52 protein-coding genes and 1 pseudogene are annotated in these 85,072 nt (G+C 40.2%); 27 read left to right on the top strand and 26 right to left on the bottom strand.

The window, feature by feature from the left end; translation table 11 throughout:
* Positions 1–62: 62 nt before the first annotated feature.
* Genes OQ5_RS0117150 through OQ5_RS0117165 form a run of 5 tightly spaced genes read left to right on the top strand, consistent with a single transcriptional unit; the run spans position 63 to position 3,758 of the window.
* Positions 63–1,412 carry a Gfo/Idh/MocA family protein gene (locus OQ5_RS0117150; protein ID WP_016778659.1) on the top strand — a complete coding sequence of 450 codons (1,350 nt, stop codon included), beginning with the start codon at positions 63–65 and terminating at the stop codon, positions 1,410–1,412.
* A 28-nt stretch (positions 1,413–1,440) separates the two neighbouring features.
* A complete protein-coding gene (locus tag OQ5_RS0117155) occupies positions 1,441–2,271 on the top strand; it encodes an FAD:protein FMN transferase (RefSeq protein ID WP_255297611.1) in 831 nt (276 codons plus the stop codon).
* Positions 2,232–2,387 (top strand): twin-arginine translocation signal domain-containing protein, encoded by a 156-nt coding sequence (locus OQ5_RS25000; RefSeq protein ID WP_255297612.1) that lies wholly within the window; start codon positions 2,232–2,234, stop codon positions 2,385–2,387. Before OQ5_RS0117155 ends, OQ5_RS25000 begins: the two co-directional genes overlap by 40 nt.
* A 29-nt stretch (positions 2,388–2,416) precedes the next feature.
* The gene (locus OQ5_RS0117160) at positions 2,417–3,520 is read left to right on the top strand and encodes a Gfo/Idh/MocA family protein (RefSeq protein WP_016778661.1); all 1,104 of its coding nucleotides are present in this window, start codon (positions 2,417–2,419) and stop codon (positions 3,518–3,520) included.
* 1 nt (position 3,521) lies between these two features.
* Positions 3,522–3,758, top strand: a complete 237-nt coding sequence (locus OQ5_RS0117165; protein ID WP_016778662.1) for a hypothetical protein — start codon at positions 3,522–3,524, stop codon at positions 3,756–3,758.
* A 32-nt stretch (positions 3,759–3,790) separates the two neighbouring features.
* On the opposite strand, the gene OQ5_RS0117170 is transcribed toward OQ5_RS0117165, so the two are convergent.
* A complete protein-coding gene (locus tag OQ5_RS0117170) occupies positions 3,791–6,295 on the bottom strand; it encodes a helix-turn-helix domain-containing protein (RefSeq protein WP_016778663.1) in 2,505 nt (834 codons plus the stop codon).
* 970 nt (positions 6,296–7,265) lie between these two features.
* Between OQ5_RS0117170 and OQ5_RS0117175 the strand changes: the two genes are divergently transcribed.
* The gene (locus tag OQ5_RS0117175; RefSeq protein WP_016778664.1) at positions 7,266–9,428 is read left to right on the top strand and encodes a S9 family peptidase; all 2,163 of its coding nucleotides are present in this window, start codon (positions 7,266–7,268) and stop codon (positions 9,426–9,428) included.
* A 107-nt stretch (positions 9,429–9,535) separates the two neighbouring features.
* Here OQ5_RS0117175 and OQ5_RS0117180 read toward each other — a convergent pair whose 3' ends face one another.
* Positions 9,536–9,901, bottom strand: coding sequence for a hypothetical protein (locus OQ5_RS0117180; RefSeq protein WP_016778665.1), 366 nt, complete (start codon positions 9,899–9,901; stop codon positions 9,536–9,538).
* An 884-nt stretch (positions 9,902–10,785) separates the two neighbouring features.
* Here OQ5_RS0117180 and OQ5_RS0117185 point away from each other — a divergent pair.
* Together OQ5_RS0117185 and OQ5_RS0117190 are read left to right on the top strand one after the other, a co-directional pair.
* Entirely contained in the window at positions 10,786–11,604 is an 819-nt protein-coding gene (locus tag OQ5_RS0117185; protein WP_016778666.1) for an SDR family oxidoreductase, read from the top strand.
* Between the two features lie 175 nt (positions 11,605–11,779).
* Positions 11,780–12,925: a metallophosphoesterase gene (locus OQ5_RS0117190; RefSeq protein WP_100221954.1), complete on the top strand. Its 1,146-nt coding sequence runs from the start codon at positions 11,780–11,782 to the stop codon at positions 12,923–12,925.
* A gap of 139 nt (positions 12,926–13,064) precedes the next feature.
* Here OQ5_RS0117190 and OQ5_RS0117195 read toward each other — a convergent pair whose 3' ends face one another.
* Positions 13,065–15,395 carry a TonB-dependent receptor gene (locus OQ5_RS0117195; RefSeq protein WP_255297613.1) on the bottom strand — a complete coding sequence of 777 codons (2,331 nt, stop codon included), beginning with the start codon at positions 15,393–15,395 and terminating at the stop codon, positions 13,065–13,067.
* Positions 15,396–15,940: 545 nt separating this feature from the next.
* Between OQ5_RS0117195 and OQ5_RS0117200 the strand changes: the two genes are divergently transcribed.
* Complete coding sequence (locus tag OQ5_RS0117200; protein WP_255297618.1) at positions 15,941–17,647, top strand: chloride channel protein; 1,707 nt, start codon at positions 15,941–15,943, stop codon at positions 17,645–17,647.
* Between the two features lie 147 nt (positions 17,648–17,794).
* Here the strand turns inward: OQ5_RS0117200 and OQ5_RS0117205 are convergent, their stop codons facing one another.
* The gene (locus OQ5_RS0117205) at positions 17,795–18,178 is read right to left on the bottom strand and encodes a co-chaperone GroES (protein ID WP_016778670.1); all 384 of its coding nucleotides are present in this window, start codon (positions 18,176–18,178) and stop codon (positions 17,795–17,797) included.
* 76 nt (positions 18,179–18,254) lie between these two features.
* Between OQ5_RS0117205 and OQ5_RS0117210 the strand changes: the two genes are divergently transcribed.
* The 5 genes from OQ5_RS0117210 to OQ5_RS0117235 all read left to right on the top strand — a co-directional run bounded on the left by OQ5_RS0117210 (position 18,255) and on the right by OQ5_RS0117235 (position 22,547).
* Positions 18,255–19,844, top strand: coding sequence for a YfcC family protein (locus tag OQ5_RS0117210; RefSeq protein ID WP_016778671.1), 1,590 nt, complete (start codon positions 18,255–18,257; stop codon positions 19,842–19,844).
* A gap of 241 nt (positions 19,845–20,085) precedes the next feature.
* Positions 20,086–20,610, top strand: a complete 525-nt coding sequence (locus tag OQ5_RS0117220) for an NUDIX hydrolase (RefSeq protein WP_016778673.1) — start codon at positions 20,086–20,088, stop codon at positions 20,608–20,610.
* Positions 20,610–21,254 (top strand): sulfite exporter TauE/SafE family protein, encoded by a 645-nt coding sequence (locus OQ5_RS0117225; protein ID WP_016778674.1) that lies wholly within the window; start codon positions 20,610–20,612, stop codon positions 21,252–21,254. Before OQ5_RS0117220 ends, OQ5_RS0117225 begins: the two co-directional genes overlap by 1 nt.
* A 12-nt stretch (positions 21,255–21,266) precedes the next feature.
* Complete coding sequence (locus OQ5_RS0117230; RefSeq protein ID WP_016778675.1) at positions 21,267–21,623, top strand: hypothetical protein; 357 nt, start codon at positions 21,267–21,269, stop codon at positions 21,621–21,623.
* Positions 21,624–21,719: 96 nt separating this feature from the next.
* The gene (locus tag OQ5_RS0117235; RefSeq protein WP_016778676.1) at positions 21,720–22,547 is read left to right on the top strand and encodes a universal stress protein; all 828 of its coding nucleotides are present in this window, start codon (positions 21,720–21,722) and stop codon (positions 22,545–22,547) included.
* 127 nt (positions 22,548–22,674) lie between these two features.
* On the opposite strand, the gene OQ5_RS0117240 is transcribed toward OQ5_RS0117235, so the two are convergent.
* The 3 genes from OQ5_RS0117240 to OQ5_RS0117250 all read right to left on the bottom strand — a co-directional run bounded on the left by OQ5_RS0117240 (position 22,675) and on the right by OQ5_RS0117250 (position 27,731).
* The gene (locus OQ5_RS0117240) at positions 22,675–23,520 is read right to left on the bottom strand and encodes a UDP-2,3-diacylglucosamine diphosphatase (protein WP_016778677.1); all 846 of its coding nucleotides are present in this window, start codon (positions 23,518–23,520) and stop codon (positions 22,675–22,677) included.
* Positions 23,521–23,534: 14 nt separating this feature from the next.
* Positions 23,535–24,527, bottom strand: coding sequence for an NAD-dependent epimerase/dehydratase family protein (locus OQ5_RS0117245; protein ID WP_016778678.1), 993 nt, complete (start codon positions 24,525–24,527; stop codon positions 23,535–23,537).
* 612 nt (positions 24,528–25,139) lie between these two features.
* Positions 25,140–27,731 carry a beta-mannosidase gene (locus OQ5_RS0117250; RefSeq protein ID WP_016778679.1) on the bottom strand — a complete coding sequence of 864 codons (2,592 nt, stop codon included), beginning with the start codon at positions 27,729–27,731 and terminating at the stop codon, positions 25,140–25,142.
* 729 nt (positions 27,732–28,460) lie between these two features.
* Between OQ5_RS0117250 and OQ5_RS21495 the strand changes: the two genes are divergently transcribed.
* Positions 28,461–31,238, top strand: coding sequence for a triple tyrosine motif-containing protein (locus OQ5_RS21495; RefSeq protein WP_255297614.1), 2,778 nt, complete (start codon positions 28,461–28,463; stop codon positions 31,236–31,238).
* Positions 31,239–31,240: 2 nt separating this feature from the next.
* Entirely contained in the window at positions 31,241–31,363 is a 123-nt protein-coding gene (locus tag OQ5_RS25005) for a hypothetical protein (RefSeq protein ID WP_255297615.1), read from the top strand.
* Between the two features lie 258 nt (positions 31,364–31,621).
* Here OQ5_RS25005 and OQ5_RS0117260 read toward each other — a convergent pair whose 3' ends face one another.
* From OQ5_RS0117260 to OQ5_RS0117275, 5 genes are all read right to left on the bottom strand, one after another.
* Positions 31,622–32,947: a DUF5125 domain-containing protein gene (locus OQ5_RS0117260; RefSeq protein WP_016778681.1), complete on the bottom strand. Its 1,326-nt coding sequence runs from the start codon at positions 32,945–32,947 to the stop codon at positions 31,622–31,624.
* 268 nt (positions 32,948–33,215) lie between these two features.
* Positions 33,216–34,706, bottom strand: coding sequence for a glycoside hydrolase family 30 protein (locus OQ5_RS0117265; protein ID WP_016778682.1), 1,491 nt, complete (start codon positions 34,704–34,706; stop codon positions 33,216–33,218).
* Between the two features lie 109 nt (positions 34,707–34,815).
* Entirely contained in the window at positions 34,816–35,412 is a 597-nt protein-coding gene (locus OQ5_RS25010) for a RagB/SusD family nutrient uptake outer membrane protein (protein ID WP_016778683.1), read from the bottom strand.
* A complete protein-coding gene (locus OQ5_RS25015) occupies positions 35,413–36,330 on the bottom strand; it encodes a RagB/SusD family nutrient uptake outer membrane protein (RefSeq protein WP_255297616.1) in 918 nt (305 codons plus the stop codon). It abuts the gene before it with no gap.
* Positions 36,331–36,342: 12 nt separating this feature from the next.
* Complete coding sequence (locus OQ5_RS0117275; protein ID WP_016778685.1) at positions 36,343–39,330, bottom strand: SusC/RagA family TonB-linked outer membrane protein; 2,988 nt, start codon at positions 39,328–39,330, stop codon at positions 36,343–36,345.
* A 707-nt stretch (positions 39,331–40,037) separates the two neighbouring features.
* Here OQ5_RS0117275 and OQ5_RS0117280 point away from each other — a divergent pair.
* Together OQ5_RS0117280 and OQ5_RS21505 are read left to right on the top strand one after the other, a co-directional pair.
* On the top strand, positions 40,038–40,379 hold the full coding sequence (locus OQ5_RS0117280; RefSeq protein WP_016778686.1) for a hypothetical protein: 342 nt from the start codon (positions 40,038–40,040) through the stop codon (positions 40,377–40,379).
* A 47-nt stretch (positions 40,380–40,426) separates the two neighbouring features.
* Positions 40,427–41,599: a methyl-accepting chemotaxis protein gene (locus OQ5_RS21505; RefSeq protein ID WP_016778687.1), complete on the top strand. Its 1,173-nt coding sequence runs from the start codon at positions 40,427–40,429 to the stop codon at positions 41,597–41,599.
* A gap of 333 nt (positions 41,600–41,932) precedes the next feature.
* On the opposite strand, the gene OQ5_RS0117295 is transcribed toward OQ5_RS21505, so the two are convergent.
* The 13 genes and pseudogenes from OQ5_RS0117295 to OQ5_RS0117350 all read right to left on the bottom strand — a co-directional run bounded on the left by OQ5_RS0117295 (position 41,933) and on the right by OQ5_RS0117350 (position 69,762).
* The gene (locus OQ5_RS0117295; protein ID WP_026055370.1) at positions 41,933–43,276 is read right to left on the bottom strand and encodes a family 43 glycosylhydrolase; all 1,344 of its coding nucleotides are present in this window, start codon (positions 43,274–43,276) and stop codon (positions 41,933–41,935) included.
* Between the two features lie 766 nt (positions 43,277–44,042).
* The gene (locus OQ5_RS0117300; protein ID WP_016778690.1) at positions 44,043–47,627 is read right to left on the bottom strand and encodes a family 43 glycosylhydrolase; all 3,585 of its coding nucleotides are present in this window, start codon (positions 47,625–47,627) and stop codon (positions 44,043–44,045) included.
* 285 nt (positions 47,628–47,912) lie between these two features.
* Complete coding sequence (locus OQ5_RS0117305; RefSeq protein ID WP_016778691.1) at positions 47,913–48,122, bottom strand: hypothetical protein; 210 nt, start codon at positions 48,120–48,122, stop codon at positions 47,913–47,915.
* Between the two features lie 3 nt (positions 48,123–48,125).
* The gene (locus tag OQ5_RS0117310) at positions 48,126–50,327 is read right to left on the bottom strand and encodes an endo-1,4-beta-xylanase (RefSeq protein ID WP_016778692.1); all 2,202 of its coding nucleotides are present in this window, start codon (positions 50,325–50,327) and stop codon (positions 48,126–48,128) included.
* 20 nt (positions 50,328–50,347) lie between these two features.
* Positions 50,348–51,379: a DUF5627 domain-containing protein gene (locus OQ5_RS0117315; RefSeq protein ID WP_016778693.1), complete on the bottom strand. Its 1,032-nt coding sequence runs from the start codon at positions 51,377–51,379 to the stop codon at positions 50,348–50,350.
* A gap of 30 nt (positions 51,380–51,409) precedes the next feature.
* Entirely contained in the window at positions 51,410–53,197 is a 1,788-nt protein-coding gene (locus tag OQ5_RS0117320; RefSeq protein WP_016778694.1) for a RagB/SusD family nutrient uptake outer membrane protein, read from the bottom strand.
* Positions 53,198–53,229: 32 nt separating this feature from the next.
* On the bottom strand, positions 53,230–56,103 hold the full coding sequence (locus OQ5_RS0117325; RefSeq protein ID WP_016778695.1) for a SusC/RagA family TonB-linked outer membrane protein: 2,874 nt from the start codon (positions 56,101–56,103) through the stop codon (positions 53,230–53,232).
* Positions 56,104–56,145: 42 nt separating this feature from the next.
* Positions 56,146–58,086, bottom strand: coding sequence for a RagB/SusD family nutrient uptake outer membrane protein (locus OQ5_RS0117330; protein WP_016778696.1), 1,941 nt, complete (start codon positions 58,084–58,086; stop codon positions 56,146–56,148).
* Positions 58,087–58,099: 13 nt separating this feature from the next.
* Positions 58,100–61,270, bottom strand: coding sequence for a SusC/RagA family TonB-linked outer membrane protein (locus OQ5_RS0117335; protein ID WP_016778697.1), 3,171 nt, complete (start codon positions 61,268–61,270; stop codon positions 58,100–58,102).
* A 184-nt stretch (positions 61,271–61,454) separates the two neighbouring features.
* On the bottom strand, positions 61,455–62,132 hold the full coding sequence (locus OQ5_RS25340; RefSeq protein WP_369688202.1) for a hypothetical protein: 678 nt from the start codon (positions 62,130–62,132) through the stop codon (positions 61,455–61,457).
* Positions 62,133–62,156: 24 nt separating this feature from the next.
* A pseudogene (locus OQ5_RS25345) lies at positions 62,157–63,187 on the bottom strand (glycoside hydrolase family 43 protein); the annotation flags it as partial.
* Positions 63,188–63,831: 644 nt separating this feature from the next.
* Positions 63,832–67,755 carry a hybrid sensor histidine kinase/response regulator transcription factor gene (locus tag OQ5_RS0117345; RefSeq protein WP_016778698.1) on the bottom strand — a complete coding sequence of 1,308 codons (3,924 nt, stop codon included), beginning with the start codon at positions 67,753–67,755 and terminating at the stop codon, positions 63,832–63,834.
* A gap of 1,317 nt (positions 67,756–69,072) precedes the next feature.
* Positions 69,073–69,762 (bottom strand): hypothetical protein, encoded by a 690-nt coding sequence (locus OQ5_RS0117350; RefSeq protein WP_016778699.1) that lies wholly within the window; start codon positions 69,760–69,762, stop codon positions 69,073–69,075.
* A gap of 1,054 nt (positions 69,763–70,816) precedes the next feature.
* Between OQ5_RS0117350 and OQ5_RS22075 the strand changes: the two genes are divergently transcribed.
* The 5 genes from OQ5_RS22075 to OQ5_RS22090 are packed head-to-tail and all read left to right on the top strand — an operon-like array spanning position 70,817 to position 75,493.
* Positions 70,817–71,530 carry a TonB-dependent receptor plug domain-containing protein gene (locus tag OQ5_RS22075; protein WP_016778700.1) on the top strand — a complete coding sequence of 238 codons (714 nt, stop codon included), beginning with the start codon at positions 70,817–70,819 and terminating at the stop codon, positions 71,528–71,530.
* Complete coding sequence (locus tag OQ5_RS22080; RefSeq protein WP_141638894.1) at positions 71,451–73,016, top strand: TonB-dependent receptor; 1,566 nt, start codon at positions 71,451–71,453, stop codon at positions 73,014–73,016. Before OQ5_RS22075 ends, OQ5_RS22080 begins: the two co-directional genes overlap by 80 nt.
* A 22-nt stretch (positions 73,017–73,038) precedes the next feature.
* Complete coding sequence (locus OQ5_RS22085) at positions 73,039–73,959, top strand: hypothetical protein (protein WP_052308316.1); 921 nt, start codon at positions 73,039–73,041, stop codon at positions 73,957–73,959.
* Between the two features lie 30 nt (positions 73,960–73,989).
* Complete coding sequence (locus OQ5_RS21520; protein ID WP_052308317.1) at positions 73,990–74,973, top strand: RagB/SusD family nutrient uptake outer membrane protein; 984 nt, start codon at positions 73,990–73,992, stop codon at positions 74,971–74,973.
* Positions 74,954–75,493: a RagB/SusD family nutrient uptake outer membrane protein gene (locus OQ5_RS22090; RefSeq protein ID WP_052308318.1), complete on the top strand. Its 540-nt coding sequence runs from the start codon at positions 74,954–74,956 to the stop codon at positions 75,491–75,493. Before OQ5_RS21520 ends, OQ5_RS22090 begins: the two co-directional genes overlap by 20 nt.
* Before the next feature lie 459 nt (positions 75,494–75,952).
* Here the strand turns inward: OQ5_RS22090 and OQ5_RS0117375 are convergent, their stop codons facing one another.
* Complete coding sequence (locus tag OQ5_RS0117375; RefSeq protein ID WP_016778702.1) at positions 75,953–79,858, bottom strand: hybrid sensor histidine kinase/response regulator transcription factor; 3,906 nt, start codon at positions 79,856–79,858, stop codon at positions 75,953–75,955.
* Between the two features lie 1,211 nt (positions 79,859–81,069).
* On the opposite strand from OQ5_RS0117375, the gene OQ5_RS0117385 reads away from it, so the two are divergent.
* The 4 genes from OQ5_RS0117385 (at position 81,070) to OQ5_RS0117405 (ending at position 84,933) form a co-directional block, all read left to right on the top strand.
* Positions 81,070–82,212 (top strand): endo-1,4-beta-xylanase, encoded by a 1,143-nt coding sequence (locus OQ5_RS0117385; RefSeq protein WP_016778704.1) that lies wholly within the window; start codon positions 81,070–81,072, stop codon positions 82,210–82,212.
* Between the two features lie 516 nt (positions 82,213–82,728).
* Entirely contained in the window at positions 82,729–82,875 is a 147-nt protein-coding gene (locus OQ5_RS23675; protein ID WP_016778706.1) for a hypothetical protein, read from the top strand.
* Between the two features lie 29 nt (positions 82,876–82,904).
* Positions 82,905–83,621 carry an alpha/beta hydrolase gene (locus tag OQ5_RS21525; protein WP_016778707.1) on the top strand — a complete coding sequence of 239 codons (717 nt, stop codon included), beginning with the start codon at positions 82,905–82,907 and terminating at the stop codon, positions 83,619–83,621.
* A 43-nt stretch (positions 83,622–83,664) separates the two neighbouring features.
* A complete protein-coding gene (locus OQ5_RS0117405) occupies positions 83,665–84,933 on the top strand; it encodes a glycosyl hydrolase family 8 (RefSeq protein WP_255297617.1) in 1,269 nt (422 codons plus the stop codon).
* The last annotated feature ends 139 nt before the right edge of the window (positions 84,934–85,072 follow it).

Below are 85,072 nucleotides of genomic sequence, written 5' to 3' on the forward strand. Positions count from 1 at the left end.
CAGGTTAAATCTAAAAGTCTAACGATCTGTTGGAATTAAAGACCTCTCAAAAAAGTATCATTATGAGTAACAAGAAAAATACACGAAGGGAATTCCTGAAAAAATCAGCAATAGGAGCAGCAGGACTAACTTTTGCAGGCATGGGCATGACAGCCAGGAGCTATGCCTCGATAATGGGTGCCAATGACCGGCTGAATATTGCAATAATTGGACTGGGGCGAAGGCTGGGCGCATACATTCCGCCAATCGCAGCTGCCGAAAGTAATGTAAGACTGCTCTATTTATGTGACGTTATGCAAAGCCAGATGGTAAACGCAGGCAAACGATTTGCAAAAGTTCTTGATTACACCCCGAAACAGGAAGAAGATTTCTTTAAAGTCATTGATGATCCTAATGTAGATGCGGTGTTAATTGCCACTCCCGATCACTGGCATGCTCCGGGTACCTGGCTTGCCAATGCCGCCGGAAAACACGTCTATGTTGAAAAACCATGTACGCATAATCCGTATGAAGGTGAACTGCTGGTGAAATCGCGCGACCGGTATGGTAAAATAATCCAGATGGGAAATCAGCAACGCTCATCAGCAGAAACCATCGAAATTATCAATGAAATCCATAACGGGGTGATCGGGACACCATACCTGGCTAAAGCTTTCTATTCCAACGCCCGGGGACGAGTCGTGAATCCCACCGAAGCTCCGGTACCGGACGGACTGAACTGGGAGTTATGGCAGGGACCTGCACCGCGCAAAACCTACAAACACAACACATGGGATTACAACTGGCACTGGTATGGATGGGATTACGGAACAGCCGAAACCGGTAATAATGCCGTCCACGAGCTGGATGTTGCCCGATGGGCATTACAGGTTTCTTTTCCGGAAGAAGTAATTGTTGATTCGGGGAAATACCATTGGCCCGATGATGGCTGGACCATGTACGATACTATGGATGCAACTTTTCGCTTTCCCGGGAAAAAGGTTATAAAATGGGACGGCAAAAGCCGAAACGGACACAAAACGTATGATGGCGGCCGCGGAACCATTATCTATGGAACAGAGGGGAGCGTATGGGTTGACCGTGGCGGGTACAAACTTTTCGATCGTAGCGGTAACCTCCTCCGCGAAAGGCAATCGGGAAGCAGTGAAGGAGGCACACAACTTGGAGGCGGAGGCGACATGTCAACGGTGCATGTCCGGAATTTCTTCGAGGCCATACGCGGTAAAGAAAAGCAACGTTCTCCCATTGATGAAGGCGCCATAAGCACATTGTTAGGACATCTGGCAAACATATCTTCCCGAACCGGGGAAATACTTAAATGCAATCCGGAAAACGGACATATTACAAACAGCTATAAAGCAATGGCATTGTGGGAGCGCGAATATGAGAAAGGATGGGAACCAAAACTTTAAGCATCCATATCATAAATCTGCCTTCCTGATGAACACTGTCCTGGACATTGTTATCTGGGGCTGTGAAATGGAATATGCAGAAAATGCATCATCCGCCATTATCAACAAGATAAAGAGGCTTCAGGAAGTGCTTGACAGATATGATAGCAAAGCTGAAACTTACCAAATAAACCAGAAAGCATCACGAGGGACTGTTCCGGTCAGTCCCTTGCTGATGCATTTTATCCGGCTGGGCATCGACTATCTCAATCAGACTGATGGTTATTTCAACATTTTTGGTGGTAAAATTTACTCGTGCCTAAAAGAAAACAGTAGCGTAAACACACTTCAGCCCCCATTAGCCGCCCATACCGAAGAAATGATACAGATAAACGGAAGACACAACACAGTGCATTTTCTGACAGATAATGTATCACTTGATTTTGGAGGAATGGGAAAAGGAATTGCATTGGATGCAGCAGCCGGCATTCTTGAAAAGCAGGGAATAATCAATGCCTTTTTAAGCTTTGGAGGAAGCTCTGTTCTAACCAGGGGGCATCATCCGCACGGAGATTTCTGGCCTTTTGCTTTAAAATCGGGCAACAAGCAGGACGAAGTCTGGAAACTCACAGATACCGCCGTTTCGGTGAGCGAGGCGAAAACCGGCCAAAATAAACGCCCACACATTTGGAATGTAAAAGAAGAGATACCGGTATCATCAGACCGGATTTCATGTGTTCAGGCACAAACCGCTGCCGTTGCCGAAGTTTTATCAACGGCACTCATTGCAGCACCTGCCGAAAAACAAAAAAGTATCATTCAAAATTTTAAAGTAATACAATGGAGAGTATTCGATACCACTCACGAAGAGAGTTCTTGAAAAAACTGGCCATCTCAGGATCGGCAGCAACATTGGCTTCCATGCCCTGGCTTAATGCATTTGCCGACAATAATCCAACGCGTAAAATCCATCGGACAGGGTACGGCTTGCAGTAATTGGCACCGGCAGCAGAGGTCAACAATTGATGCGCTTCTTGTTGGATTTGACAGAAACAAAAGACATGGAAATTGTGGCTCTCTGCGATATTTACAGACCACATCTTAGTGAGGCGATAAAAATGTGCGACGCAAAAGGTATTAAGGTAAAACAATATTTACATTATGAGGATTTACTTTCAAGTGAAAAACCCGATGGGGTAATCATTGCGACCCCCCTCCATCAGCATGCACATATAACCATAGATTGTTTAAAAGCTGGCATCCATGTTTTTTGTGAGAAAGCCATGGCCAGGACTTTGGATGATACCAGGGCGATGTACGACGCTCATATCGAAACCGGAAGAATCCTTCAAATTGGTCATCAGCGTCTTTTCAACCCCGTTTATCTCGAAGGAATAAAACGCATTCACGACGGAAAACTCGGCCAATTAGGTCAGATTCGTGCGTACTGGCACCGAAATAACGATTGGCGACGTCCGGTTCCTGACAAAACCGAAAAAATGGAACGCTTCATCAACTGGCGATTGTATAAAGAATACTCGGCAGGACTACTCACAGAGCTGATGTCCCATCAGATACAGGTGGCCAACTGGGCCCTGGACAAAACGCCTGTTTCGGTCACAGGAACAGGAAGTATCGTATTCTGGAAAGACGGGCGTGAAGTTGATGACAACGTGGCGTTGATCTATTCTTACGATAACGGGGTTCAGTTCATTTATGGCTCAATGACGAGCAATAAAAAATATGGTCTTGAAGAACAGATCATGGGCCATAAGGGCACCATAGAATTTGAGACCAACCGGTATTATACCGAAACACCCCCTCCTGCCCCTGGCATCCTTCAATTACTGAACGATATTGAATCGGGGCTGTTTGAAAAGGTAAACATAGGAGGTGCAAGCTGGGTTCCTGAAACAGCTGTAAAATATAACGGAGAGCCCATCATTGAAAATACAGATTTTTACGATACAGGGTTACAACTTGAAGGATTTATCAGCCACGTAAGAGAAGGAAAAGCGCCCGAAAAACTCATCAGGGAAGGCTATAATGCAAGCATCTGGACCTTACTGGGAGAAAAAGCCATAGAGACAGGCGAAAAAATAACATTACCGGAAAAATATCAGATATAAGATGAAGAACATAATCATTACACCTGCACAGATCAAAAAAGAACTGTTCATCTGGCTTCTTTGCCTGATCGCCGGAACCGGACTTAACATTTATGCAATCATTTATTACGAAACCATGTGGAGCGAACTTTATACCCAGGCCGGATACGTCATCGCTTTGAGTTTTGTTATCTACCTTATTCTATGGGTATTCAGAGGATTATTCAGACTGATTCGATATCTGACTAAAAAATTTTAAAGTAGCCAGGCCTGGCCCTGGCCGGAGAGTCTTTACCGGTTAACCGGTTTCAAAACATCTTCATTCCTTGTAAACGCAACATGATTGATAATAAGTCTGAGCTCGTCCCATGAAACTTCATCACCGAAATGTTGTTTTATCCGGGTCAGGGTGTCTGCATGGTTCTCTTTAAGCCAGGCCTCAACTGCCTTTACTTTTTCGGAAGAAACAAACTGAAATACATTTACCTCCCCCTTGCGCACAAAATGGCTGATATGATTATATATGGTACCCCTGGTCAATTGTCGCTCTTTGGCAATCTCATCAATATTCTTTCCTTTTTTGAAAAGGTTAAACGTCACCTGTTTGGTATCAACCTTTTCTTTCTTCGGGGGAGGCGGAGGAATCTCATATATTTCTTTTTCGTCACCGGGCAAAGCAAGATTTTTCTCCTTACAATAATCAAGAACAATATCAAGTACTTCCCGCCCGTATTGTTCCAATTTGCTTTTCCCAAAACCGTGAATCTTTTTTAACGCCTTGAGTGAAGCGGGAAGTGTATCGGCTATATGACGCATCGATTTTACCTGAAGAATCATATAAACCGGGCGATTCGACTCATCCGCCTGTTCATCCCGCCAGCTTTTCAATCGTGCATATAATTCGGGGTGAGCAACTGAAGCACTTACAGATTTTTGCTTTGCGGCCGAACTTTTCGGTATTTTCCCATTCTCCAATAAACCTTTGGCTTTTGCTTCGAGATATTTCTTTACCGCAAATCCGTCCCTGCACCCGTCGAACGTGTACCGGCGAACCATTATTTCATCGCGCAGACGCTCGAAGGCCTGATTTAAAGTTTTTCGGACAGCTTTATTATCCGTTTCAATAGTGAATTTTTCAAAAGGATTAGCAAGGCCTTTTCCGGTCTGTTGATAAAACCACGCGCAGGCCTTCTTCAACCTGTCCTGTAAAAGACTTTCATTTCCCTTATTTCCTTTTTCATTAATGATTCGCTCCACCTGAGCAATAAACTTCTCTGCCACCGGTTTTAATTCCGATGTTACAAGTGTTTTCATTTTCCCGAGTTCAACGTGAAGTTCCTTTTCCACAGAACTTTTGTTTTCGTAAACTGCTCTCAGAGTATAGGATAACTGCCTTTCCAGAGACGTGAAGTCGAACATTTCCTTCAGAAGGGAGAAGCGGTAATTTCTTTTTGACTGCTCCAGTGCATCATCATCAGCAGGGTTTTCTTCCACGTTGCGGATAAAATTTTTCACTTCAGGATCTGTTTTCAGTGCTCTTACATCAAGAGGATTAGTCAAAACAAGCCCTTCGAGTGTTTTGCATCTACTCAGTGCAACATAAACCTGTCCGTGAGCAAAAGCAGCATTTGCATCTATTATAGCTTTTTCGAAGGTAAGCCCCTGGCTTTTATGAATAGTAATCGCCCAGGCAGTCTTCAGCGGATATTGCGTAAAAGTCCCTTCAACCTCTTCCCGAATTTCCCTGGTTTCTTCATCAATCTTATATTTGGTGTTATCCCAGCTGTCGGGCTTTACGGCAATTGCTTCCGGATCATCCGGACATTTTACGAAGATGGTTTCTTTTGAAAACCCTGTTACCTTCCCTATTTTACCATTGTAATACAGCTTATCCGGTGACGAATCATTCTTTACAAACATAACCTGAGCGCCTGTTTTTAGCACAAGTTCATAATCTGTCGGAAAATTGCTTTCGGGGAAATTCCCCTCAACAATCGCCGGAAATTTCCTTGGATTGCCGGCAAGCGCTTCGAGCCGGGCATTATTTATTCTACGGGATTGGTAATTGTGAGTAGTCAAAGTGATGTACCCTTCCAAATTGCCTTTCAGCACTTCCGGCCGGTGACATTTATTGAGTAAGTTCAAACCTCGTGTATCGAGCCGGTTGTCTCTTATTTTATTCAGCAGTTCAATAAATTGTTCGTCCTGTTGACGAAAAATGTGCTTCAGCTCAATGCTCACATAATCTGTCTTCTGTAAAGCATGACTTCCAAAGAAAAAAGCCGATTGATAATGCGGCCTCAGCAATTGCCATTCGTCCTCTTTCACAACCGGCGCGAGCTGCTGAAGATCACCAATCATCAGAAGCTGTACACCGCCAAATGGTTTGTTACTTTTTCGGAAGCGGCGTAAAACCTCATCGATACCGTCGAGAAGGTCTGCCCTGACCATACTCACTTCATCAATAATCAGTAAATCAAGTGTTCTGAGGATATCAATTTTTTGCCGGCTGTAGCGGTGAGGATGGCGTGCCTCCTGACCACTCCCTCCGGTTGATCCGGGCAATATTGGTCCAAAAGGAAGCTGAAAAAAAGAATGAATGGTCACCCCCCCTGCATTAATGGCAGCCACTCCGGTCGGAGCAACAACAACCATGCGTTTGGGAAGTTCTTTCTGCAAATTGTGAAGAAAAGTGGTTTTACCGGTCCCGGCTTTGCCTGTCAGAAAAACATTACGGTTGGTAAATTCCACAAATTCGCGGGCAAGTCGGAGTTCAGGGTTAGTTTGGAAAGTCATAACTGAGGTATTTATATTCTTAAAAGACGAACAACTCTTCGATATTTTTTTGAGCAGTTTTATTCATATCACGCCGTTAATGTTTTACAGATATCTGGTAATTAACTATTTAGTGTCTGTCCATAAGGTACCATTTGCTGTGTTACGCTCGCCGCCAAAATCCTCATTTACGATTAGTAAACTCCGGTTTTGGCGGCTTCGCAAGCCTTGCAAATGGCACTTTCTGAACAGACACACATATTGTGAAAATTTTTTCGAGTTTATGGACAAACACTATTTATATGACTCACAACACAAACCACAACTCTCTCACCCAAAATCCGCAAGCGATTGTTTAAAATTGCGATGTATTCGTTGCGGATTCTATTGATTCACTCAATCATCAAAAATAAAGGATTAGAGTTAATTTTTCAAAAATCATACGACAATACTACAATTTCCTTGCGGATTTTGTGTGATAATTTATCAGGCAAAAGAAAAAAACTCCCTATTTTTGTATATCTCATATACCCAACTTATCCCTCTCAAATACATTTTTCAATAATTCAACCAACAGCAAGTCCCGGGTTTGATCGGATTTTTAAAAAAAGTATAACCCCTTGCAGGAGGAGTTCGATCAGACCAATAATTTAGACTAATTTTACACTGATGAAACAAGCATGGCAGGGAATGACATAATAGATTGTCAGATTGTTAAGTGTTAGATTGTTAGATGAAGTTATAACTTAACATTCTAACAACTTAACAATTCTAACAGCCGGAACAACTTATACAGATGTAAAATGAAACGAGCATGACAAGGTTTGTCACAAGAAAACATGTATAAACCCAATCATGCGAGTTCCATCAAACCAATAAAGACTAATTTTATACTGATGAAACGAGCATGGCAAAGTTTGCCACAATAAGCAATATGTTTAAACGCTTACATACGAGTTCCATTAGGCCTTAAAAATCAAATTATATACTAATGAAAAAACACTTAGCCATTATAGTATCCGGCCTGGCAATAATAGCAGGCTGTACAGACAAAAATAAAACAGATATGCGTCCTGCTTTCAATCCTGAAAAAGTTCAAGTAGAAAATGGTATACTTACACCGGAAATATTGTGGTCATTTGGCAGAATTGGTAATGTTAAAATATCACCTGATCACAAAAAAATTCTCTACACCGTAACCTGGCCTGATATCGAAAAAAATTCTTTCAACACCGATCTTTTCGTGTCGAATATAGACGGCACGGACAAAAAGCGGATAGTTCCATCCTTCAAAAGAACATGGACACTCAGTATTTCGTTTGGAATAAAAAGGAAAGTATCGGTAGACAGAGAAAAAGAAAACTTCAGCATTTCAGATGTCAACTGGCGACCCGATGGAAAGAAGATCACTTTCATAAGTAATAAACCGGGAAGCAAACAATTGTTTGAAATGCTGCCCGACGGGAAAGAAGTCGTTCAAATAACAGACATCCCAGACGGTATTAAAGGGTACAAATACGCTCCAAATATGGAGCATCTGCTTTTCGTCAGGGATGTAAAACTGGATGAAACACCTGCCGAAAAGTATTCAGACTTACCAAAAATAAATGCACGTATAGAGGAAGACCTGATGTACAGGCATTGGGATCACTGGCACGATTACAAATACAGTCACATTTTTGTTACCTCTTATAAACCCGACAAATTAATTACGGATGCAACCGACATAATGGAAGGTGAACGCTATGACACTCCTCTTCAGCCATTTGGAGGTATGGAGCAAATAACCTGGACTCCCGACAGCCGGAAAATAGCTTATACCTGCAAGAAAATGAGCGGAAAAGAGTATGCGCTTTCTACCAACTCCGACATTTACCTTTACGATATAGATACAAAAACCACAAAAAACCTAACGGAAGGAATGCCAGGATACGACAAAAACCCGGTATTCTCTCCCGACGGATTGCGAATGGCATGGGAAAGTATGCCACGTGACGGGTATGAAGCCGACAAAAACCGGCTGATGATAAAAGACCTGGAAACAGGAAGAGTAATTGATTATACGGCAAATCTGGATCAGGACATACATAACCCCGTCTGGAACCTGATGGGAGATGCCCTCTTCTTTATCAGTAACCGCCATGCCACAGAGGACATCTACCGCATTAATCTGCCAGGCGGTGATATTCACAAAATCACTGAAGGTGTGCATAACTACACGTCAGTCATTCCGGCCGGTGGTCAACTTATCGCTACCAGAACGAGCATGAGCATGCCGACTGAAATTTTTGCTGTCAATCCCATAGATGGAACAGCTGCAAATATTTCGAAAGTCAACCAGCCCATTCTCAATAAACTTACTATGGGTGAAGTAGAGAAACGCTGGATTACAACCACCGACAATAAAAAAATGCTCACATGGATCATCTATCCTCCCAATTTTGATCCCGGCAAAAAATATCCGGCACTCTTGTATTGCCAGGGAGGGCCACAAAGCAGTGTCAGCCAGTTTTGGAGTTATCGGTGGAACTTCCAGATGATGGCTGCCAACGACTACATAGTTGTTGCCCCAAACCGGCGCGGCTTGCCTGGATTTGGTCGTGAATGGACAGAGCAGATCAGCGGGGATTATGGCGGGCAAAACCTGCAGGATTACCTCAGTGCTATAGACACACTTGCAAAAGAGCCTTTTGTTGATGAAGAAAACCTTGGAGCCGTTGGCGCAAGTTACGGCGGCTATTCTGTTTATTGGCTTGCAGGAAATCATGACAATCGCTTCAATGCCTTTATATCTCATTGTGGTGTGTTCAATCAGGATATGATGTATACAACCACGGAAGAAATGTTTTTCGTTAACTGGGATTTGGGTGGCCCTTACTGGGAAAAACCCGATAAAAGATATAATTTCTCTCCACACCTTTTTGTTGATAAATGGGACACTCCGATGCTGGTCATTCACGGCGGGAAAGATTTCAGAATCCCTTACACGCAGGGGATGGCTGCCTTCAATGCGGCACAATTGCGAGGCATACCCTCGAAATTCCTGTTTTTCCCCGAAGAAAACCACTGGGTACTTTCTCCTCAAAACGGAATTCTTTGGCAACGCGAATTCTTCGGATGGCTCGACAAATGGCTGAAGGAAGGGAAAAGCTAACTGAGATGATGAATTGGGTGAGTTGGTGAGCGATTGAACTGTTGAGATGAAGATGATGAACTGTTGACACTTTGCCATGCTCGTTTTATTAGCAAACAGCACAAAAACTACCGCTTTGTCGACAGTTCTTGTGCTGCCCGTATGCGACGCCGACCTACAACAACCATAAATACAATGGAAACAGCTTTCAGCAGAAATCCGCTCATCATAATCCAGTGCCCCAGATCGGTTCCGGGAATGGCACTCTTCAGATACCCACCGCCCCCTACCATTGCTATTCCGACGAACAACATAACAACGTAACGTCCGGCAGCCAGGGTGCCATTCAACAACCCGATAACCAGATAAGCTATTTTTAAACCAATTCCGGGAATAAGAATATAATGATACCATTCAAAACCGGTCAACCGGAGTCCTATCCCCAAAAAGACCAAAGCCAGACCTGTAAATAAAAGATATTTGTAATTCAACACAAGACCATTAAATTTAGATTCCGGGATTTTTATTTCCGGCAGTTCTTATCCAACAGAAAGATAAGATTATTGTTCGAATCTTGATTATTGAGTGTCTGTCCATAAAGTACCATTTGCTGTGTTACGCTCGCCTCCAAAATACTCATTTACGAGTAGTAAACTCCGTTTTTGGCGGCTTCGCAAGCCTTGCAACTGGCACTTTCTGAACAGACACACATATTGTAAAAATCTTTGCGAGTTTATACAATAGTCCGTTAAAAAAGCCTTAACGCAATGACGCAAAGTTTTTAATATGAAAGAGTCGCGACCTGTGTCATTAATTATGTAAACAATTAATTATCAGACATCTGTAAAAGTTTAACGGAGTATTGTTATAGACACGCACTATTTAAAGCATTCGATTCGTAATTCAATGGATTGGAAAAAAACTTACATTCTATTATAATAGTTTTCTTATCTTTATCATAACCTGAGAGTCACTCTCAAACAAAAATCACCCACATCCATAGCGAGTTTATTTTTTTTTTTGGAGCAGATGATTACTGACAGGCAACGTATCACACTGAAACTATATGAAACGAACATGAATCTTGGAGTGCCAAATTGTAAAAAAGACATGAACAAGATTGGATATTGCCGATCTTCGATTCATCGTGAGTTCCATGCCATAATAGGTCATTAGATATTTAGATTGTCAGGATTGTTAGATGATTTAATAACATATAACATTCTAACAACTTAACAATTTTAACAGCCGCGTAATAACTATTAAATGTAAGATGTAAGATGAAATGAACATAGACAGGGTTACCACAACAAGAACATGTATAACCTTCAATCATGCGAGTTCCATCAGACCAATAACTTAGACTAATTTTATACTGATGAAAAGCAGCACAATGCTAATAACCGGTGCTTCTTCGGGTATCGGAATGGAAACGGTTCGTTATTTTGCAAGACGCGGATGGAAAGTAGCCGCCACAATGAGAAATACATCTAACGCGGGAAACCTGATTAATATCCCAGGCGTTGCTGTATACAGGCTGGATGTTACACAACCCCACAATGTTGAAGAAACGATAAACAAAGCCTGGAATGACATGAACGGGATTGACGTCATTGTCAATAATGCCGGATACGGTGCCATAGGTATTCTCGAAGGGGCCAACGACGAACAAATCGTCAGGCAGATGGATACCAACTTTTTTGGAACATTAAGAATCATCAGAAACATACTACCCTTAATGCGAAAACGCGGGCGGGGCACAATCATAAACCTGTCATCCATTGCAGGCCGTATGGGGCTTCCTCTTTATTCGTTGTATCACTCCAGCAAATATGCTGTAGAAGGTTTTACCGAAAGCCTTTATTACGAAGCCCGCCCATTCAATATAAAAGTTCGCCTGATTGAACCTGGCCCCATTCGTACCGAATTTAACGGCCGCTCGAAAGATGAAATTATCCCTCCCGACGATGAAAGATACATCGCTATTTCACAAAAAGTCTCCCATTTCTATAATGCAACCTTTAAATATGCTGCTGAGCCCAAAGTTGTGGCAAGTACAATTTTCAGGGCAGCCAGATCAAAAGGAAACAGACTTCGCTATCCGGCAGGTTTCCAGGCCCACATGTTTCTTTTTTTCTACCGGATTATGCCACTGCCTGTTTTTCGACTTGTCACAAGATTGTTGATCAATATTTGACATTGGATGAGGGAATGAGGGGATGAGAGAATGAGGGCGTGAAGAAGTGAGAGATTATAGAATGTTCCCATCTCCTCGTCTAAATATCTAATAATCTAACACCGAATCGTCTGTTTTTTGAACAACTTTACCCTGCATCAGTTAAACTTTTTTCATGAAAACCCGTCAATTTATTATGTTTTTTGCTATAGTTCTCACAGTTCAGATACTGGTCAATTTATACCTGACCGTAAGAGGATATCAGGCTCTGGAAGCATATCCCAAAATCAGACCATGGTTCATTGTTTTCATGGTGGTAGCCACGTTTTCGTATTTGCTCGGCCGAACTTTGGAAAAAAGCATGTACAACCCGCTTACCGTTTCGCTTCACTGGCTGGGCGCATTTTGGTTTGCGGTGATGCTTTATGCCACACTCCAGGTTTTTGTCATCGATCTGGCCCGATTGGTGAACCTTGGCATTCCTTTTATTAAAAAAATTTCGGGGACAGATTACACAAAATTCAAATTCTTTACCGGGGTTGTGGTAGCAGGAATTACGTTTCTTATTGTTACAGCCGGACATATTAATGCCTGGTATCCGCGCATTGTCAACATCCCGCTAACCATTAATAAAAGCGGCGGAAACCTCGACAGTCTGAAAATTGTGGCTGTCAGCGATGTACATCTGGGGACAATCATAGGACCTCGAAAAACAGCCAAACTGGTGAATACCATCAACAGCCTTGAACCGGATATTATCCTGATGGCCGGGGATGTGCTCGATGAAGATGTAGGCCCGGTAATTCGTCAAAACCTGGGTGATTCATTGTGTAAACTGGAAGCGCCTATGGGTGTCTACGCCTGCACCGGCAACCACGAATACATCGGAGGGGGCGAACCCTCCATCCGTTATCTCGAACAACATGGAATAAAGGTATTGCGCGATACAAGTATCCTCATTGAAAATTCTTTCTATTTGATTGGAAGAGAAGACCGTCATACCAATTTCAGGTCAGACAAAAAACGAAAATCGGTGGATGAATTACTGGCAAAGGTTAACACTCAAAAACCTGTAATTCTTTTAGACCACCAGCCCTATAACCTTGAAGAGGTCGCCAATACCGGTGTCGATCTTCAAATATCAGGACATACTCATCACGGACAGATGTGGCCCTTTGGCTACATCACAAAACGAATCTACGAAGTAAGCCGGGGCTACAAACAAAAAGGGAACGCCCATTTTTATGTAAGTACGGGATTTGGCACCTGGGGCCCGCCGGTTCGTACGGGAAACAGACCCGAAGTAATGGTTTTTACCCTGAATTTTAACCCGGCTGAATAAAGCTCAATAGATCGTCAGATTTTTAGATATAAGTAATTTAGTCAGTAGTTTTTAGTCAGTAGTCAGTAGCCAGTAGTGTGAATTATAAACGCTAACATACCTCTCTGCGTTTAGGCTTTTTTTTACTGACTATTGGAGACTAAAACTCCATAATTATTCCAATTGTTGGTAATACGGTTCCCGAAGTGGTGCGCAACTCTTTCAGGGCATATCTCTGCTCCTCTTGGGGAGCTTCGGGGTTTTCAATAACCGGATCGCCGTTTTCATCGAGTTCTCGTATGAGTTTTGGCGCATCATCGTTCTTCTTGTTATAGACATTCTGAACATCAAAATAGACACCAAGAGAAAACTTCGGAAAAATCCAGGATTTGTCTATTCTCAGGTCCAGTTGATGAAACGGCTCCAGTCTTTTTTCATTAAAACGGCTGTAATCAAGATATTCCCGGCCGTTCAAATCCCAGGCAGCCACATTTTCAGACCGCTCCAAGTCGTAAGGTGTATAAGGTAACCCTCCGGCAAATCTCCATTTTAAACCAAAGTCCCAGTTTTTCTTAAATGATTTATTGAATGTTAGCGTAAACAAGTGACCTGCATCCCATGATGACGGCACATACTCTCCATTAACATCTGTAAATAAGCTGTTTACCCAGGTATATGCAAGTATATAACTATAGCCTTTGGCCGATTTTTGGCGCACCAGGAGCTCTGCACCATAGGTTTGACCATCAGAAGAGCTGGTAACTTCCTCATCGCCTAAAACACCATAGTCGGCCCCTTTGCTGGCCAATGCCACCGAATCGGTTATCGAAAAAGGATAATTACCGTAGTTTTTCAGAAAACCTTCCAGACTAACCCGGGTATAATTATTAGGACGCCACTCAACACCTCCCACAAAATGGTCGGCATAGATATAACTCAATCCGTTTTCTTTATTCACGAGCGTTCCCTGGTTGTTTCGAAACCCTATTGTTGTATAAGGAGGCAACTGGAAATATCTGCCCGTATTAAAATTCAGGCTGAAGGTTGGAGCTAATCTGTACGATAAAGTAAGGCGGGGACTGAACTGCTCCGGCAAATTATTCATATCGTCACTGAAACTATTGGCATCCATCCTAAGGCCAAATCGCACATCAAGTTTATCGTCGGCCAGGGTTCGCGAAACCGATCCAAAAATTCCATAACTATAAAAATCAACATCCGAATTGTAATTGATCTCGGTTGGAACACCTTCACGAAACACCCTGGTATAAGTGCGATTGTAATAGGATATCCTTTTAAGATTCAGACCTGCACGAATAGTGTATGCCCCCGGATTACTGTAAAGTTCGAACCTGAGCCTGTCCTGTATCTCATCGCTGACATAATCATTTAGCAATTTTGCAGGGTCATCTTCATCATTATCCTGATATTTGGAAATTACGTTATTCAAATGACTACGGCTTAGGGCAACTACAAAATAGTTTTGCTCCATGAAATGCTTAAAGCTTGCACCTATCGTATAATTCCACTGCTCGAACGAGGGCAGATATTCAAGAATATACCTGTTTTCCCCGGTAGGATCAGGAGACGGGTTGTATTTAAACTCATCAATGGCGCCAACGCCCAACAATAAAAGTTCATTTTTGGAGTCAAACCGGGTACGCGTACGAAACTGAAAATCGGTAAAAGTAGGTAAGAACGGCAATCCCAACTGGTCAAATAAAAACTGAAGGTATGATCTTCGTACTGAAAACAATCCTCCGGTCTTCTCACCGAGCGGTGTATTGGATGAAAGCGATAATTCAGAAGCACCAAGTGTAGCCTTAAAAGCCGGTTTTTCTTTATTGGCATCAATCTGTTTAAACTCGAATACAGAGCTCAAAGCATTCCCTCTGTCGGCAGGAAAGGCACTCGAATAAAAGTCTACTTCCCGGATAAAATCAACATTGAGTATCCCCACCGACCCCCCGGAGGCACCTTGTGTGGAAAAATGATTTAACACGGGAATTTCTATTCCATCCAGAAAAAAACGATTCTCAGAGGGTCCTCCTCCCCTCACAATCAAATCGTTTCGAAAAGAGACATTTGCGCCAACACCGGGAAAGCTCTGAAGCACTTTCGCAAGGTCGCGTGCTGCACCGGCACTTTTTTCAATCTGTTCAATTCCAATCCGCCGCAAAGAAACGGGTGTTTCTCCCCTGCGTACAAAAGCACCGGCACTAACTTTTACTTCGCCAAGCTCAGTGGTCTTTTGCTGCATAGTAATTTCAACATAGTTGGAACGAACAGCCGAAAGATTAATCTCTTCAGTAAGTTTTCTTTCGTAACCTACTGATGACAGTTGCAGCCGAATAAATCCGGGTTCAATATCTTCAAAAACAAATTCTCCCTTCTCATTGGTAGTTGTACCCCTGCCTGTACCTTCAATCACAATATTGACAAACGGAACGGGTTCGTTGGTATATGCATCTTTTACCAACCCACGCAACACTGCAGTTTGCCCGTATAAGGAAAAAATATTGGCAGTGATGAAAAATACTGTAAGATATATAGAAATATTCCTTGCACTTATTTGTTAAACTTTTAGGTTTAAATCATTAAACAACAATCTGAGAAAGATGTTTAATTCGTGACTGTCCATAAAGTGCCATTTACTGTGTTACGCTCGTCCGAAAATTAGTCATTTACGATGAATAAACTCAGTTTTTTCGGACTTCGCAAGCCTTGTAAATGACACTTTCTGAACAGACAAATGATAAGCAGGAAACTTTTCCTACTTTATAGACAGGTACTAAATTGTGTCTGTCTATAAAGCAGGAAAAACATCTTCTTACTTTATTGACGGGCGTTAATGGCTTTTCTTGTGGAGAAGATTTTATTAACTTAAACCCAAAATTTGACAAGCGGAAACAGGAAAACCGAATACACGGTGTACAAAGAACAAACATGAACATTAAAGGGAAATTAGCACCAGACAGAATCTTAGGGAGTTTTTTGAAATGGCGCATAAGACATGTCAGCAACCGTCAATTCATCATGTTTTTGAGCATTATAGTTGGCATCGCCTCCGGACTGGGAGCTGTAGCCATCAAAAACAGCGTTCATTATATCAGTGTGTTGGTACAAAATGTAATTCATTCAGAGGGACCTGCCTATGTGTTCTTTATTTCTCCTTTTTTCGGAATACTTTTAACAGTTATATTCATTAAATACATACTCAAACGGCCTGTCCGCCATGGGATTCCAAATGTGCTCTACGCCCTTTCTAAAAGGAAAGGCCGAATCCGTCGACATAATATGTTCTCAAGCATTGTCACCAGTGCATTAACTGTAGGTTTTGGGGGAAGTGTAGGACTTGAAGGCCCCACTGTTGCGACCGGTGCAGCTATAGGTTCCAATGTTGGCCGCTTATTTCGACTCAATTTCAGGCAAATCACGCTCTTACTGGGATGTGCGTCAGCAGCAGCCATGTCGGCAATTTTTAAAGCACCTATTGCAGGCATTGTTTTTGCCCTTGAAGTGATTATGCTTGATCTCACCCTCACAGCAATTGTTCCTTTGCTTATGGCTTCAGCTTCGGCAGTACTTACCTCCTATCTTTTCATGGGGCAACAGGTACTTTATCCGGTAAATATTACCGAAACCTTTGTAATGGAAGATTTATTGTTCTACATCGTTCTGGGAATCATTACCGGATTTGTTGCTGTCTATTTTACAAAAGTATACCTGTACATTGAACGGATATTTCTGCGTATGAAGAAAGCCTCCACCCGGCTGATTGTTGGCGGGGCAATGTTAGGTGTTTTACTTTTCTTTTTCCCGTCATTATACGGCGAGGGGTATGACATCATCAACACAGCCCTAAGCGGCGACGCTTCTTTTATTTATGACCAGGAGTTATTCTCCAACCTTCAGTATTTCTGGCCGGTTACCGTTGTTTTAATGTTGATGGTGATAGGGTTCAAAGTTGTGGCAACATCCATCACATTTGGCAGTGGTGGTGTGGGCGGTATTTTTGCACCAACCCTGTTTATGGGCGCCAATACCGGCCTTCTTTTCGCCTTTGTAGCTAACCAGATAGGATTTCACGGCCTTTCGGAACAGAATTTTGCACTGGTGGGTATGGGAGGCCTCATAGCAGGAGTTTTGCAGGCTCCGCTGACCGGTTTGTTCCTCATCGCTGACGTTACCGGCGGGTACGAGCTTTTTCTGCCGCTCATGATAACCGCTACCATCTCTTTTGCAACGGCCAAATCGTTTGTAAAAAACTCGGTCTACACACACCAGCTTGCCCGACGGAAAGAACTTCTCACCCACGATAAGGACCAGGTGGCATTAACTTTAATGGATGTCACGAAGCTTATAGAAACCGATTTTTCAAAAATTTCGCCCGATGCCTTGCTGGGAGACCTTGTCAAAGTAGTTTCTAAAGCTCATCGTAACCTGTTCCCGGTTGTCGATGATAAGGGAATGCTTCACGGCATGGTAAAGATGGACGATATAAGAGATATAATATTCAAACCCGAACTTTATGATACTGTGAAAGTAAAGGACATCATGTATATGCCTGAATATTACATCAGTCCTGACGACAGCATGGAAGACCTGGTAGAGATGTTCAGAAAATCGGGACGATTCAATATCGCGGTCATCGACAAAGGCAAATATCTTGGTTTTATATCAAGAGCCCAGGCATTTACGGCCTATAGAAATTTTGTAAAACGATTTTCGGGAGAGTATTAGGAAGAGGCTGAGGTTGAGATTGAGCATTTACTGATGCATAGAGCAAAGCGCATAGGGCATGGAGGAAAACGCATTAGTGAAGACTGCTTTGATCAGGTCTGTGCTCTTTGCACCCTGCTCAATGCCCCATGCTCCTGGCCCCAATTCCTACTCAAACAGTCCCTCGTCCCTGATAAGCATTAAAATAGCAGATTGTGGTACAATAATATATTTCTGATTATTGAATTCTATTTCGAAACCACTGTTTTGGAGATAAATAGCCAAATCGCCTTCTTTGGGTTGCAGTGGCACGTAACGAACATTTTCATTTTTCGATTTCCAGGGTTCATCTTCCTCTGCAATAGCAGGAATAGGATAACCGGGGCCTACTTTGATCACATACCCCGAATGCACTTTCTCTTTTTCCTGCACATTGGGTGGAAGAAAAAGCCCTGACCTGGTACGTTTTTCTGGCGTTTTAGGCTGAATAAGAACACGATCGCCAACCACAATAAATTTACTCAGGTCTTTTTCGTCAATTCCGGAAATCATTTTTTGCTGCAAATATAAAAATAATCACAGTTAAAACTCTATTTTTGGAGTTGACTAAACAGAAAGACCATTGCCAATGATTAAAAAAGTTCCCCACACTTACGTTATTGTTTTTTCTTTAATTGTTATTGCAGCTGTTGCCACATGGTTTGTGCCCGGGGGTGAATATGTCCCGGCAGGAGAAATTCCGGAAGATGGTTCAGCACCAGAAGTTGTTTTCAAACGAGTTGAGAGCCAGCCGCAGACCTGGCAGGTTTTTTCGGCCCTTTTCGAAGGCTTTGAAAAGCAGTCGGGTATTATTGTTTTTATTCTGATGATCGGTGGTGCATTCTGGATTTTGAATGACAGTAAGGCCATTGACATTGGCATTTTATCTTTCCTGAATTTCACCCGTAAACTGGATAAACACAAAGCCATCAGGATAATTGGCGCTAACAATCTGATCATCGTGATGATTATGCTCATGTTCTCGGTTTTTGGCGCTGTATTTGGAATGAGTGAAGAAACTATCGCTTTTGTAGTGATACTTGTCCCGCTGGCTATTTCGATGGGCTATGACAGTATTATGGGGGTAGCCATGGTGTTTGTAGCTGCCGGATTAGGATTCGCCGGAGCCGTGTTGAATCCGTTCACTATCGGAATAGCCCAGGGATTAGCCGGACTTCCTCTTTTCAGCGGTTTTGAATACCGTTTGTTTTGCTGGATTGTTATCAATATTGTGGGGATATCATACGTATTATGGTATGGCTCCCGTATTAAAAAGGACCCGGCAAGATCGCCGGTTTATGAAGAAGACCACCATTGGCGACATGAAATAAGTGAAAACAGCACTGCTACAAATCATGCAACATACAAAGCATCGTGGGTAATATACTTTTTATTACTAGCCGCACTCATCCTCTTTTCGGTACAGTGGCCTTCAACAACCCTGAAAATAGGAGGAGGCGAAGGCATTACCGGCTGGTTTATACCCGCACTTACAGCACTTTTTGCCATAATGGGTTTCATTGCTTTAAGAAAATCGTCACCAGCCTTTGTCCTTGTTATTTTGGGTTTCACCATATTGTTTCTAATCGTCGGTGTTATGGGTTTCGGCTGGTACATCATGGAAATTGCCACCCTGTTTTTCGCCATGGGTATTTTATCGGGCATAGCAATGAACAATAGTGCCGACCGGATCACTCACCTGTTTCTGGAAGGCGCAAAAGACATCATGTCGGCCGCTTTGATTGTTGGTCTTGCAAGAGGCATCATCGTTATACTTGAAAACGGGAAAATTGTACATACCATACTACATGCAATGGCAGGAGGCATGCAAGACCTGGGAAATATTGCTTCGGTTAGTGTAATGTATGTCATTCAAACCTTAATAAATATCATTATTCCCAGTGGTTCGGCCAAGGCTGCGCTTACCATGCCCATCATGGCTCCGTTCAGCGATCTTATTGGTCTGTCGCGCCAAGCCACTGTTATGGCCTTTCAGTTTGGCGACGGCTTCACCAACCTTATTACTCCCACATCCGGAGTGCTTATTGGCGTACTGGGGGTAGCCCGAATTCCTTACGTGAAATGGGCCAGGTGGATAGGGCCACTCATTACCATATTGATCATCCTTGGATTCTTACTTCTTATCCCTACCGTAACAATGAATTTAAATGGTTTTTAGTGTTGATAGATGTTTAGATGTCAGATTATGGCAGGGGTATATGATGATTTGTATTAAACTTCAAACAGACTTTCTAAAACAAACGATTAGAAAGAATTATCTATTGACAGTTAATGGGTTAACAGACTACTGCAATGTGGTATTTCGTAAAAAATACACCATGCGGACTGATTAAAATTTCCATCCCTGATCTTGTTGTTTTTGTTCCAGGTTTGTTAATATTGCAAAAAGACAATTTCTTATGGCACGTCCCGAAAAAATTCTTAAATATTGTCCCAGCTGTGGTTCAGGGCTTTTCAAACCCGATTCACCAAAGTCGTTTCATTGTAGCAGTTGCGGTTTTAAATTTTTCATTAACAGCGCTGCTGCTGTTGCCGCTGTTATTGAGAATGATGCAGGCGAAATATTACTGACAGTGAGAGGTGTAGAACCGGCTATCGGCGCACTGGACCTGCCGGGAGGCTTCGTTGACCCAATGGAAAGCGGAGAAGAAGCATTAAAAAGAGAAGTAAAAGAAGAACTGAATCTGGATGTATCAGAAATGCAATATCTGATAAGCTATCCAAATGAATATATCTATAATGGTTACTCGGTTTTTACGACCGATTACGGATATGCCTGCAAAGTTAAGAACTTTGACAACATAAAAGTAGCCGATGACATAGCCGATTTTCAGTTTTTCAATCCGAAGGAAATTGATTTTAACAAAATCAGCAGCAATTCAATTAAGAAAATACTAAAGTTTTACCTGTCAGAGAAAAAGTAATGACCAACGAATTATTAATACTTCTCTGGAGTGCCGCCAGCATTGGTTTTGTGCATACTATTCTGGGTCCGGATCATTATTTACCATTCATCATGGTGGGCAAAGCCCGCAACTGGACCGTAAAACGCACCATTGGTTTAACAGCTCTTTGTGGAGTAGGCCATGTGCTGAGTAGTGTCATAATTGGCGCTGTTGGTATTTTAATCGGCATTCAGCTTCAGAAGCTGACCTGGTTTGAGGGTTTTAGAGGAAATCTTGCAGCCTGGGGGCTCATCGCTTTTGGACTGGTTTATGCCATTTGGGGATTAAGACATTATTTCAAACACAAGAACCCGGGAAACCATAGTCACGCGCCTGGCAATAAAGCCACTCCCTGGATGCTGTTCATAATTTTTCTGCTGGGTCCCTGCGAAGCGTTAATCCCTTTGTTGATGTATCCTGCCGCTCATGAAAGTATGCATGCCGTTATCATGGTTACCGCTGTATTTTCTGTGGCCACCGTTGGCACAATGCTGTTAGCTGTTTGGATTGCTTCCCTGGGATTGGCTCAGGTAAATCTCAATAAACTTCAACCATTGTCACACTTCCTGGCAGGTATCATCATTTTTGCCTCAGGTATGTCCATACAATTTCTGGGATTATAAAATTCAACGAGCATGAAACAGTCAACCGATTTAACCGGCTTCTGGCGCTTTCGTGAAGAGTTTGACGATGGCGAGGACTTAGGCGAAGCACGGCTGTTTCAAAACGGGAAAAATCTGTCGGGTCATTTAGTATTTAAAGAAATGATTCCGGGTGAACCTTCCATGTTTATCAGAACCAAACTAACAGGAAAAATTGAAAACGGGAAGGTTCATCTCAACGAAACTTCAGTTATTGTTTTATCTGAGGGCCACGGAGATTATGTGCCTGAGGAAAGAACAGGTCTGCTCAATGCCATGGGACAGATCGTCGGTTCGGGTGAAGACAGACAAGGCGTTCACGGGGTGTTTGTGCTGGAACGTATTTTGTGATCAAAGTTTTTATTTTTCTTCCGTTTTTGTCAAATTATTTGTAAATTTTATGCTTGACAAGACATTAAAGCTTTGTTCCACCAAAATCCACCAGTCATGAAACGTATTATTCTTCTTACCGATTTCTCGGAAATTGCCAGGAATGCTGCCCTCTATGCGCTCAAAATGTTTGAAGACCAAAACGTTCATTTTCAACTCCTGAATAATTTTGATGTTGAATTCAGTGGCAGTCCCTACATCATGCAGGTAAAAGAAGAGATGGCTGAAGAAAGTATGCGAGGCCTGCGCAAGGAATTGTCATTGCTCCACGCCAAACATCCGGATGCCAGAATTGAACTGGCTTCACGTTTTGGGGCCATGACAGAAGTTATAAGAAAAGAAATTCATGATTACCAACCAGACTTAATCGTATTAGGCTGTAAAGGAGAAACTGCTCTTGAACATTTTCTGCTTGGAAGTAACGCCCTTGAAATTATTAAATATGTTCACCATCCTATGTTGGTAGTCCCACGAAAAGCAAAATTTGCCCCACCCGAAAAAATTGTTTTTGCAACCGATCTTCAGGATGTAGATTTACAAAAAATGGTTGAGCCACTCACTGATCTGGTAAATACCTACAACAGCGAGTTACTTTTTTTGAATGTTCTGGAGAACAAATATGTGAACCGGGTCGAAGCCGAAGAAAAGATTGCATCTTATTTTCCAGGTATCAAATTAAGTTTTCACTTTATAGATCACGACGGCGATCTGTGTAAAAGCATCCTGAAATTCATGGAAGAAAAAGGTGCGACACTTCTGACTCTTATCCGGCACCATCACAAATTTTTCCAAAGAATTTTCAATCCGCATATTATCAGAAAAATGGTGCGTCATCCACACCACCCGATGTTAATACTACATGAAGCGGAGAATGGTAATGTTTAGGGGGTAGGGTTGTTGGACTTTCAACAGTTTTTAAGGAAATAAAAGAAATGAGAAAAAATTTGATACAATAGCAGGAAATCTTATTGCCCGTGTGCCAAAATTGCAATTCGTGAATTCGGATGTTCGTTTAACTTTTCAGTATTTCTTTAAAAGCTTTATTAAATATATCTTCCAGGGTTTCGGACAGAATCTCTTCCTCTTCGGATTCTTCAACCGAGTCATCTTTTTGTGAATCCCAGTATTTCAGGTGCCAGTCATTATTCTCAAATTCAAGTGCAGTCATATGATCCACCCAGTCGCCCGAGTTAAGATAAGTGATAGCACCTGCCGGTGATTTAATACGCTTTTTTGCCGGCCTGTGTATATGCCCGCAAATCACATAATGATATCCTTTTCTAATTCCAAGACGTGAGACCATACTTTCAAAATTGGAAACAGTATCTTTCTTCCCTCCTTTCACCTTGTCTTTTATTTTTCCTGCCAGGGAAATCGGGTTTCCTCCAAAAAAGACCAAAAAGAAGTTAACCAGCTTGTTTATTCCGGCCAAAATGCCATATCCGGCCGAGCCCATCTTGGCAAGCCATTTAGAATGATGCATTACCACATCAAAAACATCGCCGTGAAATATCCATGTCGACTTTCCTTCAATATTCAGGACAATCTTATTATCTATCTGAAAATGTCCAAAATCAATTCCGGTAAAGCGTCGCCCTACCTCGTCGTGATTGCCGGGAATAAAAATGATCTTTGTTCCTTTCTCAGCCATCTTAAAAAGATAACGAACAACTCTGATGTGAGAAGTAGGAAAATAGCGTCGGGAGAACCGCCATACATCAATGATATCACCATTAAGAACAAGAATTTCGGGCTGTATGGTTTTTAAATAGGAATAAAGTTCATTGGCTTTACTATTGAAAGTTCCGAGATGGGCATCGGAAATAACGGCTGCCTGTAATTTTCTTTTTGGACTCATAAAAAATGGTTATATCAACCAAAACATTGTTTATATGCACCAATAATTCTATCCACCAAATCTCCTCTGGCAGGATCAATTTGTATGCGTCCCGGTTCTTCCTCAAACCATCGAATCGTTCGCTTAATGCCCTCACTAAAAGGTATGACAGCCCGGAAACCGGGAACAAAACGTTTAATTTTTGAATTGTCAAAAATGACACTTTGGGCCTTGTCACCAATCAGGCTTCCATAAGAATGTTCATCAAACCGCGCAATAAAATCAGAGGGAATATGAACAGCCTTTAAGGGGGCACCGGCAGCCTCGGCCACCCACTCATAAATCTGATTCCAGGTCATAATCTCGTCGGAAGTAATATGAAAACTGTGACCAATAGACTGCCTGTGTCCTAAAAGTCCGTTAAATCCTTTAGCAAAATCCTCTGAATGTGTAATGGTCCAGAGTGAAGTCCCGTCTCCATGAATAATTACCTCTTTCCCGTGTCTGATCCTCTCTATTATGGTAAAATCTTTCCAGCCACATAAAGGCACCGGTATAACAGTATCATAAGTAAGTGAGGGTCGAACAATTGTTATGGGAAAACTATCATTCCTGAATCTTTGGGTAAGATAGTCTTCACATGCAATTTTGTCGCGTGAATACTGCCAGTAAGGATTATACAGGGGGGTAGATTCTGTAATAACAGGATGCCCCCCGGGCTTCTGGTAAGCAGAAGCTGAACTGATAAAGATGTATTGCCTGGTATGCCCTTTAAATATCTCGAAATCACGTTTAACATCTTCAGGAGTAAAAGCAATCCAGTTGACAACCACGTCCCACTTTTGTCCTTTAACGGCCTCTGCAACAGCATTCTTATCAGAATGATCCGCTACGATATTAGTGGCTCCCTTTATCTTGACAGAACCGGTTCCTCTGTTCAGAAGATACAGGTCAATTCCGCTTTTTACAGCCAGACGACTCGAGGCTGCACTAATATTTCCGGTTCCTCCTATGTAAAGTACTTTCATTATTGCTGGTCTATAAACTTTCAAAAAATCTTACAATATGTGTGTCTGTTCAGAAAGTGCCAGTTGCAAGGCTTGCGAAGCCGCCAAAAATGGAGTTTACTTTTCGTAAATAAGTATTTTGGCTGCAAGCGTAACACAGCAAATGGTACTTTATGGACAGACACTCATTAGTATAAAATTAGTCTAAGTTATTGGTCTGATGGAACTCGCAGGTAAGCATTTATACATATTCTTATTGTTGCAATCCTTGTCATGCTTGTTTCATCTTACATCAAATAAGGTGTTACGACTGCTATAATTGGGGATTGTTAATGTTGGTAATGCTGTTAGAATGTTATAAGTTATTAAATCATCTGACAAATTAACAACCAAACAATCCTAACAACCCTAACAATCCAAAAATCTAATCATATCATTGAAAAATCTGTGTACGCCCGGCTCTGCCGCTTTGCTTGCAAAGAATCTGCGATATCTGTGGTGTCCCTCAACCTCAACCTCAACCTCAACCTTAACCTTAGCCTCAGCCTTAGCCTCAGCCTTAGCCTTAACCTCAGCCTTAGCCTTAACCTCAGCCTCAGCCTCTAACCCTCTATCCTCAAGCTTTTCCCTATGCTACAAATCATTCAATGTGGTAACAATCAGCTCATTCTCCACATCCAGATCCTTATCTGTTTCCAGGTCAACTACCACCGATTCTCCCGGGAGAATATCAAAATAATTATCGGAAAAATGCCCTGAACCATCGGGAGTGTCCAGGAAAACGTTCTTTGCAAGATTTTTGGAAGATACCGTCACACTGTACCCGTCAGGTGTTTTTACTGAAGATATCTCTATCTTTGTTTCAGGAAGCTCAAGAGCTTTGGGACGCTCAAAATAGAGCAGGTTATCAGCAATAATCTGTCCGCCGGACTGAAATTCAACGGAGAGAAGCAGAGAATTTAATTCATGACCGTCTGCTTTTTCTGCCAAACTATTTTCAAAAATAATCTTTGAAGAATTGGCCGGAACTTCCGCTTCAACCTCTTCAGAGAACAAAATATTTCCTTCAAAATCAATCAATTTCACAAACAATTCACCCGAAATAGACTGGAGGTAATCATTTACAGCATAAACCCTGACCTTGCCATCTTCATTGACAGGGGAAATCATAATCGGCTCATTGGCTTCACGCACAAAATAATGTGAAGCTTTCCAGCGACCGTAATAATCGACCGTTGACCATGAAATGGTAGGCCAACTGTCGTTCAACTGCCAGTAAAGCGACCCCATACAATGAGGTTTGTTTCTCCGGTGTGCTTCAATGGCTGTTTTATAGGCTTTAGCCTGAAGCAATTGACTAACGTAAACAAAATTTTCAAACGAATCCGGAACATCATAATATTGTTCCATATACCATTTTATCATATCATTACCATCAAAACCGGGCCGGATGTAAGGCATTCTTCCGCGCTGACGGTGCCGCATAACTTCAGAGTCATAGCTCTCATCCTGCTTTTCGGTGAACTGACGAATGGTATGCATAGAGGGGAAGGATTGCAATCCGTATTCACTGACAAAGCGAGGAACATCTTCTTCGTAAGCAGAAAAGGGTTTTTGCCCGAACCAGATGGTCCAATCGTGTTCATCACCGGATTTCCGGTTGGCTTTTGTCCCTCCATAACCCATTGGGGATGACGGCCAGTATGCCCGCTGGGGATCGTATTTTTCAACGGCACCAGGGAGTATTTCGTGGAATATCTTTTCGTAGGTATTCCAGACAAAATCTCTTACATCGGGCTCATACATCTCCTTCCAACCCCATTCGTGCCAGCCGTGGAAATTTTCATTGTTTCCACACCATAATGCTAATGAAGGATGATTACGTAAACGCTTAACGTTATATTCGGCTTCTTTACGGATATTTTCCAAATGATCTTCATCGCCCGGTTGAAGGGCACAGGCAAACATAAAGTCCTGCCAAACCAAAATGCCGTTTTCATCGCAAAGCTCGTACAAATAGTTATCACCATAAATGGCGCCTCCCCAGATTCTGATCATATTCATATTGGCCTCAACCGCATTATTGATAAGTCGCTGATACCTTTGCTTTGTAATCAAAGGAGTAAGTGTCTCGGATGGTATTACATTGGCCCCTTTCATAAAAACGGGAATCCCGTTCAATTCAAAATAAAACGTATGTCCCGTCTCATCGGGTTCCTGTACCAGTTTAAGTGTGCGAATGCCATAATTTAGTTGATGTGTATCCAGCAATCGAATTTCGTCTTTCAGAGAAAAGTTGAAACTATAAAGATGCGGTTCCCCGAGTCCGTTTGTCCACCACAATTTGGGATCATTCACCTCCAACTCGAAAGGTATTTCATTCGTACCCTGTTTAAGTTCAACATTTTTACTAAATCCGTCGGAGACACCGTCCAACTCCAGCTCGATAGCGTATTTGCCTGATTTTGTAGTGCTTATAGTTACATATCCGGAAACTTTTGCGGTTTGCTCATCGGCTTGATCGGTTTGAACATAAATATCTTCTATAACAGCTTTGCTCCAGGCTTTCAGTACCACCGGCTTCCAAATACCTGAAGTAACAAGTCGCGGCCCCCAATCCCATCCGTAATGGAAAGGTGCTTTGCGCGTAAAAACGTTTGTCCGCTCCCCTTCGGGCGCTTGTTCATTAACAGCAGGAATAGTATACTCCAACTCTTTCAATTTTTTCATTCCCTCTTTGACGGGAGAATGAAAATAGATACGCAGTTCATTTTCACCCTCTACCAAATTCTCCCTGACATCGACATGCCAACCGACAAACATATTGTCCGCTTCCAGAATTTTGGTATCGTTCAGAAAAACATCGGCATAAGTATCCAACCCTTTGAAAGCAAGCTCTATAACATCGGGGCCCGACAAAAGAGATTCATCCACATTAAACGTTGTTCGATAAATCCAGTCTTCATCCTCAATCCATTGCACATCGTCCTCATTCATTCTGTAATGAGGATCTTCTATGACCCCGTTTGCCATAAGATCGGAATGAACAGTACCCGGAACTTTTGCAGGCATCCACTCATCGGTTCCTGCTTGTGAAAATTCCCAATTATCATTAATTTCAAGAGTCACGGGAGCTCCTTCAAATTGCTCTTTACAAGAGCCCGAAAACATTAAAATTCCGGAGAGGAAAAAAAGCATACCTAACAAAGATTTCTTTTGAAACATAGTTATTTAGAATTTATCCGAAAAACTTAACTTCTTTTAGTTGCCAGAAGAACATAAAAGTAATCATCATTACAATATCTGGCAAGTTGACCACGATTTTATTTATGAGTCCACTCCTAAAAATCTCTCTTAGGAACAGACTCATTTAAAAAAAGCCTAAACGCGGAGAAGCAATGACGCAAAATTTTTATTTAGACAGGCACTATTTAGAAAATCACTCATTTGGTTGAAGTATGAGACCATAAGAGATGATTTACTTTATCGAATCCGCAAGGAATACATCGCAATCTTAAACAATTGCTCACGGATTTTGGATGAGAGAGTTGTGATTTGTGTTGTTAATCGTTTAATTATCAGATATCTGCAAAGGTTTAAAGGAGTATAGATTATTATCCGTGCAAAAATAGCTTTTCCCGATTTACAGGAGAACTTGCATGAATGATCGATAATTACTCTTTTCCCGGAAAAGTGGAATAAGTTGTGAAAATTTTTGGAATGTTCGTTTTACTGATGCTGACTTGTTGTTTAGTAGTATGCACGCTTTTGCCATCCCCTGAATTATACTTATTTTTGGATGGATGTAAAGAAAATGAGTTCACACCTGACAGGCTTTTAGCCCAGACTCATTATTACAGACCCAACTTTAATAAGTCTCGTTTAGTAGCAGACTCATTAAAAAATTTCCTGACTTACATAGACGCACTTTATTATTGAGAAGATAATATTCTTATGCCTGAATATTTGAACAAGCAAAAAAACAGCCGGTACATTTTCAGAACCGGTGCTTTAATAGTGGTTATTTCATTGTCACTTTTCGCTGAAGCCCAGTCAAACGCAAGGAGAATTATAATTGGGAACCCGCCGGTATATCATTTTTCGCACACCGATTACAATAGTGATTCTCAATTCTGGACAGCTTGCCAGGATTCTTCCGGAGTGATGTATTTTGGCAATAATTACGGAATACTGCGATTTGACGGAGAGAGATGGGACAAAACAACAATGCCCAACAACAGCTCGGTCAGAAGCTTGTACTGTGCAGCCAACGGCACAGTTTATGCTGGAGGTTTTAATGAATTCGGAATAATAAAAAACAATACAGACGGAAGTTTTTCTTACCACTCACTAATCGGTAATCTTCCATCCAGATACAGGGATTTCGGGAATGTCTGGAAAATCATGGAAAAAAACGGAACCATCATTTTTCAGAGTTTTGATTATTTATGTCTCCTGAGTAATAATAATTACGAGATAATTGAGCCATCAGATTATTTCGGCTATGCCGGTGAATGCAAGAATCAAATATTTGTTTTGGATAACATTTTGCTTACATTGGATGTAAGTACATCTCAATTCACTCCTTTTATTTCAAATAATCTGCTGAACAATGAAGAGATTCTGAATATTATACCTGGTAACGCAACATCCAATATACTCATCCTTACAAAAGAAGGAAGCCTTTATACAGTTGATATCAATACCAGGACCATTCTGAAAAGAGATAATCTTAGTTCCAGAAACTCAGGCCAGGTTTTTACGTCGGTTCTTCGTTCGTCCTCCGGGACTATTTATACAGGAACATTAAGCAAGAAATTGTCTTCGTGGCAATACAAAGACAATCAGTTAAGGCACATCCGCACCTTTAGCGATTTACAAGACCACACCGTGCTCAATATTTTTGAAGCACGTGAAGGCATTATCTGGATATTACTGAATAAAGGTCTTGATTTTTTCGATCCCAATGCACACCTTACTTCTGTTTTTCAGGGATCATCCATCTATGATGTTGTTTTGTATAAAAATCGTCTTTACATAGCCACAAACCAGGGTGTTTTCAGAACGGATCAACCGGTATCCGACAACATCATTAATCTAAGTGAATTTGAAAAGCTACCCAGTCTGGAAGGCCAGGCCTGGTCTCTAAAAATAATAGAAGAGGAGCTTTTTTGCTCTCACGACAGAGGGTTGTTTCATATTTACGGCAATCAGGTGAAAAAGATAGGAGACTTCTCCGGAGTATGGAAACTATATCCGGTGTCACAAACGGAAAGTCAATATTTTGTATGCACTTACAATGGTTTGGGTCTAATTTCGGTTACACCTTCGAATGTCATAGTATTGCATGAAAAAATCTACGGATTCGATGAATCCACACGTGATTTGATGGCAATTCAAGGCGATCGACGTTCTTACTGGGTTTGTCACGGATATAAAGGAGTATTCAGAATAAAGACCAATGATTCCAACTCACGGGTGGTTTCTACAGAACATTTCAATGAGCAGAACGGATTGCCCTCTTCTTTCAATATAAACGTGCATCGTTGGAGAAGCAAGAATATTTTTTCCACTAATCATGGCCTTTATACGTTCGACTCAACCACGGGACAGTTTGTTGCTCATAAGGAATTGACCAATATTTTGGGAGATGAAAAAAACATTCGCCAGCTTGTTGCACACGGAGACACTACATGGTGCGTTATTGATGACCAGATAGCCTTTGTTAATCACAAACAGAATAACAAGGTAATAACAGGACCCTTCCTGTCTCTGAAAGGAACTCTCAATCGTGGAATGGAGTGTATTGTTCCACTGAAAGGAAGTAATGAGGTTCTTATTGGCACCACCAACGGTTTGTTTGCTTACAACCCTGCATCAACAAAAACTGCAAGTCCGGATAATCTTCCCAAAACGCAAATTCAAATCGTTACTTTCAGCATGAAAGATTCGACTGCCACACGCCGGCCCGATGCCTTAGAACCCCCAATAGTAATTCCCAACGATGCCTATAATATAAGTTTCAAATTTTCAGTATCATTTATCAGGGACAAGGCCAATATTCGCTATGCCTATTTACTGGAAGAACGAATGGATAAATGGGCGCAATGGCAAGAGAAACCGGAAGTCAGCTTTTCTTTTTTGAAGAGCGGCAATTATACATTGAAAGTGAAAGCACAAAGTCTCTCGGGAGAATCTGCTTCGCCTGCACAAATCAGTTTCACTGTTGAACCGGTATGGTATGCCACCTGGCCATGGGTCATTTTTTGGTCGGCTTTGGGACTTGCACTGGCTTTCAGTATTTTTAAACGAATACAGAAAATCATTTTGAAAGAAAAGGAAAAAACCCGCCAGGAAGAAAAAGAACTACAAAAAGCAAGAGAGATTGAACGGGAAAATCAAATAATTATACATGAAAAAGAACGCATCGAAGCCGAAAACATTGAAAAAAGTAAAGACCTGGCTAACAATGCCATGCTAATTGCAAAGAAGAGAGAATTGCTGATTGATATACAATCAAGACTCAATAATATCCGGAAAAATGCCAAGAATGACATAGTTCGCAAAAACATTCTGGACATTGTACGAAATATCCAGGTAAGTTTGAACGATGAAAGACAATATCAACTCTTCGACATTAATCTTGAGCGGGTACATCAGGAGCTCTTTGACGAATTAAAAAACGATATCCTTTTATTACAACAAAAGAACTTAGAATGTGTGCCTTCATAAAAATGGAATTAACCAACAAAGAAATGGCCAGTATATTTAACATTTCAGTAAGAGGGGTAGAAACGGCCAGGTACCGATTGAAAAAGAAATACCCCGAAATCCATGAATTGATTGGTCAGCCCTGATCAGGGAATCAGACGAGTGGCAAATAAAGAGCAATAGCCCTGTACTATATTCCGGGCTATTGCTCAAAACCTCCACCAATAATTCAAAGGAATTATTAGTCCACTCCTAAAAGTCTCTTTTTACTAATCTCTTTGTTGCACTAATTTTTTAAATCCTCATAAACAATCAGTTAACTCCGATTCAAAAAATTTCTTGCGCATAGACCTTGACAAAAATACCTCTTTTAAGAGCAGACTCAATTATCAAATTAGTTTTAGCTATTGTTCCAAAACAGACAGAACAGCATTATCTTTCCCGGCAGTTATGTCCACTTCAAAAACATAAGTAGCGCCCTCCGCCAGCGTTACTCCTTCAATCAATCCAAGATTTCCGGGATCTCTCCCATTTGTTCCATCACCAACAAACACAATATCACTGTTGGTTGTCAGGTTATCGTTTTTGTATTCACCTCCCCACCCTTTCTGATGAAAGAATTTAAAGTTGATGGCGGCAGCATTGACAGATTCGCCTGCAATTACTGTTACCTGGTACTTCTTTGGCGTTATTTGTGACATGCAAAGTGCTTTATCAGTATTCCATCCTACTTCATTAATTAACGAAGGTTTTCCAATATCTGTTCCGATTATCCAAAGAGCCCCGCTTCCGTCATCCTGGAGGGTTGCCAGTTCATCTCCCTGCATGGCTTCCACAACAAAATAACTAAACTCGAAGTTAGCTGTAATCCTGTACTTTCCGGTAACGGGAAGGAAAGTAAAGGTGCCGTCTTCATTGCTCCCAAAAAAGTCGGGGTCGATCCACCATTGTTCAATATCCGGGATTCCGTCTACTTCAATTGTTTGGTTTTGTTCCAATTCCAGTTCCACTTTATAGTTGTTGTCATCCACCATTGTCATTTCTTTGCCGGCAAATTCAAGCGTTATAAATGGTGCCCCTTGATAAGTAAGCGTATTAAAAGTAATATCATACTCTCCCGCTGTATAATTTGAGAATGTTATCGGAGCCTCTGTACCTTGTATTATACCACCATTTTCCCACCCAAAAGTAATTACATTTCCATAATCATCAAGTACTGGTGTTTTGATATATCCTTTTACTTTCTGCGGAAAATTATCTGTAACCTGGTATTGATACAAATCAATCCGGTTCATTTGGTATTCTGTCAGCTCTGTTACAAAAGTAAGATACGGATAATCGGGACGTGAGATATCCAAATTATAGTTCTGTTCCTCAATAGCGAACTCAATATTTTGAAGGACAAACTTCAGGGTTGCCGTCCCATCGGGAATGTCCTTAAGAAACGGCACATAAATTTTCCCATTGTATTCTCCTTCTGTTTTGGTACGAATTACAGTTTCCTCTACCATTTCATTGCCAAAAAACAATTGTGCTTTAAGAGTAGATAATGGTACCTCTTCAGCATCCCTTACATCAGCAGAAAAAGGGATACTGTCACCAAAATGAGCCTGATTGATTTCATTGTTTAATGTCAATTCCGGTTGTCCGGTTACCTCTTCGTCTTCTTCACACGAAACAAGAAACAAAACCGGTAGTAATAAGCTGAGATAAAATATTGTCTTTTTCATACTTAATCTGTTAATTTGAAAATTTTAAAACATGATGAAACGAGCATGTAAGATTTAAACGCATCCTCATTATGCAAAGCCTTGCCATATTCACATTTCATCTTTTCTGTTTTTCAAAGTATGAGCCCGGTCTAAAAAGCATCTTTATTGCCAAACTCTGTGTTGTTTTAAATTTTTGCATCCTCATTAACAACAAGTTAACTCCGGTACAAAAAATTAAAACGCCTTGATTTTGACAAAAATATGCTTTTTATACCGCACTCAAGGATTATTGATTCCATCGATACGATACAACCGACTGTGCCGGAACGTCATAAGAAAAATGGTTATCCCGGTCGCTTATGGTTATCATTTTTTTTTCATCCGTATCGTTCATAAGGACAAATGCAAAGGAGCCGTCCTTGTTTTCAAAAGCACTGTAAATAACGCCGTCGGCTTCATATCCTGATGTACCGATACGAACAGCTCCGGGTTTTACTACTGCAGCGAGATGCCCTATAATATAATAATGCGAATTGCGGGTAATCGTTTTATAATCATCTGCACTGATGTCAACCGCTCCAAAGCAGGTTTGGCAGCCGCCTTCTCTGTTGGGGCCACGATTTGAATCAAGCATCAGATTCCAGACGATGACTGCTCTACACCATTTATTTACGGTCTCCAAAGCAACGTACTCCATATCGTCCATCAACCTTTTTGACAAGTTTCTGCCATCATTCCATGTGCCGATAGAAGTTTCAGTAAAAATGAGCTCCTTATGGGGTGCTTTTTCATGAATATCGAGTAACTCGTCGCTCACACCGCCGTAATTATGGTAGGCCGCACCTTTGATATACTGTCCTGCTTCTTCATCCTGATATATCTTAACAGGATAATCCTGTTGATCACTCATGTTGTCATAATTGTAGTTGTGATCAAAAACATAAAGTTTTGTGTCCAGGCCAGCTTCTTCAAGTGCCGGGCCCAACACTTTTACAAACTCACGTTGCTCTTTCCATCCCATAAACAGAGAAGCCGAATTACCCCTGTTCAATGGTTCATTCTGAGGGGTAATGGCATCAATGTGGATGCCGTGTTGTGCAAAAGCCTGTATCCACTTCACAAAATAGGTCGCATACTCGTCGTAGTAGTCGGGGTTCAGATGCCCGCTGGTCCAGGAGTTGTAGGGTTGCAAATCAGTCAGGTTATTCACTTTCATCCATCGCGGACTTGTCCATGGAGACCCCAAAATTTTAAGATCGGGGTTAATCTCCAATACATCGTGCAAGACAGGAATAACATAATCGAGTTCCTCGGATTGCAAACCAAAGTTTTCAATACCTGGAGTGTCACAGCACGTATATTCGCTGAGAGAAAAATCGGAACATCCAATAGATATGCGAACATAACTGAATCCCATTCCAGTATTATGAGAAAAGGTTTCTTTCAGGAAGGTTTCACGGTCAGCTGCATCCATTTGCATCAGGTTATAGCATGATGAACCGGTAAGAGCTGCACCAAACCCGTCCATTTCCTGGTATCTGACAGCAGGATCGATGGTAATAGTAGTCGGCGACATATTGGAAGTTTTGCTGAAATCCACAGCTCTTTGGGCAAAATCGTAAGCCCGGTCTGATGTAGTGATGAATAATTTCACATCCCCTGTTTCCTTTACATCGGGAACCGTTTTGCCCGGATCATTGTCCTTATCTTCTGAACAAGCACCACACGACATAAACACCAATCCCATTATTAAAACATATAATATTTCTCTGATCATTATCGAATTATTTTAAGATTCTGTATAAAAACTCATTGGCCTTCCCATGCAGACACCAGGCAATAAGCATTAAAAACATTGTCAACTAACCAAATGCCTGAACATGCTTTTAATAGCCGGGATTTTGATCAAGATTAGTATTAGCATCTAATGCTGTTTGGGGAACTGGAAGCAGTTCAGAATTTTCTGTATAGGGTCTTGCCTGCGGTAATCTTCCGCTGTCGCGATTGTTGATTGAATTCATAACTGTTTGCAATTTCCCGTTTCGGATAAGATCGAACAGTCGATGTCCTTCAAAAGCAAGCTCTAACCGACGCTCATTCAGCACTGCATCCGTCATTTGCTCTTTGGAAGATTTAACAGATTCCGGCAACCCTGGAAGATTAACTCTTGCCCTGATTTGGTCCACAATAGTTGAAGCTGCATCAAGTTCACCGTTCCAGACCAGCGCTTCCGCCTTAAGCAACATAATATCAGCGAGTCTCAGTTTAATGATACTATTATTGCCGGAACGCATTTTGTACATAAAAGGATAATGATCAGACGGATAGTACAAACTCCATCCGGCCTCGTAATAAACTATCGACTGATTCATCCGGATGTCATCTCCTTCCGCTTCAAAAGCAGATATGAGGTCTCTCGAAGGTGTTACCCATTTTGCCCATGAAAAATTCTGGTCCCAGTCAAGCAAATTGCGACCAAACATCTATGTTACCCAGTTTCCACTACCAGTAAAAAACTGAATCTCAAAAATAGATTCGGATGTGTTGCGCGCGGCAATATCGGTTCCTGCCTCATTCATTCTAAAAAGAAGTGAATAATCATCAACCAGTGAGAATCCGTCATTAATAACAGAATCGCAATAAGCAATCACTTTATCATAGTCACGAACAGGTTCTTCAGCGTAGGCTTTGGCCAGGAGCGAACGGGCAACCGCTTTGGAAAGTATTGTTTTATTCTGGCTTGCTTCCGGTGCATCCGGTATGGCTGAAGTTAGATCTTTAATAATTTGCTGGTATGCCTCCTGCGGTGTGTTTTGGGAAGGGAAATAAGTCGGATAAACTTCTTCGATATTAGCAGCTGTAATGTCTTCGGCCTCTTTGGTAATTACCGGTATGTTTCCCCAAAACCTTACCATATCGAGCATAACCATTGCCCGGAATATTTTCGCCTCGGCTTTCCATTGAGCTCTTTCTAAATCGGAGAAAGAGGGATCGGGAACCAAATCTATATTTTCTATAATGGAATTGACATAAGCAATATCTTCCAGATAGCGGTTCCAGTCACGTGTTATCACACTGTTACCCCCGTCCAGCGAATTATCTTCGAAAGGCATAACCTCAGCGCCAACGGTACCTGCATAAGCATTATCAGAACGGACCTCTGTAATCATTAAATAATCGAGATACCAGTGTTCCTGACGTCCTCTGAATAGTTCGTACATACCTTCATATTGGGAAAGCATTTCACTGCGGGTCTCAAACTTAATACGATCTCCAGAATCATCGGAGCGTCCCAGAGTCACTTCCGAGAATTCGGAAACAGGGTCTTTGTCCAGCGAGCAGGAAACCAACGCCAAAAGCATCAGAATACCAATTACTTTGGTTAGTATATTAGTTCTCATAATATTAATCGATTAAAATTCAACATTAACACCAAAAACAAACGATTTTGTCTGGGGATAAGTACCCCAGTCGATGCCCTGAACAGCACCACTATTTCCCCATTGGTTAACTTCGGGATCCATACCCGAATAGTTGGTAAGTGTAAGCAGGTTGGTAGCTGTTACATAAGGCTGCAACCTGGCAATTCCCAAACGACTTAGGAAAGCCTTTTTAAATTCATAAGCAAGGGTAATGTCTTTTACTCTTAAATAGCTGCCATCTTCAACAAAATAAGAAGACGTTTTGATATCGAACCCGGCTTTAGGCGTATCAGTAATCTGGCCGGGAATTCTCCAGCGGTCGAGAATCGCTTTCGACTGATTCTTGCCATCATACATACCTTCAGTTTCGATACGCGAAGCATTGTAAATATCGTTACCATAGCTTCCCTGGAGCAACAGGTTCAGAGAAAAACCCTTATAGGTAATCGTATTGGTCATCCCGAAAGTAAAATCGGGATTGGGATCACCAATATAAGTCCGGTCAGTGGTAGAAAGAATACCATCTTCGTTAACATCACGATACATTAACTCCCCTGTTTCCGGATCAACGCCATCGCTGATGTATCCGTAAAAGCCGCCCAATGGTCTCCCGGGTTCAATCCGAACAGCATATTCATTGACAAATTCACTTGTGACAGCATAATTGTAAACTTTAGTCAGCTCAAGAGCGGTCAGTTCATTGCGATTGAATGAGATGTTAAAATCGGTATCCCATCTGAAGTTTGGGCGTGTAAAATTGTGAGAACTCAGCATGAACTCAAAGCCGGTGTTTGTCATTTCGCCCTCATTTCGACTTATCGTATTTGCAGCAGCTGATCCTGCAGGAAGGTCTACTGTCATCAACATATCGGTGGTCTTTTTATAGTACCAGTCCATCATAAATGTCAGGCGATTTCTCAAAATAGTCAAATCAACGCCAACATTTGTCTGGGTAGTGGTTTCCCAGGTAAGATCAGTGTTACGCAAATTGGCCTGACTAAGAATGACCGTGGCATTCTGATTCCCTTCCTCCCACCAGTTTTGACGAATAATATTATACCGTTCCAAATAGGCATAGTCGCCGAGTCCCGACTGATTACCTGTTTGTCCCCATCCGCCTCTGATTTTCAAATCATCGATCCAATCGATACCAGCCATAAAAGGTTCGGATGACAAACGCCATGCTGCGGAAGCAGATGGGAAATAGCCCCAGCGGTGATCGGGATGAAGCTTAGAAGAACCATCGGCACGCATATTTAAAGTCAACAAATATTTGTCGCTGAAGTTGTAGGCCAGGCGGCCAAACCAGGACATAATAGCCCATTCGGAGGCAACCGTACCATTGCCTGGCGATATTTTATTGGCGGCATTCAATGTTTTTATACTTCCATCACGATAATGAGAAGCGCTTTGATAACTTTGTGACCATTCAGAGGTGGTTCCGGAGCTGCCCGCCATTAAATCAAAACTATGGTTGTCAAAAGATTTGTTATAGTTCAGTACATTATCATAGACCATTACCGTACTTAGAGACCGGTTGTCGCTGCCCAGTCCGTAATTTGATCTGCCCCAGGCTGTTTTAACCGGATCAAGGAAGGAGACAGAGTGATTATAGCTCCTGTCAAGAGTGATGGAAGATTTCAATCTCAGATTGGAAGCAAATGTTATCTCAGCTTGTCCCGTAGCAAGTAAGCGTTGAGTATTGGATCGATTGTCTTCACTTCTTGACATATTTTCAACAGGATGCGTAATGTTTACCCCGTAAAAATTGTTGTAATACCGGTCAGGTTTTTCGGTATCCCAAATTGGCGCATAAGTAGGTGTATTAATTACTGATAAGACGACACCTGCCCTGTTCGCTCCTGTTCCGGAAATAATTCCATTCCCTGTATAATCTGAATAGGAAACATTTGCACCTACATTCAGCCACGGACGTATTTCATTCTCAAGGTTAGCTTTGAAATTGTAGCGCTCAAAGAACGAGACTTCAATAACGCCTTCTTCACGCGTATAACCGCCGGTTATATAATAATTCATTTTTTCATCACCATTGGAAGCAGAAATCTGATAATTCTGTGTCAGTGCCGTTTGGTAAGTTTCTTCGTACCAATCGGTCTGATCAGTTAGATTATCGGGCAATGAAATGTTCAGTTCCATATCGCTCAATAATTCACGATATTGTTCCAGATTCAAAGGTTCTATTTTGTTGGTTAAATCGGTTATGCCAACATGACCGTTGAAAGTAATTTTTGCTTCGCCGGATTCTCCGCTTTTGGTCGTAATTATCACGACTCCGTTGGCAGCACGCGATCCATAAATAGCTGCTGAAGAGGCATCCTTCAATATCTGCATGCTTTCAATTTCATTCGCAGAGAGATAAGAAATATCTGTCATTGGAACCCCATCTACAACATACAAAGGATCGTTATTACCATTTAAAGAAGTTGTACCACGAACTCGCACAACCATCCCTGCATCCGGAGCGCCGTTGGGTTTAATGACAGAAACCCCGGCAGCACGACCCTGAATGGCTTGTGCTACATTTGTAATAGGTTTCTTTTCCAGTTCTCTGGTAGAAACCGTTGATATGGACGTGGTAACATCCTTTTTCTTTACGGAACCATAACCTATTACCACCAACTCGTCGAGGGTGGCCAGCTCTTCCTCCATTTGAAGATTGATAACGGTGCGGCCGTCTACCGGAATTTCAGTTGTTTTCATTCCGATGAACGAAAATACAAGCGTTGCGGCAGGGTCAGCAGAAATGCTGTATTCACCATTCATGTCGGTGATTGTTCCCATAGTAGTTCCTTTTATGATTACAGAGGCTCCTGGTAAAGGCATATCCTGCTCATCCGTGACAGTTCCGCTAACTGTCAGTTCCTGAGCCAAACTCCCCTGGGTAAGCAGGAAAAACCCACTCAAAAGGAATAAACTGCATAAAATTTTTTGTTTCAAAATTTTCGTTTTTTTCTTCATTGCATTTTGTTTTAGTTAACATTGCTATTTCCTCTGACGATGTGTGAACATCTATTAAAAATTCAAAAGCGAAGTAAATTTTTTGACAACAGGAAAAGAAAAAACAGTTTACATCTTAGTTACACCATTCCGGAGAAGAGCACATTCTTTTCTACTTCATATCAATATATATTACTGATTTACTGACAATAAAAGGATTAAAATATGATTTACTAGGGAGAAAAATGTTGCTTATATATTTTTCTTCATTGGCATAAAAATTAGTCGAAAAACCTGCCCGAAGTTATTAGGAGAACTCGCATGGTTAATGGATACTCACTCGTTTCCCGGGAAAACGGGATGAGTTGTGAAAATTTTTGGGATGTTCGTTTTATGTATCTCTTTTTGTGCAATATCCTATGAACTTACTCATTACTTTTACAAACAATGACAATCATTGATCTTTCGCAATAAATTATTAAGACATAAATAAACGACTATACCTGACTAACAGAGATAATGGGAAAACTTTCTAAACAAAGCCCTCAAATAATTCTTGTTGTTTCATAAAGAAATATAAACAGGCAAACAACCGGTCAAAATATCCGTAAAATCTTACCACTTCACAGTACCTGCTTTATTTCAATTATGCCTTCATAACTCAATAAGAGTAGAGGAGAGCTTCTTTTTCTATAAATCATTTGAAACCAAAAACCGCATTACACATTATGAAGCAATTCAGACTATCCGACTTAAAATTCGGTACTAAAATTTTACTGGGATTTTCCGTTATTATTTTATTATTTGCAGCCAATGCTTTTTACACTATGACAATGCTTTATCTGGAAAGGGATCAACTCATTCAGATCAATGCCGAATATGTTCCTGCAACAGACTATTCCACCAAAATTCAGACACATTGGCTCAAATCCAGATACCATATCATCAGGTATGCGAAAGGGGAAGGTCTGGATGAAGCAAAAACCGGGCAAGCTCATGCAGATTCGGCCCATACTTTAATAACGCAGGCGATGGAAATGGTACAAAAACCGACGCTTCGGAAGAAATAAAGGAAGCTTTCAGGGAAATTGACCGGGACATAAACAAATTTGAATCAATGCTAAACCAATACATTGATATCAAAGAAAGCTCATTCATTGCAGATGAAGAAGTTGAAACGAATGAACTGGCCACCATATTATCAGAAATGACCGCATTATCCGAAATGATAGACGGTGAGAGCGAAGAAATTGCAAATACCTCATTCAACGATATTGTTTCTAAAATAAAGGATGCCGAAAATGTAATGATAGAATCCATTGCTCTGCTCACCACCGTTTTAATAGTAATCATTGCTCTGGGACTTATTCTGGCTTACTTGCTTTCTTCATCATTTGCCAAAAGTATCAAAAACGGAATTAAAATAACCGAACAAATATCGAAAGGCGACCTTACGGTGGATATCAATCATAAATACCTTTCCAGAAAAGACGAAATAGGAAGCCTGGCCAGAGCAATGGATCACATGAAAAACAACCTGGAGCGCGTTATCGGAAACCTGATGAACGGAATTGCTAATATCACCCTTGCAGGAGATGAACTGAGCAATGCTGCGCAGAAAATATCTTCTGGTGCCAACGAGCAGGCATCTTCTGCCGAAGAAGTTTCGTCAACCATGGAAGAGATTGCATCGAACATTGAGCAAAACTCAGCCAATGCAAGCAAAACAAAAGATGTTGCATTACATGCCACAGAAAGTGTCGAAAAAGGAAACAAAGTTGTACAACAAACAGTAGAATCAATTAATTATATCTCAGAAAAAATTAAGATCATTAATGATATTGCTTTCCAGACAAATATTCTTGCTTTAAATGCAGCAGTGGAATCGGCCCGTGCCGGTGAAGAAGGAAAAGGATTTGCGGTGGTTGCTTCAGAAGTTCGGAAATTAGCCGAACTCAGCAAGGATGCTGCCGATGAAATTATAAAAATTTCGACCCAAACAGTGAACATCTCTAACGATGCCGGTGATGCTCTGAAGAATGTAGTACCTGAAATTCAGGAAACCTCATCGCTGGTTGAAGAGATTACAGCATCCAGCTTTGAACAAAAATCCGGAGCCGATCAGGTTAATGAAGCACTCTCACAGCTCAATCTGGTTATACAGCAGAATGCTGCTTCTGCCGAAGAAATGAGCAGCACTTCCGAAGAGCTCGCCAATCAGGCGGAAGAGTTGCGCCAACTGGTTAAGTTTTTCAAAACCGATACAGGAGATGCTACTTTGGAGAAATGATTCTGATACTCAAATTCTTGCAAACAAGCGGCCGCTCAGCTCCCCCACTTGCTTGCAAGAACTTATGGGATAATCATTTTCAAGAGATTGAGGGCACTTTTCGCCGTTTTAACGAGTCCCAATACTCCGGCCATCTGTTCGCCCTCTTTCTTCTTATTGGTTGAATGAAGCTAGTGTCGTGTCAAGCATAAAATGTCGCACCAGGCATCACTGATTTTCGTTTTTTCTTCATGATAAAAAGCTTACGTAGCTATGGCTATGCGCGCTTTTTCTCATTTTGAAAAAAGCAAAAATCAGTTTCAACTTATACGACAGTTTATACATGACACGACACTATTCAAACTTAATCCAGTCAACAGAAAATGCGGTATTCTCGTCAGAAACAACAAAAAGATCATGAACACCGGTAGGACTATTCTTTAACCGTGTATTCTCAACTGCCCAATCATTGGTATTTTTCATATCTACAGTGGCCAGGACATCTCCATCGGGAGCATCAAGGCGGATTTCGAAACGACTGCCTGTTGGGGACATAACTTTTGTGCCAACTACTTTGTAGTTTTTGTCATTAAAGTCGACTTTATTATACCTCACCCACTCTCCTTTTTGACTTAAAGTAACTTTCCAGCCTTTATGTGTGTCAAGCGTGTCAATAAAGGCTGTTTTTACACCATCCCCGGAAATATCACTGTAACGGTCAATCTGAATCCGTTTATCGGCACGTGTTATGCCTACCCCACGTAATGTTGGCGTTACTTTCCGGATGGTACCATCGGTATTAAAAAAGAGGCTGTCGGCTCTGATAGAACGGTTTTTGTCGAAATGGGGTGAAAGATCGTTGTGATGATAGAACAAATACCACTGATCGTTATATTCGATTATAGAGTGGTGGTTAGTCCAGCAACCGGTAGGCGATTCGTCCATAATTACGCCCTTCATTTCGAAAGGCCCCATAGGATTGTCACCTACGGCATATTCTAAACGTTCGGTTTTATTTTCGACATGAGGAAAAGTTAGATAATAAGTGCCATTTCTCTTAAAAACCCAAGGTCCTTCTTTTAGTCCCTCTGAGGGCAAATTCTCAATTTTGTGCGGCTCTGATGCCAGTTCCAGCATATTATCTTTTAGTTTAGCCACGAAAATATCGCCCATCGACCAGTAAATATAGGCTTGTCCATCGTTGTCAATCAGAATATTAGGGTCAATCCCAAAAATACCTTCGATTGGTTCATCTTCCACAACATACGGTCCTTCGGGATTATCGGCTATAGCCACCCCAATACCAAAACCTTTCCGGCCGTTAGGTCCAACGTTCTTTGTATTGGCAGGGTAATAAAAGTAATACTTGCCGTTGCGTTCGATACAATCGGGCGCCCACATACTGTAAGATGTAGAATCCACCCAGTCGGCATCGTACTGACTGACAATCATACCGTGATCGATCCATTGCGTAAGATTCTCAGACGAAAATACGTGATAATCTTCCATGCAAAACCAATCCTCCCTTAAGCCTTTTCCCTCAGGAGCAGGAATGTCGTGCGATGGAAATACATAAACTCTATCGTTGAAAACCCTTGCCGACGGATCGGCAGTAAACTGATCCATAATCAGGGGATTTTGGGCTAATAGAGCCGGAATAGTTACTATCCATGCAAGAATACTTAATATTGTTTTCATAATAAAAAAGTTTAACGGGTATTGAAAGGCCATTTTGCAATCGGTTTTTCTATTTGCCTTCTTCAACCTTTTCATGATAATGGGGGCAGGTTTCAGGAGCCTGGTAAATTTGCCGGTAAAAACTACACATCAAAAAAGAAGCCACCCACATCATTAAATAGTGAGCAGCTTCCAATCTACTAATCAACAAATTCCTTTCAGGGTGTGAATTGCTTTAAAAATTCCCCGGAGAAAACTTTTAAATTTCCTAATCACTAATCACTTTTTGATCAAGCAATAAGAAACAGCACAGAACAAGTCTCCGGGGAATTCGAGAAAAACGGATTTTTAAATCGTTTAATCTAAAAATCCGCTCTTCACCAGCTATTTAAAGAGCTTTTTTTCATTATCCACTTTGCTTAATTAGTGTCTGTCCATAAAGTGCCATTTACTGTGTTACGCTCGTCCGAATATTACTCATTTACGATGAGCAAACTCCGTTTCTGAACAGACACATGAAAAGTAGGAAACTTTTACTACTTTATAGACACGCACTAAATAAATAAGCTGATACAAATGTAAAGTTGACTTTTATAAATTCTTTTCGATTTCAGATACTATATTTTTAAAATTGAATATAAATTCAATAGATCGTTAGATTTTTAGATACGAGACGGTTCATTAGTATAAAAAAATTAATGCTCAACTCCCCTATATTATCAGAAAAACGAAATGTTCAGTTCCCAAAAGGGCCTGAACATTTTGTTTATTGAAATCTGGTCTCAGATTAAAAAGTACCGTCCGCCACTATTTTTACATATCCTTTTTCCGAATTCCCCATAATATAGACTCCTGCAGGCAAGCCTGAAGTAGAATTTTTTCTTTTAACCCCGTTTCGGAGCTTTTGTCCCGTAACAGAATATACATCCACAATATCATCAGGTTTGATCTTTTCATAAATCACTTCCTGAATTGAAGTATTGTATTCATCGGAATTTGATAAAAACACATCATCAATAAAAATAGGACTTCCACCCAAAGACCAAAAACCGACAATATAAATATGCGATGGATCAACAGCTACTATTTGACCATCCACCTCTTTTTCCATTCGGTTAAGGTCAATAATTAATTCTGCTTCATTTTCAACATCATGGGTATATGGAGAAGACCAATAGCTATTCTCATCAAAAATACGGAAGGAGGCTCCATTTCCCGGAACTTCCTTTAACCTGACAACTAAATACTTATATCCGGACAAATCCAATCCGTTATCGTATTGCCAGCCACCGAAACCATACTGTCCTGTAATTAATTCGCCAGTTGTTTCGTCAAAAGTTCCGTTTTCCCATATAGAGGGATTAAATAGTTCATTGGTTAACGGAAAAGTGCTAACCACCACATTAAATTCAATGGTTTGTTGGTTTCCTACTCTGTCCTGGTAAGTCGCGGTAATATGACTCTCGCCGTTTTCGCCGGCAACAATTTGCCCGTTTACGATATTGACCACATCCGGGTTACTGTTCGAATAAGTAGCTTCTGTAGAAACATTTTCCGTATGCCCGTCCTGAAACAGGGCGGTAATTCTCAATGTCCTGCTGGTTCCCGTTAGCAATTGCATCTCAGTATTCTCCACAGAGAGGCTTTCGATTGTTAGCTGATCTTCGGTGAATCCGGAAAAATTGTCATCGTAGAACATCTCCTCGGTAAAAAATTCCTCTGTAGTAAACCAATCAATATCAACGTATCCACCTGTAGTCTCAGTTGCATAATTAAAGATGCAAAACTTATTTCCTGTAAAGACGGACAGATCGAAGGCCATATCCAATTCCTGTCCAAAACGGGTGTAGGTTTCATTATCAGTGCTGTAATAAAAACGGGCCTTACTGGTGCCATAATTGGCTACAGCACGCAGGTAAACAACTGTATCTTCCAATGCAATACCGGTTTCTATATTGCCATCGCTTTCTGTAATTAGTTTTCGCTCTCCGTCTGTCACGGTTACACCAATAAATGCATAGGGATTCTGAAAAACAGCCAGCCCGGCCACATCTCCTTCTTTCATATTGGCAACATGCATCTTAATGGTACCATACGAATCAACTCCTTCCGAATGATATCCAAATATCCTCTGCGTAAGTGTATTTCTAGCCTCGGGAAGTTCTGAAAACACATTAACTGTCTTTAAACGTAAAAAGCCCGCACGGTCAAACAAAGACCACCTGGAATTGTCCGGATTGTGATTCCAGCCCCATTGCAATCCAGGTTTATAATCCCTGAAATTGTCGTTAGTTGGCAAAACTTTTACAGGAAATTCACGCCCGACATCAGGCTTTCGATAAGTGGTAACGCCTTTTCCGTCTTCACCGATCTCCGGCCAGTTATCCACCCATGTAACCGGCTGCAGGTTGGGGAAACGACCGTAAGCACCTTTATCATAAAATAATATAGTCCACCATTCCCCGGTTTGCGTTTCTATCAAAGCCCCCTGATGGATATTGTCATCATCCAGAAGCAATTTCTCTTCGTAGGATCCGAATATATCAGTTGATCTGAAAGCAACCTGTGAAGCCGGCCATCCGCCATAAGTTGCATAAATGTAATAATACCCGTCTATTTTGTACATGTGACAACCTTCAAGTCCTTCATCGGGTCTTTCAATCACCGTCCGGTCCGCTCCCACTGCTTCAAAATTTTCATCCAGTTCGGTTATCTTGATGGTATTAATGCCATAAACCACATAAGTTTTACCATCATCGTCGAAAAACAGTCCGGGATCGTAGTAACTACGCGAAAGCTGCTCCAACGTCCACGGGCCTTCGGGATTGGTGGCTGTTAGCAGAAACCCGCCCTCATCCAGCGTATTAAACATGATGTAAAACTTACCGTCATTATATCTTAAACTTGATGCCCATTGTCCTCGAGCATACCGGTTTTCTCCGTTCAACAGGTTATAGGCATCACTCGATTCTATCATTTCCAGGGGATTGCTGCAATACTCCCAGTTAACGAGATCATAACTTTTCAGCAAGGTAGCACCCGGAAAGATATGCATTGTGGTACTTACCATATAATAAACATCATCCACGCGTATAACGTCGGGATCAGGAAAATCGGCATGTATCAAAGGATTGGTATATGTTCCGTCACCATTATCACTATGGGACTGATATTCAAACTCAGGACGAGGATAGTTTTCGTTGGCATAATCCCGAAACCAATGATAAACAGGCCAGGGACATGCTTCCGGGTCATTCAGGAATGTATAGGGTTCGCCATCAGCAGGGGCTTCATTGGTAAAATCTGCAAGCAAGTGCGGACTGGTAAAAAGCAACCAGCTAACATTGCCTGAATCATCCATTATTTTCTTGAAATTTGCTCCAAATCCATCTCCTCCGGCGGTTCCTGTTATTCCGGTTCCCCAGGATACATCCTCATATTTCCCGGGTGCCCAGTCCATTTCCGTTATCATAATTGGTGCAAAGTCAGAAACCGGCTTTACATTTGCATCCCACTCTCTTTTAAATACATCATAGCCATCAGCACTTCCAAACCAACCCGGATAAATATGAACGGCATAGCCGATATTCTCCCCCTCAATGGGATTTACTGCATAACCTTTATATTGAGACTGGTATCCCGAACCGGGAACCCATAAAACATTATGGAACCCATTTTCACGAATTTTATCTACAACAGGCTGGAAAATGTCTTTCAATGCATCGAAATGAGCCTGGCTATTGCTTCCAACACTTCCGTCAGCTAACTTAATTCTCACGGGCTCATTGGCAAGTTCAAACATGACCTCGTCCATTGCTTTGATCTTGGGATGAGATGAAACAATATCCCATACATTAAGTAAGTACTCTGCATAATTGTATTCATCGTTAACCCCTATTACTTCCGGACAAACGCCAGGAGGCCGGATAACTACATACAACCCTTTAGAGATAGCATACTCAGCCATGGGGACAAAAACCTCATCAAGATATTTTCTGAAGCGGGTTTCACTGAAACAATTGGGCAGTTCATGACCATCAGGCGTACAACCAGGTTCATTCGACCAGTAAGGGTCCATGTGTAAACGGATAAAATTCATTTTCCAACCGGCATCCAAAATATCATCAATGAGTCCCTGGTTGTATGTCAGGCATCCTTCCACATCATAATTATCCCAGTATTGTCCGCGTTCGTTAAACCAGGGACTGTATGTTTGAGCAAAACCATGCAGATTAACAGTGTTGCCATGGGTGTCTTTTAAATATCGGCCTTCCACATGCAAACGGGGTGTGGGCATACCTTCCCATGCGAAAACCATATCAACAGATAAAAAAAACACAAAACTTAAGAGTAGTAAAAATCTGGCATTCATAGTTCATTTTTTTAGTTGCCTGTAGCCTCTGGTACATTACCCCTTTTATTCAATAATTATTAGTTGTCTTTTTATCAACCATTAGTTTTCACTTATCAGCTTCCTGCTATTCTCAGCTATCTCCTTACGCTTCTGATTCAGATATTTTTTCATCATTGAGTGCGGTATAAAAAGCATATTTTTGTCAAAATCAAGGCGTTTTAAATTTTTGTACCGGAGTTAACTCGTTGTTAATGAGGATGCAAAATTTTAAAACAACACAGAGTTTGGCAACAAAGTTGCTTTTTAGACCGGGCTCATTATTACAACGACCTCCTTAAATTCAGGATCATTAACAACATTGATATTCTCATCGTAATCGAATTTATGGTCATAAAGCATTTGACCAACAACCTGATCATCAACGATACTTTCGGTATAGAAGCAAGCGACAAAAGAATAATAAAACTCCCCCCGGGAAGAACCGGGAGGAGCTGCTATGAAAAAAAAAATCAAAAATTACTCAGTCTCAACAAACTCTTCGCCTGCAAGTCCTTCAGCAAATCCGGCATAAGTATGTTTACGATAATCGAAGTCCTCTGTCCAGAGACCTATAGGCTCTCCACCTCTCCAGGATGAAGATGATGGAGGATCTGCAGGACTCCAATGTGCAATGCCATATCGCTGGTTTGCAGGAATAATTTCAAAATACTTTCGAATGATGAAATTATAGAACTCAGCCATTGCCATATGTTGTTCTTGAGTCACTCCATCATCTATCATTACAGCATCGCCGTTCTCATCCACCAGCCCCATATCCAGCTCGGTGATTTTCACCAATTTGCCGGTTTCTGCCAACAACTCATACATTTGTACAATATGCTCTTCCTTACTGGCTTGTGTTTCCGGATTCATATGGTATGAAACATGCATCTGCGTGCCAATGCCATCAATGACAGTCTCACCATCCGACTCCCATTGTTCAATCCAGTGGATCAAGCTTTTCAGCTTTTGGTTGTCATCCCAGTCAGACTCCAGATTGTAATCGTTGACAAATAATTTCATATCATCCGGGCCATATTCACGTGCCAGTTCCACAGCCGTACGTACATAGTTGTCTCCAAGATAGTCCTGCCAGTAGAAATTATTTTCAGGATCACCAGTGTCAGCCGATTGAAGGTCATAATACCCGTCACCATCGTTATCTGCACCTGAAATCGGTTCATTAACTACATCCCATGACTTCACATAACCATCGGTGGCTTCCATCATTCCAGCAATCCATTTGTCCAATGCATACGTTAAAGTATCAGCCTTCTCTTCATCTGTTAAGGGGATTTTATTTCCTGATTCTTCTATTTCAAAATAGATATCATCGAAATAATAGGTATTAGCTTCATCAAAAACAGCGAGGTTAAAAGCGATGGTGCTCATTCCGTCCTGTGCGGCATCTATTGTACCAGAGTAACTGTATTCCTGCCACTCGGTAGTAAAGTTAGGGCTTCCGACCATATACCAGATGAGGTATTGTCCAGGCTCGGCATGTGCCTGAGATTCCGAAGGGGCAGGTTTTTCAGCTCGAATCTTCATGCTGAAGCGATACTTTTCACCCTCTTTGAACACATGAGGAACCCTGACAAAGAACTGTGTGTCCCAAGGGTTTGTGGGATTATCACCAGACTGCACCACAATGGCTCTGCCAACACCGTCAGCACCGGTACCGGGTGCACCAACTGTGGCAGTTTTAGGACCATCTGTCATCTCAGTAGCAAAAAAGCAGGAAAGGTCATCACTTTCCACATCACTGTTGGTAACCAGATTGGTCCACCAAGAGATAGCGGCAGCCTCTTCATGCGTTACTTCTACCCAGTCTATCTCATAAGTTCCCACGTAATGTCCCGATTGTAGCATAACAAAGCTACTTTCTGCAGTACCAGTTAACTCTGCTGTCACTTCCTGCCATTCTTCAGTAAATGAAATTGTTGTATTTTCCTGGCCACCCCAGTCTCCCATTACCAAAGTAATATCTCCGGGAGTAGAGCCTTTTATGCGTAAAGTCACCTTATACTTGGTACCAACTTTGGTTGGAATCCCATCGGCAATATGAAATTGTACATCCCAAAAATTAGGTGTCGCTTCCTCATTGGTTACAACCAATATTTCATTCTCAACCACTGGATCTACATAGCTAGAAGACCAAAAGGTATATGCTCCTCCTAAATAATCTTCAGTTCCGTCAACTACCTCCACCGTTGCATCAGGATCAATATCAAGTTCTTTATCGGCGATGATGCTTTCAAGGTATTTTTTATTCTGCTGTGCATGCCAGACAAGGGTGTGTCCATAAATCTCAGTATTTGCTTCTTTGGCTGCAGAAACGAACTGAACAACCTGGGAAAAATCCATCGAACCGTCATCTTGAACAACAGATCCATATTTCATGGCATTTCCAGCGGTGATCTCATCGAAATTGGAATTTACAAGACTGTATAATGCTCCTTTTTCAGAATATCCACTTGCAGAAACTCCAGCCCCCAACTTAAAGTCTGGATTTTTATTGCGATCAACGTATGATTTCAATACGTCATATTCTTTTAAATATTCTTTCTCTGCAATACTTTTCGGCTTTGCTACATCATATTCAAGCATACTATTGTCTGCACAGGATGCCAACAATAATAATGCAATAGTGTATTGCCAGTATTTATTCAAAAGTTTCATATTCTTTCGGTTTAAAACGGTTAGTTAACACTATAAGAAGGACTGAACGTCTCTATTGTAACACCACGGTCACGAACCACCAGAGTATCTCGTGTCTGGTACTGTTTGATCTGGAAATCAATTTCATAGTCAAGATATAAGACATCGCGGTCTTTATTGCCCCAACTATTTTTATCGCCATCTTTTACAAATTCACCTGTTCCACTTGCAGTATAACCAGTTGTTCCTGATGTAATGGTACAATTATTATTGTCATCAAAAGTCAGAATCAACTCACAAGTCAATGTGTTAGTTCCATCTGTAGTACTTACAGGAAAAATTACAGAATTTAAAGAAGCTGTTTCCAGACTGACCACCTCGTCGTCCTCAACATATTCTTCATGCCTGACCTCAGTTCTAGTTTCGCCACCTTCAGTAATCACATCCTCACCTCGACGCAGGTAATTAGCATGCCAGGGATTGATGAATTTTACACAATAGAGGACAAAATCCTTGGGTTGAATTTCCCAGTCGGCAGCGTTAGTTCTGATGGGAGCATCAACCATTGGAACCCCCGAGAGTATAGAGTCTGCATTTGTAACACTATTCATTTTCAGTGGAATCACATAGGTGTTTTCCAGAGAATTTGGATCTGCAAAAAAGGCATCCGACAATTGTACTTCAACACCTCCCTCAAGTTCACCCTCCAGTGTTATCTTATTTGTTGCCAATGAGTAATAATCGTCAGGCATCGGTAGTACCGGAGTGGACCCTTCATCAAAGTACAAATTATCACACAATGCATCATCTACAGAAATATCTATTTCTATGTTTTTTTCATTTTCGTAAACGCCCCCCATAGTAGCATATATTTTACATTTATGCTCATTATCGAGGCTATTGTCATAGATATCTTCGCCCAACACTATTGTCCTTACCGGATATTGATAAGGAAAATAGACAGTGGTATATTCAAAATCAGGAAAATCCACGTCTTGGTTCTCACACGAAATCATCGTCAGCAATGCAAAGATTCCTGCAGACAATATCGATAAAATTTTAATCCGTTTCATATTTCAAGTATTTATCTTTTTATTAATCAATCAATTCCAACCCGCATTTTGTTCAAGATTATCCCATTTCAGAATTTCCTGATACGGAATTGGTCCATGATACATATAGTCTTTGTACATCCTGGGTTCAACATCAATTGTCTCATATTCTTTTCCTCCACCGGTTTCAGCAATTTGCATTCCAAGTGCTGTTTCATTTAACTTATTCAGTTCTACATTCCATCGACGTAAATCCCAGAAACGATGATTCTCGAAGCAGAGTTCCAGACGACGTTCATTACGAATCAGTTCACGCATTTGATCTTTACTGCCTGCAACTTCATCCAAATATGGATCACCATTACCATTCCCAACACCGGCTCTTTGACGGAGAGCTCCTATGACATCGTATGCCGAGTAGCCGTTTCCACCGGTACCTGTTGGTCCCCAGGCTTCGTTTGCCGCTTCGGCATAAGCCAGAAATATTTCAGTATAGCGGATACGGGCAGTGTAATGCTTTTGCTCGGTATCATACTCAGGATTGGGATTACAATCCGAACGTAAAAGTTTCCGTAGATAATAGCCTGTGCGGGTGGACAGCCCACTTTCACGGTTTATCGCATCTTCATTATCTCCATAAGTACCGGTAACAACCACAGCATCGTTAGGTCCTTGCGTACTTTCATTAATTACGATGTAATTTGTTAAACGAGGATCGCGATTATCATAAGGGGAAGAAGCATCAAAATTACTTGAAGGATGGTTAATGGGATATCCATTAGCCATGGGGAAAGCATCCACCAGATTCTGGGTGGGATTCACCCGCCCATTTCCGTATTGTGAAGGTGGAAAATTATCAGTCTCTAAATCATTGCTTTGACTAATATCACTTCTCCATATAATCTCAGCAGGAGTAACCCCGGATCCCAAGCCATCAATTTCACCGGTATTGGCAAACCATGTCCAACCGTCATCATCCATACCACTAACTCCATTTATACGATCCAGCACAATTGCGGCATAGTTTGCGGCATCTTCCCATGTCATTTCTGTTCCGTCAGTGTATGAAGGACTTGCTGCCAAAAGTGCAACCTGTGACCGCACGGCCTCCACAATACGACCGGAAATGCGTCCCCGCATGTGATTGCCATTTACCCGATTATAATCACTGGCATTGGTTACTCCTAATTCCTGATATTTCTGTGGAACTTCTGAATCTGACACATCACCATAATCCAGAGGTAACAATTCCAGGGCTTTATCAATATCAGCCATTATCTGCTCTACGCATTCCTGAAATGTATTCCTGGGGACATTAAATTCAGAGTCTTTATCCTCAGGTTCTGTAACAATCGGTACGCCAAGTAAACGACCATCTTCGGTCCATCCGCCATGAGACAATAACAGATGATACATCTGAAGGGCCCGTAAACCATAAGCTTCGCCTTTTAAACGATCGTTAAACATTGTCCTTATCACTTCATCTTTTGCCCAAACAACATCATCGGCATTGGCCAAGAAAATATTCAAATATTGAATGGCATTTCTCCGCCCTTGCCACTGTGATGTCGGATTGTTGTCAGACGACCAGGAGCCGGTGGCCATACTTAAATAATCATTTTCAAAGTCATTGGTCACAGCATCATCGGTCGCCAAATCACTATTGGGCGAATTCGAATAAGGAAGAAGAATATATGCATTCGCAAGTATGCCCTGGGCATACGTTGGTTCCTGATGCATTGCATCAAGCCCCCGAATGTTCTCTATTTCCGGAGTAAAAACATCCTGACAGCCTGTAACCAGGAACAATAGAACTAAAATTTTAATAATATTTTTCATAGCTTAATTCCTAATTTGATATTTTTTCATTTTTAGAATACTGCTTTTACACCCAGATTATAAAACCTTGTTTGAGGTGCATTCGTTACCTCCATTTCCAGGGTCTCGCGCTCGGGAGAGATGGTCAACAAATTGGATCCACTAACGTAAGCAGATAATTCCTTGAAAAAGATATTCTGTAACAAACTTTTCGGTATATCATAAGTAATCTGAACTTTAGCTATATTGAACCGGTCGGTGCTGTATAACCAGAAGTCAGAGTTTCTGAAATTATTACTTCCACTTTGCGTCGTTAACCTGGGATAGGTTGCTGAACCTTTTGTTTCCTCTGTCCAACGGCCGCGAACAACTTCTGAATATTTCCGATCACCGTAAACCCAATGATAGTTGTCATCTTTCATGGCATAAGCGCCAAAATAACCTGTTCCTAATACAAAAAATGTTAAATTATCCCACTTAGCAGTTACGTTTACACCCAAAGTAAAAGGATTACCATACCAGCCACCTTTACCAAGAAAAACCTCATCCCTGCTATCTATAACATTATCATTGTTCTGATCTACATACTTTATGTCTCCGGGTTTTACTGTTCCACCAAAAGTTTGTGTAGGTGAATTGTCAATATCTGACTGATTTTGGAAAAACCCGGCCGATTCAAGCCCCCATATTCCGTCAACAGCTTTGCCCTGACGTTTCTGATAATCATACTCATAATTCGTATCATCGCGTCGAGTGGCTTCAGTTGTATAATAAGTCCCTGACACCCCAAGTGTCAAATCAACGTCACCGAGGTCTTTATTATAATTCACACTAAAATCTATACCCATTCGCTGATCATTATTATAATTAACGTTTGGTACAAATGATGCTTCGGGATAATAAGTGAAAAAATAATTCGGATATAAACCCATAGGCTGAGTAACCATCCCTTCCATGGAGTTCATAAAGAAAGAAGCATCGGCATTAATCGTGTTTTTCCATAATGAAGTTCTCAAGTTTGCCGATAGTTCTTTCCGCTTAATAAAAGTCAAATCTTCATTTTCACCTTGTATGGCATTTGTTGATCGCTCTGCAGCCCCATCATACCAACCCCACCAGGCGCCATCAGACTGATTAAAGCTTCCGGCATATTCATAATGCCCATCAATACTCATATCGGTATGAAGAACACTTCCTGAGACGCTCAATATAAGATCATCAATTACTGATGAATTAGAAAGGAAATTTTCTTGTCCCATTCTCCACCCCAAGGTTACCGAGGGAGAGAAAGCATTTCTATTCCCTTCAGCAAATTTGGCCGAGTGAACAATTGCTCCGGCTAAATCGGTATAATACTTATTTTTAAAATTGTAACTTAACTGAAGACCCAGATTAGCATTGGCTGTATTGTGATAAACGCCTGACTCTGCTTGTTGGTAGCCTGTAGCCACCAAAACAGCCGAAATATTATGGTTATTATTTACCGTAGTTGAGTAATCAAACCACCCGGAAAAAGCAATCGTCTGACGGTAGTTTTCATCACTAAAATCAGGATTTCCCGATTTTTCATCATTGCCTTCTTTTTCCAATTCACCAATAACATCATCGCCATTGTAATTATACCATCTTGGAATATAAACAGCATATTCATTCTCATACGCAGAGGTAAAAGATGTTGCATAATCTACAGCAAACTGTGTATGGAAAGAAAGACCTTGTAAAAAATTTTGCAAGTCGAAATCAATGCCTGTATCGAACTGAAACTGACGATTTTTCCATTTATTATAACCTCCGGCATAAGAATCTGCGAAAACATTCTTATTATCTACTTGTGTCCCTGCAAGAAAATATTTCCCATCAATAATATTGCTGCTATTATTGACCAATGACAAAGCACTTAAGGCATTCCCATCGATATAACTTAGCGGAACCAGTGGAGCTATCCGGTTAGGGCGCATTGACGCTGCATAGGTCCAATAATTATCAACATTTTCATCATCGTCGGGATCACTATCAGTATAATTGATACCTCTGGATGTATAAAATGTTGCATTGGCATTAATATACGCATCAATAAAATCATTTAATTTCACATCAACATTCCCACGTACATTTAATCGCTCATCATAATTATTGGCAGCCTCACCAAAGTTAAGGAAATCGCCCTGCCGATAATAGCCAATATTAGTATAATACTGAGCTCGCTCATTTCCACCTACTAACTCGGTTAATATATCTGTACGGTTATAGGCTTTCTGAAGGTAGTCTGAAGAATAAAAATCCACATTAGGATAACGATATGGATTACTTCCTGATGCATGATTATAAATGTCTTCCTGACTGTACAGGGGGTCTCTTCCATCGTTGACCAAAGCCTCATTATAGAGTGTCATATATTCGGCTGAATTTAGATACTTCGGATAACTTTTCGAAACATGAAATCCGGTATTAACACGAACATTAACCTGAAGCGGCTGAGCTTTTCCACGTTTTGTTGTGATATAAATCACACCTTTTGCAGCACGACTTCCATAAAGAACAACAGCCGAAGCACCTTTAAGAAAAGTAATATCTTCAATTTCACTTGGCAAAACATTATCAGCATCTCTGGGAACACCATCTATGAGCACCAGCCGATCATCCATCCCCCATAATAAATTGCCGTTCCAGCCACCGATGTAGCCCTCCATATTTTCCAAACTATAAGTATGATAATTTTTATTCATCAAATCTTCTACATCGACTACAGAAACACCTCCTAAAAGGTTACTTTTGGCAACCTCTCTAAAGGCAACCTGAACCAGGGTATCCTGTTTTACTTTATCTATCGTATCAGTTTCATTTTCTGCAGTTGTTTGTGCCTTAATAAAGAAGGGCAACAAAACAAACGACGCAAATAAAATGAATCCTATTTGTATATGTTTCATTGTTTATTTCTTTGATAAATTACACTATATTTCTTTAATGAATTACCATCCGGGATTCTGGCTGAACTCAGGATACATAGAAGTATCCGAAATCTTAAGAGGAAGCCAATAGTGTTTTTTCCCGAACTGACGGGTCAATATCACTTTTTCACGGAAATTGGCAACTTGTGCATCGCGCGGATCATTGTCCTCATAGAAAGAATCATCTTCAACCCGCTCGAACTCCTGAGATGTTTTAATATTATAAGGCTCTTCTGTTAACAACAACCATCTCCGTAAATCATTAAAACGAAATCCTTCGAATGCCAATTCAACTGCTCTTTCTCTGCGCACTTCATCCATAAACAATTGTGGATCGCCAGTAAACTTTGCAGCCACATGACCAGCACCTACGCGGTCGCGAAGAGTATTAATGGCATCTTCAGCCGTTTTTGAGAAGTTAGAAGCACTGTATGTTGCTCCGCCGGCTGCTGCACAAGCCTCGGCATACATTAAATAAATATCGGCTAAACGCATATAGGGCAAGTAAGTATGAAGATTACCAGACCAGTTGTAGGCTCCATCATACTTATTAGCAGTATGAGGGACCAATTTTTGATAAAAATATCCTGTACGACTGGCATTGCTTACTTGCCGCATGGGACCGTCCGTATAAAGACTGGCATATCTAAGGTACTCCATATCCTCTGGCATAGAGCTATTCACGTACTGAAAACCATCAAATACAATATCATGATAGAACCTTGGATCGCGATTTTGAAATGGATAATTGGGATCAAACCCTGATTCGGGATCATCCAATGGCAAGCCATTTTCCATCCCATATAGATTCACATAATTGGCTGTTGGCTGATGAATTATATTATCATGCTCAACAAGTCCCTGTACTTTTGGTCCAAAAGTCTTTGTGGTGTTCCAGTTACTACCATTAGCATCAGGAGAAGGACCGCGAAAAATAGCTTCAGTCGAACCTGGCATCAACCAACCTTGTCCTGTAGTATAAAATATATCACTGTATTTTGTATCTGCATCGGACTCATGATTATATATATCCTCATAATCAAATTCGACCAGAGCATATTGAGTTTGGCCGCTTTCAACCAGACTCAATAATTCGCCAAAAGCTTCTGCAGCTTGTGTACAATAATCTACATCGTAATTATAGGTGTTTCCACCCCCGGTTTCAGCCCCATTTTTCATTAGAGGACTTCCTGCCCACAAGTAATTTTTACCTAAATAACCAAGTGCCATTATCTTGTTAACACGAAGTTGATTTTTGCCTGGTGTCTGACTACCTGGTCCTGTGTTGTCCCAATTAACAGGTAACAAATCTGCTGCTTTACGAAAATCAGAGCCAGCCATGTCGGCACACTCCTCATAAGTCAAACGCGGTTCAGAGAGCTGTTCTCCAGCCGGCAAAACTTCATCAATATATGGCATACCTCCAAAATACTGCATTAACTGAAAATGCCACCATGCTCTGAAGAAATACAACTGACCTTCGATCAGCGCAATTTCTTCCTGGGTAGCCTCTGTTAATTTATCCAGATTGGCCAAACCAATATTAGCCTTGCGAATAGAATACCATGCATGCGGCCATATGGCATGATCAAACTTATTTGTGGAAGAAGGATCGGCATTATCTTTGTCCAACCAGCTACCATTTTGAGCCATTCTGCCTGCCTGCCAGGCCCAGAAATTACCAATATCGACCTGATGCACCATGTGCCAGTCGGCCTCCGGATTCATAATCTCATCATCTCCCCAGTTCCAGGAAGTTGTCCAATATGATTTTTGTTTGTCGGGAATACAATTGTATATCTCTTCAATGAATCCCTGAAAATTCTTGAAATTCTTAAACGCCTCTTCCTCAGACACAATTGCCTCTTCTCCCTTTTCCAAATAATCTTCACAGGAACTATTTCCGAAAAGCATTATGAACAATATGCCTCCCCACAAAAATGCTTTATATAATTCTTTCATTGTCTTCATATTTTTATAATGTTATTTTGACACCAAGATTGTATCGTCTCATCATAGGATAAGCACCCTGACCACCTGCCCCGGCAAAGTTTGACTCCCGGTCGTCAGGCATATCTGACCATACCCAAAGATTGTTACCATTGATGAAAACTCTCAACGAATTAAAGCCAATCCTCTTAATCCATCCACTGTTATCGAAAGTGTATGCAATTTCTGCATTCTTTAAACGGATATAAGACCCGTCAAACAAAAATTGAGTGCCGGAATGGTAGCTTGGAGTAGACATCCAACGGGGAACGACAACATCGGCATTCGGATTGTCCTTCGACCACCACGAGCCCAGGTCATATACAGTATTTAATTGACTTCCAAAACTATTAAGCGGAACATATCGCGTCACATTATTAACACCATAAAATTGTACAAAACCGCTAAACCCTTTCCACTCAAAACCAACTGTCGCATTATAGGTGTTTTGCGGTGTACCCGAATAACCATAAGGGATTTGGTCTTTACTGTCAATTACGCCATCGCCATTGAAATCAATAATCTTATAATCACCAACCAATTTCTCTCCGTCATTTGTATCATGAGGTGTTGTTGCATATAGCTCATCATAGCTATTAACAAACCCTGCATCTACATGTGCCCTGTTCTGTCCAATACTATAGCCGGCATCTTTCTGATAATCGGGCAACAACTGAGGTTCTTCCATTTTAATGATCTCATTTTTTGCGTGAGTCATACTCATGTTCGCCCATAAACGCAGCCGGTTAGGAAGAACTTTATTGATACGTAGCTCTGCTTCATAACCTTTTACCTCTACTTCTCCAAGATTAGCAGCAGGAGGATCTGCTCCGAAGTAGGATGGAACTGAACGGTCTTCTCCTGAAATGAGTACATCCTCACGCCTATCTTTGAAGATATCGATGCTTCCGGCAAACAGACCATCAAAAAAGGCAAAGTCTGCACCATAGTTTAACTTCTTCACAGTTTCCCAACGAACATCAGGATTACCTATCGATGCAACTCGATACCAGGTATAAGGACTTTCACCCTGGTTCATATCCATTGATGTTTGGCCACCATATTCCCATACTGTTCTGTACAATCCCAGTGCATTTCCTATGGATGAATCATCCCCAATCTCACCGTAAGAAGCCCTCAGTTTTAACATATCGAGAAAACCGATTGACTGCATAAAAGATTCTTCAGATATCATCCAACCAACAGCTCCTGAACTAAAAAAAGCAAAACGGTATTCAGGGCCAAATTTATCGGATCCATTATATGCACCATTATATTCCAAGAAATACCTGGTATTGTAATCATAAGTAGCCCGGAAAGCCCAGTCTTCTCTCTTAACCGGGATAAATCCAAAATAATCTGCAGTATTCTCTTCACGAGAAAAAAGGCCCATCCCTGTCAGGTTATGATTTCCAAAACTACGAGCCCAGTCTAACTGTAATTGATAGTATAGTTTCCGTTGATCTAAACTGGCAGAACCTGCTTCAATATTCCACAATACAGACTGCATATAGTCAAATTTGTTATTAGCCTCATAGTCCTGCTTAAAATAAACATCTCCAGTTTCAGGGTCAATCCACTTTTGTTGCGGATCGTTGTAAAGGTCATTAATGCCCCGATTTGTTTCAACAAAAGTATTATCCCATGCTATTAATCCCTTAAAATTCAGGCCTTCTGTAATAAAATCAAGCTTCTGCTCAAGAGTGAAATCAGTATTGATCCGTGTAGTAGTTGTTGTCATACTTCCGGCAACAGCCAAATTCATAGCCGAATTCGATACATTCGAGATATCGGGATAATACCCCCACGATCCATCAGAATACTTAGGAAGAAACACATCGGGAGCGATATTATATGCACCTGCCCATTGCTGAGCAACTGCCCAGTCGGAAGAATTCGTCTGCCCCCAGGGAGATTTTTTCGCCCCGTTTGACCCAGCTATATTAACCTTAAAAGTAGTACTTCTGGTAATCTCAAAATCTAGATTACTTCTAACATTCAATCGGTTATAGCCATATCCCGATTCATAATTACGACCATTGTCCCATACATTAAAAAGATCGCCTTCATGAATAAAGTCTGCAGCGGCGTAATATTTTACAAAATCAGTACCTCCACTTACACTTAAATTGGCATTATACGACATGGCATAATCCTTAAATATAGCATCCTGCCAATCGACATTAGGATAACGCTCTCTCTGAGCTACGGTTGTTTGATTTCGATAGTTTTCGATAACTGACTGAGGAGTCATGTAATCCCATGAATCAGGGTTTAAAGACAATTCATGCTCAACAGCAACATTCCTGGCCATCAGAGCATCATAAGAATCGTATTTATTAGGGAGTTTCGATGGGGCTTTCAGTGTCACATCTCCACCTACGTCAATACGTGCTGAGCCTTTTTTACCCCGTTTGGTAGTTACAAGAATAACGCCATTGGCACCTTTTACACCATAAACGGCAGTAGCCGAAGCATCTTTTAATACTGAAATACTTTCAACAGAGCTTATATCCACACTACTCAAAGGACGTTCGATGCCATCTACCAAAACAAGAGGTTCACTATTATTCCAGGTACTGGCGGAACGAATCAAAATTTGCGGGTTTTCTTCTCCTGGCATTCCGGAGCTGGACATAGTAATAACTCCAGGAAGATTTCCTGTCAAAGCAGCTCCAACATTGGGAACTCCGGCTGAACGCTCCAATACTTCGCCTGTGGTTTGAGTAATGGAGCCTACAACACTTGCTTTCTTTTGTTGACCATAACCGACAACTATCACGTCGTCCAAAGCAATTGACGAACTACTTAAAGTTACTGTAACGTTGGTCTGAGTACTTACATCTATTTCCTGGGTATTCATCCCAACAAAAGACACCACAATAACATTTTCATCATCAGGGATTTCCAGCGAAAAACGCCCTTCCATATCCGTAACACTTCCATACGACGTATTACCCTTAACTACTACTGTTGCCCCAGGTATCGGTTCATTATTATCGTCAAGGACGATCCCGCTAACCGATTTCATATCCTGCGAGTAAACAGCAAAACTCAAACAAAACATTATCAGTAACAAAACGCCCTTCGGGTTGAAGCTCAACCTTATTAAGGACCAGCGATTTGCCTGATATACATTCTTATCAATTTTTTTCATTGCAATTTTGGTTTATTTTCATTTACAATTCTAATTTGTTATCAGGATAATAAATGTATCCAGTTGCTAAGTAACTTTTTTTCAAATCCGATGTCGTCAAAAAAGGAATGACGAGAGTTACAATTATTTTTCATAGCCTTTTCTTTTTAGGTTTAACATTAAAATTTTCATAATACCTTGATTCTTAATTATTCTTTGTGGCATACATCCCTATTGTTGTTCCGGTAAATCCCCACGAATTGTCAGTAGATAAATAGTGTGCATCCACATCACCAATGAACAGTTCCGGTTCATTATCGCCCAATGAAAAATAGAAATCCCATAACTTTCCCCTGGAATGTATTTTAAAAGTTATGGGGTTATCTTCACTATTAATTAAGGAAGCAGCCAGTACTTCTGTGTCTTCTCCTGATATTTTCTCGAGTGCAACTCTCTCTTTTTTACCTTTTTTGCTGATTGAAAGGAAATATTGATGCGCCTCATCTTTGAAAAGCAAAAGTCCGGCAGCATCATTGTCATTGCCGGGATTAAAAAAAAGTTTTGCGGAGCATTCAAACTTGTGGTGCTGAATCCGGCGACAAACAAATGCAGGGGTTTTTCTTTCTGTAGTTTTTATGTCACTAAATTCGAGGGATAAAAATCCCGGATTTTCGGTAAGAGAATAAAGTTCATCAGCCGGGTTTCTTAATGTCATCCATTCGTGTCCAAGATTAGGAGAGTTAAAATCATCCTTAATTTCAAAATTTCCGAAAGTGATGCTGTCTTTTCTCTCCACTCCCTTTTTCCTGACAATCATTGGAATTAATTCATTTCCTTTCGTCATGTAAGGGAAGCCATCATCACTCCATCTGACCGGCATCATAAATGTTTCACGCCCAAGGTTTTCAAATTCACCATTGATAGGGCGGCAAGCCAAAAAGACAGACCACCACTTTCCGTTCTTATCTTCAATAATATCGGCATGGCCGGCACTGGTGACAGGCATCCTCCGATTGGGGTCCAGATGTCGTTGTGTTAAAATGGGATTATCTTTCCATGGCTTAAACTTACCCATTGGAGAATCTCCTTTAAATATAACCTCCCTGTGATCTACGGAAGTACCCCCTTCAGCACACATCAAAAAATATTCTCCGTTTATTTTGTAAAGATGCGGGCCTTCAATCCAAACAGGTTTTTCTTCAATATTGACACCGCCATTGACCAACATCTTACTTTCGCCTATGGTTTCTTCCTTCGCCACATCAAATTCATGTATTCTGATGGCACGATGACCTTCGTATAAAACATCTCCATCAGGAGCATCATTGTTCACGATGTAAGCTTTCCCGTCATCATCAAAAAAGAAAGAAGGATCGATTCCTCTTACATCGGGCAACCAAACAGGGTCTGACCATTTACCAAAAGGGTTTTTCGTTTTAACAAAAAATTACCTTTCCTGATATTGGTAGTAATCATATAGTAAGTCTCATTATGAGGATTGTAACTAATCGCAGGTGCAAATATTCCCTCACTTACACGCTGACCATCTAACTCAAGTTGAGACTTTCGATCCAAAATATGTCCGGCTTGTCTCCAGTTAACCATATCCTTACTATAAAAAAGAGGAACACCCGGGAAGTACGAAAATGAAGAAGTGACCAAAAAATAATATTCTCCGTCCGTACAAATACTCGGATCGGAATACCAGCCAGGAAGGATTGGGTTATAAAAATAATCCTCGCCGGGAAGAGGATTGTTCGTATAAAAGTCGTCCTGGCCTTTATAGTGGAAATAATCGAAATTAGCAGCTGCTTTATCAGAAATAATTACTTTCGTTCCCTCACTGTCAGTACCCGCAATGTTGCATGCCCCAATAACTATAAACAACCCGCCAATAATGGCAGCCTTCATTAAAACATTTAATGTTTGTTGTATCATTTGCGTCCCTTATTAAATAGTATTGCCAATTTGCAAACAGGAATCTGCAAAATTTTATCGGCCTTAACATTTCAATACATTTCACAACAAAAGTAAATGGGACTTTTTTTAAGGTATTTTAATTTTAGATATACAATTTTAAATTTCAGATATTTTTACCAATAAACTGAAATACTGACTTTTAATCAGTGATGAAAGTAAAAAAACAAAAATGTAAGTGTCGGATACACCCTTTTTAATTTCAGATATGCAATTTCTAATTTCAGATACACAAGAAATAAGAATACTTTGGTATCAAAAACTATATCAATCACTTAAATAGAAATATAGAAGTTGGAAGTAAAATTAAATCAACCCTATTATCATTGGTAAGATTTGTTAATTTCTGAAAATGAAGATTGGAAAAAGTGACTTTTATGAGTGGACGGATGTATTGCCCTTTTAATTATCGTTTATAAAACTGGCAAAAATTTTTACAATATGTGAAGGCTTCTGAAAAAGCTAATTGTTTACTCTTTGAGAACTCCGTGAAACTCTCCTTAAGGAGTCGGGTAAGTTTTTAGACAGTCTTTTACAAAAATTACCTCGAGATGAGTCTTTGGGCGGTAAGCGTAACACAGGAGATGGTACTTTATGGACAGACACTATTTAGCATTCAAAATGTCTGTAGGTAATTTTCCGTAAAATTTTTTAAACACTGTGCTAAAATATCCAAGACTCGAGAAACCAGCTTTCTCGCTAATTTCAGTAACAGTATGCTCTCCAGATTGGAGTAACTCAAGTGCATAATTAAGCCGGACGGACTTAATAAAATCGGAAGGAGATTGATCTGTCAGTGATTTCACCTTTTTATAAAGTAAAGAAGAGCTGACATTCATCTCAAAAGCAAATTCATCTTTGCCAAATTGTGGATTTGAGATATTTGATTTCACTACTTCCAAAGCTTTTTTGACAAACTTATCATTGAGTTCATTCTCTATTATTGGACCGTTGCTTTCACGATCAATTAATTTCAAAGCTTTCTCCCGTATGGTTTTGCGATTCAAAACAATCGACTTAATCCTTCCAATCAAAAGGCTAATGTCGAAAGGTTTGGTTAAATACGCGTCAGCACCTAGACCCAATCCGTGCAATTGCTCAGCCTTTTCAGTTAATGCCGTAAGCAGGATCAAAGGAATATGGGAAGTATCATACGTAGATTTAATTTTCCTGCACAATTCGAATCCATCCATTTCGGGCATCATAATATCCGAAACAACTATATCAGGAAATTTTTTTGTTATCAACTCCCATGCCTCTCTCCCGTTGGATGCAGAAGTCACATTAAACTCATCACTTAAAGAAACTTCCAGGAAGTTTTTCAACTTTTCATTGTCTTCCACAATGAGAATGCTTAAACTCTTTTGTTTGCCGGTATTCTCTTTAACCACAATGGTATCCGATGCATTATCAGCTGCGATATGGGATTCAGATTCCACAAAACCTTTTTCACTGACAGGATACCCCGACAGTTTTCTTCGCAAAGGGATCTCAATTTTAAAGGTTGATCCTTCGTTTTCACGGCTTAAACATGTAATGCTCCCACCATGCTTTTCCACATAATTCTTAACCATTAACAACCCGATTCCCGAACCAATAACTTCAGAATTAACTGCATTTTCACTACGATAGAATTCTTTAAAAAGCTGCTTTTGCCCTTTCTGACTTATTCCTATGCCCTGATCTTTTACCGTCATTATCCAGGTCTTCTTGTTGCAACTGAAATTGATAATTACCGTTCCCCCTTCGTGAGAGTATTTTATGGCATTTGATATTAAGTTATCCACAACTTTCTCTATCATCCCCGAATCTATAGCGGCGATGCAACTTTGGGGCTCCGGGTAAAACAAAAGTTGAATGTTCTTTTTCTGCGCATACGTTTCAAACATCATTTTTCTTTGCCCTATCAAGTCAACTACATTTACAGTTTTGAGGTTCAATTGTTCCTTTCCCTTGTCAAACTTTTGAAAATCCAGAAGCTGTGTGGCGACTTTTGAAAGATTATTGATTTGTTCAACAGCCAGGTTTAAATAGTATTTTCCCTTTTCAGATAATTTGGCTTCTTTACGGATTCCTTCAACCGGTCCACTAATCAACGTCAGAGAAGTACGGATTTCATGTGCTGTATTGGCAAAGAATCGGATTTTTTCCTCAGAATGCAATTGTTGAATCAAATTAATGTGATATCTGAAAAAGAAATAAAAAATGGCTGTAACAAACAATGTACCAAACAAATAAAACCACCAGGCTTTCCAAAAAGGCGGTTTGATTTTTATTCCAATGCTCCGTTCATCCATTATCTGGGACAAAGAATTATTATGTAGTCGTATCTTTAGCTCAAACTCACCACTTGGTAAATTGGCAAACGTGAGCAACCGGTTTGAAGTAGGAGCACTCCAGGCCTCATCAATGCCTTCTATCTTCCACGAAAATTTTGATTCGGAGGCCGAAACCCCAATTGGTAACAACTCAAAAGTTACTGTGTTTTGATGATAGGCCAGGGTAATTTCATTTAAACTGTCCACCGGTGTTTTCAAATCAAAAACAGTACTGTCTCTTATTGTCTTACCGGATACTACAATGTCCTGGAAAAATATAGTTCCTTCAGTTTTATGTGACCGAAGAAAGTTTGGATCGAACATGATAGCTCCATCATTGGTACCCCATATCAATTTGCCATCACTCAACCGACATGACGCATCCTGATTAAACGAAGCATTTGCTAACGGAATAATGGAAGAATAGGTTAAAACATCCTCCTCGTCAGGATTAAATCGACATAAACCACTCTCAGTTCCTAACCATAAATAACCATCGGAATAAATAACACTGTTAACAAAATTGGAAGGCAATCCGGAATCTATAGTGTATTTCTTAATGATTCCTTTTCGCACATTGTAACGAATAAGACCACCCCCACTGGTTGCACACCAAATTTCATTTTCACGAATCAAGATATCATGAATAATATAACCATCCAACAAGGTTTTGACTGTTCTATTTTGTTTATTTAACAGAACAAGACCGTAAGAACAGCCTAACAGCATTTCTTCTGAATTGTACTCTCTGATTACATAAACAGGCTGAGTACCATACTCCTGAAATTCATCTACTTCGGTATCGTAACGAATTACATTCTCAACAACACCAACAATCCATATATCTCCCTTAGCATCTTCTGTAACATCGAAAATAAAATCGCCAAACCGATCCGCCTGGCTTAACCGTTTTATTTCCCGGCCGGTATCGCCATCAAAAACAAAAATTCCCGACGACCAGGTTCCAGCCCATATATTCCCCCTGGTATCTTCATAAACGGAAAGAAAAACCCTTGCCTGATCGGTTTCGTTTTCATAAAAAGACGTCCATTTATCAGAGCTTACATTCCATTTACTGATACCGTTATTTGTTGCAAACCACAGATTACCGTTCCGATCCTCAAATACATCATTTACCGTATTATTAACCAAAGAATTAGAATAATTGATCTGATGCTTTATTTGGGTCACCATTGAGTTAGATTGTTCAAAAAAGGAAACCCCGCCACTATATGTACAGACCCACACACGTTGATTCCTGTCGCTGTAGATATCATAAACACCGTTTCCGGAAAGAGAAGAAGGATTGTCAACATCTTCACGATATACATTGAGTACTCGTGTACCTTCCCTGTTCAGTTCCCACAGACCCTGACCATCAAATCCCAGCATAACAGTACTATCGGTATTAGCCTCAATGGCAAGAATGGGATGGTCGGGAAGTCTTTCAATATCAGCCCTTCTCATGATACTATCTATTGCATTGTAAAAAAACAAATCGCCAGAACTTGTACCAATCCAAAGATTCTTCATGTCTTTATCATAGAACAATTCAGACACGTTAAAAGAGTTAAGATCATCATTCTTACATAATCTTCTCGTCTTACCGTTTCTGCTGTCCATTTCCCAAATTCCATCACCTCTTCCTAAAAATATCATATCTCGATTACTTTCATTCCATTCTATATGCTGCTCATTTATTTCTCTTTTAGTCAGTAATATTAGTTTCCCCTCATTCGTATATTTATATAATCCTAAAGAAGATGCGATGAAATAAGTCCCGTTCCCATCAACCAGGACGTTTTGAACCACAACATGTGTGCTATTCATTATCTGTCTTATATCACAAACAAGATTAAATTCATCATATAAGGGGTCATATTGAAAAAACTGACCATTATTAGTATAAGCAATCAACTGGGAATTCTCATATATCAAATTAACAGTAAGAACATCAGTAGTAACATACGGCAAAAGATATTTACGGTGATCATCCTTCGTTAACCTCAAAATCCCGGTCTTCGAGGAAATCCAAATAAAGCCTTTGTCATCTTTAGTTACAGAATTGGCTCCGCGAAGCGAGGTACCGTATAGATTATTAATATTATAAAATATTCTATTCTCGGGACTTGCAATAGAAATATTTGAAAATGTGCACACCAAAATTGCAACACAAGTAAATATTTTAATTTTCCTGTTTATGGCTTTCATCAGTATAAAATTAGTCTAAGTTATTGGTCTGATGGAACTCGCATGATTGGGTTTATACATCTTCTCTTGTGACAAACCTTGTCATGCTCGTTTCATTCGTATAAAATTTAATTTTTAAGGTCTAATGGGACTCGCATGTAAGGATTTACAGGTTATTTATTGTGGTTTGTCTTGCCAAACCTTTCATCTTAAATCTAACAATCTGTTAAAACAAGCTTTGCCACGTTTGTTTCAACATTAACCAACTGGCCGGCAACGAGAGGCCAATCATCCATGATCGAAATCGAGGGAAAATGAAAACGCACATAACAAGGACGGATACATATCCTTGTTCCCTTAAAGAAGCACCAAGTAATCGCTACCCTTAACATGATTGTTTTATCCCAAATACTCGTTTCATTAAATGTGTTCAAAAATATTAAATTCTGTTTGCATTCTCAATTTAAAAAAGAAAACATCCAAAATTCAATATTGAGTGTGGTATAAAATGACATATTTTTGTCAAAATCAAGGCGTTTTAATTTTTACCAGAGTTAACATGTTGTTAATGAGGATGCGAAAAATTTAAAACAACAAAGAGTTTGCCAACATAATAGTTGGTTCATCAAAAAAATGCATACCTGGGTTTTTAATATTTGAAAGAACTGAACGGGTGGTATTTTAACAATTAATTGCTTCGCAATTATTTATCTTAACCACGAATTTCACAAATTCTTGCAAGCAAGTGGCAGAGCCGAGCGACACGAATTTGGCCGCACCAAAGGTGCGTCTTAACTGCTTCGCCGTTAAAAAAAGCTGTTTTACAGCTTTTTAATTCGTGAAATTCGTGGTTAAGAAAAACAAAATGGTGTCAGCCATTTTTCTCAAGAAGGATACAAATAGTTAAAGTCTTTCATTATTTTAACATTCTTTTGAATAGTGACAGGTTGACAATTAACATTTACAGGTGCAAACATTTTTAAAGATTTGCATGAAAAAACCTTGCACCCTAAATGAATTTATTCGGTGTAAATAATTTATTATTAATCATTTAAGTTTTATTCAGCAAGCCCTATTTTAATAATGTTCCAACTCCTCCAAAAAAAAATCATTTCAACTCATAACGAGTCAAAATGACCTTCAGAATTATTCACAACAAATCATTAAACAATCCGGTTTGATGCAATCAACGATTGAGTGCGGTAAAAAAAAACATATTTTTGTCAAAATCAAAGCTTTTTGAATTTTTGTACCGGAGTTAACATGTTGTTAATAAGGATACAAAATTTAAAACAACAAAGAGTATTGCAACAAAGATGCTTTTTAGACCGGGCTTAACTATTCATTACAATACTCTACGAGTTGAGTAAGCCCTTTGCCTGGTTTCGGTTTTAGTTTGTTATTCTTAGCATATTCTTCAATATCCGGTTTGCAGGCTTTTAATATTTGATAAACATCATTTTTTCTTTGAACAATCTCAGGTAAACCATCTTCTATAGCAATTAAGTATTTATCATCTTTCCTTTCAAATCGATCCGGCTCAGCATCCTTGAACCCAATTGGTTTTGTTGCAGGTTTAAAAACAACTTCATACTTTTTATATAATCGAACCGAACCATCAACTAGCAATTCCAAAACGCCTCGTTTTTTCTCTTTATCATCAAGATATTCCTGAATGACAAAAAGATGATCCCCGAAATCAAAATTAATATTCTGTGTAGGATCAATTTCCAGAATGACTTCCTCTTTATGCATAAATTGAATCCTGTCTCGATATATATCATATCGCAACGGAACATCTTCAATTTGCACACTGTCATTTATTATGGCCGTTCCTTTAACAAACTCTTCATCCAGAAAGGGAGTACCTTCAATGCTTTGGTACGTTGCGTAAATTTCTTGCAATTCACGTTTCTTTTCATAATTGTATCGATCTAAAAAAGAGTTTAAGTCATCACCGGGAATTACCTGAGAAAATCCAGTCTGCCACCAACAGATAAAAATGAAAATAAATAATGGAAATCTCATAACAATAGATCATTAGATTTTTAGATATAGGATATAAGATGATTCATCAGTATAAATTATGTCTAAGTTATTGGTCTGATGGAACTCGCATGCAAGCATTTATACATATTTTTGTTGTGGGAACCCTTGCCATGCTCGTTTCATATAATCTTGATATACTGCATTTTAATAAATATAACCTTTTAATCACAAGCAATTGGTTTGCAACGCATTGTAAAAGTTTAACGGACTGTTGTCATAAATCTTTCAATCTAAATATTTGCAAATCAAAACATGTTTTACATTGTCAAATATATTTAATTGTTGCTAAGAGCTCTTTTAATCTCAGATAATGGATGTTTAAAAACAGATATTTTTTGTAATAATTGATCACTTCTTATTGTAATAGAGATCAGGTCAGTCATTTGCAATAAAATGTATTGTCTATTGGAATTCAGAATCTCAATATCAGACAACATCTTGCATCTAAAAATCGAATGGTTCACTATCCCGGGTAACTCTAATCTTCTCCTTCTGGTGGTCCCAGCCATTCTCCGGACAAACATTCTATTCTTCCGGATAAAATTTGCTTATTAAGGTTTTATAGAACTTGCATGCAAGGCTTTATTCATACTTTTGTTGCAGGAAAACTTGCCATGCTTGCTTCGTCAGCTCATCAAGAGTCCCCTTTTTTTTATATTCCATTTTCGATTTCAGACATTTTACTTTAGTTTTCAGACACGCATCATCACCGCTCGTGAAAAATAAATCTGCCGGAAAAATTTCTAATTCCTATCATTATTAGCTTTCAGGTCAATCGAGATGTATCAGAAATAATTTTTTCGACATCTTCTTCAAGAAAAAAATCAAATGTCTCATTTCTAAATGATTTTATCCATTATCCAAAACAAAAATTAAAGGCAAAGTCTACTTTTGATTAATGAATTTTTGATTTTGTTTATGCTTTTTAATGATTTAAGTCGGAGTATAAGATCACAATTATCAGTTGCCGGATTTATCAATTTAACAACCAAATACATGTATAATTAAATTTTTCATTTTAAACCTAAACTTTATGAAAAAAATGATTTGTTTAAAAAATGGAAAAGAAATATTGTTATCAACAGTATTTCTGTTATTATTTAGTTTTGGCTTAGTGGGTCAAAATATTCAAATTTCAGGTACCGTTAGCGATAATACAGGACAACCGCTTCCGGGAGTGAATATTGTTGTTGAAGGTACATCCACCGGTACAATTACCGATGTAGATGGTAACTATTCGCTTGAAGCCCCTTCTGATGGCGCGCTTGAATTTAATTTTATTGGTTTTGCATCTCAGACTATACAGATTGATGGAAGAAGTGAAATCAATGTTGTTTTAGAACCAACCGATGTTAGTTTGCAAGAAGTTGTAGTTGTTGGTTACGGAACACAAAGGAGAGAAAATTTAACGGGCGCAGTAACTGATGTACGTGCCGAGCGAATGGAAAACAAACCAGTCAGCAGCCTTTCATCAGCATTGCAAGGTGAAGCAGCAGGTGTATCCATCGTAAATAGTGGAGGCCCCGGTCAGGAACCTGTTGTACGAATCAGGGGAGTAGGCTCCGTCAATTTATCATCCGATCCTTTATATGTGGTAGACGGAATGCCTGTAGGAAGCATTGAAGGTCTTGACCCCAATTCCATACAATCAGTTTCCATACTCAAAGATGCATCATCAGCTGCCATTTATGGTTCCCGTGCTGCCAATGGCGTACTTCTCATTACAACAAAAAAAGGAAAATCGTGATGAAGATATTTCCATCAATGTAGATGCATCCAGAGGAACGCAGCAAATGTGGAAAACCCTGGATTTGATGAACAGGGAGCAATATATGGATTTTGCCACAGAATATTTGACAAACGCGGGATCTGAGTTACCCGAAAGATTTTCGAATATGGACGACCCGATTTATCCGGGAGCAACACAAACATTTGCCGAAACCGATACCGACTGGCAGGATGAATTGTTTCGTAGCGCGCCTATATCAAAGATCAACGTTGATCTTGCTGGCGGAACTGAAAAATTCCGTTTTTTCACCTCTTATGGTTTCATAGATCAGGAAGGAATAATGGTGGGTACCGATTACAAGCGTCATAGCGCAACGTTGAATACCGAATTTAAGATTAATGATTTCCTGACTATTGGGGAAAGTATCACAGGATCTTACGGCATTAGAAACAACGAAAAGGAATCCGGAGGCCGTACTATGATAAAACATATTGTCAATCAGATACCATATATACCCGCTCGTGTTCCCAAAGGCACAGAAGGTTATGAACATGGTTACCGTACCACAGCACCGGTTGACGATACCGACCCTGAAAATCCGTTAAGAATAGCTGAACAAGATAAAAATATTTACAAAAGGGCTAATATTATCGGTAATGCTTATGCCGAAATATCTCTTACCGACTGGTTAACGTTTAAGTCCGTTTTCGGAATGGAGTACACAGGTGATCAGACAATTATTGACAACCCCCAATATAAAGATGATTACAATGAAAGGGAGTTTCATGAACTGGAAGATAACCGTTTTAAATTCTATTCCAGAATTTATACAAATCAACTGACATTTGACAAGAGCTTCAATAAACATGACATCAATGCAGTTGCAGTAGCTGAGGAACAAATCACAGAAGGCAGCCGACTCATCGGCAGAGGAGATCACACAACCAATCTGCTAAACCAACTGGATGGCTCACAAAACCAATCAGTTGCAGGAAATCTTGATGAAACAACTCTTATTTCCTACACAGGAAGAATAAACTATTCATATGCTGATAAGTATTTGTTAAGCGCTTCTTTCCGTAGAGATGGTTCGTCAAAATTTGCACCGGGAAATAAGTGGGGTAACTTCCCCGGGGCTTCAATAGGATGGGTATTAAGCGAAGAAAGCTTTATGCAGAATGTCGATTTTATATCGAACCTTAAACTCCGGGCCAGTTACGGAAAGGTTGGAAATAATAACGTTGGCTCATATGCCTGGCAATCCACTATTTCTCAGAATACCTGGGCGGTTTTTAATAACAATGCAGAAGGTAACCCGGGCGCATACTATGGAAGCCTTCCAAACGAAGAATTGGAATGGGAAATTACCACGATGCAAAACATTGGTTTTGATCTATCCTTAATGGATTATTCTGTCACCTTTTCTGCTGAATACTTCAAGAGAGAAGTTGATAATCTGCTTATAACAAAAAAACCTTCCTGCATCACTTGGATACATCGATAATCCATGGACGAATGTAGGTGGTATGGAAAACTCGGGACTTGAATTCAATGCAGGGTATCACAAACGCAAAGGCGAATTTCAATTCTCAGTGACTGCCAACCTTGGAACCATTAAAAATGAAGTGACTGACCTGGATGGTAAAACTTATGACGCGGAGGCTGTTACTTCCGACTATGGTGGAGGTACTATTACCCGGACACAAGAGGGAGAATCCATTCAAAGTTTCTATGGTTACGTGGTTGACGGTATTTTCCAGTCACAAAGTGAAATTGATGCATTAAATCAAACTGCAGAACAGCAATTTAATGCCGGAAATGTTAATAAACAATACTACCAAAACGATGCGACCTCTCCCGGGGATATTAAATTTAAGGATTTGGATGGTAACGGGATTGTTGACGAAAATGACCGTACCGTAATCGGCAATTATTTGCCTGATTTCAGTTATGGCTTAAATTTCTCGGGCTCATACAAAAACTTTGATGTTTCGATGCAGATACAAGGTGTATATGGCAATGAGATATATAGCGGAACAAAAGTCCTGACGCAGGGCATGATGCGGTTGTTTAACCAGGATGTAGCCGTTCTGGATGCGTGGACTCCGGAAAATACAGACACTAACATCCCCCGTGCTATAAATGCTGACCCCAATAACAATGCTCGTACATCTACCAGATTCATTGAAGACGGATCGTATATGAGGATTAAGAACCTAACCATCGGTTACAATTTTTCCGACAATGTTCTGTCAGGCATATCCGGAAACTCTGTCAAGGGGCTTAAGCTATATTTTACAGCACAAAACCTCCTGACCTTAACCGATTACTATGGTTATGATCCGGAAATTGCCTCACGGGGTGGTAATACATTGCTTCATGGTGCCGACTTTGGACAGTATCCTCAACCACGTACCTTCCTGTTTGGAATTAAGGCAACCTTTTAATAGTATATGAACACTTAAAATATAAAAATTATGAAATTAAAATATATTATATCGATTCTATTTGCAGGGTTACTGTTTTTTTCATCCTGCGATGAGGATGGTCTTACTAAAACTAATCCTAACGGGTTTACCACCAGCTCGTATTATCAAAATGGACTACATTTAGAGAAAGCTACGAACGCAATTTATGGTCAATTCACCGGTTCGGACCTTTATGGACGGATGATGGCGTATTTATCTCGCTGTCGTTCTGATGAACATGCATCAGGCGGTCCTCAGCTGGAAGTTCATAACGCTAAACTACTGAATGGCACTTACGACAACACAATTTTTACCCTCACAGCTCCCTGGCAAGGATGGTACCGTTTAATTCACCGCGCCAATGCTGTAATAGAGTTCGGCCCGGACATTGAAGATCCGACACTGGATCCCGATATAAAGGCGCACCGTATAGCCGAAGCAAAATTTCTGAGGGCATTTGCCTATTTCTACCTCGTGGTTTACTGGGGAGATGTACCACTTTATACAGAAACTGTTAAATCCCCGGATGGGGAAAAAGCAACTTCTCCTGAATCAGAGATTTATACGCTTATAGAGAACGATTTAGGTGATATCATCCCCATTTTGAATGTTACGCACGACGATGTCAACATTGGCCGGGCAACCAAAGGAGCAGCCCAATTATTACTTGCCAGAGTTTTAATGCACCAGGGAAAATATGGTGAAGCACGTACTGTTCTGCTCGACATTTATAATAATGGTCCATACGAACTGGTTGATAATTATTCTGATAATTTTCAGGAGGAAACTGAATACAACGAGGAATCCATATTCGAGATAGGGTTTACCGGAAGCAATTTTAACTGGTGGGCCGATGGTAACGGTGATTCACCTGCCGATAAAGGTCATGTAATGTTTCAGGACGTAAGCCCGACAGGGTGGAGAAATTTAGTCCCTTCAGACAAACTTATAAATGATTTTGAGCGTGTATCTGATGGTGATGACAAAAGATGACCCCCGGTTAGCCGAAACAGTGATATTTGAAGGTGACACCTACGGGCCTGAGGACGAGTTTACCTTGACTGAGTCGGCATTCGGTTGGTATAAATATTCACCTATGTATAAATTAAATCCAGGGGGATACTATATATCAAAGATCAACTATAGAAACATGCGTTATGCCGAAGTACTGATAAAATTGGCTGAATGTGAAAATGAGGTGGGTACGCCTGAGGACGCCATTGATTACTTAAATGAAATCAGAAACCGTCCAAGTGTGGATATGCCTGATTATCCGACAAGTAATTATCCTTGCGATTCGAAGGACGAAATTTACAGAGCTATAATGCATGAGTCGCTGGTAGAGTTTTCTAATGAATTGTTAAGATCTGTTGAATTGGCTCGTTGGAGGAAAAATGGTAAATTCTCTGCGCTAAACCCGGAGCCTATTGAATATATCGCAAACAACCCCAACAAAGCGATCTTACCAATTCCAAGCAACGAAACTAATAATAACTCAAAGATTAATGATTAACTAATTTTAAGGTTACCTGAATCTTACCCAAACTAAAATAAAAGAGGCTGTCTCCGTTTAGAGCCAGCCTCTTTTTTATTTGCGGAGTTACCCGAATCCGGCACGAAGTTTTGTGAAAAGCTACTTTTAGTGCTCTTCTATAAACTCGCAAAAATTTCTTCAATATGTGTGTCTGTTCAGAAAGTGCCGGTTGAAAGGCTTGCGAAGCTGCCAAAAACGGAGTTTGCTTTTCGTTAATGAGTATTTTGGCGGCAAGCGTAACACAGCAAATGCTACTTTATGGACAAACACTATTTAGTGCCTGTCTATAAAGTAGGAAAAGTTTCCTACTTATCATGTGTCTGTTCATAAAGTGTCATTCACAAGGCTTGCGAAGTCCGAAAATACGGAGTTTACTCTTCGTAAATGAGTAATTTTCGGACGAGCGTAACACAGTAAATGGCACTTTATGGACAGACACTATTTACTCCCCATAACGTCTGTGGGTGATTGTCCGTAGAACTTTCTGAATGCAGCGCTAAAATAGGCCACACTGGAAAAACCTGCTTTTTCACTTACTTCAGTTACATTGTACTCTCCAGATTGCAACAACTCCAAGGCGTAATTGAGTCGCACGGACCGTATAAAGTCGGAAGGTGACTGGTCTGTAAGTGTTTTTACCTTTTTGTAAAGCAATGAAGGGCTGACATTCATTGCTGAAGCAAACTCCTCTTTACCAAATTTCAAATTTGAAATATTTGATTTTACAACTTCCAGGGCCTTTTTTACAAACTTATCATTAAGCTCATTATTAAACAAAGGTGCTTCACTTTTAAAATCAACCAATTTCAAAGCTTTCTCTCTAACTGCTTTGCGGTTCAATACAATTGATCTGATTTTTCCTTCCAGCAAGCTCATATCAAACGGCTTGGTTAAGTATGCATCAGCACCCAGTCCAAGTCCTTTTAATTGCAATGCCTTGGTGGAAAAAGCCGTAAGCAGAACAACCGGGATATGAGATGTCTCAAAACTGCTCTTCAGCATCTTACATAACTCAAAGCCGTCTACTCCCGGCATCCTTATATCTGATACCACAATATCAGGATGTTTTTCTCTAACGACCTCCAACGCTTCTTTGCCCTCAGAAGCTGTAAAAACATTATACTTTTCTCTTAATGAAAGTTCAAGAAAGCGCTTCAATTTCTCATTATCTTCAACAATCAGAATACTCATCTTTTTAGTATCCGGCTTATCATCAATAGCAGAACCCTGTTTCTCTGTATCAAATGGCACAACCTGATCGAACAGGTTATTCGGTTCATCTCCGGTTTTAACATCACTCTTTGACATTATCCGAACCGGTATTTGAACGGTAAAGGTCGTTCCGACATTTTCTTTGCTCTCGAAACGAACTTTTCCCCCGTGCATCTCAGTATAATTCTTTATCATTAGCAATCCGATCCCGGAACCTATAACACCCGAATTAATAGCATTCTCGCTTCTGTAAAATTCTTTAAACAACTGTTTTTGTGCTTTTTTGTCGATTCCTATTCCTTCATCTTTCACACTTAAAAACCAGTGCTTCTTGTTCCGCCATAGCTCAACCCTTACATGTCCGTTTTCATGAGAATATTTGATGGCATTGGAAAGCAGATTATCCACAACTTTCTCCATCATATTGACATCAACCCCTGAAAAAAAATCCTCTTCATCTGTAATGATAGATAAGGTAACATTTTTTTGCTGTGCAAAAGATTCAAACATCATGACTCTGTGTTCCACCATCTGAGCAATATTAACCATTTGAAAATTAACCGGAGCGAGACCTTTATCTATTTTTTGAAAATCAATTAACTGAGATGCAGTATTTAACAAATTTTTTATCTGCTCATTGGCCAGAGAAATAAAGTGCTTTGCCCTGGATGAGAAGCCGCACTCTTTTGCAATCTCTTCAAAAGGTCCGCTTATCAAGGTAAGAGATGTCCTCAACTCATGAGCAGCATTAGTAAAAAATCTAATTTTCTCTCTGGAATGCAGTTGTTGAATTAAATTAATATGATAGCGGAAAATAAAATAAAACGTACCAACAACGAATAAAGCCAGAATAAGATAAAACCACAAAGTACTCCAAAATGCAGGTTTTATTACAATGGTCAATCTTCGTTCATCAATAACTTCAGACAAAGAATTATTTAACATCCTTATTTTCAATTCATATTCTCCATCCTTCAAATTAGCAAATGTAAACATCCTGTTAGACGCAGGTTCACTCCAATCGCCCTCCAGGCCTTCCAGTTTCCACGAAATTTTCGTATGTGGCTCGGATACACCAACAGCTAATAACTCGATGGTTAAAGTATTCTTATTATATGGGAGTATTATTTTTTGGAGACTATCAACAGGTACAGTTAAGTTATAAGTTGCACTATCCCTAATGGTACGTCCCGATACAATTATGTCCTGAAAATAGATTTTTCCATCTAAATTCTGTGTCTCCTCAATATCATCGGGATCAAACATGAGCGCTCCCTCATTGGTTCCCATAATCAGTTCCCCGGATGATAACACAATACTGGCATCCTGATTAAAAGTAGTATTGGCAAGAGGTAAATTGGATGAATAGGAGAAAATATCTCCTGCTTCCGGAGAAAAACGACATAACCCACCCTCCGTGCCAAGCAAAAAATAACCATTTACCTGAGAAATACTATTTACAAAATTACTTGAAAGGCCATCATCAACAGTATATTCAGCTTCCACCACTCGTTCTTCTACGTTAAACTTAACCAAACCTCTGCCACTGGTAGCACACCAGGCAACTTCATCATCTATAAAAATATCATGTACAATATATCCTTTCAGTAACACATCTACCAGCCCATCCGCTTTATTCACAGATATCAATCCATAAGGAACCCCCATGAGCATCTTATCTTTTGAGTATTCATCTATCACATAAACCGGTTCATCATCATATTCCCTGATTTCATCTGTTTTAACATCATAGCGTACAATATTCTCAACTATTCCACCTATCCAAATGTTTCCATCGCTATCGGGTTTAGTATCAAAAATAAAATTCCCGATATTATCAAACCTTCTAATCTCTTCTCCGGATTCCCTGTCGAACAAAAAAACGCCGCTACCCCAGGTTCCCGCCCACATACGACCCTGATTGTCTTCCATAATGGAAAGGAAAACGCGCGATTTACCAGGCGTATTTCTGTAAAAAAAGTTATTCCATCGATCGTGTTCAACATTCCATTTACTCAGACCATTGTTGGTTGCAAACCAGATATCTCCGTTGCTGTCCTCAAAAACATCGTTCACAACATTATTCACAAGTGAATTCTCTTTGTTTATTTGATGTCTGATATTCTTTACGCTTTGAGAAGACTGTTCAAAAAATGAAACCCCTCCACTAAAAGTACATACCCATATACGATTCTGATCATCTTTGAATATATCATACACTCCGTTCCCGGCTAAAGAACCAGGATTGTCGACATCTTCGCGATATATTTTTAAAACCCTGGTGCCTTTCCTGTCAAGTTCCCATATACCCTGCCCGTCATATCCCAACATTACAGTACTATCTGTATTGGATTCGATGGCTAAAACCGGCTGACACGGAAGATTATCGATCTTTACAGAATTAAGTCTGTCGAACCTGACATCATAGTAGTATACTTTACCCAAATTTGTTCCTATCCATAACTGGCCGAATTTTTCAATGAAATGAAGTTGCGATATTTGGACCGGTTCATCGCTTTCTATCGTTAATAAATGATCAGTCTTCCCCGATGATGCTTCAACTATATACAAGTCTCTGACATGGCCGTGGAAAAAATAATTCTCGTTATACCACTCAATATAATGCTCTTTCTCACTTGTTTCATTGAGAAGTCTCAATCCCCGCTCTTCAGAAAACTGATATAACCCATAGGTGGCAGCAATATAGAATGTAGCTTCATCACCTATTAAAAAATCACTTACAACTACATGCTCATTATTTAACCAATCTCTTAAGTCCAAAATAAAATCAAACCGGTCATATAACGTATTGTACTCAAAAAACTGTCCATTATTCGTATATGCATAAAGTTGCGAATTTCGTGACAACAACTTAACTCTAATTACATTGGCTGTAACATAAGGTAAATGATAATGTCGCTTATCATCTTCAGTAAAACGATAAATTCCAGACTTTGATGACACCCATATAAAACCATTCTCATCTGCGCAAACAGAGTTAGCACCCAGAATTGAAACTCCATGAATATCACTGATGTTATAGAACACACGATCTCCATTCATGGCAGATAAATCCAGGCACGTAATAATAAAAAGAATAATAAATAAAGAAAAAGAATATTTCTTGCTCATCTATGGTTAAACTTTACCTTGAATCAACAATTTATTAAAAATAAAGAAGGATATCGATGTATTAAAAGTATTGTCAAAATTATTTAATTCTGTTTAAAAATTCAATCAAAACTAAAAATAAACGTTCTTTATACTTTTAAAAAACACTGAAAACAGAGGCTCAAAATCATCTCTGAAAACTACATATAAATCTTTATCTCAATATATTACATAAATATCCAATTTCTATAAGATTGTCTAAAATCTATATTCTATAATATCTGAAATCATAAATGAAATGTCTAAAATTCAAAATTCACAAAAACGGTTATCTCTATTTTTGATTTATTAATGTATGCCCACCCTGAAACATTATGAATTACAAAAAGAGACGATTCAAATATATAGATCGTTATTCCAGAAGTTTTTCATTATAGCTCCCGGCAGAATCCCAAAGCATAGAAAATCTAAACTTAAAAAACTATCCTTTGTAATATAAAGCAAACTAATGATTTCAAGTCATTTAAAAGTTAGAACAACTTTTGATAAGTAAAAAATTCATTACAGTTCAGCATCTACAAAGGTAGGATTGTAATAGAGGCTCAATCATAAATAGTGTCTGTCCATAAAGTGCCATTTACGGTGTTACGCTCGTTCGAAAATTACTCATTTACGATGAGTAAACTTCGTATTTTCGGACTTTGCAAGCCTTGTAAATGACACTTTCTGAACAGACACATAATCAGAAACAATTTTTGCCTAATTTATAGACGGACACTAAATAATCCCTGCCTGTTTGATACTTAAAAAGGTCAAATTGGGAAAAGCGTTGAGAAAAAACAAACAAATTGATACGACCCGCTTTGGGAGTCGATTCTTATGTAAACATTAAATGCTGTAAACATTTGACCCACTCCGGGATCACGCTCTTTTTTAATAGTATGAGGAGAAAGGATACTGAAGGGGTCAAATATTTATAGTTTTTGGCAAAATAAAGAATATCGACGTTGAAGGTGTCGTATACTTGTATAATTTAACAAAAAGCTTTTGAATAGATTTATTTTTGCCATTAGTACACATTTTGGCAAAGGAAAAACAGCCATGAAACGATGATAGTACCTTGATTTATCAAGTCTCCAAATAAGGATAAGCACGAAGAATTTAACAAAAATGCGTTTCCAACAACTAACAACAAGATACTCAAAATGCATAAACAATAAATGATATAAATTATGAAAAAGAGAAATTCCTTTACTATTTTAAGTTTTATTCTTGTTGCTCTAATTTTTAATTCATGTACCAAAGTCACAAATAATGAATCCAAATCCCTTAAAGATGCCTTCTCCGGTAAATTTCATATTGGGACAGCCCTTAATGCCCGTCAAATAATGGGTCATGATTCGGCAACCATGGCAGTGGTAAAAAAACATTTTAACTCCATAGTGGCAGAAAACATCATGAAGAGTGGATTGATTCAACGCCGGGAAGGAGAATTTAACTTCGAACTCGCTGATCAGTTTGTGAAATTCGGAGAAGAAAACAACATGTTTATAGTCGGCCATACACTTATCTGGCATTCCCAGGCTCCCCGTTGGTTTTTCAAAGATGATGAAGGCAATGATGTTTCCAAAGAGGTTCTTATTGAACGCATGAAAAACCACATTCATACAGTGGTTGGACGCTACAAAGGAAAAGTAGACGGATGGGATGTGGTAAATGAAGCTATTCTCGATGATGGAAGCTATCGCAAAAGCAAATTCTATGAGATCATTGGCGAGGATTTCATAAAACTGGCATTCCAGTTTGCTCACGAAGCCGATCCTGTAGCCGAACTCTATTACAATGACTATTCAATGGCTAAACCCGGAAAAAGGAAAGGGGTTGTTAAAATGGTCAAAAAATTACAGGAACAGGGTGTAAAAATTGATGCGGTTGGAATGCAGGGACACATTGGGCTTGACCACCCATCTATTCAGGAATTTGAAAAGAGCATTGAAGCCTATTCCGGTCTCGGAGTAAAAGTGATGGTGACAGAACTCGACCTTTCCGTATTACCTATGCCCGACTGGAGTGCGGGTGCAGAGATATCCACAGATTATGAATACCAGAAAGAGCTTAATCCTTATGCCGAAGGACTTCCCGACTCTGTGAATGTAGCCTTCGAAAACCGTTACCTCGATTTTTTTAAGCTTTTCCTTGAACACCAGGATGTGATCTCAAGAGTAACACTGTGGGGAGTTAACGATAATAACTCCTGGAAAAACAATTGGCCGGTGAGAGGAAGAACCGACTACCCCTTGTTATTTGACCGAAATAATCAACCAAAACCGGTGGTAGATAAAATAATACAGGAAGCGTTAACAAAAGATCGTTAGATTTTTAGAAGCTAGTGTCGTGTCATGTATAAAATGTCGTATAAGTTGAAACTGATTTTTGCTTTTTTTCAAAATGAGAAAAAGCGCGCATACCCATAGCTACGTAAGCTTTTTATCATGAAGAAAAAACGAAAATCAGTGATGCTTGGTGCGATATTTTATGCTTGACACGACACTATATGTTAGTGACCAAAAAGGCAGAAGTTTAAGAGGCAGAAGGCAGAAGAAAAAATATTGACCCAAAAAAACATCTTTCAACATTCAGAAGAAAGTTTTGCCTGACTTGTAGTAACTACTCCCCCGCCTCTCATTTATGGTTGAGACGCGACCAGAAATGAGAGACGGCATGGGAGAAATCTCAAAACCCAGGGGATTGACCTGGATTATTGCTCTCAGGCTTTCAGCCTGTTACACTTTGCCATGCTCGTCTCATACCGTATTTGACGACCGTAATGATGCACAACTGAACTAAATTCAATAATTAAAGGCTGATACATAACCAAAATCACTGCACATATGAATCATTCCGGAAGAATAGCATTTCTGCTTCTCCTTGCTTCGCTTTTAGTACCAGTCAAGGCGCAGAATATTATTGAACTCAACACAGGAACTACACTTGATGTTGAAAATGATGACACTTATTCCAAAACCAACATGGACTAATCACGGAGGTTTCCTCTCCGTCTATTGAGATGTTTTTGCCAACAGAGAACGACTCTCTTTGCCCAGCAGTCATCATTTGTCCCGGAGGTGGTTACAGCGTCATTGTATATGAGGGCGAAGGTATTTCAACGGCAAAAGAAATGGCGGCAAACGGCATTGCAGCTTTTGTTCTAAAATATCGGCTGCCCGGCTCATCTGCAGATAACGGAAAAAACAATCCGTTAAAAGATGTCCAAAAAGCCATTAAAATTGTCAGAGAAAATGCCTCAAAATGGAACATAAGCCCGGGAAAAATCGGAGTTATGGGTTTTTCCGCAGGTGGGCATTTGGCATCAACCTTAGCAACTCATTATCGCCCCATTATCAACAATCCGGAAAACACAAATTTGCGCCCTGACTTTCAAATATTGGTTTACCCTGTTATCAGCATGCAGGACAGTCTCACCCATCCGGGCTCCAGAAACCAGCTTTTAGGCGATAGCCCAACCCCGGAAGACATCAACAACTTCTCATCCGAGCTACAGGTTGACGGCAATACTCCTCCCGCATATATAACGCATGCAACTGACGATGTTGTAGTGGATGTGGGTAACAGCATCTTCTATTTCGAACAATTAAGACATCATAAGGTACCTGTGGAAATGCACATCTATCAAAAGGGAAATCATGGCTTCATTTTCAAGCATAAAACCTGGACCGCCCCACTCTTTGAATGGATGGAAAATTCTGGATTTCTCACCAATTAATGGAATATATAACAACCAGTTACTTGCAATTAAACTCCATATAATGAACACACTACATCAAATCCAACATCCAAAAATCTTTTTTGCATTGATACTTTGTTTTTCACTGTTCTCAGCTTCTTTATACGGGCAAAAACAAAAAAATACCCGCAATCTGTTTTTGGAAGCCGGATACAGTCAGGACGAAATTGATAAAAAGGTTGAAAAAGCTTATTACGATCTCTTTGAAGGTCCGGAGCGTATCTACTTTGAAGTTGGCGACTCCATGGGTTACGTATCAGACATCAAAAATCACGATGTTCGCACCGAAGGAGTTTCGTATGGAATGATGGTCGCCGTGCAACTGAACAAAAAAGAGGTATTCGACCGCATCTGGAGGTGGTCAAAGAAATACCTTCAACATCAGGAAGGCCCCAGAAAAGGCTATTTTGCATGGAGCTTTGACCCGGAAAGAATGAAAATTAACTCACCGGGAAGTGCATCAGACGGAGAGTTCTATTTTGTTACAACTCTGCTACTTGCCTCCAATCGCTGGGGAAATGACACCGGCATTGATTATTATGCTGAAGCCAGAAACATTCTGGATGCCATGTGGGAAAAAGACGGAACCGGAAACATCCATAACATCATCAATGTGGAACACAAGCAGATATCTTTTGTCCCCGAAGGAGGTGGTTACAACTGGACTGATCCCTCCTATCATGTTCCAGCGTTTTACGAAATCTGGGCCGAATATGCCAACGACGGGCACGAACAGTTCTACCGCGACTGTGCAGATACATCCCGGGTATTTCTTCACCGTGCCTGCCACCCTGTAACCGGATTGAATTCAGATTACACAGAGTTCAACGGAGAACCTCACCCTACACCCTGGATGAAGCCCGGATTCCGTTACGATTCGTGGCGTGTCCCGATGAATATTGCCATGGATTACGTTTGGTTCGGAAAAGACAAAGAATGGCAGGAAGATTATGCTCAGCGCTTCCAGAACTTCCTAAGATCAGAAGGAATGGATTCCTTTAAAGACCAGTACAATCTGGATGGATCAACGCCTGACTGGATACTTCCGGCTGGTGACTATCCCCCAAAATTAAGACACTCACTGGGATTAATATCCACAGCTGCGACTGCCTCTCTCATCAACATCAATAACAACAAAAACAGTATGGATTTTGTCCATAAACTGTGGAATGAAAAATTAGAACCTTATGAGGATGGCTACTTTGATCCCTATTATGACGGGCTTCTATACCTGTTCAGCCTGATGCATTTAAGTGGTAAATATCAGATCATCACTCCCGCTCAGAATTAAAAACATATCATTTTCACAATAGATCATTAGATGTTTAGATATAAGATTTAAGAGAAAATGAATAAAACAAAGTATACCACAATAAGAATATGTATAAATTTTACATGCAAGTTCTATTAGTGAAAATATTTTCACAATA

It is taken from the genome of Anaerophaga thermohalophila str. Valhall (assembly GCF_000250735.1).
GTDB classification, from domain to species: Bacteria; Bacteroidota; Bacteroidia; order Bacteroidales; family Marinilabiliaceae; genus Anaerophaga; species Anaerophaga thermohalophila_A.

Excerpts from the sequence above, each read along its gene's own strand:
- OQ5_RS0117150 (WP_016778659.1), top strand. The coding sequence starts at position 63 with ATGAGTAACAAGAAAAATACACGAAGGGAATTCCTGAAAAAATCAGCA.
- OQ5_RS0117155 (WP_255297611.1), top strand. The coding sequence starts at position 1,441 with ATGAACACTGTCCTGGACATTGTTATCTGGGGCTGTGAAATGGAATAT.
- OQ5_RS25000 (WP_255297612.1), top strand. The coding sequence starts at position 2,232 with ATGGAGAGTATTCGATACCACTCACGAAGAGAGTTCTTGAAAAAACTG.
- OQ5_RS0117160 (WP_016778661.1), top strand. The coding sequence starts at position 2,417 with ATGCGCTTCTTGTTGGATTTGACAGAAACAAAAGACATGGAAATTGTG.
- OQ5_RS0117165 (WP_016778662.1), top strand. The coding sequence starts at position 3,522 with ATGAAGAACATAATCATTACACCTGCACAGATCAAAAAAGAACTGTTC.
- OQ5_RS0117170 (WP_016778663.1), bottom strand. The coding sequence starts at position 6,295 with ATGACTTTCCAAACTAACCCTGAACTCCGACTTGCCCGCGAATTTGTG.
- OQ5_RS0117175 (WP_016778664.1), top strand. The coding sequence starts at position 7,266 with ATGAAAAAACACTTAGCCATTATAGTATCCGGCCTGGCAATAATAGCA.
- OQ5_RS0117185 (WP_016778666.1), top strand. The coding sequence starts at position 10,786 with ATGAAAAGCAGCACAATGCTAATAACCGGTGCTTCTTCGGGTATCGGA.
- OQ5_RS0117190 (WP_100221954.1), top strand. The coding sequence starts at position 11,780 with ATGTTTTTTGCTATAGTTCTCACAGTTCAGATACTGGTCAATTTATAC.
- OQ5_RS0117200 (WP_255297618.1), top strand. The coding sequence starts at position 15,941 with ATGTTTTTGAGCATTATAGTTGGCATCGCCTCCGGACTGGGAGCTGTA.
- OQ5_RS0117205 (WP_016778670.1), bottom strand. The coding sequence starts at position 18,178 with ATGATTTCCGGAATTGACGAAAAAGACCTGAGTAAATTTATTGTGGTT.
- OQ5_RS0117210 (WP_016778671.1), top strand. The coding sequence starts at position 18,255 with ATGATTAAAAAAGTTCCCCACACTTACGTTATTGTTTTTTCTTTAATT.
- OQ5_RS0117220 (WP_016778673.1), top strand. The coding sequence starts at position 20,086 with ATGGCACGTCCCGAAAAAATTCTTAAATATTGTCCCAGCTGTGGTTCA.
- OQ5_RS0117225 (WP_016778674.1), top strand. The coding sequence starts at position 20,610 with ATGACCAACGAATTATTAATACTTCTCTGGAGTGCCGCCAGCATTGGT.
- OQ5_RS0117230 (WP_016778675.1), top strand. The coding sequence starts at position 21,267 with ATGAAACAGTCAACCGATTTAACCGGCTTCTGGCGCTTTCGTGAAGAG.
- OQ5_RS0117235 (WP_016778676.1), top strand. The coding sequence starts at position 21,720 with ATGAAACGTATTATTCTTCTTACCGATTTCTCGGAAATTGCCAGGAAT.
- OQ5_RS0117240 (WP_016778677.1), bottom strand. The coding sequence starts at position 23,520 with ATGAGTCCAAAAAGAAAATTACAGGCAGCCGTTATTTCCGATGCCCAT.
- OQ5_RS0117245 (WP_016778678.1), bottom strand. The coding sequence starts at position 24,527 with ATGAAAGTACTTTACATAGGAGGAACCGGAAATATTAGTGCAGCCTCG.
- OQ5_RS0117250 (WP_016778679.1), bottom strand. The coding sequence starts at position 27,731 with ATGTTTCAAAAGAAATCTTTGTTAGGTATGCTTTTTTTCCTCTCCGGA.
- OQ5_RS21495 (WP_255297614.1), top strand. The coding sequence starts at position 28,461 with ATGCCTGAATATTTGAACAAGCAAAAAAACAGCCGGTACATTTTCAGA.
- OQ5_RS25005 (WP_255297615.1), top strand. The coding sequence starts at position 31,241 with ATGGAATTAACCAACAAAGAAATGGCCAGTATATTTAACATTTCAGTA.
- OQ5_RS0117260 (WP_016778681.1), bottom strand. The coding sequence starts at position 32,947 with ATGAAAAAGACAATATTTTATCTCAGCTTATTACTACCGGTTTTGTTT.
- OQ5_RS0117265 (WP_016778682.1), bottom strand. The coding sequence starts at position 34,706 with ATGATCAGAGAAATATTATATGTTTTAATAATGGGATTGGTGTTTATG.
- OQ5_RS25010 (WP_016778683.1), bottom strand. The coding sequence starts at position 35,412 with ATGTTTGGTCGCAATTTGCTTGACTGGGACCAGAATTTTTCATGGGCA.
- OQ5_RS25015 (WP_255297616.1), bottom strand. The coding sequence starts at position 36,330 with ATGAGAACTAATATACTAACCAAAGTAATTGGTATTCTGATGCTTTTG.
- OQ5_RS0117275 (WP_016778685.1), bottom strand. The coding sequence starts at position 39,330 with ATGAAGAAAAAAACGAAAATTTTGAAACAAAAAATTTTATGCAGTTTA.
- OQ5_RS0117280 (WP_016778686.1), top strand. The coding sequence starts at position 40,038 with ATGAAGCAATTCAGACTATCCGACTTAAAATTCGGTACTAAAATTTTA.
- OQ5_RS21505 (WP_016778687.1), top strand. The coding sequence starts at position 40,427 with ATGCTAAACCAATACATTGATATCAAAGAAAGCTCATTCATTGCAGAT.
- OQ5_RS0117295 (WP_026055370.1), bottom strand. The coding sequence starts at position 43,276 with ATGAAAACAATATTAAGTATTCTTGCATGGATAGTAACTATTCCGGCT.
- OQ5_RS0117300 (WP_016778690.1), bottom strand. The coding sequence starts at position 47,627 with ATGAATGCCAGATTTTTACTACTCTTAAGTTTTGTGTTTTTTTTATCT.
- OQ5_RS0117310 (WP_016778692.1), bottom strand. The coding sequence starts at position 50,327 with ATGAAACTTTTGAATAAATACTGGCAATACACTATTGCATTATTATTG.
- OQ5_RS0117315 (WP_016778693.1), bottom strand. The coding sequence starts at position 51,379 with ATGAAACGGATTAAAATTTTATCGATATTGTCTGCAGGAATCTTTGCA.
- OQ5_RS0117320 (WP_016778694.1), bottom strand. The coding sequence starts at position 53,197 with ATGAAAAATATTATTAAAATTTTAGTTCTATTGTTCCTGGTTACAGGC.
- OQ5_RS0117325 (WP_016778695.1), bottom strand. The coding sequence starts at position 56,103 with ATGAAACATATACAAATAGGATTCATTTTATTTGCGTCGTTTGTTTTG.
- OQ5_RS0117330 (WP_016778696.1), bottom strand. The coding sequence starts at position 58,086 with ATGAAAGAATTATATAAAGCATTTTTGTGGGGAGGCATATTGTTCATA.
- OQ5_RS0117335 (WP_016778697.1), bottom strand. The coding sequence starts at position 61,270 with ATGAAAAAAATTGATAAGAATGTATATCAGGCAAATCGCTGGTCCTTA.
- OQ5_RS25340 (WP_369688202.1), bottom strand. The coding sequence starts at position 62,132 with ATGATGCCGGTCAGATGGAGTGATGATGGCTTCCCTTACATGACGAAA.
- OQ5_RS0117345 (WP_016778698.1), bottom strand. The coding sequence starts at position 67,755 with ATGAAAGCCATAAACAGGAAAATTAAAATATTTACTTGTGTTGCAATT.
- OQ5_RS0117350 (WP_016778699.1), bottom strand. The coding sequence starts at position 69,762 with ATGAGATTTCCATTATTTATTTTCATTTTTATCTGTTGGTGGCAGACT.
- OQ5_RS22075 (WP_016778700.1), top strand. The coding sequence starts at position 70,817 with ATGAAAAAAATGATTTGTTTAAAAAATGGAAAAGAAATATTGTTATCA.
- OQ5_RS22080 (WP_141638894.1), top strand. The coding sequence starts at position 71,451 with ATGCATCATCAGCTGCCATTTATGGTTCCCGTGCTGCCAATGGCGTAC.
- OQ5_RS22085 (WP_052308316.1), top strand. The coding sequence starts at position 73,039 with ATGGAAAACTCGGGACTTGAATTCAATGCAGGGTATCACAAACGCAAA.
- OQ5_RS21520 (WP_052308317.1), top strand. The coding sequence starts at position 73,990 with ATGAAATTAAAATATATTATATCGATTCTATTTGCAGGGTTACTGTTT.
- OQ5_RS22090 (WP_052308318.1), top strand. The coding sequence starts at position 74,954 with ATGGTGATGACAAAAGATGACCCCCGGTTAGCCGAAACAGTGATATTT.
- OQ5_RS0117375 (WP_016778702.1), bottom strand. The coding sequence starts at position 79,858 with ATGAGCAAGAAATATTCTTTTTCTTTATTTATTATTCTTTTTATTATT.
- OQ5_RS0117385 (WP_016778704.1), top strand. The coding sequence starts at position 81,070 with ATGAAAAAGAGAAATTCCTTTACTATTTTAAGTTTTATTCTTGTTGCT.
- OQ5_RS23675 (WP_016778706.1), top strand. The coding sequence starts at position 82,729 with ATGAATCATTCCGGAAGAATAGCATTTCTGCTTCTCCTTGCTTCGCTT.
- OQ5_RS21525 (WP_016778707.1), top strand. The coding sequence starts at position 82,905 with ATGTTTTTGCCAACAGAGAACGACTCTCTTTGCCCAGCAGTCATCATT.
- OQ5_RS0117405 (WP_255297617.1), top strand. The coding sequence starts at position 83,665 with ATGAACACACTACATCAAATCCAACATCCAAAAATCTTTTTTGCATTG.